The 115,343-nt window shown below is 39.4% G+C and carries 108 protein-coding genes (2 of these 108 cut by a window edge); 16 read left to right on the top strand and 92 right to left on the bottom strand.

Annotated elements, in window-relative coordinates; translation table 11 throughout:
- Nucleotides 1-261, bottom strand: partial view of a fructose-6-phosphate aldolase gene (locus tag IGI44_RS12940; RefSeq protein ID WP_438788123.1) — the start only. It extends 420 nt beyond the left edge of the window; only the first 261 of its 681 coding nucleotides appear in the window; it begins with the start codon at nucleotides 259-261; the stop codon falls past the left edge of the window.
- 160 nt (nucleotides 262-421) lie between these two features.
- Nucleotides 422-1,378 carry a sugar-binding transcriptional regulator gene (locus IGI44_RS12945; RefSeq protein ID WP_438788124.1) on the bottom strand — a complete coding sequence of 319 codons (957 nt, stop codon included), beginning with the start codon at nucleotides 1,376-1,378 and terminating at the stop codon, nucleotides 422-424.
- Nucleotides 1,379-1,532: 154 nt separating this feature from the next.
- Here IGI44_RS12945 and IGI44_RS12950 point away from each other — a divergent pair, with 154 nt between their 5' ends.
- Nucleotides 1,533-2,009 (top strand): YbaK/EbsC family protein, encoded by a 477-nt coding sequence (locus IGI44_RS12950; RefSeq protein WP_438788125.1) that lies wholly within the window; start codon nucleotides 1,533-1,535, stop codon nucleotides 2,007-2,009.
- An 86-nt stretch (nucleotides 2,010-2,095) separates the two neighbouring features.
- Here the strand turns inward: IGI44_RS12950 and IGI44_RS12955 are convergent, their stop codons facing one another.
- Entirely contained in the window at nucleotides 2,096-2,746 is a 651-nt protein-coding gene (locus IGI44_RS12955; RefSeq protein ID WP_438788126.1) for a B3/B4 domain-containing protein, read from the bottom strand.
- A gap of 127 nt (nucleotides 2,747-2,873) precedes the next feature.
- On the opposite strand from IGI44_RS12955, the gene IGI44_RS12960 reads away from it, so the two are divergent.
- Together IGI44_RS12960 and IGI44_RS12965 are read left to right on the top strand one after the other, a co-directional pair.
- Nucleotides 2,874-3,557 (top strand): metal-dependent hydrolase, encoded by a 684-nt coding sequence (locus tag IGI44_RS12960; protein WP_438788127.1) that lies wholly within the window; start codon nucleotides 2,874-2,876, stop codon nucleotides 3,555-3,557.
- Between the two features lie 104 nt (nucleotides 3,558-3,661).
- Entirely contained in the window at nucleotides 3,662-4,687 is a 1,026-nt protein-coding gene (locus IGI44_RS12965; RefSeq protein ID WP_438788128.1) for a threonine aldolase family protein, read from the top strand.
- Nucleotides 4,688-4,921: 234 nt separating this feature from the next.
- On the opposite strand, the gene IGI44_RS12970 is transcribed toward IGI44_RS12965, so the two are convergent.
- Both IGI44_RS12970 and IGI44_RS12975 read right to left on the bottom strand, forming a co-directional pair.
- Nucleotides 4,922-6,481 (bottom strand): PucR family transcriptional regulator, encoded by a 1,560-nt coding sequence (locus IGI44_RS12970; protein WP_438788129.1) that lies wholly within the window; start codon nucleotides 6,479-6,481, stop codon nucleotides 4,922-4,924.
- 366 nt (nucleotides 6,482-6,847) lie between these two features.
- Nucleotides 6,848-7,435 (bottom strand): ATP-dependent Clp protease proteolytic subunit, encoded by a 588-nt coding sequence (locus IGI44_RS12975; protein WP_438788130.1) that lies wholly within the window; start codon nucleotides 7,433-7,435, stop codon nucleotides 6,848-6,850.
- Nucleotides 7,436-7,725: 290 nt separating this feature from the next.
- Here IGI44_RS12975 and IGI44_RS12980 point away from each other — a divergent pair, with 290 nt between their 5' ends.
- Both IGI44_RS12980 and IGI44_RS12985 read left to right on the top strand, forming a co-directional pair.
- A complete protein-coding gene (locus IGI44_RS12980; RefSeq protein ID WP_438788132.1) occupies nucleotides 7,726-9,156 on the top strand; it encodes an APC family permease in 1,431 nt (476 codons plus the stop codon).
- 147 nt (nucleotides 9,157-9,303) lie between these two features.
- The gene (locus IGI44_RS12985; protein WP_438788133.1) at nucleotides 9,304-10,002 is read left to right on the top strand and encodes a DUF554 domain-containing protein; all 699 of its coding nucleotides are present in this window, start codon (nucleotides 9,304-9,306) and stop codon (nucleotides 10,000-10,002) included.
- Nucleotides 10,003-10,026: 24 nt separating this feature from the next.
- Here the strand turns inward: IGI44_RS12985 and IGI44_RS12990 are convergent, their stop codons facing one another.
- On the bottom strand, nucleotides 10,027-10,452 hold the full coding sequence (locus tag IGI44_RS12990) for a GNAT family N-acetyltransferase (RefSeq protein WP_438788134.1): 426 nt from the start codon (nucleotides 10,450-10,452) through the stop codon (nucleotides 10,027-10,029).
- A gap of 211 nt (nucleotides 10,453-10,663) precedes the next feature.
- On the opposite strand from IGI44_RS12990, the gene IGI44_RS12995 reads away from it, so the two are divergent.
- From IGI44_RS12995 to IGI44_RS13010, 4 genes are all read left to right on the top strand, one after another.
- Nucleotides 10,664-12,103, top strand: coding sequence for an amino acid permease (locus IGI44_RS12995; RefSeq protein WP_438788135.1), 1,440 nt, complete (start codon nucleotides 10,664-10,666; stop codon nucleotides 12,101-12,103).
- Between the two features lie 135 nt (nucleotides 12,104-12,238).
- On the top strand, nucleotides 12,239-12,979 hold the full coding sequence (locus IGI44_RS13000; protein WP_438788136.1) for a class I SAM-dependent methyltransferase: 741 nt from the start codon (nucleotides 12,239-12,241) through the stop codon (nucleotides 12,977-12,979).
- A gap of 19 nt (nucleotides 12,980-12,998) precedes the next feature.
- Nucleotides 12,999-14,072: a glutamyl aminopeptidase gene (gene pepA, locus IGI44_RS13005; RefSeq protein ID WP_438788137.1), complete on the top strand. Its 1,074-nt coding sequence runs from the start codon at nucleotides 12,999-13,001 to the stop codon at nucleotides 14,070-14,072.
- A gap of 327 nt (nucleotides 14,073-14,399) precedes the next feature.
- The gene (locus IGI44_RS13010) at nucleotides 14,400-17,069 is read left to right on the top strand and encodes a cation-translocating P-type ATPase (RefSeq protein WP_438788139.1); all 2,670 of its coding nucleotides are present in this window, start codon (nucleotides 14,400-14,402) and stop codon (nucleotides 17,067-17,069) included.
- A gap of 394 nt (nucleotides 17,070-17,463) precedes the next feature.
- Here the strand turns inward: IGI44_RS13010 and IGI44_RS13015 are convergent, their stop codons facing one another.
- The 8 genes from IGI44_RS13015 to IGI44_RS13050 all read right to left on the bottom strand — a co-directional run bounded on the left by IGI44_RS13015 (nucleotide 17,464) and on the right by IGI44_RS13050 (nucleotide 24,778).
- Complete coding sequence (locus IGI44_RS13015; protein WP_438788141.1) at nucleotides 17,464-17,835, bottom strand: cupin domain-containing protein; 372 nt, start codon at nucleotides 17,833-17,835, stop codon at nucleotides 17,464-17,466.
- An 81-nt stretch (nucleotides 17,836-17,916) separates the two neighbouring features.
- Nucleotides 17,917-18,648: an amino acid ABC transporter ATP-binding protein gene (locus IGI44_RS13020; protein ID WP_438788142.1), complete on the bottom strand. Its 732-nt coding sequence runs from the start codon at nucleotides 18,646-18,648 to the stop codon at nucleotides 17,917-17,919.
- A gap of 11 nt (nucleotides 18,649-18,659) precedes the next feature.
- Nucleotides 18,660-19,313, bottom strand: coding sequence for an amino acid ABC transporter permease (locus IGI44_RS13025; RefSeq protein WP_438788143.1), 654 nt, complete (start codon nucleotides 19,311-19,313; stop codon nucleotides 18,660-18,662).
- 18 nt (nucleotides 19,314-19,331) lie between these two features.
- Complete coding sequence (locus IGI44_RS13030; RefSeq protein WP_438788144.1) at nucleotides 19,332-20,105, bottom strand: amino acid ABC transporter substrate-binding protein; 774 nt, start codon at nucleotides 20,103-20,105, stop codon at nucleotides 19,332-19,334.
- A 2-nt stretch (nucleotides 20,106-20,107) separates the two neighbouring features.
- Nucleotides 20,108-21,250 carry a cystathionine gamma-synthase gene (locus IGI44_RS13035; RefSeq protein WP_438788145.1) on the bottom strand — a complete coding sequence of 381 codons (1,143 nt, stop codon included), beginning with the start codon at nucleotides 21,248-21,250 and terminating at the stop codon, nucleotides 20,108-20,110.
- Between the two features lie 611 nt (nucleotides 21,251-21,861).
- A complete protein-coding gene (gene dapB, locus IGI44_RS13040; protein WP_438788146.1) occupies nucleotides 21,862-22,662 on the bottom strand; it encodes a 4-hydroxy-tetrahydrodipicolinate reductase in 801 nt (266 codons plus the stop codon).
- Nucleotides 22,663-22,811: 149 nt separating this feature from the next.
- Nucleotides 22,812-23,867 (bottom strand): hypothetical protein, encoded by a 1,056-nt coding sequence (locus tag IGI44_RS13045; RefSeq protein ID WP_438788148.1) that lies wholly within the window; start codon nucleotides 23,865-23,867, stop codon nucleotides 22,812-22,814.
- Nucleotides 23,868-24,133: 266 nt separating this feature from the next.
- Nucleotides 24,134-24,778, bottom strand: a complete 645-nt coding sequence (locus IGI44_RS13050; protein WP_438788150.1) for a hypothetical protein — start codon at nucleotides 24,776-24,778, stop codon at nucleotides 24,134-24,136.
- Nucleotides 24,779-25,081: 303 nt separating this feature from the next.
- On the opposite strand from IGI44_RS13050, the gene IGI44_RS13055 reads away from it, so the two are divergent.
- Entirely contained in the window at nucleotides 25,082-25,303 is a 222-nt protein-coding gene (locus IGI44_RS13055) for a hypothetical protein (RefSeq protein WP_438788151.1), read from the top strand.
- Nucleotides 25,304-25,349: 46 nt separating this feature from the next.
- On the opposite strand, the gene IGI44_RS13060 is transcribed toward IGI44_RS13055, so the two are convergent.
- Genes IGI44_RS13060 through IGI44_RS13070 form a run of 3 tightly spaced genes read right to left on the bottom strand, consistent with a single transcriptional unit; the run spans nucleotide 25,350 to nucleotide 28,504 of the window.
- On the bottom strand, nucleotides 25,350-25,985 hold the full coding sequence (locus tag IGI44_RS13060; RefSeq protein ID WP_438788152.1) for a TetR/AcrR family transcriptional regulator: 636 nt from the start codon (nucleotides 25,983-25,985) through the stop codon (nucleotides 25,350-25,352).
- 4 nt (nucleotides 25,986-25,989) lie between these two features.
- Nucleotides 25,990-27,597, bottom strand: a complete 1,608-nt coding sequence (locus IGI44_RS13065) for an ABC transporter permease (protein WP_438788153.1) — start codon at nucleotides 27,595-27,597, stop codon at nucleotides 25,990-25,992.
- Nucleotides 27,590-28,504, bottom strand: a complete 915-nt coding sequence (locus IGI44_RS13070) for an ABC transporter ATP-binding protein (protein WP_438788154.1) — start codon at nucleotides 28,502-28,504, stop codon at nucleotides 27,590-27,592. Before IGI44_RS13070 ends, IGI44_RS13065 begins: the two co-directional genes overlap by 8 nt.
- Before the next feature lie 261 nt (nucleotides 28,505-28,765).
- Between IGI44_RS13070 and IGI44_RS13075 the strand changes: the two genes are divergently transcribed.
- On the top strand, nucleotides 28,766-29,407 hold the full coding sequence (locus tag IGI44_RS13075; protein WP_438788155.1) for a DUF998 domain-containing protein: 642 nt from the start codon (nucleotides 28,766-28,768) through the stop codon (nucleotides 29,405-29,407).
- A 40-nt stretch (nucleotides 29,408-29,447) separates the two neighbouring features.
- Here IGI44_RS13075 and IGI44_RS13080 read toward each other — a convergent pair whose 3' ends face one another.
- The 8 genes from IGI44_RS13080 to IGI44_RS13115 all read right to left on the bottom strand — a co-directional run bounded on the left by IGI44_RS13080 (nucleotide 29,448) and on the right by IGI44_RS13115 (nucleotide 36,749).
- On the bottom strand, nucleotides 29,448-30,212 hold the full coding sequence (locus IGI44_RS13080) for an acyl-CoA dehydratase activase (protein WP_438788156.1): 765 nt from the start codon (nucleotides 30,210-30,212) through the stop codon (nucleotides 29,448-29,450).
- Nucleotides 30,200-31,378, bottom strand: a complete 1,179-nt coding sequence (locus tag IGI44_RS13085) for a double-cubane-cluster-containing anaerobic reductase (RefSeq protein ID WP_438788157.1) — start codon at nucleotides 31,376-31,378, stop codon at nucleotides 30,200-30,202. The genes IGI44_RS13080 and IGI44_RS13085 overlap by 13 nt, the downstream gene beginning before the upstream one ends.
- A 533-nt stretch (nucleotides 31,379-31,911) precedes the next feature.
- Nucleotides 31,912-32,409 carry a GyrI-like domain-containing protein gene (locus tag IGI44_RS13090; protein WP_438788159.1) on the bottom strand — a complete coding sequence of 166 codons (498 nt, stop codon included), beginning with the start codon at nucleotides 32,407-32,409 and terminating at the stop codon, nucleotides 31,912-31,914.
- Nucleotides 32,410-32,520: 111 nt separating this feature from the next.
- Entirely contained in the window at nucleotides 32,521-33,816 is a 1,296-nt protein-coding gene (locus IGI44_RS13095; RefSeq protein ID WP_438788160.1) for a sensor histidine kinase, read from the bottom strand.
- 60 nt (nucleotides 33,817-33,876) lie between these two features.
- Nucleotides 33,877-34,590, bottom strand: coding sequence for a LytR/AlgR family response regulator transcription factor (locus IGI44_RS13100; RefSeq protein WP_438788161.1), 714 nt, complete (start codon nucleotides 34,588-34,590; stop codon nucleotides 33,877-33,879).
- A 173-nt stretch (nucleotides 34,591-34,763) separates the two neighbouring features.
- Nucleotides 34,764-35,417, bottom strand: coding sequence for a TerC family protein (locus tag IGI44_RS13105; RefSeq protein ID WP_438788162.1), 654 nt, complete (start codon nucleotides 35,415-35,417; stop codon nucleotides 34,764-34,766).
- Nucleotides 35,418-35,521: 104 nt separating this feature from the next.
- A complete protein-coding gene (locus IGI44_RS13110; RefSeq protein ID WP_438788163.1) occupies nucleotides 35,522-35,944 on the bottom strand; it encodes a DUF2000 domain-containing protein in 423 nt (140 codons plus the stop codon).
- Nucleotide 35,945: 1 nt separating this feature from the next.
- Nucleotides 35,946-36,749: a helix-turn-helix domain-containing protein gene (locus tag IGI44_RS13115; RefSeq protein ID WP_438788165.1), complete on the bottom strand. Its 804-nt coding sequence runs from the start codon at nucleotides 36,747-36,749 to the stop codon at nucleotides 35,946-35,948.
- Between the two features lie 111 nt (nucleotides 36,750-36,860).
- Between IGI44_RS13115 and IGI44_RS13120 the strand changes: the two genes are divergently transcribed.
- On the top strand, nucleotides 36,861-37,589 hold the full coding sequence (locus IGI44_RS13120) for a DNA alkylation repair protein (protein ID WP_438788166.1): 729 nt from the start codon (nucleotides 36,861-36,863) through the stop codon (nucleotides 37,587-37,589).
- 46 nt (nucleotides 37,590-37,635) lie between these two features.
- Here the strand turns inward: IGI44_RS13120 and IGI44_RS13125 are convergent, their stop codons facing one another.
- The 25 genes from IGI44_RS13125 to IGI44_RS13245 form a co-directional block, all read right to left on the bottom strand.
- Nucleotides 37,636-39,309 (bottom strand): immunoglobulin-like domain-containing protein, encoded by a 1,674-nt coding sequence (locus IGI44_RS13125; protein ID WP_438788167.1) that lies wholly within the window; start codon nucleotides 39,307-39,309, stop codon nucleotides 37,636-37,638.
- 423 nt (nucleotides 39,310-39,732) lie between these two features.
- On the bottom strand, nucleotides 39,733-39,957 hold the full coding sequence (locus IGI44_RS13130; protein ID WP_438788168.1) for an LPXTG cell wall anchor domain-containing protein: 225 nt from the start codon (nucleotides 39,955-39,957) through the stop codon (nucleotides 39,733-39,735).
- Between the two features lie 17 nt (nucleotides 39,958-39,974).
- Entirely contained in the window at nucleotides 39,975-40,598 is a 624-nt protein-coding gene (locus tag IGI44_RS13135; RefSeq protein WP_438788170.1) for a hypothetical protein, read from the bottom strand.
- A 45-nt stretch (nucleotides 40,599-40,643) separates the two neighbouring features.
- Nucleotides 40,644-41,165 carry a hypothetical protein gene (locus tag IGI44_RS13140; protein WP_438788171.1) on the bottom strand — a complete coding sequence of 174 codons (522 nt, stop codon included), beginning with the start codon at nucleotides 41,163-41,165 and terminating at the stop codon, nucleotides 40,644-40,646.
- Nucleotides 41,166-41,170: 5 nt separating this feature from the next.
- Complete coding sequence (locus IGI44_RS13145) at nucleotides 41,171-43,318, bottom strand: hypothetical protein (protein WP_438788172.1); 2,148 nt, start codon at nucleotides 43,316-43,318, stop codon at nucleotides 41,171-41,173.
- 423 nt (nucleotides 43,319-43,741) lie between these two features.
- Nucleotides 43,742-44,563: a helix-turn-helix domain-containing protein gene (locus IGI44_RS13150; protein WP_438788173.1), complete on the bottom strand. Its 822-nt coding sequence runs from the start codon at nucleotides 44,561-44,563 to the stop codon at nucleotides 43,742-43,744.
- 5 nt (nucleotides 44,564-44,568) lie between these two features.
- Nucleotides 44,569-46,566 (bottom strand): HelD family protein, encoded by a 1,998-nt coding sequence (locus IGI44_RS13155; protein ID WP_438788174.1) that lies wholly within the window; start codon nucleotides 46,564-46,566, stop codon nucleotides 44,569-44,571.
- A gap of 154 nt (nucleotides 46,567-46,720) precedes the next feature.
- The gene (locus IGI44_RS13160) at nucleotides 46,721-47,416 is read right to left on the bottom strand and encodes an N-acetylmannosamine-6-phosphate 2-epimerase (protein ID WP_438788175.1); all 696 of its coding nucleotides are present in this window, start codon (nucleotides 47,414-47,416) and stop codon (nucleotides 46,721-46,723) included.
- A 181-nt stretch (nucleotides 47,417-47,597) separates the two neighbouring features.
- Complete coding sequence (locus IGI44_RS13165; protein WP_438788176.1) at nucleotides 47,598-48,644, bottom strand: serine hydrolase; 1,047 nt, start codon at nucleotides 48,642-48,644, stop codon at nucleotides 47,598-47,600.
- A 275-nt stretch (nucleotides 48,645-48,919) separates the two neighbouring features.
- On the bottom strand, nucleotides 48,920-49,747 hold the full coding sequence (locus IGI44_RS13170; protein ID WP_438788178.1) for an ABC transporter permease: 828 nt from the start codon (nucleotides 49,745-49,747) through the stop codon (nucleotides 48,920-48,922).
- Nucleotides 49,747-50,769 carry an ABC transporter permease gene (locus IGI44_RS13175; RefSeq protein ID WP_438788179.1) on the bottom strand — a complete coding sequence of 341 codons (1,023 nt, stop codon included), beginning with the start codon at nucleotides 50,767-50,769 and terminating at the stop codon, nucleotides 49,747-49,749. Before IGI44_RS13175 ends, IGI44_RS13170 begins: the two co-directional genes overlap by 1 nt.
- A 24-nt stretch (nucleotides 50,770-50,793) precedes the next feature.
- Nucleotides 50,794-52,401 (bottom strand): ABC transporter substrate-binding protein, encoded by a 1,608-nt coding sequence (locus IGI44_RS13180; RefSeq protein WP_438788181.1) that lies wholly within the window; start codon nucleotides 52,399-52,401, stop codon nucleotides 50,794-50,796.
- A 31-nt stretch (nucleotides 52,402-52,432) separates the two neighbouring features.
- Nucleotides 52,433-53,416: an ABC transporter ATP-binding protein gene (locus tag IGI44_RS13185; RefSeq protein WP_438788182.1), complete on the bottom strand. Its 984-nt coding sequence runs from the start codon at nucleotides 53,414-53,416 to the stop codon at nucleotides 52,433-52,435.
- Nucleotides 53,417-54,409: an ABC transporter ATP-binding protein gene (locus IGI44_RS13190; protein ID WP_438788183.1), complete on the bottom strand. Its 993-nt coding sequence runs from the start codon at nucleotides 54,407-54,409 to the stop codon at nucleotides 53,417-53,419.
- Nucleotides 54,410-54,801: 392 nt separating this feature from the next.
- On the bottom strand, nucleotides 54,802-55,236 hold the full coding sequence (locus IGI44_RS13195) for a hypothetical protein (protein WP_438788184.1): 435 nt from the start codon (nucleotides 55,234-55,236) through the stop codon (nucleotides 54,802-54,804).
- A 245-nt stretch (nucleotides 55,237-55,481) separates the two neighbouring features.
- Nucleotides 55,482-56,219, bottom strand: coding sequence for a 2-dehydro-3-deoxy-phosphogluconate aldolase (dagF, locus tag IGI44_RS13200; RefSeq protein ID WP_438788185.1), 738 nt, complete (start codon nucleotides 56,217-56,219; stop codon nucleotides 55,482-55,484).
- 40 nt (nucleotides 56,220-56,259) lie between these two features.
- Nucleotides 56,260-57,348 (bottom strand): DgaE family pyridoxal phosphate-dependent ammonia lyase, encoded by a 1,089-nt coding sequence (locus IGI44_RS13205; protein WP_438788187.1) that lies wholly within the window; start codon nucleotides 57,346-57,348, stop codon nucleotides 56,260-56,262.
- A complete protein-coding gene (locus IGI44_RS13210) occupies nucleotides 57,338-58,444 on the bottom strand; it encodes an amidohydrolase/deacetylase family metallohydrolase (RefSeq protein ID WP_438788188.1) in 1,107 nt (368 codons plus the stop codon). Before IGI44_RS13210 ends, IGI44_RS13205 begins: the two co-directional genes overlap by 11 nt.
- A 15-nt stretch (nucleotides 58,445-58,459) precedes the next feature.
- Nucleotides 58,460-59,152 carry a DUF4310 family protein gene (locus IGI44_RS13215; RefSeq protein WP_438788189.1) on the bottom strand — a complete coding sequence of 231 codons (693 nt, stop codon included), beginning with the start codon at nucleotides 59,150-59,152 and terminating at the stop codon, nucleotides 58,460-58,462.
- 127 nt (nucleotides 59,153-59,279) lie between these two features.
- On the bottom strand, nucleotides 59,280-60,059 hold the full coding sequence (locus IGI44_RS13220) for a DUF4311 domain-containing protein (protein WP_016181015.1): 780 nt from the start codon (nucleotides 60,057-60,059) through the stop codon (nucleotides 59,280-59,282).
- A gap of 20 nt (nucleotides 60,060-60,079) precedes the next feature.
- Nucleotides 60,080-60,430, bottom strand: a complete 351-nt coding sequence (locus IGI44_RS13225; protein WP_438781957.1) for a DUF4312 family protein — start codon at nucleotides 60,428-60,430, stop codon at nucleotides 60,080-60,082.
- A 12-nt stretch (nucleotides 60,431-60,442) separates the two neighbouring features.
- Nucleotides 60,443-60,796, bottom strand: a complete 354-nt coding sequence (locus tag IGI44_RS13230) for a glycine-rich SFCGS family protein (RefSeq protein ID WP_438781956.1) — start codon at nucleotides 60,794-60,796, stop codon at nucleotides 60,443-60,445.
- A gap of 18 nt (nucleotides 60,797-60,814) precedes the next feature.
- Nucleotides 60,815-61,147 carry a PRD domain-containing protein gene (locus IGI44_RS13235; protein ID WP_438788191.1) on the bottom strand — a complete coding sequence of 111 codons (333 nt, stop codon included), beginning with the start codon at nucleotides 61,145-61,147 and terminating at the stop codon, nucleotides 60,815-60,817.
- Nucleotides 61,144-62,997, bottom strand: a complete 1,854-nt coding sequence (locus IGI44_RS13240; RefSeq protein WP_438789000.1) for a BglG family transcription antiterminator — start codon at nucleotides 62,995-62,997, stop codon at nucleotides 61,144-61,146. Before IGI44_RS13240 ends, IGI44_RS13235 begins: the two co-directional genes overlap by 4 nt.
- A 317-nt stretch (nucleotides 62,998-63,314) precedes the next feature.
- Nucleotides 63,315-63,749 (bottom strand): MerR family transcriptional regulator, encoded by a 435-nt coding sequence (locus IGI44_RS13245; protein WP_438788193.1) that lies wholly within the window; start codon nucleotides 63,747-63,749, stop codon nucleotides 63,315-63,317.
- A gap of 113 nt (nucleotides 63,750-63,862) precedes the next feature.
- On the opposite strand from IGI44_RS13245, the gene IGI44_RS13250 reads away from it, so the two are divergent.
- A complete protein-coding gene (locus tag IGI44_RS13250) occupies nucleotides 63,863-64,834 on the top strand; it encodes an alpha/beta hydrolase (protein ID WP_438788194.1) in 972 nt (323 codons plus the stop codon).
- 299 nt (nucleotides 64,835-65,133) lie between these two features.
- On the opposite strand, the gene IGI44_RS13255 is transcribed toward IGI44_RS13250, so the two are convergent.
- The 11 genes from IGI44_RS13255 to IGI44_RS13305 all read right to left on the bottom strand — a co-directional run bounded on the left by IGI44_RS13255 (nucleotide 65,134) and on the right by IGI44_RS13305 (nucleotide 76,432).
- Nucleotides 65,134-66,039 carry a magnesium transporter CorA family protein gene (locus tag IGI44_RS13255; protein ID WP_438781953.1) on the bottom strand — a complete coding sequence of 302 codons (906 nt, stop codon included), beginning with the start codon at nucleotides 66,037-66,039 and terminating at the stop codon, nucleotides 65,134-65,136.
- A 533-nt stretch (nucleotides 66,040-66,572) separates the two neighbouring features.
- The gene (locus IGI44_RS13260) at nucleotides 66,573-66,968 is read right to left on the bottom strand and encodes a type II toxin-antitoxin system RnlB family antitoxin (protein WP_438788196.1); all 396 of its coding nucleotides are present in this window, start codon (nucleotides 66,966-66,968) and stop codon (nucleotides 66,573-66,575) included.
- Nucleotides 66,969-67,040: 72 nt separating this feature from the next.
- Nucleotides 67,041-68,459, bottom strand: a complete 1,419-nt coding sequence (locus tag IGI44_RS13265; protein ID WP_438788197.1) for a ribonuclease H1 domain-containing protein — start codon at nucleotides 68,457-68,459, stop codon at nucleotides 67,041-67,043.
- Between the two features lie 189 nt (nucleotides 68,460-68,648).
- Nucleotides 68,649-69,362 carry a helix-turn-helix domain-containing protein gene (locus IGI44_RS13270; protein ID WP_438788198.1) on the bottom strand — a complete coding sequence of 238 codons (714 nt, stop codon included), beginning with the start codon at nucleotides 69,360-69,362 and terminating at the stop codon, nucleotides 68,649-68,651.
- A gap of 27 nt (nucleotides 69,363-69,389) precedes the next feature.
- Nucleotides 69,390-70,124: a helix-turn-helix domain-containing protein gene (locus tag IGI44_RS13275; RefSeq protein ID WP_438788199.1), complete on the bottom strand. Its 735-nt coding sequence runs from the start codon at nucleotides 70,122-70,124 to the stop codon at nucleotides 69,390-69,392.
- Between the two features lie 61 nt (nucleotides 70,125-70,185).
- Nucleotides 70,186-70,401, bottom strand: a complete 216-nt coding sequence (locus IGI44_RS13280; protein WP_438788200.1) for a hypothetical protein — start codon at nucleotides 70,399-70,401, stop codon at nucleotides 70,186-70,188.
- A gap of 26 nt (nucleotides 70,402-70,427) precedes the next feature.
- Nucleotides 70,428-72,605, bottom strand: a complete 2,178-nt coding sequence (locus IGI44_RS13285) for a WxL domain-containing protein (protein ID WP_438788201.1) — start codon at nucleotides 72,603-72,605, stop codon at nucleotides 70,428-70,430.
- Nucleotides 72,602-73,033 (bottom strand): LPXTG cell wall anchor domain-containing protein, encoded by a 432-nt coding sequence (locus IGI44_RS13290; protein WP_438788202.1) that lies wholly within the window; start codon nucleotides 73,031-73,033, stop codon nucleotides 72,602-72,604. Before IGI44_RS13290 ends, IGI44_RS13285 begins: the two co-directional genes overlap by 4 nt.
- Nucleotides 73,030-74,100 carry a DUF916 and DUF3324 domain-containing protein gene (locus IGI44_RS13295; protein ID WP_438788203.1) on the bottom strand — a complete coding sequence of 357 codons (1,071 nt, stop codon included), beginning with the start codon at nucleotides 74,098-74,100 and terminating at the stop codon, nucleotides 73,030-73,032. Before IGI44_RS13295 ends, IGI44_RS13290 begins: the two co-directional genes overlap by 4 nt.
- 78 nt (nucleotides 74,101-74,178) lie before the next feature.
- Nucleotides 74,179-74,961 (bottom strand): WxL domain-containing protein, encoded by a 783-nt coding sequence (locus tag IGI44_RS13300; RefSeq protein WP_438788205.1) that lies wholly within the window; start codon nucleotides 74,959-74,961, stop codon nucleotides 74,179-74,181.
- Between the two features lie 355 nt (nucleotides 74,962-75,316).
- Complete coding sequence (locus tag IGI44_RS13305; protein ID WP_438788206.1) at nucleotides 75,317-76,432, bottom strand: tyrosine-type recombinase/integrase; 1,116 nt, start codon at nucleotides 76,430-76,432, stop codon at nucleotides 75,317-75,319.
- 543 nt (nucleotides 76,433-76,975) lie between these two features.
- On the opposite strand from IGI44_RS13305, the gene IGI44_RS13310 reads away from it, so the two are divergent.
- The 3 genes from IGI44_RS13310 to IGI44_RS13320 all read left to right on the top strand — a co-directional run bounded on the left by IGI44_RS13310 (nucleotide 76,976) and on the right by IGI44_RS13320 (nucleotide 79,083).
- Complete coding sequence (locus IGI44_RS13310) at nucleotides 76,976-77,701, top strand: hypothetical protein (RefSeq protein WP_438788207.1); 726 nt, start codon at nucleotides 76,976-76,978, stop codon at nucleotides 77,699-77,701.
- A gap of 331 nt (nucleotides 77,702-78,032) precedes the next feature.
- Nucleotides 78,033-78,416, top strand: coding sequence for a hypothetical protein (locus tag IGI44_RS13315; protein ID WP_438788209.1), 384 nt, complete (start codon nucleotides 78,033-78,035; stop codon nucleotides 78,414-78,416).
- A gap of 25 nt (nucleotides 78,417-78,441) precedes the next feature.
- On the top strand, nucleotides 78,442-79,083 hold the full coding sequence (locus IGI44_RS13320) for a DUF2922 family protein (protein WP_438788211.1): 642 nt from the start codon (nucleotides 78,442-78,444) through the stop codon (nucleotides 79,081-79,083).
- A gap of 668 nt (nucleotides 79,084-79,751) precedes the next feature.
- Here the strand turns inward: IGI44_RS13320 and IGI44_RS13325 are convergent.
- The 31 genes from IGI44_RS13325 to IGI44_RS13475 form a co-directional block, all read right to left on the bottom strand.
- Nucleotides 79,752-79,847, bottom strand: coding sequence for a type I toxin-antitoxin system Fst family toxin (locus IGI44_RS13325; protein ID WP_438788212.1), 96 nt, complete (start codon nucleotides 79,845-79,847; stop codon nucleotides 79,752-79,754).
- Between the two features lie 301 nt (nucleotides 79,848-80,148).
- Nucleotides 80,149-80,469 carry a hypothetical protein gene (locus IGI44_RS13330; protein ID WP_438788213.1) on the bottom strand — a complete coding sequence of 107 codons (321 nt, stop codon included), beginning with the start codon at nucleotides 80,467-80,469 and terminating at the stop codon, nucleotides 80,149-80,151.
- A gap of 46 nt (nucleotides 80,470-80,515) precedes the next feature.
- Complete coding sequence (locus IGI44_RS13335; RefSeq protein WP_438788214.1) at nucleotides 80,516-81,115, bottom strand: alpha/beta hydrolase; 600 nt, start codon at nucleotides 81,113-81,115, stop codon at nucleotides 80,516-80,518.
- Nucleotides 81,116-81,237: 122 nt separating this feature from the next.
- On the bottom strand, nucleotides 81,238-85,533 hold the full coding sequence (locus tag IGI44_RS13340; RefSeq protein ID WP_438788215.1) for a SpaA isopeptide-forming pilin-related protein: 4,296 nt from the start codon (nucleotides 85,531-85,533) through the stop codon (nucleotides 81,238-81,240).
- A 44-nt stretch (nucleotides 85,534-85,577) separates the two neighbouring features.
- Nucleotides 85,578-86,402 (bottom strand): class C sortase, encoded by an 825-nt coding sequence (locus IGI44_RS13345; protein ID WP_438788216.1) that lies wholly within the window; start codon nucleotides 86,400-86,402, stop codon nucleotides 85,578-85,580.
- A gap of 62 nt (nucleotides 86,403-86,464) precedes the next feature.
- The gene (locus IGI44_RS13350; protein WP_438788218.1) at nucleotides 86,465-88,108 is read right to left on the bottom strand and encodes a SpaH/EbpB family LPXTG-anchored major pilin; all 1,644 of its coding nucleotides are present in this window, start codon (nucleotides 88,106-88,108) and stop codon (nucleotides 86,465-86,467) included.
- A gap of 474 nt (nucleotides 88,109-88,582) precedes the next feature.
- Nucleotides 88,583-89,146 (bottom strand): VanZ family protein, encoded by a 564-nt coding sequence (locus IGI44_RS13355; RefSeq protein ID WP_438788220.1) that lies wholly within the window; start codon nucleotides 89,144-89,146, stop codon nucleotides 88,583-88,585.
- Between the two features lie 282 nt (nucleotides 89,147-89,428).
- On the bottom strand, nucleotides 89,429-90,115 hold the full coding sequence (locus tag IGI44_RS13360; protein ID WP_438788221.1) for a CpsD/CapB family tyrosine-protein kinase: 687 nt from the start codon (nucleotides 90,113-90,115) through the stop codon (nucleotides 89,429-89,431).
- A 25-nt stretch (nucleotides 90,116-90,140) separates the two neighbouring features.
- Nucleotides 90,141-90,833 carry a YveK family protein gene (locus IGI44_RS13365; protein WP_438788222.1) on the bottom strand — a complete coding sequence of 231 codons (693 nt, stop codon included), beginning with the start codon at nucleotides 90,831-90,833 and terminating at the stop codon, nucleotides 90,141-90,143.
- A gap of 98 nt (nucleotides 90,834-90,931) precedes the next feature.
- On the bottom strand, nucleotides 90,932-92,353 hold the full coding sequence (locus IGI44_RS13370) for an oligosaccharide flippase family protein (RefSeq protein ID WP_438788223.1): 1,422 nt from the start codon (nucleotides 92,351-92,353) through the stop codon (nucleotides 90,932-90,934).
- On the bottom strand, nucleotides 92,337-93,659 hold the full coding sequence (locus tag IGI44_RS13375) for a hypothetical protein (RefSeq protein ID WP_438788224.1): 1,323 nt from the start codon (nucleotides 93,657-93,659) through the stop codon (nucleotides 92,337-92,339). Before IGI44_RS13375 ends, IGI44_RS13370 begins: the two co-directional genes overlap by 17 nt.
- Before the next feature lie 73 nt (nucleotides 93,660-93,732).
- Complete coding sequence (locus IGI44_RS13380) at nucleotides 93,733-94,836, bottom strand: glycosyltransferase family 1 protein (protein WP_438788225.1); 1,104 nt, start codon at nucleotides 94,834-94,836, stop codon at nucleotides 93,733-93,735.
- Between the two features lie 79 nt (nucleotides 94,837-94,915).
- Nucleotides 94,916-95,893: an SDR family oxidoreductase gene (locus IGI44_RS13385; RefSeq protein ID WP_438788226.1), complete on the bottom strand. Its 978-nt coding sequence runs from the start codon at nucleotides 95,891-95,893 to the stop codon at nucleotides 94,916-94,918.
- Nucleotide 95,894: 1 nt separating this feature from the next.
- Nucleotides 95,895-97,205: a nucleotide sugar dehydrogenase gene (locus IGI44_RS13390; RefSeq protein WP_438788227.1), complete on the bottom strand. Its 1,311-nt coding sequence runs from the start codon at nucleotides 97,203-97,205 to the stop codon at nucleotides 95,895-95,897.
- Complete coding sequence (locus tag IGI44_RS13395; protein ID WP_438788229.1) at nucleotides 97,202-98,305, bottom strand: glycosyltransferase family 4 protein; 1,104 nt, start codon at nucleotides 98,303-98,305, stop codon at nucleotides 97,202-97,204. The genes IGI44_RS13390 and IGI44_RS13395 overlap by 4 nt, the downstream gene beginning before the upstream one ends.
- Nucleotides 98,295-99,164 carry an NAD-dependent epimerase/dehydratase family protein gene (locus IGI44_RS13400; RefSeq protein ID WP_438788230.1) on the bottom strand — a complete coding sequence of 290 codons (870 nt, stop codon included), beginning with the start codon at nucleotides 99,162-99,164 and terminating at the stop codon, nucleotides 98,295-98,297. Before IGI44_RS13400 ends, IGI44_RS13395 begins: the two co-directional genes overlap by 11 nt.
- Nucleotides 99,161-99,778, bottom strand: coding sequence for a sugar transferase (locus IGI44_RS13405; protein ID WP_438788231.1), 618 nt, complete (start codon nucleotides 99,776-99,778; stop codon nucleotides 99,161-99,163). Before IGI44_RS13405 ends, IGI44_RS13400 begins: the two co-directional genes overlap by 4 nt.
- Nucleotides 99,779-99,794: 16 nt before the next feature.
- On the bottom strand, nucleotides 99,795-101,618 hold the full coding sequence (locus IGI44_RS13410; RefSeq protein ID WP_438788232.1) for a polysaccharide biosynthesis protein: 1,824 nt from the start codon (nucleotides 101,616-101,618) through the stop codon (nucleotides 99,795-99,797).
- 1,275 nt (nucleotides 101,619-102,893) lie between these two features.
- Nucleotides 102,894-103,610, bottom strand: coding sequence for a sugar transferase (locus IGI44_RS13415; protein ID WP_438788233.1), 717 nt, complete (start codon nucleotides 103,608-103,610; stop codon nucleotides 102,894-102,896).
- Nucleotides 103,611-103,639: 29 nt separating this feature from the next.
- Nucleotides 103,640-104,404, bottom strand: coding sequence for a tyrosine-protein phosphatase (locus tag IGI44_RS13420; RefSeq protein ID WP_438789001.1), 765 nt, complete (start codon nucleotides 104,402-104,404; stop codon nucleotides 103,640-103,642).
- A 7-nt stretch (nucleotides 104,405-104,411) separates the two neighbouring features.
- Nucleotides 104,412-105,161 carry a CpsD/CapB family tyrosine-protein kinase gene (locus tag IGI44_RS13425; RefSeq protein WP_438788234.1) on the bottom strand — a complete coding sequence of 250 codons (750 nt, stop codon included), beginning with the start codon at nucleotides 105,159-105,161 and terminating at the stop codon, nucleotides 104,412-104,414.
- A 36-nt stretch (nucleotides 105,162-105,197) separates the two neighbouring features.
- Complete coding sequence (locus IGI44_RS13430) at nucleotides 105,198-105,977, bottom strand: YveK family protein (protein WP_438788235.1); 780 nt, start codon at nucleotides 105,975-105,977, stop codon at nucleotides 105,198-105,200.
- Nucleotides 105,978-105,991: 14 nt separating this feature from the next.
- Nucleotides 105,992-106,837 (bottom strand): hypothetical protein, encoded by an 846-nt coding sequence (locus IGI44_RS13435; protein ID WP_438788236.1) that lies wholly within the window; start codon nucleotides 106,835-106,837, stop codon nucleotides 105,992-105,994.
- Nucleotides 106,838-106,882: 45 nt separating this feature from the next.
- The gene (locus tag IGI44_RS13440) at nucleotides 106,883-107,533 is read right to left on the bottom strand and encodes a class D sortase (RefSeq protein WP_438788237.1); all 651 of its coding nucleotides are present in this window, start codon (nucleotides 107,531-107,533) and stop codon (nucleotides 106,883-106,885) included.
- 25 nt (nucleotides 107,534-107,558) lie between these two features.
- A complete protein-coding gene (locus IGI44_RS13445) occupies nucleotides 107,559-108,152 on the bottom strand; it encodes a hypothetical protein (RefSeq protein WP_438788238.1) in 594 nt (197 codons plus the stop codon).
- Nucleotides 108,153-108,547: 395 nt separating this feature from the next.
- Nucleotides 108,548-109,501 carry an LCP family glycopolymer transferase gene (locus IGI44_RS13450; protein ID WP_438788239.1) on the bottom strand — a complete coding sequence of 318 codons (954 nt, stop codon included), beginning with the start codon at nucleotides 109,499-109,501 and terminating at the stop codon, nucleotides 108,548-108,550.
- A 91-nt stretch (nucleotides 109,502-109,592) separates the two neighbouring features.
- On the bottom strand, nucleotides 109,593-110,552 hold the full coding sequence (locus IGI44_RS13455; RefSeq protein WP_438788240.1) for an acyltransferase: 960 nt from the start codon (nucleotides 110,550-110,552) through the stop codon (nucleotides 109,593-109,595).
- Between the two features lie 209 nt (nucleotides 110,553-110,761).
- Nucleotides 110,762-111,742 (bottom strand): nitroreductase family protein, encoded by a 981-nt coding sequence (locus tag IGI44_RS13460; protein WP_438788241.1) that lies wholly within the window; start codon nucleotides 111,740-111,742, stop codon nucleotides 110,762-110,764.
- Nucleotides 111,743-111,771: 29 nt separating this feature from the next.
- The gene (locus IGI44_RS13465) at nucleotides 111,772-113,286 is read right to left on the bottom strand and encodes a lipopolysaccharide biosynthesis protein (RefSeq protein WP_438788242.1); all 1,515 of its coding nucleotides are present in this window, start codon (nucleotides 113,284-113,286) and stop codon (nucleotides 111,772-111,774) included.
- 35 nt (nucleotides 113,287-113,321) lie between these two features.
- Nucleotides 113,322-114,413: a polysaccharide pyruvyl transferase family protein gene (locus tag IGI44_RS13470; protein WP_438788243.1), complete on the bottom strand. Its 1,092-nt coding sequence runs from the start codon at nucleotides 114,411-114,413 to the stop codon at nucleotides 113,322-113,324.
- On the bottom strand, nucleotides 114,406-115,343 hold the 3' portion of the coding sequence (locus IGI44_RS13475; protein ID WP_438788244.1) for an O-antigen ligase family protein. The gene runs 325 nt beyond the window's last position; only the last 938 of its 1,263 coding nucleotides appear in the window; its start codon lies beyond the right edge, outside the window; the stop codon is at nucleotides 114,406-114,408. The genes IGI44_RS13470 and IGI44_RS13475 overlap by 8 nt, the downstream gene beginning before the upstream one ends.

The raw sequence follows: 115,343 nt of genomic DNA on the forward strand, positions 1-115,343 counted from the left end.
TTTGATAAACACCTTTTGATCAATGTTCCCTAAAATTGTTTCAGCATCCTTGATAATGCCTTCATAATCAGTGGCTACAACTTGTACATGTAATGAACGATGCTCCCCGATGATCCCACGAATTTCTTTCATGTGTTGGAAAAAAGCTATTTTTCCTTCTTTTTTTACGATTGAAGGGTTAGAAGTAACACCCGCAATTGGTAAAATGTCCGCAAATTTTTTAATATCCATCAGATTAGCTGTATCTAGCATAAATTCCATTTTGAAAAACTCCCTTACTCTTTTGTATAGAACTAGCATAGCATCTTAAAAAAGAGATTTCTGCTTTCTCTCCATAAAAAAAGCGAAAGACTTTACACCAAGCCTTTCGCGAATAAAAGTTTTAGAACAATCGCACAAATGTGCATTTTTTAAAGAGAACCTACTTTCGTTGTTTCAATCGTAAAATCTCCTGTGCCGTCTCTTGATCCGTAATTAATGTTTTCAAATAGCCTTGCTCCAGTAAAGGAACGATCGAGCGAGCCTTTGAAATTCCCCGAGCAATTCCTACTGATTGAGGGACCTTCATCAATTCAGCTAAAGATAATCCAATTGTTCGTTGATTTAACGCCCCGTTTAGCCGCTTTCCATAGCTATCGTAAAAACGACAACAGCAGTCTCCTACTGCTTCACGTAATTTTAATTCTTCATAATCTGCTGGCGACAACAAATCTCGCCATTGGCTTTTATGATAACTTAGCGGACCACCTACACCAACAATAACTAAATCGAGTCTCTTCCAGTACTCTTTTAAATCATGGAAATATTTCGAATTGAAAATTCCTTCAGCTAAATCCTTTGTTTCTTGAATGACCGTTGCATTGACGAATAAGCTGTGCCCACTCACTTTACGGGCCAACTCATAAACCAGTGTATTGACATGGTAACGGGAATTAATATGGCTTGGTCCGCCAACTACCGGAACAACTGAAACATTTGATAATTGTTTGGGGTCAATCTTGTTCACTGCCTGTCCGACACTTGCCCCCCATGACAGTCCCACCACCATATTATCGGTTAATTGACGGCGAATCCATGCCCCGGCTGTTTCAGCTAGTTGTTCTTCTTTCGCTTCCTCACTGCTGTCACTTTCAGTCGGGACTAATTCAACAGCAGTCAGATCAAAGACCTGCTTCAATTGCTCCTCTAACTCAAACAAACTCGCATCAAAATGATTGATCTTAATTTCTACAATGCCCTGCGTTTTAGCTTGACTCAACATCCGACTAACCGTTGTACGGTAAATATCCAATTCTTTAGCAATCTGAGCCTGTGTCAATTCTTGTTCATAATACATATAAGCAACTTTTGCTAATAATTTTCTCTTGTCCTCTTTCATATGCGTTTCCTCCCGTAAGAGCCTCTCTTCCATTCTAACAAAATATCATTTACTGCGTTCAATAAAGCGTGTATTATTATTTACTAAATAAACGTACAATAAATTGGTCTCATTACGAAAAAAAGTCCATTAAAATGAATTAGGAGGAAGTCAATTGTCTGTTGAATCTGTAAAAGAATACTTTTCACACTACGGAATAGCCGATCGTATCCAAGAATTTCCTGTCTCAAGTGCAACGGTGGAACTCGCAGCCCAAGCATTGAATTGCGCGCCCGAACGCATCGCAAAGACCTTGTCTTTTAAACTGAAAAAAGCGGATAAAAGTATTTTGATTGTCACTGCTGGTGATGCCAAAATTGATAATCCAAAATTCAAAGCCTTTTTTAGTGAGCGTGCTTTGATGTTAAAAGCGGACGAAGTCGAAGCAACCATTGGGCATCCCGTTGGAGGTGTCTGTCCTTTTGGCATCCATGCAGGCATTCCTGTTTATTTGGATGAATCGTTGAAACGTTTCGAAACTGTTTATCCTGCCTGTGGCGCACCAAACAACGCGATCGAATTGACCATCCCTGAATTAGAACAGTATACACAGTTCAAAGAATGGGTTGATGTTTGTAAAAACTGGGAATAAAAAATACGAGGCAGTATATTGAAGCGACCTCCAAAGGATGGACCAAAAATCTAACCTTTGGGGTCGTTTCGTTTGCCTCGTGTTCTTTAGATAATTCCCTGATCAATGATTCGACAATCAGTTAGATAGTTCTCCAAAACGGCTTTAACTTCCGCCTGATCAATGATTGTTTCAGCTTGAAACTGATAGCCGACTAATAACGCCCGTGTCGTGTCTTCAGCTATCATTCCCCGTGTTGCGTCAGCTGTCGGACTACCAAATGCCCCCGCATCATCCGTTAGTACCAAAAGATTCTCAATATTAACCGATTTATTTCCGATGCCTGCGTAGCGTTCACCCGCTTGTCCGACCGTCAATTGGAGAGGCTCCGTGACTTTTTGCAGATCGTATGCCCCAAATGGCAAGCGCCATTTTAATGAAAAATAATTATTCAAATCTACAAGTGCATTGATCTGATACAGCCCTTTTTTCTGAACGATGCGCCGCCACAAGCTATCAGAGGAAGGTCTAAATCGTGCAGGATCTTTTCCTAATACTCGATAGACTTTTTTTGTTGCAGCAATCTGCGGATCTTCTTTAATGGTTTCCATCGTATCATTGGCCTCGATCGTTTTAATCAATGGGTCTAGCCTTTCCTCCCAGATTTTTTCATTGTGGGCTTCATTGACAAACTCAATAACGCTATAAGCTAAAGATACTCCCTGTTCCTTTACTTTTGGATCAATTGTTAATCGCATATTCTTCCCTCCATCATTTCTAAATCTGCTTTTCCTCTAGTTTAAACGATTTCACGATAAAGCAAAAGCTTACATATTCTTGCTAGCCTTGGTTATAATAGACAATATAGAAAGAGAGGGATAGACGATGAAAATTACGTATCATGGTCACTCCGTTCTATCAATCATTACAGAAGACGGACAGAAATTGTTGTTTGACCCATTTATTACTGGAAATGCGTTGACTGACTTAACAGCCGATGAAGTGGAAACAGATTGGCTGCTAATCACTCATGGACACAGCGATCACGTCGGGGATATGATTCCAATTGCTAAACGCAACGACGCAACTATCATCAGTAATGTCGAAATTTGTAGCTTTGCAGAAAACAATGGGGTAACTAAAACACATGGGATGAACATCGGTGGGAAATTTGACTTTCCCTTTGGCCGTGTAAAAATGGTTCACGCTCAACACAGTTCTGGCTATGAAGTAGATGGACAAATGATCTATATGGGGGAACCAGCAGGTTTTATTTTCCAAACAGAAGGTAAAACAATCTATCATGCTGGCGACACTTCTAATTTTGGAGATATGGCACTTTTTGGTGAAGCTTTTGATATCGATCTTGCTTTTTTACCTATTGGAGACAATTTCACCATGGGACCTACTGAAGCGGCTAGTGCCGCTAAACGCTTAAAAGCAAAAAAAGTGGTTCCTATTCATTATAATACCTTTCCTGTCATCAAGCAGGACCCCTACGCTTTTGTCAAACTGCTGCCTGAAAATGTTGGCAAGGTTATGGACGTTGGAGAAACAATTGAGCTGTAATTTTCTAGAGATCTGTGAGCTGTTTTGTTCACAGATTTTTTGTTTGTTCTGCAAGACAATCTGCTACAATAAAAGAAAATGATTTCCATTGAAGGGAGTATTTGATGCTAAATTTTGAAAGTGATTATTTAGAAGGGGCACACGAAAAAATTCTACAACGTATGCTGGAAACAAATGAAGAAAAATTGAGTGGTTATGGCCGGGACAAATACTCAGCTTCTGCCATTGAAAAAATTCGCCAAGCCTGCCTTTGTCCTGAGGCAGATGTTTTTTTCATTGCTGGTGGTACGATGACTAACGCCTTAGTGATCGCCTCGTTGCTGAAAAAGATCGAAGGGGTGATTGCTCCCGAGACCGGACACATTACTACTCATGAAACAGGTGCCATCGAATTTTCTGGTCACAAGGTTTTAAGCCTCCCACAAAATAATGGAAAGATTTCAGCCCTGCAGATCCGCTCCTATCTCGAACAATTTTGGTCAGATGAGAATCGAGAATTCATGGTCTTTCCTGGAATGGTCTATTTGTCTCATCCAACAGAATATGGCACACTCTATTCGAAAGAAGAATTGAAGGGTATCTCTGAAGTATGTCGCGAATACAGTATTCCTCTCTTCATGGATGGCGCACGGTTAGGTTATGGACTGGCAAGTCCTGAATCTGATTTGACCCTGCCGTTAATTGCAGAATACTGTGATGTTTTTTATATCGGGGGAACCAAGGTCGGAGCCTTCTTGGGGGAAGCGATCGTCTTTACTAAAAATAATTTACCAGATTACTTTGTCGCGCATATGAAGCAACAAGGCGCACTGCTTGCTAAGGGCCGATTACTCGGGCTTCAATTCGATACTTTATTCACTGATCAATTGTATTTCCAAATTAGCCAGCACGCGATTGCAATGGCAATGCGATTGAAAAAAGGGCTATCTGAGAAGAATTACCGTTTTTATTTGAACTCACCAACCAATCAACAATTTGTTATCCTTGAAAACAAACAAATGGAGGCGTTAAAAAAAGAGGTTGCCTTCAGTTTTTGGGAAAAATACGACACAGATCATACCGTCATTCGTTTTGCGACGAGCTGGGCAACAAAAGAAGAAGACATTGATGCCCTATTGGCACTATTATAAAAAAGAGCTGACTCAAAAGTCTTTTAGACTTTCGGGTCAGCTCTTTTTCTTGAACAACCGGCGACTCACAAGTAGCGCCTGCGAAAAATTAGCCGAAAACTCACAAAAATGTGAAAACCATCGAGTAGATACCATTCAACATCCGTTCCCATGTTTCTTGGAAATTCTCAGCATGTCCTTCGTATTGCTTGAACCTGAACACGGACGTATCGGCTTCTTTTTCAGCGAAATAACCTACAAACTGATCAAACGATAGGTCAAACAAGCAACGTAACATTCATAGCTTTCCGAAAAGCGCATGACATTGTAGCCTAGCGCTTCACTGATTTTTTTAATTCGATACTTCACCGTGTTTTTATGGATGAATAATTGCTCGCTGCATACTTGAAAATCAGCGCCCGCATCCAATAAGAAACTACACAAAGTCATCAGCTGTTCCTTGCTGTCCATGATTGGCGACAACACGCTTAACGTCTCTTCAACCTCTGCTTCACCAGATTGAATCAACTTACTCGCATAGACCACTTGCCGAATCTCGCTGATAGAAAAGCTTTTCTTTCCATGAAACAGTCTTGGCAATTGCAAAGCAACTTTATTGACGAGCTGATACGTCATTCGGACATCTGTTGTGTTACGTAAGCGTGGGCACAACACAATACTATCAATCATCTCTTGATAAGGACTGGTCTGAAGATACGCCTCGCCTAACTCTAGTTCAGAGTCATTATGACAATAATTACCCAACAGAATAATTAATTGATCATCCATTAATTGAGCAACACACGTCTTGTAGTATTTAGAAGCATAGGCTAGAATATCTTGTTTCAATTTCTTTTCTTTTCTCAAATCATTCAGCTGAAGCAGCCACATTAAACCGATGCCTTTGACATCGATCTTTAAGTGATTGGCTAATCGATACATTTTTTCGCTTTCATCATTGAGGATCGCCTGTACCAAAGCGTACTCGCTAATTTCACCATGTTTCTTTCCCCATAAGTTCATCGCTACCTGCAGTAATTCGACGGATTGATTACATTCAGTTTCTGTCAAAAGATCATGCTCTTTCAGTAAATAAAACCGCAGGACGCCATTTTCTTTGTGGTACAGTTCCTTGTAAAAAACGGAAAAATCATTTTTCTGAACCTGTTTGCCATCCTCCACCACTACTCGGCGTAACAGCCGCTCTAAATCAACAGAGGAGTTTCGTGGCCATTTAATCTGATTGATTACTTCATTATCAGGATTAGTTAAAATGATATTGGTACGCAACAAATCAGAAAGCAGTCTCAAGGTGACTTCAACTGTTCGTAAATGTTCGGGTAAGAAGGAAGCTTTTTCTAAAACCTCATTTACAATGTTTTCTTTCGGGTGATCCTTTAAGATTTCCGCCATCACCTCTACGATAACCTCACTGTACCGAATTTGATTTTGATTTTTAGGCATTTGAATAATCACAAAGTCTAGATCTTCCGCTGTTCGAATCACTTCTGAGGATAATTTAGGAACGACGATCCCAACATAATAAAGAATAATCCCCAGCTCACCCATTTTATGTAGCCGACGAATCGTTTCACATTGCTTTCCTACATCGTCTTTGATGGTGAAAAATGAAGTCAGTGCCAATTCACCAGAGTGATATTCATTCGTCTCAAGCAAATCAACATAATCATCCATATCTGAAATGTCCAAGAAAGACAAGGAAGTGACCGTTTGATTTAAGCAATTTTGTCCACTCATCAACTGAGCTTCACGTAAAGAGGGTAGTCCTAACAACTCTTTTAATTTAGCACCCAAAATTATTCCTCCTTATTCCTATTAAGGTAATTATTTTTTTAAGGATAAAAACGAATTTGATTGTCGTTACGCCTCTCTTTTTACTGACCTGCTAAAGTAGAAGTAGATCGGGAAACGATTAACCTTAGATTTTTCACATCAAATTTTATTTTTCTTCTAACATTAGCAGATTCACTTTTTATTGTCTATCCATTTTTCCTCAAAAGTCATAAAATGATCCTGACAAAATGAAGTGAATAGCATAAACCACCGATTCCTTTAAAAATATGGCCTGCTTAACAGTCGAAAAAGAACAGGTACCTGCTAACTGAATACTAGCAGGTACCTGTTCTTTTTCTAAATTGTAAGTATATGAAGGAGATTCTTCTATTTAACTGCGGAGTCAGATTCGACAATTTTTCCAACAATTCCGTAATCTTTTGCTTCTTCGGCTGATAGCCAGAAATTACGATCTGTATCCTTTTCGATTTGTTCCAATGTTTGTCCAGTGGCTTTCGCAATCAATTTGTTTACGCGTTTACGCATACGCAAAATTTCTTTTGCTTCAATTTGAATTTCAGTTGATTGTCCCTGAACACCACCTGCTGGTTGATGGATCATATAGCGTGTATTTGGCAAGCTATAGCGGTCTTTTTTGTCTGCGGCTAAATAGATTGTAATACCTGCGCTCGCAACCCAACCCGTTCCAATCATTTTTACTTTTGGTTTAATGAAACGGATGACGTCATGGATCGTATCACCAGATTCTACGTGCCCGCCTTGACTGTTGATAAACATCGTAATGGGATCATCACTGATGGCAGAGAGATAAAGTAATTGCTCTGTCACTGACTTCGCCAGTTCTTGATTAATCTCCCCGTAAATCAAAATTGTCCGTTGCTTCAATAATTTTAACATCATTGGATTTTTTTCTTCTGATTTCTCCATTTCTTCTTCGGCTAAAAATTCATTCATATGAACATCCTCCTTTTTCTCTACATCTAGTATAGCCAAAAAGATTGGGAATGAACAGAAAGAGCCTTCAACTAAGGTTTATTCTGTCCCAGCAGAAATTCTATGCTAAACTGACTGTGAAAAAGTTTTTTTATTGGCAAAATCCTTTTTTTATGGGATGATAGATCGTATTTTGTGAACAGAAAGGGGATCTTCGTGACCTATCGAAATAAGCCTCCATCACTGACTTCTACTAATTGACCTTACTTATTAAAAAAAAAGAATCTGTAATAGAACTAGGAGCAGCTTATATGATTGAGGAAAAGAAACGTTTCATCTCATGGCCGGTACTTGCCATGATGTCATTTGTTACTGTCATAGGCTTTGATGATATTATTTACAATTTTGCGAATCAAGGATTGGGTGTTATCACTTCTTGGATAATCTTACTGCTATTATACGTGATCCCTTATTCTTTGATGGTTGGACAATTGGGTTCTGTTTTTAACCATGAAGGCGGCGGCCTAACCTCATGGGTCCGCGGAACCAGCGGCGATCGGCTAGGCTATTTTACGGCCTGGACCTATTGGGCAGCATCTATTCCTTATGTAGTCGATACAGCCAATGCAGTTGTTGTTGGGTTTGGCTGGCTGATCAACGGAAATGATTCTATGGAAGATAAAATGTCCAATTCGATGTTTGCCTTATTGACCTTCTGTGTTTTTCTAGCTTTTATTTTCTTGCAACGCCACTTTAAAAAGTCACTAGAAGTATTGAGTACCTTGGGCGGCGGTGCTATGTTCATCATGGCAATTTTATTCGTCTTTATGACCTTTGCTTCATTATTCATGCCAAATGGACATATCGAAACACAGCCGATGAACTTAGGTGCCATCATCCCCAAATTCGATCTTCATTATTTGACGACGATTGGGTTACTTATCTATGCCATCAACGGGGCCGAGTTGGTTGCCCCATTTGTCACACGGATGCGTAAGCCGCAGCGGGAATTTCCTAAAGCCATGATCATGCTGACCGTTATGACGATTTTCTTAACCGTCTTTGGTTCCTTCTCACTAGGAGTCTTCTTTAACGCCCATCATCTACCAAATAATTTGAAGATGAATGGTTCGTATTACGCCTTCCAGCGGTTAGGGGAATTCTTCCACCTAGGCAATACTCTGATGTATGTTTTTGCCGTCACCCAGATTATTTACATGTGCGCCTTGTTAGCTGTCTTACTAGATGCTATGACACGTATGTTAATCTCTGATACCGGTAAGCAGTTCATGCCGAAGAAATTAACGAAGCTGAACGATGAGGGTCTGCCTATCAATGGGTATATTTTAACCACTGCATTAAGTGCCTTTATCCTGTTATTGGGTGTCTTTCTACCCGAGATGAATGATATCTTTAACTGGCTATTAAACCTTAATGGCATTATTTCGCCAGGTGTAACATGTTGGATCTTCTACGCCTTTATCCGAATTCGCTTAGACAGTCAAAAATTTCAATCCGATTATGTCTTTATCAAAAATGACCGGATGGCTGTATTTGTTGGCGGTTGGTGCTTAGTTGTTACGATCATCGCAACTTTGTTCGGCGTTTTACCACAGGATGCACCTTATGGTTCAAGTCTGTTTTGGCACGAACTAATTATCAACATTATTGGCATTGCCGTATTGATCGGCTTGGGCTTTATTATGCCTGCTTTGGCGAAACGAGAACGTGAAAAAGCGTGATAATTTTTAAGACTGGAGCCGCCTTTTGTTTGAGGCAACTCCAGTCTTTTTTGATTGCTATTCAAAAACAATTCTACTCGTGGTAAGATGATGTCTAAACAAGACTTCATTGTTTTTTAATCGAAATCATAGAAACGGGTGGATGATATGTTGTTAGGGTCATTGGTGAATTGCCTCGCGATTATGGCTGGGAGCTTTTCAGGGATTGTTTTGCGAAATATCACAGAACAAACAAAGGATACGGTAACGAAAGGAATTTCATTAGGAGTCGTTGCTTTAGCGATTCAGATGTCGCTGCAGGCGAGTTCTTTTATCGTGATCATCATCAGTATTTGTCTCGGTGGAATGATTGGTGAATTTCTGAAAATCGAAGACTCCATGACTCGTTTGGGGTTATTTCTTGAAAATCGTTTTGCTCGAGGCAATAGCAACTTTGCAGAGGGCTTTGTCACAGCAACTCTCATTTACGTCATTGGCTCAATGGGGATTATCGGAGCAATCGAAAGCGGCGTTACCGGCAGCCATCAAACGCTGTTTACTAAAGCTGTAATGGATGGTTTCATGTCGATTATGCTGACAGCATCACTAGGAATCGGGGTACTATTCTCAGCCTTTCCAGTGTTAATTTATCAGGGAGCGATTACAATTTTTGCCAGTATGATTGTTCAGTATCTGCCCAAAGAACTTTTGGATAGCTTGATGAATGAAATCAGTGCAATCGGCGGCTTGATGATCTTAGCGATCGGCTTAAATGTTATGAAGTTGACCAAAATTCGTGTCTCGAACTATTTGCCAGGAATCATTGTTTTGATAGCCATCATGGTTGTCCAATATTATTACTTTTAATCAGCAGGTAAGTGGCGATTACACTCATCTGCTGATTCTTTTAACTAAATAATATTTTGTCGTGCCAACCATCGGAACATCTTCCAATTCGCCAAAAATTTCATAGCCATTCTTTAAGTAGAATCCTAATGCCTGGTAAGCCTTCGTTGTTAAGGTAATGGTTTTTACACACTCTCTGTTCGCTTGTTCCTCCATCGCCTGAATCAGCTTAGAGCCAACACCGAATTTTTGGAATTTACTATCCACCCCCAACAATGAGATATGCAAGGTATCATAGTGCCCTTTCCCTACAATCCCACCAGCTAATTGCTCGTCTACCCATGCTCCAAAAGCCAACGTGTATTCTTTTGTTTCCAATAATTGATCCGCAAATTGCTTTTCATGCTGCTGATCAAAAATCTTATTTAAAAAAGGCATCAATGCCTCTCTTTCACTTGGTTTAATTTCCATCTTTTCACCTCTTCCAAAATTATTCTACCATTCTTATGAGAATGCTAAAAAGACAAAATGAAACGAAAATGATAATTTAAAAAAAGTAAATTAGAAATCTGTAAAGTGATTAATTTTCTATTCCCTCTTCTTTATACTTAAACAGGTAAATGTAACCGCTTTATTTTTAGTCATGTGATGTTTTTAACTTAGAGAGAGAGGAAGAAAATAAATGGCTGATAAGAAGATACGCTGGTTCACTGTTTCAATGATTGCTTTTAGTATGGTCTGGGGGTTTGGAAATGTTGTAAATAATTATGCCCAACAAGGAATTTCCGTTGTCGTTTCTTGGCTATTAATTATGCTCTTGTATTTCATTCCTTATGCTTTGATCGTTGGCCAGCTAGGCTCTACTTTTAAAACAAGTTCTGGCGGGGTCAGTTCATGGGTCAAAGAAACGACTGGGAAAAGAAAAATTGCCTACTATGCCGCTTGGACCTATTGGGTGGTTCATATCACTTATTTGGCACAAAAACCGCAATCTGTTTTAATTGCTCTTGGTTGGGTTTTTAAAGGCAATGGGAAAGTGGCTACTGACATGAGTGTGCAAACCGTCGCCTTGATTTCATTAGTTATTTTCTTGATTTTTTTACTCCTTTCAACCAAAGGATTGACTACCTTAAAAGTCATAGGTAGTGTGGCAGGTTCGGGAATGCTGATTATGTCGCTTTTATTCATCCTTTTAGCAGTAGCCGTTCCATTTATTGATCCCTCTTTCAAAGCAGCGACACCGGATATGGGCAGCCTTAAAACCTATATACCAGATTTTAACCTCAGTTATTTTGCCACCATCTCGATGCTGGTTTTTGCGGTTGGCGGGGCTGAAAAAATTTCTCCTTATGTGAACTCAATTGATCGTCCGACAAAGAATTTTCCGAAGGCAATGATTTTTATGGCAACCATGATTGGCTTAAGCGCAGTCCTTGGCTCTGTCGCTATGGGGATGCTATTTGACAGCAACAATATTCCCGATGATTTAATGGCCAATGGCGCCTATAGTGCCTTTCAAATTTTAGGGAACCATTTAGGTGTTGGAAATCTTTTAATGATTATTTACGGTTTAGCTCAAACAGCAGTGCAATCTTCCGCTTTGGCCTTTTCCATTGATGCCCCTTTAAAAATCTTATTGTCAGATGCCGATCCTGAATATGTTCCTCAGTGGCTACGTAAGAAAAATAAAAACGGGACATTAATCAATGGGTATTTGCTGACTGGAATTCTCGTTAGCATCATTATTATTCTGCCGATTTTCGGAATTAAGAGCATGAGTATTCTGGTACAATGGTTGACCAATTTAAATTCCATCGTGATGCCAATGCGCTATATCTGGGTATTTTTTGCCTATATGATGTTAAATATTCAATACAAGAAATTCAAGTCCGAATATAAATTCATTAAAAATCCTAAACTCGGTTTCTTCGTTGGTTTTTGGTGTTTTGCTTTTACGATTCTAGCTTGCATCTTAGGAATGTTGCCAAAAGTCGATTATGCAGCCGATCCTAGTTCATGGATGTTCCAGCTATTCACTAATATCGTGACACCAATCGTCCTAATTTTACTAGGAATGATCCTGCCATTGATTGCTAAACGTGAACAACGAAACTTAAAATAAATAAATTTCGCCTATCAACTTAGCTTATTTCGTGAGCTCAAGCGGATAGGCTTTTTAAGATCTCTTTCAACAAATGTCAATTTCTTTTTAAGGCGTGTATACTAAATAGAATGAACGCTGAAAAGGAAGGATCTTATGTCTAATTATTTGAACGATCTCGAACTATTTTGGGATGAATTTGCCGAAGAATATGAATCAATCCAACAGGAGTCAACATTTCCAATCGCCGAAGATTTACGGGATTTTTTAGTAGAAGAAGCAATACTCCCTTGCCGTACCTTTTTAGATCTTGCTGGGGGATCAGGTCGTTATTTACTTCCATTGCAAAAATACGTAAAAAACTATGATCTAGTAGATATTTCTGAAGAAATGCTGAAGCTGGCCGCAGCGAAGGCAGCTTCCAATGTACAATTAATTAAACAAGATCAACACACGTTTCTTAGTCGAACCAAACAGCAGTATGATCTTGTGTTTTCGGCTATGAATCCTGCATTACAGACAGAAAACGACCTACTCGCTTTTTGCAAAGCTAGTCGAAAGTGGTGTCTGATTTTACGAGTTGTTAAAGAGGAGGATTCGCTCTTCTCCCCTTTTGAAGAAGCAAGTCCTGATTTGTTATTAAATACACGCTACAAGACATTCTTAAAGGAGTGGCGAATCCCTTATCGGACAAAGCGCTTTTCTTATGTTAAGAACGAAGAAATTAGCCGAGAATTTTTTCAAGAGTACTTTGCAGATGACTTCTCTTTCACAAAACTAACCGAGCTGACTGAAAAAATTTTTGGAGACGTCGACCATAAATCCACTCAGCAGGTTCTCGACTTTGAATTGATTTATTTTCAAGTCCCAAAGGCTTATAATAAAAACGGCTTTTAACTTTAGAGGAGGATTATTGATGGAAGAAAAAACATTTCAACGAATCAAAGAATTAACAGAACTGCAGGGAACCAGCGGTTTTGAAGAAGATATCCGCAGCTACATGCGCAAGTCCATTACACCACTCGTCGATGAGGTGCAACAAGACGGGTTAGGCGGTATTTTTGGGATGCGTCAAGCGGCTGAAACCAAACCACGTGTGATGGTCGCCGCCCACATGGATGAGGTTGGCTTTATGTTGACTGAGATTACTCCTCGTGGATTGTTCAAGGTTGTTCCTCTAGGCGGATGGAATCCATATGTAGTATCTGCACAACGTTTTACCCTAAAAACCACTAAGGGAAATTACCCTTGTATCTCTTCTTCCGTTCCGCCTCATCTATTACGCGGAACAAATGGACAAGGTCAAGTAAAAGTTGAGGACATCCTCTTTGATGCTGGTTTCGAATCAAAAGACGAAGCGTTAGCATACGGGGTCTTACCTGGTGATACGATTGTTCCACAAACAGAAACCGTTAAAACGGCAAATGGGAAGAACATCATCAGTAAAGCGTGGGATAATCGTTATGGTTGCACCGTCGTGTTAGAAGCGCTGGAAGCCTTGCAAAAAGAGCCATTGGATTACACCCTTATCGCAGGTGCGAATGTTCAAGAAGAAGTGGGGTTGCGAGGGGCTAAACCTGCTGTCACAAAATTCCAACCAGATTTATTTTTTGCAGTTGATTGTTCTGCTGCGGATGATTTAGTGACCACCAATGGGACGTTTGGGCACTTAGGCGAGGGAACCCTTTTACGGATTCAAGATCCAGGGATGATTTTACTTCCTCGATTAAGAGAATATTTGTTGGATACAGCAGAAACGCACAACATCCCTTACCAATATTTTGTTTCTAAAGGGGGAACAGATGCAGGGGCAGCCCACACTGCAAACGAAGGTATTCCAAGCACCGTAATCGGAGTTTGTGGTCGTTACATTCATACCCATCAAACAATGTTCAGTATTGCTGATTTTGATGCCGCAAGAGAAATGCTGATCCAAGTTTTGAAAGGACTAGACGAAAGTACGATCAAGACAATCGTTGCAGGGAACTAGCCGCTTAAGAAAAATTAAATAACTTAGAATAATCAAGACTATCAAGGCTTTTCTAACTTCTTTGATGACTTTATTCAGTGGAACCAGCATTTTTCTTGCAATCAAAAATCATTTCCGTTAAGATTTAAACATATTAATAACTCCTTAGGGGAGTAACCGGCAACGTTGTTGTTGTGATATCAACAGTAAGTTAACCAGCAATGGTTTTCTGGTATCGTATGAAATGGTGAGACCTAAGACAAGTTTAAACACTTGCCTTGGGTCTCTTTCTATTTTTTCAGGACGTTACCACTAAGCTAAGTGAAATAAAAAATTGGAGGATATAAATTGACAAAACACGCGTACCAACAAGAAACAGATGGATTAATGAAAGACTTGAACACTGCACCAGAAGGTCTGACCCAAGCAGAAGCTCAACAGCGACTGCAGGAAAATGGCCCGAATCAGCTAAAAGAAGCGAAGAAGAAATCCTCACTGACTTTATTTTTAGAAACCTTTAAAGACGCGATGGTGGTCGTCTTACTGATCGTCGCTGTCGTTCAAATGATCATGGGGGCTCATGTCGAATCAATCGTCATATTTGCAGTACTGCTATTAAACTCTGTAGTAAGTGTTATTCAGACGAAAAAGGCTGAGGGTTCTCTTGATGCATTAAAGAAGCTTTCTGCACCTGATGCTAGCGTACTTCGAGCCGGACAGGAGCAAAGTATTCCTGCCAAAGATATCGTCACTGGCGATATCGTGATTCTGGAGGCTGGCGATTATGTACCAGCCGATGGGCGCTTGCTTGAAGCGGGTTCATTGAAAGTTGATGAAGGAATGTTAACCGGTGAATCAACACCCGCTGAAAAAGAAATCACTACATTGAGTAATGATGTACCGATTGGTGATCGTATCAACATGGTCTTTAGCGGAACGATCGTCACTTATGGTCGTGGGAAATTCTTAGTGACTGCGACTGGCAGTGAGACTGAGATTGGCCAAGTCGCTGGTTTATTAGAATCAACGACTGAACAAAAAACACCGCTGCAACGCGGATTGGATCGTTTCAGTAAGAAATTAAGTATTGCGATCTTGGTGCTATCTTTAGTGATTTTAGGTGTTCAATTGCTGCGTGTTTTCTTAGATGGTTCAGCCGATATGACGCAAGACATCGTCAATGCCTTCATGTTTGCCGTTGCTGTCGCCGTTGCTGCGATTCCTGAGGCACTCCAATCAATCGTCACGATCGTTCTTTCATTAGGAACAAAGAAAATGGCGAAGCAGCATGCGATCATTCGTAAGCTGCCTGCTGTAGAAACATTAGGATCGACGAGTATTATTTGTACCGACAAAACAGGTACACTGACCCAAAATAAAATGACTGTCGTAGATCACTTTTTAGCCGATGGTCAAAGCGGCGAATTCTCAAATGACCCGAAGCAATGGGAAGCCGATGAACAACGCTTGATCGAGATCAGTGTTCTAGCCAATGATGCAACGATCAGTGAAGATGGGACGAAATTAGGCGATCCGACTGAGATCGCATTGATTGACTACAGTGAAGGACAAAATCAATCGTACCGTGAATTACGGAAAAAATATCCTCGTGAAGCCGAGCTGCCTTTTGATTCTGATCGTAAATTGATGTCGACGCTTCATACGATTGACCAACAAAAAACAATGGTAACTAAAGGTGGTCCTGATATTGTCTTTGAACGCAGCTCAAAGGTTCTACTCGATGGACAAGTCGTTGACTTTACCTCGGAATTAAAAGCACGTTTCCAAAAACAAAATGAAGCTTTTTCTGAACGAGCATTACGCGTTCTGGCTTTCGCTTACAAAGAAGTGACAACTGATTCGTTAACGTTAGACGATGAAAAAAATCTTGTCTTGGTTGGCCTGTTAGCAATGATTGACCCGCCGCGAGAAGAAGTATTCCAAGCAGTTGCTGATGCGAATTCTGCGGGTATCCAGACAGTGATGATCACCGGTGACCATAAAACGACCGCCGTTGCTATTGCTAAAGAAATTGGCATCTTCCAGCAAGGTGATTTAGCATTGACCGGTGCTGAATTGGATCAATTAAGCGAAACCGAACTGTCTGAACAATTAGAACAAATTACTGTTTATGCTCGTGTCTCACCAGAAAATAAAATCCGAATTGTCCGTGCTTGGCAGGACAAAGGCAAAATATCGGCTATGACCGGCGATGGGGTCAATGACGCCCCTGCCTTAAAACAAGCAGACATCGGAATCGCGATGGGAACTGGAACTGACGTAGCGAAAGATGCTGCTGCAATGGTTCTTACAGATGATAACTTTGCTTCAATCATAAAAGCGGTCGAAGTCGGACGAAATGTTTTTGATAATATCAAAAAAGCCGTTGCGTATCTTTTCGCTGGAAACTTAGGCGCGATCATCGCGATCGTCTTTGCTTTAGTAATCGGCTGGGCGAATCCCTTCACGGCCCTGCAATTACTATTTATCAACTTAGTCAATGACTCACTGCCAGCAATCGCATTAGGGATGGAAAAAGCCGAACCGACGATTATGAAACGTCAGCCCCGGGATCCTAACAGCGGTATCTTCACTGGTAAGACCTTGATTTCTGTAACCTATCGTGGGATTTTGATTGCCATTGCTGTGATCACTGCCCAGTGGATCGGAAATCTGCAATCAGCGGAAATGGGTGTTGCGATGGCCTTCTCGACTTTGATCTTGAGTCGGACATTACAAACCTTTGCCGCTCGTTCAAATACACAAACTTCCGTACAAGTTGGTTTATTATCCAATAAAATGGTGTTGCTTGCGATCCTTGTCTGTGCCGGATTATTCAGTCTGACATTGTTGCCAGGATTGCGTGAAGTCTTTGCTATTCCTGCAGCCTTTGCTTTGAAGGAAATTGGTTTAGCGTTAGCTCTAGCAACTTCAGCCGTTCTATTGATGGAAATCACTAAATTGATTTTAGTAAAAGTCCAAGAACCGAAAGCAAAAGCACAATTTAATAAATGCTAAGCTAGATCAGCAACAAAAAAAGGCCTCAGAACTAATTCCACGAGACCGCTAATAAAGAACCGTTTTTGAAATTCAAAAAAAGACGCATTAGAATAATCCTATTCTGCAAAGTGGAGATTAGCGACCAATAGTTGGTAGTTAGTCTCCACTTTTGTGAAAGTTTCCTTTTTTGTACTATAGCATTAGCAGTAGCCCGAAACTCGTTCCTGAGATTTTTTGTCTAGATAATTTTTTCGAGCAGCAAGCATAAAATCGTATCCTTATGCACGCTAATAAATTCGGATATATTTCACCAGTTTGCCTCTTTCACCTGCATCAAAAATCTGCGGCGTTTTAAATTCCAATGAAGCATTGAAAATGGATGAATTTAGAAAGTAAGGATTCATCATGATGCTTAGACTAAGTCTACTGGATTGCCCCATTCCGTTGCCGAGGGATTAGGATCGGCACCTACAGCAATATGGACAAACTCACTATCGTCCGTCGCACCATGCCAATGCCAGACATCAGCAGGAATGGCGACACTATCACCTGCCTGTAACAATTGCGTTGGTTGATCTTGAATCTGCAACCAACCACGACCTGATAAAATCAATAATACCTGATCAAAATGGTGGGCATGCCAATCCGTTCGTGAACCAGGCATAAAAGTTACATTCGCCACGCCATGGTCATACTGCTGGTTATTCGCCAATATTTCCATATAGTTTTCGCCTTTAAAATGAGCGATCTCTGGATTTATTTTCCCTCTTGAAAAGATTTGCATTTGTTAGACCTCCTATTTATTAATTTAAACGGTTAATTATTGATATAAAGCCGACATCGAAATTCGATGTCGGCTTTATGTTTATAGAAATTGCTGCAAGTAACGTTGTATCCGAGGATTCTCACTCTCAAAGAAGGATTGGCTGCTGCCGTCAAAGGTCACCTGTCCGTCTTCAAGGAACACGATCCGATCTGCGACCTTGCGGGCAAATTCTAAATGATGGGTCACAACAATCTGGCCATTGCCTGATTCGGCTAAATCCTTAATCACTTGCAATACTTCTTGTGCCAGCTCAGGGTCTAGTGCACTCGTTGGTTCATCATAAAGCATAAACTCCGGCTCCATCGCCAGTGCTCGAGCGATTGCCACCCGCTGCATTTGTCCGCCCGATAATTGTTTTGGATGCTCCTTGGCTTTATCCAATAGTCCAACTTTTGTTAATAGTTGCTCCGCTTGTTCTCGAGCCTGTTCTTTTGAAATTTTCTTCACCTGTGTAGGACCTTCCATCACGTTTTGAATCACCGTTAAATGGGGAAAAAGGTTGTAGGCTTGGAAAACAATACTGAAATGTCCGCGATATTCCTTTAATTGACGAAAGGATAGATTTTGCGGAAAAGAGAGATTGTCTTGACCGATATTGATGTTGCCGCTGTCAGGGGTTTCTAATAGATCAATGGAGCGCAGCAATGTGCTCTTTCCTGATCCAGATGGTCCCAAAATAACTGTCGTCTCACCTGGTTGAAATGTTAGATCTATATCCTTCAGCACTTGATTGCCATCAAAACTCTTGTTTAATTTTTCGATTGTTAACATGCTTCTTCCTCCTAATAGACCATCCGTTTTTCAAGCACGGACTGCAGATAATTCAAGAAGGTACAAAAGACCAAATAATAGACCGCCACCATGCTGTAAAGCAGTAATGGCTCATAGGTCCGTGCAGCGATCCGCTGAGCAGTCATAAAAATCTCAACAATCGTGATGCTGGCAGCCAGTGAGGTATCCTTAACAAGACTGACAAAGTTATTGGACAATGGCGGCAGGGCAATCTTGAACGCTTGTGGTGCAATAATGCGGTACAGAATCTGCCAACGGCTCATTCCTAAAGATGCAGCTGATTCATATTGACCTTGAGGGATCGCTAATAAAGCGGAACGAATGTTTTCAGAAGCATACGCGCCAGTATTTAGTGAAAAAGTTAAGATCGCAGCTGTCCACGCATCCATTTGAATTCCCACTGAAGGAAGCCCGAAGAAGACGATGAACAATTGGACTAACAACGGCGTACCGCGAAAGATCCAAACATACAGAAAGAAAATCCCGTTTAAGAGACGATTTTTTGAAATCCGCGCTAAGGCCGTGATCAATGCTAGAACCATTCCTAGAGCAAACGAAATCAGAGTCAACGGAATCGTCATTTTTAACAATGCCCAAAATAAAGGCAGCGCGGAGCTTTGAATAATATCGATCATTCGTTCCATTTTACTTGCTCCTCCCTTCTATTTAGAAATGTCCTTATTGAAATACTTTTCTGATAGCTTCGTCAGTGTTCCATCAGCTTCTAATTCCTTGATTGCTTTATCGACTTTTTCAGCCAACTTTTCGTCGCCCTTATGGAACATTGCAGCGACCTCGGTTGCTTCATCAGATGTTTTCACGATCTTGATCGGTGCATCTGGTTTTTGTTTTAAGTAATCATAATAGGTTACATCATCATTCAAGGTAGCGTCTGCACGCTTGTCGCTCACTAATTCAACGGCTTTACTAAATCCATCTACACTTGAGATGTCTGCTCCAAGGTCTTCTGCCATTTGGGCGTAATTGCTGGTCAATGATTGAGCCGAGGTCTTTCCTTTTAAATCAGCAAAGTCCTTAATCTCATTATTGTCCTTGTTCACGATCAATGCGGGATGAGAAATAGAATAAGGGGTACTAAATAAATATTTTTCCTTCCGTTCAGGAGTGATCGATACCTGGTTGAAGATTACATCGGATTTCTTCGCATCAAAAGCCGCTAACATTGAATCCCAAGGCGCCTCAACAAATTTCACCTTATAATCGATTTTCTTAGCAACAGCTTTGGCAACATCTACATCGTAGCCGGTTAATTTGTCATTATCATCACGAAATGAAAACGGGGAATACGTTCCTTCTGTTCCCACTCGCAAAACATTTTTTGAACTTGCTTCATCGTCGGCCTTCGACTGGCAACCTGCTAAAAACAGGACTCCAACGACTAATAAACTGGCGACTGCAATAATTGATTTTTTCATGTTTATTCTTTCCCTTCTAATGCTTGGTTTAAATCATTCTTTAAATCATCGATATCTTCAATTCCCACCGATAATCGAATCAATCCATCTTTGATACCGGATGCTTCACGCTTTTCTTTGGGAATCGATGCATGCGTCATAACAGCTGGAACCTCGATCAAGCTTTCGACTCCGCCTAAACTTTCAGCTAGAGTGATAACTTCCAATGCTTCAACAAATGCTGCAACCTTGCTTTCATCAACTAACTCAAAGGCTACCATCCCGCCGAAACCACGCATTTGTTTTGCGGCGATTTCATGACCGGTGTGATTTACCAACCCTGGATAGTATACTTTTGCAACTGCCGGATGAGCAACTAAATAGTTTGCGAGCGTTTCCGCATTCTTTTGATGTGCCTCCATCCGGACGGCTAAGGTTTTGATTCCTCTTTGTAATAACCAGCTGTCTTGCGGTCCTAAAACACCGCCAATCGAATTTTGATAAAAGCCGATTCTTTCAGCAAGTTCTTCGTCATTCGTCGTTGCTAAACCGGCAACTAAATCACTGTGACCGCCTAAATATTTCGTTCCGCTATGCAAGACGATATCTGCGCCCAAGTTTAAAGGCTGCTGTAAATAAGGCGTTGCAAAGGTATTATCTACCAGCGTCAGCAAATCATGTTCCTTCGCCCACGCCGCACTTTTTTCTATGTCAACGATCTTTAATAATGGATTGCTGGGTGTTTCTAAATATAAAGCTTTCGTCTGAGCTGTTCGTGCTTTTTCAAGTTGGGATAAATCACGACTATCCACCATCGTATAACTAAGCCCTAACGGTTTAAAGACTTTTTCCAATAAGCGGAATGTGCCGCCATACACATCGTCACCAAGAATCAAATGATCCCCAGGTTGAAATAATGATACAGTCGCGTGAATTGCAGCCAAGCCAGATCCAAAAGCAAACCCTTTTACGCCACCTTCAAGCTCAGCGATCAATTCCTCTAATGCCAAACGAGTCGGATTGCCTGAACGTGAATATTCAAATTCACCCGGTTGCCCCAATTTCGTTTGACGGTAGGTCGAAGTTTGATAGATTGGTACACTAACCGATCCTGTTAATGGATCTTCACTGATTCCTCCGTGAATCAATTTGGTTGATAAATGCATTTGATTTCCTCCTAATAGTAAGTTTTTAGCGTTCATCTGTTAAGCAGCTACACATGGCACTTCCTCCTGTCTTTTTTTGTATACGTACTATTTTCTAATCACGTTAAAATGTGATAACAACGGCAACTAGCTCATTTTTCTAAAAAACAGAAAAATGAAGTTATTTTCGTACGCATATCATTCCGCTAAACAGCACGATCATAAATTTTCTTATCCAATGAAAATCCTTCGATCTTTTCACATTGCGAAAAGCGGAACTGACAAAAAGAGGTGCAGCTATTAAAGCTGCACCTCTTGGAATCGTTAAAAATTAGAAGTTTCCTTCATCTCAAACGAGTTCAGAACAGTTAATAGGCATGACAAAGTGGTATGCTGCTTTTTTGCACCATACAACAACATGCTGATTCAACTGTTTGAACATTCATAAACTGCGCACTGTTGTTTGTCATGAGTCCTGACCTCCTTAAATGATTGGATTAAATTTAGCACTTAAAAAATGAGAAGTCAATCAATAAACTCTCAGAAAGCAAGTAAAATAACTATCTCAATAATTAACTAACGATAGATCCTGCGCTAAATTTGGAAAATTATCCCATAAAAAAACTAACTATCTAAATTTTTAACACATCAGAAACTGAGTAATAACCTGGCGGCTGTTCAGCTAAGAACACTGCGCAATCACATGCTCCTTTTGCGAATCCGCGCCAATCGGTTGAATGATGACTGATTTCTAATCGTTCACCGGAGCCGCCAAAGAAAACCGTATGACTGCTTGGGGTATCGCCCATTCGCACGGAATGGTACCCGATCGTTCCCTGCTTTCTTTCGCCTGTCCCTTCACGACCATAGACTGCTATATCCGAAAGCTCCGCTCCTAGCTCATGAGCAATCAGCTCCCCCATCTCTTTGGACGTACCGCTTGGAGCATCCTTTTTCCAACGGTCATGCATTTCTATGATTTCAATATCCGTCTCTTCTCCGATAGCGGCTGTTGCCAACTGTAGCAGCTTATTCATGACATTCACCAACTTAGACGTATTGGCGGCATAAAGCATGGGGATTTTTTTACCCGCTTCTCGAAATTGTTCCATTTCCTCTGAACTAAATCCCGTTGTCCCGCATACTAATGCTTTATTGTGCTCTTGGGCTAAACGTAAGACGTCCATCCCCATTTCCTTTGTAGAAAAGTCAATAATCACATCGCACCGCTCAATCACGTTTGCCAGATCGTCTACGACGGGCACGCCTATGTCCCGCCCAAGTAATGTCACTTGTCCCAAGTCTTGTCCAATATAGTCGCGATTTTTTGGACCCACTCCTGCCACCAGCTCCAACTCTTCACTAGCAGCTGTAATTTGAGTGATCAAACGGCCCATTTTACCCCTCGGTCCAATAATAATTGTTTTAATCAAATTCATTCCTCCCAAAAATAAAGCGATTTCAACATTAGTGTATCATGGAACCTAGAAAAACAAAGGAAAATAATGCATTCTGCTTTCTTTAACTGGAAACAGTTCACTGAGGAACAATCAAAAAAGGAATAGCGCTTTTTACCTGAAGATCATTTTCGTTTTCCATTTTTCTTCTTTTTATTCCCTGAGCCCCTTTTACCACTCCCCCTTTTCACCCTACTCAGTAATCCTTCTTTATACTCTCGTTCTTGCTGCTCCTTGCTTTTAGGTTTACGGAAATCGACTTTATTTGGGGTATTCGTAGGTTTCGGCTGTTCGTTTTTTGAGAGTAGTTGTTTTTTCGACACTGGAGCGGAGGAGTCATCCAAGCTCTCGAGAACACTGGTTTCAGCGATGATTGGATCTTTTTGTGTTTGGTGATTTTCCATGTGAGAATCTCTTGATGCCCTATCGTTAAGTGAGCCTGTCTCCAACGGTAGATTTCCGCTCTGATTGCGCTTCTTAATGCCTTCCGTAGTTGACAATACTTTTTCTTGAGAAAGGCACAGTGCATCCTCATCCTTAATCAATAGCGGTTCATGTTCATTTTCCATTTTATGTGAAGCGTCAATACAGGACTTCACACTGTCGTAATTGTCATACTCAACAAAGCGACGTACGCCAGCTGGCGTTTGGAAAATCGTCAAAGTCGTCAAGATTTGCAGCACCTCAGCAATCTCTTCCTCTGAGTGCACTCTTTTGGTATTCCGCAACGTCCACTTGTGTTTCTTCCCATTCGCGTCTTTAAAAACTGACACTATGTCAAACTGATAATCGGATGTTTCAATTACTTCACGGTGCTGTTTATCTAACAATGCTTTATATCGGCGTGTTTGTTTTGTCACTTCATGGTATTCTGTCTCATTTTTATATAGACGGCGCAAAATCGTTTCCCATTCTAATTTGTCAAAATAGTCCTGAAAGTACGCACTAAACTGGCGCATCTTATCATTTGGCTCCGAGGTTAGAAGAATCTGACGCACCAAATTTTTGAAAATATCTGAAAAATCACTGATACACAGTGCCTCTCTAACCAAGAGAGCAACAGCATATTGCATCACCAGTCCAGCATCATTCGTTGCTTCAAAGAATTGTTCTACTTTTTTAGCCAGACTTAGATTTTGCATGGTAAATAATTGGCGACTCGTTAGATTTTTTGGTGTCATTTGATTTCTTCCTTCCCACTTCAATGTTTTTTTAATCGTTTTCATTTTTCTTGTTCAGTTGATTTCTACAAGAAAAGAGTACTCCTTGAGTAACAAAAAAGGAAGGGGAAAATCAAAAATAAATACCCTATTTTCAGCGAAAAATTAAGCGAAATGGGTAATTACAACTAAAAATCATATAACAAAGCAGGATTCAGAATGAGTCTGAAAGCTGTTAAAAAGCCGTTTAGGGAACCTGTCCTAAACGGCTTCAATAAATTATTTAATTAGAAGAACATTCGTAAAAATGACCATAGGTAACGTAATAAACGAAACAGAATAAACAGCAGAAAAATATTTCCTAAAATGAAGCTGACTGCATTTCCGGCACTTGCCTTCAAATTACTCAAAGTAAAACGCCGCAAAAAGCGTGGCACTGAACTATAGCCATTACGTTTTAACCGAAACTTTTCTTCATAGGTAAGATCCAACATATCGTAATAAACAATTTGCAACGGTTCACGAGAAAAGAAGGCCTTTGAGAAACCAACCATCATCGTGTACTGTTTGTTATTAGAGGGCAGATTGCGTACGCCCTTTTTATTAATTCGAACGGCTTCATCATCCATTACATTATAGCTGTATTCTTCTTCTTGGATTTTATGAATCTGCACTTCTGGTTGATTTTCTGCTAAAAAAGTTTGATAAACCTCTGGAAATTTCTGTTTTTCTAAAAACAGATAAACGATTAAAACTGCCAATAATACCATCATTAAGACATTCAATAACAAATTATCTTGGAATATACCGCTGTATACCATTATGATCACTAATGCCACTGCACTGATCGTGATTCGTTTCCAGTAATAATTCTGATACATGATCTTGATCGTACGTTCATAGTATGCAAAATCTGATTCAGCAAAATTCATCGACTTCATCCCCTTTGTAACTCTCTTACTTTTAGTATAGCGGAGCAGCATGTCGATGTCAGTCCATTTAATTTATTCCCCAAAAAAGCATTAGTAGTTTAAAACTATCTTAAAATAATCGATAAACTTATCTCTAATTTCGTTGCATACTTTACTTGAGATCGTTTTCTTTTTTCTGAATGTATGAATTAAGTTTGATAAAGCGGTATTTTATATTTAGGATTATCCCTTTTTTTCTAGGAGCTGAGTAGTATAATGAGTAGTAGAAAAACGATTTCTTTTAATCAGTGAAGGGGTACACCAATGAAAATCGCCATCATTCTTTCAACTATTATACTTGCACTAGCGAATGTTTATCTTTTTCTCGTTTATTTCAAAGAGAAAAAGATCGAGGATAAATTAGAGCGTTTAGCTGTAATGTTTGGAACAAATATGAGTGTCCTATTTGTTGATAGTCTGATTCTTTTCTTCGGTGCGTTGGCTGAAGAAGGATTATTCATCATGGTAATTCTTTCTGATTTTTGATTCTGTAAATAAAACACTCTGCCATCATACAAGATGGCAGAGTGTTTTAACGTTTAACAAAACCGTATTCAAGTAGTTTCAATTTACGCTTCATGCGGTCAATTTCCGGCATTAAGTCTTCAATCGTTTTCCATTCAGGATGTCGCCCCATTTCCCGCTGAATTCGGGTCGTTTCGCTGTTTAAAACCGCATAAATTGTTTCAAGGACATCGCTTTCCTGAATATCCTCTCGTAAAGGCAGTTTGCCGATTACCTCATCCGTCAAAGTCATATTGCGGTTTATATCCGTATCGAGTCGTTTCGTCATAGCACTTCTTAAAGGCTCTGGTAGAAGGGGCATTTCAGTATACGCCTTTAGCAAAAAATCAAATTCAATAGGATAGTTCAATTGCAGCTCAATTTTATATTTAGTCGCCTCTACAACCATTTCTAAGAGATCGGAAGCTTTGGTCCAAATCGAATAATCAACATGTTGATAGAAAAATTCTGAAGCATAAACATAGGTCGCTTGGTATAAACCACTCTTATTTTCATAATAATGGAACAGCAATCCCTTTGAAACACCTGCTTCTTCAGCGATATGATCTGTTTTTGTTTCTCGATAGCCATAATGTCCAAATAACTTCGCACTGGCTGTTAGAATACTTTTTTCCTTTTGCGGATCTTTTACGATTTCTTTCATCCAATCACTCCAAGTCCCGCTTATTGTAGCCTGCGATTCCAAAAATCGTCAAACCTAGAAAAGCTACAATTAGGATAATTGCAAGTGTCGTATCAACAGGTTCTGTAGGTACTTTTCCGACCCACCCCAAAGGAGAAATATTCGCTATATCTTCTGAGAGATCCAAAAGCGGTCCGAACATCTTAACTAAGACACTGGCTGCTAAATAGCCCCACAACAGATTGGTCAATTTTGGCAAAACCCCTGTCAAGAATATTCCAATTCCAACAAAAAATAAGGTCGCTGGCAAAAATCCCAATAATGCATCCCAAAAATACTTAGTCGCCACTGGCTGATCCAATGTACGATTTCCCACAAAGAACGCTCCAGCTAAGGTCGCTGTGAAAACTGCGATACTAACTGCTGTACCTATCCCAAAGTAGCTTAATGCTAAGCGAGTCTTAGAAATACTTTTTGAATGCAAGATTTCTAGATATCCTTTTTTCTCATCTGACTTCAAGCGAAAAATAATCAAAATCCCACTGATGGCAGCAATGGCTACAAAAAACATTCCCAACATATTTAAATAGTTTAAAATCAATTCCCGATTGGCCGCATTTATCTGGGTAACCCCGAGAATTTTTCGATAGGTCGGATTGCTGCCGATAATGTCACCGATCGTACTGAAAACCGAGCCATAGGCGGCACCCAATACAAAACCGCCGAGGAGCCACCCAATAATACTATTACGTTCAACAGACAAAACCAAACCTAGCGGAGAAGATAATAGCTTTCCTGCTTGAGCCTTTCCATTACGTGTCGATAGAATCCCGCTGCCGATATCGCGTGTCTCCGCAATCTTAACCGCAACTATCAAACAAATCAGACCTAGCCCTAGAGTCAAAATGACTGGCAACCACTCATCTCGAGTATAAATCGCTGTCTTTTGAATCCAACCGACGGGTGATAACCAAGTAAAATCTGGGTTCGACACATCCGTCATCATTCGAATAAGATAAAAGAACCCATACAGACCATAGCTTACAAAATACGCACTACGAGCATTGTTGGCTAACTGGGCTATTAACAAGGCAACAAAACCAAATAAGATGCCAATACTAGCAAGGCTGACCCCCATTAAAATATCTCCCTGTAGCGTGGCGCCAGCCAAATTGGCTGAGATTAGACTAGCAATATACAGTCCACCCATCAATCCATTAATCAACAATATTTCTAGTACTGTCGCATAGGTTGGTGCTAATCTTCCCACCGTTCGAGAACGAACCATCTCCAACAAGCCTGAGTCCTCTTCTGCTCGTGTATTAGAAATGGCCAGTGAAATATTCATAAAGACCATGAACATCCCCATGAAAACCAACATCTCAGAAGCAAAGACATTCGCTGTTGTATAAGGTTTCGTAGCAGAAAACTCACCAAATAGTGAGACCATCGCTGGCGTCTTCAACGTTTCAACAATGGCATTAATATCCGCTTGAGTTCCGAATAACACATTAAATTTTGCGGCAACCGAGGCAAATATTCCAACTAAAATCACGATCCAGATCAGATGTTTGATCCGATTTTGTTTAAAATTTGCTCGTAATAAATAGCCTGTTTTTGCTCCGCTATTCATGAGAATCAGCCCCTTGTTTTTCATAATAGCGCATGAACAAATCTTCTAAAGTTGGAGGTGTCGAAATCAAATTGATGATTTGCTTTTCAGCTAAAAAACCCATGATTTGTGTCATTTGCTCACGATCAACTGAAAGTACCGCCTCTTGATGCGCAGTATCTGAAAAATCTACTTTGTGTACACCGATTAATTGTTCCACACCATCAAGAGGATGCTTCGTTTCTATTGTAATTTGCAATCGAGTTAAGTGACGCATTGACGCCAGATCACCCGTTTCGATGATCTCACCTTCACGAATGATCGCAATCCGGTCACACATTTTTTCCACTTCCGATAAAATATGACTAGACAGCAAAATACTTTTCCCAGCATTTTTTAGTTTCAAGACTTCCTCTTGAAAGGATTTTTCATTCAACGGATCCAAACCAGAGGTTGGTTCATCAAAAATGTACAATTCTGCTTCTTGTGAGAGTGCTGCTACCAAGGCAATCTTTTGGCGATTTCCTTTTGAATAGGTTCGGGCTTTTTTCTTAGGATCTAATTGAAATTTTTCAATTAATTCTTCCGTTTTCTGTGTGCGCTTTTGACCATTCAAACGCAAGAGCAGGTCGATGATTTCACCACCAGTTAAATTTGGCCAAAGAAAGACATCCCCTGGAACATAGGAAATATCCTTATGGATTTGCGTGTCTTCCTTCCACACGTCTTTACCAAAAATCGTCGCTTCGCCGCTCGTTTTTTTCAACATACCTAAAAGTATTCGGATTGTCGTTGATTTTCCAGACCCATTAGGACCAATGAAGCCGAGTACCTCACCTTTTTTTACCTCAAAGGTCACATTCTTCAATGCTTGAAATTTACCAAACCTTTTTTCTACTTTATTCAATGACACAATTTGATTTTCCATCGTTCTCACTCCTATTTTGCAGGCTATAATTTCAACAAGGAAACAGCAATTTCCAGCGGCTATACCAACAAACGCTATTTATATCCATTCTTTATCGTGAGAATACCTCTTTTTGACTGGTCAGTCAATGACTAAGCAGTCAATTTAAACTCAATTTTTTTCTACTATGAAAAGAAAGTGATTCCTGTTCAAAGCTTCGTATTTCTCGAATTTTTAATCAAAATGCAGTATTATTAAGAAAACTTTTTTGAGGAGCAACTGATGACTATTTTAAAAAAACTTTCGCCACTTTTTTTGATTCTCGCAGTCGTCGGAGACTTTTCATTGCCTTATTTTTTAGGGCGATTTTATCCTGATTTTGATCAAATGACGATGATTATCAGCCAATTAGGCGAACCAACCAGCCCCGTACAAAGCTATTTCAATAACGCCTCCGTTGTGACAGGAACATTATTTGTTCTGTCGAGTTTTGGCGTATATGCTTTCTTTCGACCGGAATCAAGACGCTTCGCACAGATACTCGCTGGAGTAATCGCTCTTTATGGATTTGGCGATTGCATTTTAACCGGTCTAGTGCACATCAGCGAATCTGCCAGCTTTTTCAGCCCTGCTTATTTTCTTCATGCAGCATTTTCCGGGATCTCTATGGTAGCAATGATGTTCGTCCCTTTACTGTTGGCTTATCAGGCAAATAGGAAGCATCAAAGAGTTCGTTCGCTTTTTTACCTAGCTTGCTTGATCGGTTCGATCTTGGCGTTAATCCTATTTGCCGCCTATTATTTACCAGTGATTGGCAGCCTGCTTGCTTCTACCCGTGGATTATGGCAGCGACTTTCCCTGCTGCTTCTTTATCTTCCTGCCCTTAGTATTGCTTTTAGACAGATAATAAAAAAAGAGAGATAAAATAAACAGGATGCGGCTGAGTGTGCCACATCCTGTTTGTTTATCCTAATTTCTTTATTCCTATTTGCGCCGCTCCAATAGCTCCCGCATATTGTGATAAGTCATCGCATTTCACCGGTGCTGCGACATAGTGCTCCAAGACGTTCGCAAAGGTTCTGCTTTTTGATAATCCGCCGGTAAATAACACTTCCTCTCCACGAGTGGGTCGCAACTTAGAATATTGGCTGCTGATTCGCTGCGCGATCGAATGCAGAACGCCCAGTGCAATATCTTCACGCGCCTCACCTTTGGAAATCAAACTAATAACCTCTGACTCCGCAAAAACTGTACACATGCTGTTTATGGTAACCGGTTTGGCATCCTGAACGAACTGATCGAGGTCTGAAATGTCTTCACCTAAAGTCCGCATCATGACTTCAACAAATCGTCCTGTCCCAGCAGCACAACGATCATTCATACTAAATTCAATAACACTGCCTTTACCGTTTAGCTGGATCGTCTTGCAGTCCTGACCTCCAATATCGATCACCTGCTTAACTCCAGGCGATAGATAATCCGCTCCTTTTCCATGACACGTAATTTCTGTAACGACCAAATCTGCCGGAAGAAGCTTACGACCATAGCCCGTTGTGACAAGCTTCAGATCATTTAAAACATAGCTCCGCTTGAAATAATTAACAACATCCGACATCGCTCCTTTAGGATTTCCTGCGGTCGGGATCAAGTATTTATCGATCAACTCGCCTTTAGAAAAGAGCACGCCCTTTGTTGTAGTAGAACCAGAATCCAACCCTATTGTGTACATACAGTTTCTTCCTCTAACATTTCGATAAATGCGGTTACGCGGGTGTTGATTTGTTCGATATCTGAAGTTGAATAATCCGTTTCTAAATACATGTAAGGGATATGTTTTTCTTCATTCAAGAAGCGTTTGATTTTCAAGGATTCCACTGAAAACGGAATACAGTTTTGCAAGACCATATCGATCACGCCATCGACTTGGTAATCATCGATCATTTGGCTCAACAGTTCCTTCCGAGGCTGGTTATTCGACATGCAGGCACAACCGATATTGATATATTTATCCGTTAATGCTTGGTATACATCCTCTTCGTTTTCATCAACCAAACGTTCCACTGCTTTTGCCACTGTACAATTTTCATATGCCACTACTAAGCCGCCGTTTTCTTCGATGGCGCGAATGACTTTTTCAGTTACGCCACCCATTGGTGATCCGGTGACTAAGATTCTTGGCTTGGCATCCAAACGTTTTCCCGCTGCGTATTCTTCTTTGACTTTCGCGGTTGTTTCTTCTAGCATTTGAATAACTTCTTCTTTGTCGAATTTGTATTGTGAACCGTACATCACTTTGAAAATCTCTTGTCCAGTAATCGCCGGCGGGTTTAGTTGACCTAAACGATAGAAGTTTTGTTTGGCTTTACGCTCGCGATTCTTCAAGACGATCGCTTCTCGGATTTTTTCATCAGAAATTTCTACGCCTAAGAAATCTTCTAGTTTTTCTTTGAAGCGCACCAATTCGCTATACCACAATTTTTTACTTTCTTCGGTATCGCGCATATGTGGCAGTTGCATCAAATAGGTTTCCTTGAATTCTTCCATGTATTCGTACATTTTTTTCTTACCATCACAGGTCGTTTCACCAACAACCAAGTCAGAAAAATAGAAATACGGACATTTATCCGTCTTGCCGAAACCATAGCTGGATTTAATTAACGGACACAGATTCCGTGGCAAATCTTCTTCTGCATCAGGAATCGTTTCATCTGAAGTTGAACATAGGCTGATCTGAATCGCTCCGCCTGCCAAGACTAATTCCTCCGGCATGAAGGTACAATAAACACCCACCACTGGTTTGCCCTTTTCCTTGATCTCCTTAACCGCTAAAAAGCCTTGTCTTCTCGCTTCACCAAACTCATCAAAAATCTCCGGTAAACTTGTTTTTAGTTCCATGTTATCCATTCCTTCCCATTTTTAGCTATTCTTTTTCCTGTTGAAAAATAGGCCGCATCTTGATCGCCCATAATCCTTTAAATCGTTTAAATAGAGTAAAAAATGCATGAGTACCGCCATTCGCCCTTTTTCCTCCAACAGAAAAAAGCACACCAAAAAAGGCCTGCCTTTGGATAATTTTTATTTATACATATCCCAGGAGGAAAAATATTTAGTTGACGTGCTTAGAACCTCTAAGTTTTGTGGTACTCAAAGTCATCGTCGAACCATTTTACCCACCTCCAAGTATGCCTCTTCAAATTTTAGATGAATGTCTACGAAACAACATTCGTAAAGTTTGTGTAAGCATTTACAATCACTCCCTTAGTATAACGAAGGGAATTTTTACTCGCAAGACTTCCAAAAGAGAATCGTTCTCATTTCTGAATAATTCGTCCAGATGGATGGAAATAAAGCTTGAAATAACCTTTTCTAGTCAAGGATTGCAAAAAAATCCAACATTTTATCTATGCTGGATTTCCGTTCTACTTATTCTATTTTCTTCTCACCGGCACCCATATCTCCATATCCTCACCTTGAGTATAGACTTCCAAATCAGGGCCACCGGAAGTCATTTCTCCCGTCATGTATCCACTGTTCAATAAGTCATACTCTTCAGATTCAGGTCCCCATTTTGTTACGATCTCGATTTGCGTCGTACCTGCTGTTTTTCCTGTACAGGGGAAAACGGCCCATGTATTCGCCGGAACCTCTACTTCCTCCATACCATCAGGAGTTGCGGCAGTTGTTGCAGCAGCAATATAGTAATCGAATTTCTTGCTGTCCTCTGGATCAACATTATAAAAACTTGCTCCAATGACACCGAAGGGTTCACGATTGATTAATGGCGCTACTATTTCTTGCTTGTTACCAGAAATGAATTGATTCCAGAAAACTTCACAGTCTTTCATGCCTTGCTGGTTGTCATTAGTCGAGCTCATTTTCACCCCTGCTAACTTGAAACTTTCTAATTCTACGATTCTGTATTTCATTTTCCATTCCTCCATTTATGTGTTGGTGTTGTGTACCTCTTTGCTACACCCATAATTTATCATCTTAGGAGGGACATTTTCGTAACGTGTCATGATTGCTTAGGTTTCTCGTCATGTTTGCTCGAACAAATTGAAATTTAGTTTAAAAGAATAGTCATCAATCGTGTAATTCAGATTTCCATGATAACGTTCAATGGTTTGGCGGACTGATTTCAGGCCAAATCCGTGATTTATTTTATCTTGTTTGCGGGTCGTCAGGGTCGTAATCTTCCCATCTGTACTGTTCTCACAAGAGCCGACTAGCGAATGATTGAAATAAACAAGTTTTAGCTGGATATATTTCCGTGTGCTGCTGTGTTCACAGGCTTCTCGCGCATTATCCAAAATATTTCCAATTAATGACGACAAATCAGAATCGGAAAATTTCATAGCCTCTGGACATTTTATCTCAAACTCACAGGTAATTCCGGCTTCTTTCATTTTTTGGTAATGCAAGCGCAGCAAAGCATTCAGACCCGCATGTTGAGTAAATGAAGGCAGTTCATTTGACTCTAGCTGTTGGATCAATTGGTTGATCTGCTGATTTGCTTCCCCTTCTTTATTCGCCTCTAAGTAGCCAACAATCGAATAAAGCTGATTCTTTAAATCGTGTTTGATTTTTCGTACTTCAAGTTGATGTTTTTCCACTTGCTGATAATACTCCTCCAGCAGTTCATGTCGTTGCTCTTGCAGCTGAAATTCCTGATTTTTCTTTGACATGCTATCTGACATTTCAAAGCTCAAATAAAATAAGACCAACAATAAAACGAAGCTGATCATTAAAACGATATCTCTCACGGCAAAATGATTGGTTCCTGTGACACTAATAATCAGTATTCCGATCGAGAGGCTGCAAATCGAGGCAATTGCCAATTGCAGAATGGAAAAATTTCGTTGAATCGAAATATCGCGTTTTTTTCTGGCTGACCAGAAGGAAAAGACCAGTAGAAAATTGATCAGCATAGCGATTCGATTCCCTATCCCGCCAGAGCTGACAAAATCCAACAGATTATCAACTGGTAAAATCATTCGCGCCAAAATCATCAGGATTCCTTCACTAATGATCGAAAAAACAATAAACAGAGCCGCGACCAAGCCTCTTTGATAAGCTTTTCCTTGAAAGAAAAACTGGACAAAAAACAATAAAAGCAATGTGCTGAGAGAAGTCAAAATAGGCCGCACATTTCCGGTTGTCGCTTCATTCGCGATATTATTAATGAAATAGTATGGAATACAGGTCAAATAGATGACAATAAAAATACTTCTTTTCGGAATTCGCGCCTTCACGGGAAAAAAACTGGAAAATAATAAGCTCAAGCTGATTGATGTTAAAACTGTAACCGGAATAAAATTTTCTAAAAAAGCCATAGGCATTCCTCCTTATTTCTACTTAAAGCATTTTTTCTTCCAGAATTAAGCTGGCACCCTTTAGCGAGACAACACAAATTGCTGGAATTGTTCATGGAAGGAAGCGTGGAACTTCTTGCTGATCGGTAATTTTTCACCATTCTTCAAATAGACAAAATTACTCTCCACAGTATTCAAGCTTTCCAGATTGATAATGATCGAATTATGGATCTGAGCAAAAAGAAGACCCTTCACCTGTTCTCTGGCATCCTTCAAGGTTCCATAATAGTCATAGGTTTCTCCATCAGTCGTATGCAAACAAATTTTTCGACCTGAACTTTCAATGTAGCTGATTTGATTCAAGAAGAAGGTATAAATTTTCTTTTGCGACACGAACTGGAAGACGCCTTTACGCTTTTGCAAGTAGCGTACCGCCGAAGACAAAATGCCTAACGTTTTTTCATGTTCGAACGGTTTGACGATAAATTGAAACGCTAAAACTTCAAACGCCTCTGACATCAGCTCCGCGTGGCTTGTCATAAAAATGATTACCGCATCAGGATCGGCTTTGCGAATCTTTGCCGCTGTCTCTAAACCATCAGTCCCCTCCATCTCAATGTCCAATAAGTACATTTGAAAATAATTGGGGCGCGTGACTAAAAAAGCTAATAAATTATCGCCTGAAAAAAAGACTTCCGTGTTGAACTTGTCCGTTTCTCCATGGAAGACTTGATTTACTAAATTTTCAATCTGACCACTCATTACGCGATCATCATCACAAATTGCAATATTCATACCCATCTCCTTATTGATACCGTTTTCTTTAGTATACCTGAGAATTCTAGCCAGTTGTTTTCAAATTGTAATTGCAGTAGTCAATTCTTTGATTTTTTTACTTAAAGTGAAATTGTTCGTCAACTGCCAAATAAAAAGCTGCCGCATTTTTTGCGACAGCCTCCATAGTCTTATTATGATTTCTTACGATTGAATAGAAAATACATTCCAGCTAATAAAACACAGGACGCCCATGATAGAATGTGCCCATTGCTCAATCCTCGAAGCAGATGATGGATGAACTGATCTTCTACCAGCATTGTCCCTGCGGTATAGGCGATTAACAAAGCCCCAATCCAGATTAGCCAAGGGAAACGATCCATCAATTTCAAAATAATTTGGCTGCCAAAAATGACGATTGGAATGCTAATGATCAAACCTAAAACAGCTAACAGCAACTGTCCATCAGCAACACCAGCGATTGCCAAAACATTATCCAAGCTCATGACTAAATCCGCAAGAATGATCGTACGAATCGCTGATAAAAGCGTGGCTTCACTTTTGATTTCAGCCTCTTCACCATTCGATTTCAACAAGTCATACGCAATATAAAACAACAATACCGCGCCAATGATCTTCACATACGGCACTGTCAGCAGCTCGACAGCCATCATCATTAGTAAAATCCGCAAAACGACAGCCCCTGCGGTTCCAATCACGATCGCCTTATTCTGTGATGAAGCTGGCAGCTTTCTTGTCGCCAAAGCAATCACCACCGCATTATCACCACTTAATACTAAATTCAAAACAATAATCGAAAAAATCTTCGACAGGATTTCAATACTCATTTTAACGTCTCCTCAACTCTTCAAACAGTCATCCTGTCTAAAATATCATCTTTAACTGAAAAAAACATGAAAATGAGCGAATGATTTGGTTGGAGGTTTCTTTCCTACCGTAGCAATGGCAAACTTCCCGTCAATTTATTGACTTGCTTCTTATTCCCAAAAAGGGTTAAGCCAAAATAATCGATCGCTGATTCCGGTACTTGTGTCATTTTCTCGATATATTCACCATAAGTTTTACAGCCCTGCGCCACATCAAAGAAATCGACGACTGTTAGTTGCTCAAAATTAGGTTCGTACAATCTTTCCCGCATACTTCGCAAAAAATCACGATTCCCTTTTAAGATCGGAATGGGAAATTCAATAATTCCTTGATGACGGTAGCCCGTCTGATCAATGACATCTTGACCAACAACTTCAGGAAACAATTTTCCAATCGTTACACCCATCACAGCCGTACTGTTTGCAATGATTCCCTGAGGCATTGCTTCATCGACGACCATGACACACTTTAACTCATTTACTGACATCTTACTCCTCATTTCTTTTCGCAAAAATTGTGCGATAGTGGTTGGGACTCAAGCCGATGAACCGACTAAAGTAATTCGTAAAGTGACTTTGATCATAAAAGCCTGTTCGCTCAGCCGTTTCGATTAAGCTGCAGCCTTGTTCCAGTAATTCCTTGGCTTTTACGATTCGATACGTCTCTAAATAGCGATAAGGGGTAATCCCTTTTTCTCGTGTAAATTGTCGAACAAGCGAATGCTTATTTAGATGAACGAGTTTACAAAGCTGGTCCAACGTGATCTTCTGATCGTAATGGGTCTCTAAGTACTCACAAACAACCGCAATTGATTCTCGCTCAGACAACAGTTGATCCGGCACTTTCTGTGCATAGTTTTGTAAGAGTTCTTCAATAAACAAGAGGAACAGTGTTTCTTTTTCAGCTTTATCACCTTCATTCATGATCAACTGGTGCAGCCTGTGAAAATCTTCTGCTAGCTCCGTTTGAGCCTGCATCGGGTTCATAAATTTCGGTAGCTCCACTCCTGCAAATGGTTGAAAGATGTCTTTTTTAAGATTGAGGCAATGGTAGGTTAAACGACTGCCATCGATTCCTTCACAACTATGATTGTCATAAGGATTAAAGGTTAATAAATCACCTGGTTTAAGCGCATAAGCTTGATTATTCACTACCATCGTGCGGTGACCTTCTTCAATCAGCCCCACGACGTAATAATCGTGGAAATGATTGGGAAAGTTTTGTGATACGCCGGTGAAGGAATAGGCTTCAATCTCTAGATCCTCGTCATAACAAATAATTTTCTGATTCAACGTCTCGCCCCCTTTCCTTTTTCTATTGTACCAAGTCGATCGAAGCAGTGCTTGGAAGATATTGACTTTATGGTATCATCAAACCAAAGATGAAATTGGAGGCGAATACCTATGAAGCATAAGGACCACTACAACGATCAGTATATTTTAGAGCTATCGGAAAAGTTGACACAAGCAGTCCCAGATTTTGATGGAAAAGCTTTTTCTAGTGCACTGATCGGCAAACTAGAGGATAAGGAATTGTTTGCGCGTTTCGACTTTATTGTTGACGCATTGGATGTGACTCTTCCTCGAAACTATCGAGACAATATCCAAGCTTTCTACCAAATTCTCGGACCAGAATTGGAGCAGTCCACCGGAATGTTCAGCTTTGGCTGGTGGCTATGGCCAATCGGTCGTTACGTGGAACGGCATGGGAATGAAGATTGGGAAGCCTCATTGGCCTTTTTGAAGGAATTGACCAAACGTTTTACTGGTGAATATGCGATTCGTCCCTTATTAAAGGAGCATCCGCAAGAAGTGATGGCTGAATTAATTGTTTGGAGTAAAGACCCGAATGTCCATGTACGTCGTCTCGCCTGTGAAGGAATTCGGATTCGTTTGCCGTGGTCAGAAAAAATCTATGTGGCTTTGGACGAATTTGACCGTTACGCTGAAATCCTGACGAATCTAAAGGACGATCCTGAAAAATTCGTGCAAAAAAGTGTCGGCAATAATCTCAATGATCTCTACAAGGATGCCCCCGAAAAAGCCGATTTTCTCATCAGTGAATGGCAAAAAACACCATCGACAAAAGCTCAGGAATGGATCATCAAGCACGGGCGCAGAAATCAGAAATAGCGATATACCTAAAAAGCTTCCTTCAATGAAGGAAGCTTTTTTCAGGTTACTCTGCTTTTTTTGCTCGTTTCAATACAAATGCTAGAAGTACCAGCATGCCGCCAATCATGGTAACCAATAAGCTGCTGGATTCCTCACCGGTTTTCGGTAATTGTTTACTACTTTGAGTGGTTGCAGGAGTAGTCACTGCCTTTTTATTAGCTAAGTTCGTTACAGTGTTGCCTGTACCCATTACTTTTTTTGTTTCTTCTTTTGATTTAGTGGGCTCATCAGTCGAACGATTTTTTACAGTTAAAGTAATTGTCTTCGTGCTCGTTTCACCTTCTGGCGTAGATGCGTAAAATTCGATGGTGTGCTCGCCTGTTTCCACTAGCGTATTGTCCGCCATTTTTACTTTAATCTCACCATTCATTACTTTAAAGCCGTCGATGGTGTCTGATGGATTTTCTGTTTTGGCCCAAGCCATAATCATATCTTCATCCAATTTATCCCCAACATACATGACTTTGTTTTCAACCAAAATTTTTGGGGACCGTTTTTCAGCTTTTTCTTTTACTGTAACAGCCATCGTTTTTGTGATCGTTGCTCCTGATGCTGCTAAAGCCGTATACGTCACTTGATAGGTGCCTGTTTTCGTGGTATCAACCGTGGATTCTGCCCAAATCCCAACGCTGCCTGCTGCACCTGCTTTCGCAAGCTTCTCTTCCTTTCCAGCGGCATTCATCACATAAGCCTGTGCAAAGCTGTATGGATCAAAGGCTTGACCGATTTCAAGGCTCAAACTTGCTTGAACATCTAGTCTAATTGTGTCATTCGTATCAAGTATTTTAATGTTCACGATCTTTTTAGTGATTGTATTATATTCGGAAACGACTGCGATCTCAACGCCAAGTGTTCCAGGCGTATCGGTAGAAAGATGCCCTGCAACAATAATGTTTGCTGTTGCGGTCGGCACGATAGTTCCATCCGGTTTTTTAATCACTATGCGATCACGAATCGCTTGGATGTAGTCACTGCCTTTTGGCAAACTGAAATCCGCTATTTCGATGGTATACATGCCAATATCATCTTCAACAACATGGATAATAGCACTTTGAGTAGCCGTTTTTCCCTGTGAATTCGTTACGGAATATTTCAACAAGTATTCCCCAACCTTAGCAGTATCCACTGTTCCAGTAACCTGAATTTTCGATGTCAAGTCCCCATCTGTCTTATCGTTAGCACTAACGCCTTTCATTGGATCAAAGCTGCTGCCTTTACGAATGCTTTGAGTCGGCAAAATATTGATTGCAGGATGCGTATCCGTTGGTTTATTCGGTGGAAATGGATTTACATCTAACGGTTTTACTTCCGTTTTTTCTTTCTCTACCGTGGACGTACTCGTCTCTTTTCCGCCCTCACTTGAAGCAGCTGTTTCTGAGGCTGGCTTTTGAATAGGCTTGACAGTACTGCTTTCAGTTGAAGGCTTTGTCGTTGTCCCCTCAGTTGTTTTATTGTTACCATTCGTTGTAGTGGGTACTTTTGGTTGTTGACTTGGAGTTGTCGGTGTTTCTTTTGCAGGCTTAGCAACACCTGATTGAATCTTTGGCGTCTCCTCCGTTTTTTTCGCCACTTCACTTGTTGTTTGAATCGCTTCTGTCGCCAATGCTGTCGGTGCGGCAAGTAAAGTAGGTACTAGCAAGCCTGTAAGTGCCGCACATGTTAAGTATTTTCTTTTCATTTTTCTCCCTTTCTCTCTTTGTTTAAGAGATTTAATTCAACTCGAACCCTATTTCGAGCCGCTGCCAAAGTGAATGGATCATTTTTACTAGAGCCTCACAACTGAGACTCCACCTCTATAAAATAACCTAATAACCATAATTGATAACAGCTTCTTTTTAAAGATATCACACAATACATGCCGATTCAACAGCTTTTTGTTTTAAAATAATTACCTTTATTTTATTTTAACTCAACATAAAAAAACAAATAGATGTTTTTTCTTCATTAAATAAATATTAATTTTCCCAATAGAATAAATCTGCATAAGAATTAAATTTTATAATTGAAGCTTTTTATTCAAAAGTTTGATTCGAGAGTCGATTTTTCTTTCGTACAATGTTGATTATCCTTTTCATTTTCAAGATAAAAAGCGGCAAACAGCCTAATCAGCTGTTTGCCGCTTTTTTAAAATCATGAATAGAATCAATAAACAGATACCTGAAAAAAGCAAGAAGTAACTTTGCTGCTCCCCTGTTTGAGGGTAACTGGTACGCACTTGAACATTTACAATTTGTGTACCTGTTTTTTCAGGTTTTTCTTGAGAAGAAAAGATTGTTTCTTCTTCCGGCGAACCTAATATTCCTTCGATTTGAATCGTACTCTTCACATGGATGCCTCCCTGGCTTAAGGGGTTACGACCGGATTTCCTTTACTATCTAACGCTTCAAAAGCCAATGTCATTTTATGGGCAGTCTGTTCTGCTTTTCCTTTATAGTACTCATCCTTAGTCGTACCAGAGTATTGGTATAACGTATCATTCGTGTAGCCTCCAGAAGGATCGGCTTCAGTGTTCAATTTCCCTTGATTATTGGCTAAAGTCATGAAGGCTCTAGTTCCCGTTCCTTTTAGATCAACTACCTGCTCAGCTGCGGAATAATCTTTTCCGGTGATTTTTAACTCATCCACATTGTCTAAATTCCCAGAAGTTACTGTAAAATCTTCAACAGAAACATTCACCGCACGACCAGAATTATTGGTAATACGATAATGTGGTGAGGTAATTGTTTTGTGGGCTGTTTCTTTTGTTGTATAGAAAATATTTGCTGTATCCAAAGTCACGTTGATCCAGTCCTCTAAACCTTCATCGATATTCGGTGCGTTCTCATCGGTATTGTCCTGACCTAACGAGCCGTTGACTGTGATTGATGCTGATCCTGTTCCATTTGTAGTCTCTTCTGCTGCATAAATACTTGCTGCTCCGCCAAATAAAATACTTCCTACTACTAATCCGCTTAAAATTTTTTTCATTTTTCATTTCTCCTTATTCGTTCACTCTATTTTTTGTTAACACCATTAATTTTTAATATGAATCATAATTTTTGCCGCGACCTCTCCTTTCTTCTCTTTCGTTTTATCATCATATAAAGAGAATTTTGCCGTTGCCGGATAGTCCCCTTTTGATAAATTCTTTTCTAATTTGGCTTCTTTCACTTCAAAGCCTGGCTGGATAGCTCCCGATGTATAAATCAATTCACCATTGTCATTTCTAGTGATCTCAACATTGACCGGATACGCATTATGCGTTGGATTTTGAATAATCAATTCTCCTGCTTGTGCACTCGTTTCGAAGGTAGCCTCGGGAGCAATGACCATATTAAATTTACTGCGGTCAACTGTTGCTTGGGCCATTTTTTTTAATTCAGCACCACTGATTTTAGAGGCGTCCTTGTCTTCTGGTAGAAACTCACCACTCACGATTGAGACTGGTTTCGGTTCTTCTCTCGTTAAAAAATACGCACCTATTCCGCCTAAAGCCAATAATAATAAGAGTAGGGCTAATAGCCACTTCTTTTTATTGCTTTGTTTTTCTTCCATAAAGATCATTCCTTTCTTTCCGCAGTCAACGTTAAGCGATATTGCACTTGCTGTGCTGTTTTTACATCCCCGTAGTAGACTCCTGAAAATCCTAGCTTAGTAGAAGCTTTTCCGGCAAGATCAGAAAATGGTAACGGTGCTTCGTGTAGAGAATTGGTCAAAATACCTAATTTATGATCTTGTTCGGTTAGATTTAATAGCAGATCCTTTTTATTCGTTTCATCTGCTGTTGGTAATAGTTGGATTCCCGAAGGATTCGATAGTTCCTGAAAATCAGTCGCCTGAATCTTGACTGGAAAGGAACTGTGGTTGTCGATGGTATATTCGCCTGCCGCACGGATCTTTTGCTGGTTGTTCTCTTTTTCAGTGTAGAAAGCGACCTCTATAGGAAAATCAACATCTATCATTTCTTGAAGTGTTTTAAAAGGCACCTCCAGCCATTCACTCGATTGACTATTCGGATCACCGATAATTCGCACGTAGAGCCAATAATCAGTTTGATCTTTTAGCTTCAAAAAGGTCACAGTATCTTCCAAATTAGTAGTTTGCTTCTCCTCAATAAATCCTTCTCCATCCGCAGCGGGATCGGTTGTATTTTGCGAGTATAGTTTAAAAGAAGCACCGTTAACACGATCCTCATTTCCATGTAAGGAATAGTCTGCTAGTTTGAACGACGCCTCATTGACATCCGTTGTTTGATCAACCTGTAATAATTCGATGGGAGGAGTTAATCGCTTCAAGGTAATGCTCTCAGCATTCTGTAACGTTGTTTTTTCCTCACTGGTAAATTCAGGGGTTCTCGACCCGGTCGTTCGAGTAATGGTCTTTGAAATCGTCCAAATCCCCGGATCTAATTGAGGGGTTAGCTTCAAGGAGGCGGCATCGTCGTTTATGACTACTTCATACCCATTTGTCTCTGTTCCAAATGGACTGAAAGAAAATGTATTTGAAACACTCGTAAAACCAATCGGATTGTAATTACTCCCTGCCTTTGATTTAAACTGAAGCCTTTCAGCGTTATCAATCTCAAAAGTGGAGGCTCGTCCAACGGTTTGGTCAAAAACAGTTTCATCATTCACTACTTCAAAATTTCCGATCGAGTTTGGTAAAAATTTAATCGCGCTACCATCAGCAATTCTTATGCTATGAGGATATCTCATAGAAAATTCCGCGCCTTCTCCAACAGTAATAGAAGAAGGTTTGTCAAAATAATAGAAATACCCATTTGCAGAATTCGTCCCGTTTACCAATAATTTAGCGTTTCTTTCTAATCTGATACTGCAATTGTTTGCTCCATCGGAATAGAGAAAACTATGATTCGAAGTAACATCTAGAACAGCATCCTCTTCTAAGGTAAACGTGCTAGGATTCACCTGGGTCCAAAATAAGCCAGTAGCCCCACTGGTATTTTGAACAATTTTCGTATGGCTGCCAGCGACAAAGACAAAATTGTTTCCTTCAGCAAATTCTTCGCCACCGCCTACAGAACCATCTGCCTTTTGCTGCATGAAGAGATTGGTTCCATGAAAGTAAATTTTTCCGGAAGCATGTCTAAAATAAAAAGGCTGTGCCACCTTATCCGAAAAATAATTGACATTGTTAATATGTAATTCGCTATTTGCCGCACTTCGCATGATCCCGTAAAGACCTTCTGCTCGAACTGTAAAATCTGGTGAACCAAAAGTCATGTTTTGCAAGGTGATGCTCAGTCCCGCAGTGGTCGAATTAAAGCAATGCTCACCAAAATAAGCAATCTGCCGATTATTCCCATCGATCACTACATCAGCTATGATCGTTGCAGCCCCACTACCAATTACGAAAACCTCTGTGGATTCCGCTAATTTTATGTAAGGTTCTTTATTTTTTAAAGCCGTTTGCAGCTCACTTAGCGTATTGACAATCGCCCACTGCTCTTCATACGTTTGGACTCTAGTCTCCTCAGAAGCTATAGTCTCACCAGGATTTTTTGACTCACTTGTTTGTTTGTTCTCTTCAACAGATTCACTCTTATCCATACTTTCAGTGAATGATTGGTCAATGTTTAAATTGTTCGAGAGCTCACTATCGTTTGCCTCGGCCGGACTATTTATAGAAAATAAAGGGCCTAAACTTATAAATAAACAAATCAAAAGCATATGTATTCTTTTCTTCATTGCATCGACTCCAAAAATTTATAGAAATTCGCCAACAATAGTACTATAAACAAAAAATAACAAGAGAACAATTTCAAAAAAATATAAAAAGTTCGATAACGTTCGTCATTGAAATTTGTGATTTAAATCATTAATTATTTGAAATAACTTGAAATAACTATAAATAAATAATGATTACAATTAATATCAGTCCGTTTTTATTCTGAAATTTCTATTCAAAAAAAAGGCATATACCTATTTTTTTTAAATTACTTAGTTTCTACGCAAATTAAATTGAGCTTTTTTTGGTCAATCTTTTTATCAGTTCACTATATTGAAGAATTTTGATCAAATATTAGGGTCTATACTTTAAACTATTTTAAGGCAAAAGAAAAACAGCTTGATCGTCAGATCAAACTGCTTTCTTCCAATTATTCAACTATTTTAGAATACCGATAGAACCATTTTTTCAGTAGGGTAACGGCTCTCAATTAATTTTTGACTAGGTACAAATCCAATCGTTAGTAATCGTTGACGATAACCAATATCTAATTTGTCGGAAGGTCTGAACGTTGTTGTGTGAAGGACTTGAGGATTTTTTTCATCAATCAATTTCGCGAGTAATTTTATTTCAATCTCTAACTCCCAACAAGCAGGTAAGACAATAAAATTCTCGATTTTTTCTGTCTGAGATTCAAACAACAGTAGTCCGACAACTCGTTCCTTTGCCCAAGCCAAATAACAGTTTCCTTCCCTGATAAACGAACCCAAGGCTTGAAGATACCTCTGCTGTTCTAAGTAAGGGAGAGCCCCTCTCATCAAGCAGACAAAATCGAGAATCTTTTCCTGATCCTTCAACTTTCCCCGACGAATGAACACGTCTCGACTTTCAGCCCACAGCAAATAGTCTGATACAAGAAATGGTTCTTCAATCAAGAATTCTTTTTTCTGTTGGCGGAAACGGTTCGGTGAAAGCTTGAACAGCTCTTCAAAGGCCTTCGTAAATGCCTGCTGACTTTGATACCCTTGCTCCAGCGCTAGTTCAAGAATTTTTTGGTCTGAATAAAGTAACGCTTTAGCTGCTTCGTTCAATCTGCGACGCTTGATATAATTATACAAGGATTGACGGGTTGTCTCCTTGAATTCGTGCAGCAAATAATACTTTGAATAGTGAAGCTGCTTCGCTAGTTCATCAAGTGTCATTCTTTCTTGAAGATGCGCCTCCACATAATCTGTGACAGAGGCTACTAACTGAGAATTGTTCATGCGTCTCACTTCCTTTGGAGAAAATAGAGCGCGTGCATCGCTCTTGTTGCGGCGACAAATAGTTGTTGTCTACCTAATAAGCCAGGATACGTTGCTTCGTCTGCATCAACCACGATCACCGCATCGAACTCCAATCCTTTCGACTGAACCAAAGGACAAATGGAAAGATTCTCCTGCAAGTTCGCTGACTCATCCGCCAAGACTTCGCAAGTCATCCCTTGTGCTTCCAATAATTCCTGCCATTCTTTTGCTCGCGCCAAAGTCTTCGTGATCAAGGCGATCGTAGCTAAGCCTTTTCCCCTTAACTCTTTTACTATTTCTAGTATACCCGAAATTTCCTCCGCTTGAGAGTGTACGACTCGTTTTTCTGGCTCCATACCGTGACGCAAGACCGGTTCGATCGTCTGATCATCGATTATTTTTTTCGCACAGGAAATGATTTCATAAGTCGAGCGGTAGCTTTTCGTGAGATAGATTGATTTAGCCTTCGGAAAATAATTCTGCACCTCCGCTAAACTCATCTCATTGATCGTCGTTAAAGATTGGGTGAAATCCCCGATCAGTAAAACCGGACAGGCAAACATTTTTTTGAACACTTCAAATTGGATCGGTGTGTAATCCTGCATCTCATCAATGATCAAGTAGCGAATTTTAGTGAACTCATCCATCCCTTCAATAAATAAGCGGATATAGATGATCGGAAATAAATCTGAATAGCTCAATACCCTTTTCGTTGAGAAGCCCTGTTTCGCCAAAAAATTATGATAAAGTTTGGTACTGGTCGTATAGTTGAACAGCTTCTTCAAGCGATTGAACAGCTGTTTTCTGGTTGGCTTTCTTTTTGGCTGAAAAGGTCGAACTCGCAGATTTTCCAAAATATCCTCGGCGATCAGCTGGAAACGCTGGAAAATCGGTTTCTTGTGATATGCCTTATAACGCTTCAAAATATATTCCGCGTCATAATCATAGTCGCCAATCGTAATTGTTTGCGGTGTAAATTTTTCAATTTCTCGTAGATAGGCGTTCAAGTCCGTCACACATCGCTTGGTTGAAAGATAGCCGATTCGTTTGCTTAGCTGCGGCTGATCAGCTAAGTATAATGTTTCGATCTCTTGAAAGCGGGAAGGCACTTCGGTTGTTCCCGAAAGTTTTTGGCCGAATTCATCGATCGTCCATTCCGTCACTGGTTCTTCCCCCAGCTCCGGCAGCACTTGAGCGATAAACATGCTGAAGGTGCGATTGGGTGAAAGGATCATTACTTGATCAGACGTAATACGATTGCGAAAATGATACAGTAAAAAAGCGATGCGATGCAAAGCAATCGAGGTTTTGCCTGAACCTGCGACTCCCTGAATGATCATATCCTTTGAACGGCTATCACGAATCACTTGGTTCTGCTCCTTTTGGATCGTACTGATGATGGTCGACATCTGACCGCCTTTTTGCTGGCGCAACTCATTTTGCAACACCTCATCAAAAACGGTCGTATCAGATTCCACTACATAGTCGATCGTCCCGCCTTTAAATTTGATCTGGCGTTTCCGTTGGATTTCACCCGTCGCAGTACCTGCCGGAGTTTGAAATTGTGCCTCTCCCAGATCGTAATCATAAAAAATGCTGGCGATCGGTGCCCGCCAATCATAAATCAGCAAGCCCTGTTCCTTTGTAGAAAAAGAAAATGGGCCGACATAGATTTTCTCCGCGGTCGACTCGCCATCATACCTAAAGTCCACCCGTGTAAAATAAGGATTACTCTTTTGCTTTTCCAGTCGAATCAATTGTTTCCCACTAACCGATTCTGCCAAATGCTGCTGATCCAGCAGCCGCGAGTTGATAAACATCTCATGAGGATCGATCTCCCCCTTATAATCGACCAAATACTGATGAAACTGCTGCGTTTCCTTCGTAAAATGAATCATTTCCTGTTCAAGACTGAACTCCTTCTGCTCGATTTCCTTACGAATCGCCTGCCATTCCTTTTGTTCTTCCTCCAACACATCCATCCTTCATCACCTCTCACAAACTTGGTCAAATAAGTATTATAAATGAGAAGTGAAAACATTTTTTCATCAATGTTGCGGTCTTTTTATGAAGTAAAAATAGACGAACGCCCATTTAATTAGCGCTCGTCTACCGTTTGTATTTAACTTGTCGAAATTATTTTAGTCCTTTTACAAAGCGTTCCGTGATTTCCTTAGGTCGTGTGATGGCGCCGCCTACGACGATCCCACACACGCCCATGGCTTGAATCTTTTTCGCTTGTTCCGGTGTATGGATCTGTCCTTCAGCAATCACAGGCAGATTGGCCTCGACTAATTTTTCAATCAATTCATAATCTGGCCCCTGAGCTGTTCGGGTAGCTGTCTCTGCTGTGTACCCGCTTAATGTCGTCCCAACAAAATCAGCACCAGCTTCAAAAGCATTCATTCCTTCTTCAAAGGTAGCGATGTCCGCCATCAATAATTGATCAGGATATCTCTCCTTGATCTGTTGAATGAATTGATTGATCGTCAATCCATCGTGATGTTTACGCAGGGTACAGTCCAAGGCGATCACCTCCACACCTGTTTCTACTAGCGCATCGACTTCCTGCATACTAGCAGTAATAAAGGGTTCCTCTGGCGGATATTGTTTTTTGATCAAGCCGATCATCGGCAGGTCCACCACAGCTTTGATCTCCCGGATATCTCGCACAGAGTTCGCCCGAATCGCTGCTGCGCCGCCTTCTTTTGCTGCTAAAGCCATTAAAGGCATGATTCCGCCTTTTTCGCTATATAATGGTTCACCTGGTAAAGCTTGACAGGAAACAATTAAGCTATTTTTTATGATGGATAAAAATTCTTCCTTCGTCATTTTCTTCTCCACTCCACTTTTTAATTCGTGTGATTTTTAACTACCAATAAAAGACTAACATGTTACAAATAATCTGTATAGACAAAAAAGTTCTCGTCTAAAAAGCTTAAGACGAGAACTTTTTTGTATTGAAACTCAGCTTCAAATTAGAGCTGTTTTTGCTTGTTCCTTCAGAAAAAAATCAAGGTTTGATCTTCGTCGCTGCCAAACTAAAGTCCGCAATTGCTGTTCTAGTTTTTACGATATCCGAAACATTGTTCGTTAGTATGACAATCGCAAATGGATTCTCTTCGGTCAAAACCAGCCCGATATCATTTTCAACATTCTGTTGTTCGCCAGTGATATTGGCTACGGGGATGTTGTCCGGCAATTTTGCAGGAATCTTCGTTCGAATCACTTGGCCTTTCAAAATATCTAACATCGTTTTTTGCGGCTCTTGGTCACGGCCATCATAGATTTTTCTTAATAGTTTCATACAGTCATTCAAGGAAGTATAATTATCCTTATCCGTGCTTCGTACATTGATATCCACCATTCGTCGCTCGATATAGGTATCTGGGTATCCTTGCTCCTTGAAATAGCTGTTCATATTCCCCATTCCATAATGATCAATCAATACATTCGTAGCGTTGATATCGTTTTGTTGGATCATTGGCGTTAACCACTCATTCAATGGCTTGTCCTCAATCACTTGATTGCTGCCATCCTTCTGTGCCAAAGCATAGTCCATAATAAAAAGCTCGATGATATTTGCCGCGATTGTTCGTTCAGAATTCTTGCTAGAAAACTCCTGCTTATTCTTTAAATATTGCACATCGTAATAGACTTTCCCCGCGCTTTTCGTTAAATCAGAAGCGTCTAGCTTAACCGTTGTTTTCTTTTTGGCCTTTGAAGCAGATTTTTTCTTAGCGCTTGCCTGCTTTTTACTTGAACTAGAGGTCTTAGTCTTTTTCTTTGAAGATTCCGTTGTTTTTTTCTTTTTATCTTTCGTTTCGGAACTCTTTTTCGTTGTTTTCTTAGCTGACTTCTTTGTACTGCTTGTGTCAGGCTTTTCTTTTGACGATGATTGGCTTTCTTTTGCAGTGACTGTTTCCTTTGGCTTTTCAACCGTAGTATTTAAAATGCGCGTCACCCCAAAATAAACGCCGCCTGCCAATAGAAGCGCCGCCAGGCCGACCACGACATATTTACCTTTAGATTTTTCATTTGGATCCGTGTGTTTGCCCAAATCCTTCACCTTCTCCCTTTCGAATACCTGTGTTTCATTCAATAATTAGTTTATCATATTTCATTTATAAAATAATTTCTTTTAGAAAAGAATATGTGATTTATAATTTTTAAACATTATTGCTGAACGGCTTCTTTACTTTTTTAGGGATTTCTCAGCTTGGTTACTATAATAGAATGTATTTTCATCATACCTACGAATCCGTATAGCCAAATTCTTTAACTCTTCACGCTAAAAAGCCTGTCCTATGAAAAACATAAGACAGACTTCTTGAATTATTTATTTTTGATTTTTGGATCAAGATAATCACGTAATCCATCACCAACGAAGTTAGCGCCGATCGACATGGAGAAAATCGCGATTCCTGGAAAAGTAGATATCCACCAATAATTCATATTACTGACACCATCAGATACCATTGAGCCCCATTCAGGTGTTGGCGGTTGCGTTCCTAAACCTAAAAAGCTCAATCCTGAGAAGGTGACGATCGCATTCCCGATATCAAGCGTCGCCATGACTAAAAGCGAGCCCAATGCGTTTGGCACAATTTCTTTGACTAGGATGCGTAAATGACTTGCTCCCAAGACTTTTGAGGCAACAATGTACTCATTTTCCTTCAACGTAATCACGAGACTTCGCATCAGTCGCGCATAATTAGGCCACCAAATGATTGTCATCGCCAGTACCGAGTTAAAGATACTTGGACCTAATGCGGCAGCGATTACCATTGCCAAAATTAATGGTGGAAATGCGGCAATCAATTCCGCAAAACGCATCATGATATCATCGATGATGCCGCCGACATAGCCAGCAATACCGCCGTAAATGGTTCCGATGACGATCGTAATACAGACCGTTACCAGCCCTGCGGTGATTGACACACGACTCCCCATCAAGACACGAGAGAACACATCACGACCCAGTTCATCCGTTCCTAAAAAATGCCCCGATGCGCCTGGCGGTAAGAACCGCTCCATCATATCCTGTGCCAGAGGATTCTGCGGCACAATCACTGGTGCAAGAACTGCAATGATCACCCATAATGCACAAATTACAATTCCCAATTTAAATAAAAAGTTTTTTTGTTTTAGTAGTCGTTTCATTAGCCGTACCTCACTCTCGGATCAATGACCCCATAAAGAATGTCAATCACCAGATTCAGTATCACGTTGACCATCGCGATCAATAATGAAACACCACAGATTGCTGGAAAATCTAATGTCGTAGCGGACAAATACGCATATTGTCCAATTCCTGGCCACGAAAAGATTTTTTCCACAAAGACCATTCCGCCTAACAGGTTACTAAAGCCCATCCCCATAACAGTGATCACCGGAATCAGCGCATTGCCTAACGCATGGCGCAAGACGATCTGCCGTTGGGATAATCCTTTGGCTTTTGCTGTTCGGATATAGTCTAATGAAGAAACTTCCAAAAGATTCGAGCGTGTCTGCCGTGAAATCAGCCCCATCGTGAAGAAGCCAAGAACAATCGCAGGCAAAATCAAATGGGAAAGGGCGTCATTGAATAGCGCCCAATTACCGCTCGTCAAAGCGTCCCAGACATAAAGTCCCGTCCCGCCGGTTGGTGCTGAAATCCGCGAACTGACTCGCCCGCCGCCAGGAAACAAATGCCATTTGGAATAGAACAACAACAGCATAACTAGCGCGAACCAGAAGTTCGGGATCGAAACCCCGCTGATTGAGATCGTACGAACTAGATAATCAAACGGCTTGTTGCGATAGACTGCTGAGATGATTCCAAATGTGATCCCAAATAGAACGGCGATCAGCATCGCCATGATCGATAGCTCCAACGTCGCAGGGAAAAACTGTTTCAAATCACTGATAACAGGATTGCCGGTACGAATCGAAGTCCCTAAATCTCCCCGCAGCAAATTGCTTAGATAAATAAAATATTGTTCCATTAGCGGCTTGTCCAAACCCCAGCGCGCTTTGTAAGCCGCGACTGCTGCAGGATCGCTCATCGCATTTGGACTCATATTCGATGCAATTGGATCACTGGGAACGAGATGCGAGATCATGAATACTAAGAACGTCACCCCAATGATCAAAAAGCAGACAAATAGTAAGCGCCGTAATAAAAATCTAGCCATATTCCTCATACACTTTTGCCCCTTGCTCTTTGGTTAGTTGATACTGACATCTTGGAAATTGATTTTTTGTACTTCGTAATAGTTAACGCCCTTCAAGTTGTCACGATATGCCAATACTTTCGGATGCTGAACTAAGAACGCATACGGCATGTCGTTCGCCAGTAATTTTTGTAATTCCTCTGATGCAGCTACTCGTTTGTCTTCATCAGATTCTGTTTGAATCGTTTTCTTCAATTCTTCGATCTTCGTATTCGAAGTATCTGTCCAATTCGCACGTTCGCCGACTGTGTCGTCTGGTAAGAACACTAATTGATTGTTAATCTCCATGTAGTCTGGATGCCAATGCATCAGTAAGAAGGCTTCTTTTCCTTCACGATAAGAATCAATTACGACCCCAATCTCAGAGGTTTCAATCTTGGCATTGATACCGATTTTCTCTAAATCATCTTTGATCTTTTGACCGAGAGTCGTCCAAGACATCCCTTCTGTATCAAAATTGGCAACTGTGAATTTCACTTCGAAGCCATCTTTGTAGCCTGCTTCTTCCATCAATTTCTTCGCTTCATCAAGGTCTTGATAATCTTCGTCCTTTTCTAAAGCACCGGTGAAGCCTTTTGGTACAATGTCTAACGGCAAGACAGATTTATCGCCTGAAATTTTCAGTAATTCCTTATAATTGATTGCTCTACGAACCGCTTCTTGAACTTTCGGGTTCGCCATTGGGCCGCCAATCTTTTCATCTTGATTCATCAGTAAGAATGTCGTTGTTGAACCGACATAATTTTTGATCTTCACGCCTTCTTGATCTTTTAATTGCGACACATTGTCCACGCCGATTCCTAAAGCAATATCGATATCGCCTTGTTTCAACATTTGAATCTGTGTGTTTACATCTGGGATTTCTTTACAAATAACTTTATCATTTTTCACTTCGCCCCAGTATCCCTTGTTCTTCGTTAAACTAAGCTCTTCATTTTGTTTCCATTTGTCTAAGACATAGGCACCTGAACCTGCTGAATTTGAATTCAGCCATTTTTCAGCTGTGTCTTTTGAAGAAGCATCCTCTGCATCTGTCCCACCATGTTCTTTAACAACTTCTGAGTCAACGATGGCAAATGAATTGTTGGCCAATTTCACCAAGAAAGCTGCATCTGGTTCCTTCAATGTGAATTTCACCGTGTAATCATCCGGTGTTTCAATACTTTCCACATTTTCCGTATGATGGGTCGTATTACTTTTCAGATTCTTGGTCCGCATCACACTAAACTTCACGTCTTTAGAAGTCAATTCGTTTCCACTGGAGAATTTCACGCCTTCTTTAATTTTGAAGGTATGGACTTTTTGTGAATCATCCATTTCGTGAGATTCCGCTAATGAAGGCTCTGGAGTAGAGGATTCATAGGTCCGATACAAATAATCATACATCGCATAATAGACCATGTTTCCGTACACTTCATATCCGTGATGAGGATCTAAAGTCTTCAAATCAGATGCCATCCCAACTACTAATGTCTTATCGCCATCTTTACTGCCGCCACCATCGCTTGACCCGTCTGTACTTCCACCGCCACCGCCGCCACAACCAGCGAGTGTCAGCATTGCCAGACAAATGACGCTCCACAACATCTTCCTTTTTTTCATACTCCTTACTCCTCCTTGTGTTTACTAAAAGTTATTCCTCTTTATTATGTAAATGGCAAGCCACAAAATGATTGCCTTTTACTTCCAATAATTCAGGTACCTCAGTTTTACATTTCTCCATCGCGAAAGGACAGCGGGTATGGAACTTACAGCCCTTAGGCGGATTCGCTGGACTTGGCACATCGCCAGTCAATACGATCCGTTCGATTTTTTCTTTATCGATCGTTGGTGCTGCTGAAATCAAGGCTTTGGTATAAGGATGCAGCGTGTCATTGTATAAAGCATCCCGATCTGCCAACTCTACGATGTTTCCCAAATACATCACGGCTATCCGATCGCACAGATGATAAACCACTCCTAAATCATGAGAAATGAAGAAATAGGTCAGATTCATCTGCTTTTGCAGCTCTACCAACAAATTGATGACCTGTGCCTGAATAGATACATCCAGAGCTGAAACAGGCTCATCACAGATAATGATATCCGGCTTCAATGCCAATGCCCGAGCAATCCCGATTCGCTGCTTTTGTCCTCCAGACATCTCATGAGGATAGCGATGTTTATACTCTGGTGCTAACCCAACCATCGTTAATAAACGATCGATCTCCGCTTCAATCTCTGCTTTCGTCATATCTTTCTTATGGTGTATCTGGAAGGGCTCTGCCAAAATACCGCTGATTTTGTTCCGCGGATTCAGACATGCCGACGGATCTTGAAACACAAGCTGGACCTTTGAACCAAACGCTACCTTTTCCTTGCGATTCTTGAAGGCGCTGACATCTTGTCCGTCAATAATGATCGTTCCATCCGTGATTGCCCCAAGGTTCAACATCGTTTTGCCTAGCGTACTTTTTCCACAACCACTTTCGCCTACGATTCCAAATGTTTCCCCTTTTCTAACCGTCAACGATACATCATCAACAGCCTTCAATGTTCCCTTTTTACCTTTACTGTCGCGGATCTCGAAATATTGTTTGACGTGTTCCATTTGAATAATCGGTTCTTGCGTCATCATCTACGTCGTCACCTCGGTCTCTTCTTCCGTTGAATACTTAAAGCAACGGACTTTGCGTCCATTTTCAATCGTTGCGATTGCTGGACGTTTTTCCTTACAAATAGCCATCGCATAGGGGCAGCGAGGATGAAAGCTACAGCCTTTAGGCATCTCATTTAACTGAGGAACCATGCCTTCGATACTGCTCAACTTCCCTTTTTTATCATTGATATTCGGAATCGCCGCAATCAACCCTTCGGTATAAGGATGCTTAGGATTGTCCAATATTTCACGAATCAATCCTTGTTCAACAACCTTCCCGGTATACATCACGATGACTCGATCGCAGATTTCCGATACCACGCCTAAATCATGAGTAATCAAAATAATCCCCATCTTGAGTCGTTCTTTTAATTCTTTCAATACTTCTAAAATCTGGGCTTGAATCGTTACATCTAATGCTGTAGTCGGCTCATCCGCAATCAACAGCTGAGGATCACAAGCAAGCGCCATCGCGATCATTACCCGTTGCCGCATCCCACCAGACATTTGATGAGGATATTCATTGAAACGTTGTTCCGGCGCAGGAATACCAACTAGCTTCAGCAGGTCAATCGCTTTTTCTTTTGCCTCGGTTTTTGAAATATCCGTATGGATCAACATCGATTCGATAATCTGTTTCCCACATTTATGAAGCGGATTCAAAGAAGTCATCGGCTCTTGGAAAATCATCGCCAAATGATTGCCCCTAAAATGCTGCTTCTCCTTTTCTTTCATAGCGATTAGGTCGGTTCCTCTAAACACAGCTTTTCCAGTGACTGTACTGGTTGCTTCATCTAATAGCCCCATAATGCTCAAAGACGTTACACTCTTCCCGCTGCCACTTTCCCCAACGATCCCTAATGTTTCATTTTCATTTAATAGAAGCTCTAAATTATTTACGGCAGTTACTTCTCCGTTATAGGTACGAAATTTGACCGTAAGCTCTTCGACCCGTAGCAGTTCTTTCTCCATAAAATAATTAACTCCCTACTTTTAAAATTTTAAATTATGGTTAAAAAATAACTGTAGATTCTAATTTTAAAATCGCCCAGTCTCTGTGTATTTATTCAGAATATTCGAAAAATATTTTATTTTTTGATTATACCAGTTGACAAAAGATTGTCAATATAAAGTTTTAACGACTCTTTTTGAAAATCCAGCAACCATAACTCTCATCGGCATTATCCCAAAATCATTAACTTTATTATGAAATTATGATGAGCGTTTCTAATCTAAAAAAACTGAATTATTTTATCACTCACTTTATGACTAAAACATCCTACTCGAAATAACAAAACAAGAGCCTTTGACAGTCAACTTTTAAAAAACTGTCAAAGACTCTTGAGTCACTATTTATTTAAGGGTTACATTAACTTCTCAAACCGACTTTCGATGACTCCTAAATGCAATTGATTGAAATCTCTAAAGGATTGACATGGCGCCTTAGCTTTATCACAGTCTTCTGCAATATAGAGTGGTTTGAAGCCTAGCTTTTTTGCTTCTTCTAGCTGTTCTAGAGAATTCGAAATGAAATTGACCTTTTGATGAGTCAGCTCCACCTGTAAAAAATCGACTAACCCATGAGGAACCGTTCCAGCTTTTTCACCATTAATAGAAAAATCTAAATAATCTGCTAAGTGATGTTCCAACAAAACCTGATTCATCATCGCTTGATCATAGAAAACCATGCCAATTTGTTGTTTGCGACTTTTCAGATAATCTAGTAATTGATGAACTTTCGTTTGATCTTCTTCCCGTAAAAAAATACTCTCACTTGAAAATACAAAAGTTTCAATCATTCCGCTTCCTCCTACTCTGTTTCGTTTGTGCACGAATTCACTAATCGCACGAAAAAAAATTGTTTCTTGTTTTCTCAGCCCTGATAAGAACAACTATAATTTTGTTCTTCAAGTTGTCTACTAACTTACCTCATTTTTGAAGCGCTGTCAAATCATTGTCGGCTATTCTTCAACCGTAGTTATCACTTTTATGCAGAAATAAAAACAGCGAAGAGCATCGCCGCAGCCATGCTCTTCTGATCTATCTATAGGAGGTTTTTTACCATATCTAACAAAGCTTTCACATCTTCTGGTCGTGTATCCCCAGTTTCAGAATCAATGATTGAACTGTAAACATGAGGAATTACTTTCGTTACCCCAGCTTCAAGGGCAATTTTAACGATCGCTTGGAAATTATCCAGGTCAATCCCGCCTGTTGGTTCTAAATAGAAATCATTTTCTGCACAGGCTTTTGCGACTGCCTCGTATTCTTCTTTATGAGCAAGACCCTTCATTGGGAAATACTTGACCGAGCTTCCACCCATGTCTTTTAATAGAGCGATCGCTGTCTCAATAGGTACGATGGCCTCTGTTGTTTGAGAACTTAGCGGTCCTGTCGCGATGTTCACATAGCCGACTTTACCACACGGGGAAACCAGTCCATTGATTACCGTCTCAGTCTGTCCCAGCAAAGCGCGAGAAGTCCCGACACCAGTAAAGACCTGATTCACATGCTGCGGCTGCAACACACCAGAAATCCGTGAAACCATTTGACTCTGGTTAGGATCGCCGGCACCAAGGCCGACTGATAAGGCGTTCTCTGTTGCTTCCTGATACTTTTTCATATCCTCAATTGCTGCCTCATCACTGGCGTAATTTTTAGACAGTACTCCTAAGACAACGTGTCCTTCTGCTGCTTCATAACAAGCACGCGCATTTTCGACAGAATTTGCCAAAACATTTAAACACACACGATCTTGATAATACTTTGGGGTTAATGACATTTAGATTTTCTCCTTCTAGTTATAATTTGGTCTGATATCCTTACATGATTTCTTTTAGCCGTGTAATGATACTTCCTAATTCTTGCTCATTTACAGAGCGGATATCAAACTCGATAATGCCATTATTGGCTTGATATTCTCGGGTATAGATGGCGGGACTTTCTAACTTTAGTTCGTTGATCACATCCACAGCCGATTTACTTTGTACCTTTACACTGGCACGATAAATGTCTCTTCCTGCACCATCTTGAACGATTTTGGCCTCGAGTCCATCAATTTTATTGAGCTCATCGATAAACGACTTTAAGCGTTGCTTCATCGACTCGCCTGATTCGCTGCCATTTTGCAAACGATCTTCCAAAGCTTGAGTGAAGCCTAGGATATTCTCTTTTCCGATCTTCATGGCCCGACCGATCCCTTTACCCTGGAGACGTACCCATTCTATATGGTTCTTTTTACCAATTACCAAACCGCTGCTAGGTCCTTCAATGGCTTTTGCCCCTGAATAAATGACCAGATCTGCACCAGCTTTACTGTATTTATATAGGTCCTCTTCCGCAGCGGCATCAACAATTAAGGGGATTTGATGTTTCTTAGCAACTGCCGCAGCATCAGCAACCGTCAGCATGCTTTTTTGGACTGTATGATGGCTCTTAATGTAAAGGACTGCCGCAGTATTTTCGGTAATCATCATTTCTAGTTGTTCAGGTGAACAGCCATTGGCATAACCCGCTTCAACAATCTGACCACCACCTAGACTGACCATGATCTCCACCGGCGTTCCGTAGTCGACATTGTGCCCTTTTGGTAACACAATCTCTCTTTTCTTAATGTGTTCGGTATAGGGATGATACGTATGGTACATACTCCCCTGTCCAATAATTGCCGCAACAGATTGTGCGATACCCGCGGAGGCTGAAGATACGATCTGAGCATCTTCTACTTCCAAGAGTTTTGCCAAGTAGGCCCCAGTTTGTACAAACAGCTCACTCATCTCAAAGAAATGTTGTCCGCCAAAACGTTGCGCAGCTAAGACATTTTCTGACACTTTTGATACGCCTAAAATCGTCATTTTCCCGGAAGCGTTGATGACTTCCTTTAAGCCAAATTTGTCATAACTAATTGTCATAGATGGCGCCTCCAATAATTGTTTTCACAGGTTTAATTAGCTCTTTTGCTGTTCGAGTATAGCCATTTGAATCTGTCAGTATTTTTTCACCGTTCGATACATCAAAAATGGTTAAATCAGCGTCAAATCCTGCAGCTAATCTACCTTTTTTCTCTAAATCGAAGTATTTTGCAGGAACACTGGTCACTTTGTCCAGAATCTCTTCCCATGAGTAGCCTACTACTCGAAGTTTTTCCATTGTTGTTGCCAAATCGTAGACTGGGCCATTCTCGCGATTGCGATGGTAGATGTCAGTACTAATTGATGTGGCTTTGATACCTGCGTTTAGCGCGACCTCGGCAACATGGAAGTTAAAGCTATCCGTACCATGACCAATATCAAAGACAATCCCTTTTTCATACCCTGCTTTGGCAAAATCCTTGATTTGATCCGTTTCCTTGTCTAAAATTCCATTTGGCTTCCCATTAAAGCAATGAGTCAATATGTCACCTTCCTCCAATACCGCTAAAATTTCTTTCAGCTCTGGCGGTGCCGACCCAATATGGATCATTAATGGTAGGTTTTGATTTTCCCGCTGAATATTTTTGGCTAATTCCAGCGGTGTAATCCCATTTTCACCAATAACCGTCTTACTCATTCGCGCCTTGATCCCTACGATAAATTGCGGAAGCTCCTTCAGTCGATCATGGACAAGATCAGCTTGAATCTTCGTCAAATCAGCTAATTCGTCTTGTTCAACAATGCCCCATTTTGAAATATTGATGAGCGCATAAACATTGGTTTTCACTTGTTTAGTCAGTTCATAAAAGTCACCAATGTTTTCCGCCCCTGTCGTTCCTGCATCAATTACCGTAGTGACCCCTTTTTTCACACCGATTTCATCAGGGTAATCATAGTACAGAGTCATTTTTTCATAGCAATGCACATGATCGTCGATCCAGCCGGCAGACAAATAATGCGCTCCTGCTAAGTCGATCACTTTTTCCGCTGCTGCCTCAATTGTCGTATCTACATTTAAAATCACACCGTCTTTGATCGCGACTTCGACCCTTTCGCCATTGATTTGCTTGCCATTTTTGATTAATAAGTCAAACATCCTCTAGCCTTCTTTCTACTGCAAAGCGACCGGGAAGATTGTACCAAGTACCATCGCTCCAAGAATCGCGCCACCAGCTACAGGTTTCTTCCACGCATAAAACCCTAATGCTCCCAACGTTGCGCCGATCCCGATCGGAATTGATGCACCACAGGCACTCAAGATAATTAATGGACCTAAGAAGCGTCCAGATGAATTGCCGGCCCCCATCATGACATCCGCACCAAAAGTCGAGTTCGCTTGATTGATTGTGAACTTACGAATCAAAATAATCACGCCGCCGACTAACAAGCCTAGAACAGCACCAGTTAGTAATGACAAGGCAAAGTTATCAATTGGTGCGCGAATTCCCATACTTAAGAAAATCGCAGGAATTCCAATACCGATTCCTGTCAAAATAGAGCCGCCTAAATCCAGAATTCCTACCAGCGATCCTTCTAAAATCCGGGCAAACAAGAAACTTGCACCAAATGCTGCAGCTGCACCATAAGAACCGCCATCTAGCCCAGCCTTCAACATCGCCACGATAGATACTTCATTAAATGCACCTACTCCGTGTACCACATACATATGCGTTCCAGCGAAAACCGCTGCCGCCATAATTCCCACAGTGATTGGAAACGCCCAATCTGCATACCAGAAACTTTTCGCTTTTTTCTCTTCAGATAGCATCACTTGTTCTCTCTCCAATTCCTCAGTGTTATCCATTTGTTTCCCTCCTATAATGAATTACTTTTCAAAAAAAGTATTTTTCTCATCACATATTCAAACCGCTTTATCTAGTTAATACGCTATCCAACAACTTTTTCAACTAACCACTAAATTAAAATTGCCCCTAGCTCAACCCAAGCATTTTATGGATGTTTTCCAACCAGTTTGGTGCTTGTAATTTGAAGCTTTCTAAGACTTGCAGATCGAAGCCGCGGAAGAAGCCACTCAAGACGAATAGCAGGATAATTGCTCCCATCATCATCTTCGTTACTTTTGACCAGCCGATCTCGTCGACGCCTTTACCGATCAAAATCCCTAATACAACACCAGGAACGGCATTTCCCATGATCAATTGAGCGATTCCGCCAAATAGCGTTCCCCAGAATCCTGTGCGTTTCCCTGCATCTAACGCTGCCAACCAGAAAATGACTGGCATAACGACATTAATCAAAGTTGTTGCTGCTGGAACCAATACGGCTACGGCAGTTACTTGTAGTGCTTCTGGAATCGCTGCTGCAGTTGAATTTAAGAAAGCAACAACAAGTGCACCGACAACAGCACCCACGAAGCCCATTTTTCTCGGATCATGCATCGTTTCTGAAACATTTTTATTTTTCGCTAATAAGACCGAAGCTGCCCAATTGGGAATGATTCGATGCGTCACATCCTGAGTAAATGCTCCTGCTCCAACCGTTGAAGCCCAAGCATTAAAGAAAAAGCCGAGTCCAAATGAGAAATGCGACGCAGGGTCTCCCATACACGCATTCATTTCTCCCAAGGTACGAAAGGCACCCAACCCTTGTGTACTTGGGGCATGGAACATACGCGCCGCGCCCATTGAGGCAGAAAAGCCCAGTAAGCCGCCAATGATGATTGATTTAATTAAGATAACTGTAAACTCCACTATTTTTTTCCTCCCTTTATTTATATTTTCTTGGAAATAACTGGTAGTTGAATGCCATCAGGATCATCTGTTGCTTCCTGTGCAAATGCCACTTCATTGACTTGAAGGGTTGTTACATTAACTGTCACTTCCAACTCCACATGATAGCTCGTTCTTTTTCTTGGAAAGAAGAAAAAGAGGAAGCGTTCCTTATAGGTCTTTTCAACTGCCTTAATGACTTCTACTTCGATCGGTTCAATGCGTAAAATGACCTCGGATTCCTGCATCATTTTCTTCTGGATATCTCCTAAGGCACTGGCAAATGCATGCTGTTTGGAATCGCCTTTGCCTTCGACTGTCACGATGACTTGTTGGCAATCTTGAATACTCATTTACTCATCTCCCTAATTGTGTTTCTTTTCAAAAGCTTCCACTAGACGTTTGCCTAATTCTTCCACATCCATAAAGCCGAAACCTAAAACTGTTTTGCCATCATTGATTGCAGTGACGCCTTCTTCAATGGATCGCATACCGTGGCGTTCTGGATAGCCATATTTAGTTGAAGCTGTCAGTGCGCCTGCTCCGCCGCTGCCACAGAATGAAATCCCCATATCCGCATTTTCCTGCTGCATCACATCACCCAACCGCATATCAGCGCCCATCCCTGGAACAACGACTGCTCTTCCGCCTGCTGCTTCGACACCTTTTGCTACGTTTTGTCCTTTACCCATTCGGTCTGCAATTACTACTGTGATCATTTATTTTTCCCCCTATAATTAATTTTGTTTGGCTGTTTCAAAATGAATAGATAACACATACATCTCGTCTTGCGATAAATGGCCGATTTTCTTCACGACACCATCTGCTAAATGCAACGCTTCTTTTGACACTTCACTGAACATTTCTGGGTCCACTTCTGGAATCGTTTCTTGCTCCTTCGAACGCTTTAACATTTCATTTAAATGATTGATCAAGATTGTCCACTGTAGTTCAGTCGGTTCGATTTTCGCTATAATAAGTTCCTGCTTCAACCAATCGATTAATTCTTCTAGTTCTTTTTGATGCTCACTGGTTGAAATGATTTGTAATGCCTCTCCAGTCACGGTCATTGACTTCCTCCTTTGATATAAGCAAATAGAGCATTGATTTCTGATTGATTAATCGCTAGATTGTGTTCGGCAAACAGCTGCTCTATCTGTTTGTTGTATGACGTAGAAGCAATGAACGCTTCATCTGTCTTGTTTCCTTCCATCATATATTGCTGATCAAAGGTAATCCGATGAACCATTAAAAAGACATGCAGTAAGAAGGCTTCACGATAATCTTGATTCAACTGCTCTTGAAATAGCAGCAACAATTTCTCGTAAATGGTATACGCTTGCAATATTAATTCCTTACTGAAATCTTCTAATGAGGTTCTATTTCCTGCCGGTTCTAATCTCAATTTTCTGCTGCCTTGTTGCGGTGAGTGATTCAGGATTTTTTTGACTGCTTGTTGGATTTTCTCCAAATCCTGTTTTGTTGGCAGTGGATGTACTTTGACGAATTCACACGTCATTCCTTCAATTGGAAAAATACTGATGACTAACTCCGGTTCTTTTTGCTTAATGATCTCCTGGGCATTTAGTACTGAAGCAAAAGCCGCAATCTCGATATTCGAGAGCTCCTCCGAAATTTTTTGCTTGATCAAACTGGTCACCCCTAAGCCCGTCGAACAAACATAGACCGCCCGAACACTCCGCAGATCGGCCGCCTTTTCGTAAGAAACGAGAAAGTGCAACGCGATGTAGGCAATAAAGGAATCATTAATTAGCAAGCTTTTCCCTTGTATCTCTCGCCGTACAACTTTTTCAATGGCAGCGAACAATTCGGGATACTTCGCCTTGATATCATCCTTAAACGGGTTATACTCATTCACGAATTTCTGTTTGCGGGATAACCGCATCGATAAATGCGCATATAGATTCGTCAACAGCTGCGGATCATTAAAAAAAGGATAGTGAATCTTTTTACTCACCTTCTGAATCAGATTCTCCGTCAGAGTCATGACATCCTGCTGCAGATCATTTTCAAAGGTATCGCTGTAAATATAGCGATATTCATCTTCGAATAAGGGCAGCTGATAATGTGCAAAAACTTGCTGCATCAATAAGTAAGAGAGTTCCTGCTGCTCTTTTGGATCATTCAGCAACTGATAACGACCGATCGTGTACTCGTTTTGCAATCGGACTGTAGCGATCGCCACGCGAATCAACATGTTCAGCAACTCTGCATAATTCAATTCCGCGGTATCAATCTGCTTCAACAGCTGCCGCATATCTGCAAGGACTTGATTAAAAACTTCTTGAAACGCTGTCCCCTTAGCTGAATACAGCTCATAGCCTTCTTGCTTTTCACTTTGCAAAAGCAGATCCATGATTTTGTAGATGTCATAATCCGTCAAATCCTTTTGCAGCACCTCTTCGATTAACAATCGGACTTGATGCTCTGGACCAGTGATCAAAAAACCTTTCCGCGGTAATCGTTCAAGCGTCATTCCCTGCTCTGATAACCGCTGCTCTAAAAACTCTAAATCATTCAGAATCGTATCCTTACTGACCATCAAACGTTCCGCTAATTCAAAAGAGGTAATTGCCTGATTTGTCAGCATCAAGTAGATACTCAGCCGATCCAAACGCAAGGTTTGATCCGCATACAGCTCTAGGCGATCAACATCCATCAGCTCACTTTTCAGCTTGATTCGTTCAGAATCACTCAGCGTCAACCAAACACCTTGGCTTCTTTTGCTCGCTAACTCTTGATTTCTTTCCTGAAGCCACAAACGAATGTTTTCTAAGTCATACTTAATTGTGCGTACGCTTACATTCTGCTGATCAGCCAACTCTTTCGTGGTTCTTGGTTGTGAATCTTCAAGTAATTGAAGCAATACTTGAATCTGTCGTTTCGTCATCTGTTGCATCATGCTCTCTCCTTACACGTTTAACTATAGTGATTAATTTCTTCTTCAACAATATGAAATGATTGCACTTACTCTAGTGCAAAAAGTCTTTATTCCATAGGAAATGCCGGATTCTATTAAAAAAATAGAGGAAAAAAAGACACATTGAGTGGAAATAGCCCACTCCTTCATTGCACTAATCACTTTATAAAGTTATCATCTTTTCTCCTTGATTTGGATCATTATCCAAAATATTTTTTTCTGATAAAAAACTTCAATAAAAAAGACACGTTCCACTCTATAGGGAATCGTGTCTGTTTAAAAGACTTCATAGATTGTTAATGAGATCGCTCGTAATGAGCTTTGATCGTTATCGGTAGTTCCTCTGGTGTAAGCGCTTTGAGTCTATCTTCATTACCCATTTTCATCGCTTCATCATAGTACCAACACTTATAATGAATCATATCGAGAACTCTATTTAATTTTGCTATCTCATCTTCCACAGCTGCTTTTTGTTTTTCGAAAAGTTCCCTTCGCACTTCGAAGGTCTCACTTCCCTGTTTGCTCCACTCCATGAATTGTTTAATGTCCTTAATTTCTAAGCCAGACTTTTTTAAACACTCAATGACTCTAAGAGCTTCTAACTCATTGTCTGAAAATTTTCGAATCCCCGATTCTCTCTGAATCTCCGGAAATAATCCTTCTTTATCATAATATCTTAGTGTAGAGACAGGGAGATCAAACATTTGAGACACTTGGCCGATTGTATACATAGAATTCTCCTTTCTTTTTCACTTTCCTTCTTGACCTAAAGTCAGGTTTAGGTATTAACATACTAATATACCCAATCAGAACTTGTCAACTATCTATTAAAGGAGTGAAAATTATGGTACAAGATTTAACAATGACCCCAGAATGGGATAAAGTTTTTCTAAAAAGTGAAAAAATCAATCATCGTAAAGTTACTTTTCAAAATCGTTACGGAATCACATTGGCAGCTGATTTGTATGAACCAAAACAAAGCAATGAAAAACTAGCAGCCATCGCAGTGAGCGGACCTTTCGGCGCTGTGAAGGAACAATCATCCGGCCTCTATGCTCAGACGATGGCAGAAAAAGGCTTTTTGACGATGGCTTTTGATCCCTCATTTACAGGAGAAAGTGGCGGATTTCCGCGGAATGTCGCCTCACCCGATATTAATACAGAGGATTTTCAAGCGGCCGTTGACTTTCTATCCCTTCAGGAAAACGTCGATCCAAAAAAAATTGGGATCATCGGAATCTGCGGTTGGGGCGGCATGGCGCTAAATGCTGCAGCCATCGATACACGGATCAAAGCTACCGTGACCGCTACCATGTATGACATGTCTCACGTAAACGCAAAGGGATATTTTGATGCACTCGATGAGAACGCTCGATACGAGCTAAAAGAAACCTTGAATACCCAACGGATTGAGGATTATAGAAATGGAAGCTACGCATTAGCTGGTGGTGTCGTTAATCCATTGCCAGAAGATGCTCCACAGTTTGTAAAGGATTATCATGCCTATTACAAAACTGCTCGCGGGTATCACACCCGATCGCTGAACTCCAATAACGGCTGGAATATCACTTCGGCATTATCCTTCATGAATATGCCGATCCTGCACTATAGCAATGAAATTCGAAATGCGGTATTGATGATTCATGGGGAAAACGCACACTCCCTCTATTTCAGCCAGGATGTCTATAAGAAATTAACTGGTAAAAATAAGGAATTAATGATCATTCCAGGCGCTTCTCATACCGACCTATACGATCAAATGCCCCTTATTCCGTTTGATAAAATGACGATTTTTTTCAATACATCTTTTAACTAAAATGGCAATCATCGATGACAAAAATCCTTCGAGAGCACTATTACAACGTGTTATCAAAGGATTTTGTCATCAATTTATTTACCCTATAGTCCAAACCGTTTCTGAACATCAGAAAGAACGATCGTTCCATTCTTTTCAGTTCTTTAAGTTTTTCAACGAATTCCAGACTCGTTTTTATCCAATCATAGTTATTGGTACGTCTTATTCATGACCTCATTTTGTCAAGAATAGGATTGGTAGGAATCACTGAATCCAATACTATTCTTAGCGATCACCTCACAAAATTCCCCACTCACTCGTTACTTCATCAATCGTCTCAACACATAGGACAACCCCAGCCACAAAAGCAGGCTGACAATGATTGTAATCATCCAACCAAAAGCGTTGTGCTCAAGCGGCAAAGGCATGTTCATACCAAAAAAGCCGGAGACAATTGTAGGAATGGTTAAAAGGACAGATAACACTGTCAAAACACGCATCGTATCATTCAAATTATTGTTCAAAACATTGTTATACGTACCAGATAATTGCTGTAAAATTTGCGAAGATAGCTTCGTCATCTCCACCAATTGCTGCGCTTCGATCAAAACATCATCCAACCGTTCCTTTTCCTGATCACTTAAACGACGATAGATACCATGGCTTTTGATCTGCTGCACTAATAACACATTTTGCCGCGAAGCCGTCACGAAATAAACGATCCCTGTCTCTAAATCTGATAATAGCAATAAATTCTGTTTGGTGGTCTTTTCCTTTAGTAGGTTACTAATACGCTTCCGATCACGATCCATCCCCTCGACAAATGGAAAATACTGATCCGAAACAATGAAAAGACTGCCAAAGAGCAGCTCAAACAGCGTGCTCTCAGGATTTTTCTCCAAGTAACTTTTGATTTCGAAATACAAGTATTTATTCTGCTGATTCGTCACCGTAATCAATGTTCGATTAACCACGATGAACGTCATCGGCACCGTTTCATAATGATTGTCAATCTTACGCCGATTCGGCGCATTAAAGATCAGCAACAGTACATCGGTGGTTTTGTCATAATCTAGATGAGCCCGTTCATTGCGGTCCAAGGAATAATCCACAAATTCTCGATCAATCCCATAATCATGATAGAGATTCTTTAATTCGTCCGTATTTTCCGCATCGATATTGATCCAACTGCTCATTTTATTGTTGAAAACTTCTTTTGTATACATAAGCCTGTCTCCTAGCCGTCATTAAGGTCGTCTGCATTTTATCATAGTATCAAATTTTTCGCATGAATAGATTCAGAAAATTGATTAGCGTTGCTTAAAAACAACAAAAAGTAATCCGTCATATCCTTTAGCGGGGACGACGAATTACTTTTTTGTTAAACCCATACTACCGCCTTGAACGGTCTGTATTAAGAGAGGTTGTTAGTACAAACATTAACTGAGGTAACTATGGAGAAAAAATTAAGAAGCTTAAAAGAGATAAGTTCCAGAATATAAAAATCAGATCAAAAGACAAGTTGTAGGAGAAACGATCATTTCGTCTCTCCTTTTAGTTTACATATCTATCAGAATTATCATAAAATTGTAAATTATCGATTATCACAATAATTTACAATTTTATGATAATAAGCACAACTACTTTATCTCTCAATGCTAAAGTCGTATACAAAAAAGCACCCCCCTCCTTCATTCCAAGGAGAATCGGTGCTCACTTACTCATTTCGATACTTCAGAATTTACCCGTCACGGGAATTTTAAATCGATAAGCCATGTAATAGTAATTTCTTTTGACTTTTATTCAGAATTGAATTTGCAATTATCTCAGGATATTCTCGATACATTTCATTTGCCATGCGACGTATATCATTTTTCCTATCCAAATTAATTACAACGCCGGAGTTATCTATCACCGTACCTTCAACAATCTGATACTTGATAAAACGATCTTTGGAGTTACCAACATGAAGCATTCTATCAAGAATAATTTCTCCAGAAAAATCACGCTCAAATAATTTTTCATTCTTCAAATGGTAACTTGGAGACGTATATGATTTAAAAATCAATAAGAACCTTTGTTCAGCACTTTTACCTAAATCTAAACTATCAAAATACCGAGAATGAGATTTTTTTTCATCGTGAACTGCCATCATGTTAATTCCTCCTTTCCTATCTATTATATCATGATCGCTCATCAAATCTTTTTCAACAAATTTGCTTTTTATTTAATGGAAAAGCAAATAATACCTATCAAATAGTTTGAATCCCTCACTCAAAACATCTCTGGCTTCCTCAATTGTTTCTAAGACTCTGGTCTCTTCTGATTCTTCATCCCAATGAAATAAGGTATGCCTATTTACTTGATAGAAATTATATAATTCATTCAAATAGGTGCATTTGTTTGTATCATCAAACTTTTCCGCATGAGCTTCTTGTAACCTATAAACATTTGCTGTATCACAATCAAAATAACCGAAAAAATTTGTACCTTTAGAAGTTACTGTACTCAAGCCAATTGATCCGAGAATATCATGTAAAAGAAAATCTATTGATCTAAGGATTGGCATAGGCAAGTCTGAATAATCATACCGCACCGCATCAATAGTTAAATTGTATGCCGCCTGTCGTAAAGTCTTATCCAGTTTACTAGACATACGCTTGTAGTTAGGTAACTCGCTATTGAATTTCTCCTCAACGATGTTAATATCAATTTTTATACTATTAAAAGCGTTAAGTGTTTCAACAACTTCCTCATCACTTTCGCATAATTGTATCAACAAAGTCAATACATATTGCATAAATGAAGAATCTTTCCCTTGAACGACTGTTCTCCCAGTATCGTAACAATTTATAATAATTCTATCTTTCTCAGAAGTTAAAATATAATTAATACAACCTTTTTTCTCTCCATTGACACGTAAGTCAAAGCCTGGATTCTCCTCCTCGATTAATTCATAGACCATTTCTAACTCGTCACGATCTATACCAAAAATTGTGACCCCACCATCCCTATTAGTTCTTATACCTCTCTTAAGCAAAGCGCTTTTTGCCAGTTTATCAGCAACTTCATTAAAATTAACTCCCGAATGAGCTTTCACCTTTTTAAAAATGACTCTTATATCTTGTGATGCTTGTCTAAACATCGTAACGTAGTCCAGAGAGACAGGTTTCTTCGCTTTCCATTCACCCGTCGCCCAAAACTCAATACCTTCGTAATCATATGACACAATAACTTCAGTATACCCTTCTTCCTTTGCCCAATTTATTGCATCTATACATGCGAAAACTTCACCTGGAACTTGATTAGAATTTACATATCTCTCATCAGTCCCAGAAAATGAACGTTTTTGTATCGGCTCATCATTTTTTACTGCAACCCAACCAGATCCATAAATATTTTCCTCTGGAGAATACGAACCATCAACAAAGACTTCAATATAATTCTTTAGTTTGTTATCAATACTTTCAGACAATTCTTCTATCTGTGTATTTTCCGCTCCTTCTAAATATTCTATTGCCGCTTCTTTAGAAGGGAAAGACTTGAATTTTGCCCCCGAATAACCTTTCACTTGTTTTTCTGCATCTGACCAACTTTCATAAATCCCCGGATTATATCCCTCTTTCACCGCATAATATTTCACCACATATCCCCACCTTTCCCTAATGAATGTTCATTTTTGCAAAACCTCTAAAATAAAGGTACTCATAAATTAAGAAATTACTTTTCACAACTTAAATAAAAAGAACTGTTCATTTATTTTTTTAAACATGTTTACAACAAAAAAGCACCCACTCCCTCATTTCAAAGAGAATCGGTGCTCATTACTAAACGATTACTCATTCCCATACTTTAACCCTTCTGAATCAATATACACCTGCTCGTACACCCGCTCATCCAATCGATACCCTTGTCCCCAACAAGTCTCGATGATTGGGCCTTTGATTCCCTGATCGGTTAATTTATTTTTCAAGTGCTTCACCATCACCGATAGCTGAGACATACTGGAATTTGTCTTGTCTCTATTCCACATCCGTAGACACAATTCCTGCCGTGAAACGGTTTGTTTTTGATACTCATAGAGAATCTGGAAAAGCTTCAGCTCACCACTGCTCAAGGATAAGGCAGTCAGCGGTCGCTTGCTTTCTGACTTAGGTAAGTAGACGATTTTTTCACCATTTCTAACCTTGTCGCCACTTAACTTTTCTCTCAGTACTTCAATGGATGGGCAGCTTTCGATCCAATCAGTAATTCCTAATTCCTCCCATTCTTCCAGCTGTGCCTCTTCTAGTTGCTCGTCGGATTTTCGGAAGAGTGGGATCGAATAGGCTTTTAATGCGCGAACCAATTCTTTTACTTCGGCATTTGCGATCGTCTCGCTTAAGATGATCTGTTGGAAAATACGGATAAACTCGTGGTTTGTATTCTCCAATAGGCAAAGGTCGATCAATCGTTTAGTGGTAAACACTTCATGCCCTAATTGCCGCAGCCGTTCTTCAAAGGACTGTTCATTCAATGGATTATTGGTAAATAATAAAATCTGACTCATGGGTTATTCCTTCTTTCTAGTGACTTTTTACGTATGGCTAGTGTGAAACTCGCCCTTTAACAAACAGTGATAAAAATAGGTGTTCAACTGATACCCTTCACCCCAAACCGTCATCACCGCATCCTTGATTCCATAAGCGTCTAACACTTTTTTCCGAATTCTCGTAATCGAGGAGGGTAACTGACTTAGTTTGGAATGTTGATTCTTTGAGCGCCAGCCATGACACAGCTCTTCTCTGGGTAAAGACAAATCCTTCGCCGCGACTAACCGATTGATAATATCCTTTTCCAGCTTCGTGAAATGAATATCGGAAAAACGAATCGGAAAGGCTTGTTTCTTCAGCTCCGAGAATGGCGAATCGCCATAAAAGGGCTGAATGCGTTGCTCGTCAAGGAAGGCTGATTGATTCACGAACGATTTGTGGACCAATTTTTCTCGCAGGCGTTCCAATGAGGCATTTGCCAAGATCCAATCAGAAACAGGCCCATCAGATACCGCCCCTTCAGACGGTTCTTCCCCAACGATTCGCACCAAACACTCCGAGCCGACCGCTTCCCCAAATCGTCTCACTTCCTGATCCGAAAGCGTCTCACTTAAAAAGAGCCATTGAAAGGAGTGGATGAGTGGATCAATGATCCCTGACTGCTCCCAGTTTTCCCAAATAGACACCGACACCAGCACTTCGTAATTCAATTTTTGGAGCTGTTCCTGCAAGTAGTGCTCGACAGAAATATTTTTCGTTAAGATCAAGAGCCGATTCATGTTCCACCTCGATGTTTTAGATTGATATGTACAAACCGCCCGAAGATTCGAGCGGCTTTTTTTACCCGTTTAACTGATTCTGAATCAGGACATACAGACTGATGCTCAATCCGATCCAGACGATCGCTAAGAGAAACATCCCCCAATTCGCAATCAAATACGTTCCTTTTTTCTGTTGCGTCTGCTCACAAAAACTCAAATCTTTGACTAGAAAGAAGATGGCGAGAAGCAGCACGAGCACACCCATCCCCGCAGATAGCCAGACATAATTGTACATAGATACCCTCTCTCTCGGTTCTTACTTTATGGTGCTGTCGTTAAAGTCCATTCCATATCCGCTTGATAAGACAAGCCGGCAATACCGGAATGGGCCATTAACTCTAGTTCAACCCCATTGCTATCATATTCTAGCTGATAAACCCCTTGATTCGTTCCATTCGTAAAGGCGACTGAGTTATTATCAGATGGAATGCTTACTGAGCCTGCTAATACTAGATTTGCAAAATTCTCGTTATGCTTGTTATAATTTTGCACTTCCATCAACACACCATTTTTCAACTTAATTGTCGTGGTCGTTGGCAATGTCTTTGTTCCACTCTTAAATTGATCAAGCTTCGCTGTTAAGCTCCAGTTGCCATTACTTTCCATATCCATGAAACGGATATATGGATGGTAGCCAGACTGATACGCTGTCGTATCAAGTTTTTTAGTTTGTGCGAAAGGCTTCACTTCGACTTCACCAAATTTGAAATTAGGAATATTGATTAAACCGGCATTCCCCAATGGTTCCAAGTTCGGTTCATCAGGATCATCGATCCGGACAAAATTCTCAGCCGTGACAGGTGTTGGGATATTCCCTGCTACTTCAATTTCTGCTGGTAACACTTGATTCACTGCATTCCCGTTAGTAGTCATCGTTGTAAAAGTAATATCCGCATAGTTGTTCAAACCACCATTGGGAATGGTAATCCCAGTCAAATTTACACCAGTGGCCCAATCGCTAGGACTAAAAGAGAAAGTCTGTGCTGAACCGCCTGCTGGTGTAACAGTCACTTGAACAGGATTCTCTAAACCAGTTGACCAATTGCTCGTAGATTTTAAAATCAAATCTTTCAATGGCGCATTTCCAGTATTCGTCAGACGTGATGTCCAAGAAACATTGCTATTGTTGTTCACGATCTTAGGTGTTGGTGTCAGGTCAAGACTTGCGGTTGTTTTACTTAACTTATAGATATATTCAATAGTTGTATCACCAGGAATATTTCCTGTGGTAGCAGTCGTTCTCTTTGTTCCTGCTGGATCAGTATCATACTTCCAACCGACATATTCCCAAGAATCTCCCATACTATCCGTTTTTGTGTCACCGATTGTATGCGGGATTGTGAATGGCACATCCTTCTCTACATCTTGTGGTGCACTTGGGTCCCAAGTAGCATCGATTTGCACACCTGATTCATCCACATACTTTTCGGTCAGCTTAGCAGCTAATGAATAAACAACTGTAATTTGACTCTCTTGATCAAAATCTAGAACAGAAGAATCCGTATAATCCACTGTAATACTAGGCGGATTAGCTTGATTTAACGTGCCTGGCTTTGTTGGTCCTTTGTAGGAACCCTTCAACATGTATTTTTTTCCACCAGTAGTATAACTAGTTGGTACTGGATTTAATGTATGAGTATACTGTTCCGCATTTGCATAAGTTAGTTTCCCTTGCGTAAACCCTGATGGTGGTGTGATAGTTACACCTGAATCATCAACAAAATTCTCTTTCACTTGATAAGGTGTAGCAACAAAATGAATTTTTTGCCCCGATAGGTTATATGATGTAGTATGGTAGACACCATTAGTATTCCCAAATCCACCACCTATTTGCATTGAAGCGAATTCGACGGTTGGCCGATTGTGCTCACTTGTTATAAAAGTTGACTCTTTCCAAACATGGGTTCCATCTCCTAAAATTGTGAACTTATTATTGGCATCTGGTAAAGGATAATCCTTATTTTCATAAGTTAAAATTGACGTCCAATCAGGATTGTATTTACGCCCATCTGAATGAAATGTCTTAACAGACCCCAGAGAAATTGTCTTAATATATTTTTTAGGCTTAACACGAAGATTGGTATAATAGATATAGCCATAATTTCTCTGCGAAAGTGGATCAAGGTAATCAAACCAATTTCCTATATCAAACATTCCATAGCTGTGATAATATCTTCCGTTTGTTGGTGTAATAGCTATATTCTGAGCTCGAACATTATTGATCAGCGGATTCCAGTTTTCATCTTCAATATCAACTAAGACTTGAGCATCATTATAGGCTGATCCATCATATAATTTTATGTCAAAGTCCAGTGCAAGATTCCTTGTAAAATTTATTGGTGTTATTGGAGCTGCCTGCACCTCCTGACTTATCCCAAAACTTCCCAAAAGCACCAACAAAAATCCAATTTTCGCAAACTTCTTACTTAATATTTTCATACCTTCTTCCTCCTATTCCTTCTCAAATAGAAGAAGGCAAGAACAACCATCCCCATACCAATCCAAGCAAGATTCTGACTGATAAACTCTCCTGTTTGCGGCAAGACCTTGCTGGCGGCATTCGTCACTGTATCCCAATAAGTTCTACCGCTGCTGCCACCTCGATCATTGGTTATCGGTAATACTTGTGCTTTACTGCTAGATTCAATCGTAGCACTCGGCTCTGTGGAACTGCTTGAACTACTGGAAACTGTCGATGATGTGGTGGTTGGTTCAGTTGAACTTGATGAACTGCTGGTACTATTTGGATCATAGAATCCAACACCCACTGGGGACTGCCCTTCAAAAGTTGCGGCATAAACAGACGCAAAACTAACGCTGAGACAAAATAGCCCTGTGGCTAAATACAACCCGATTTTTTTCTTCACTCGTCTCCCTCCTTCGCTTTCTTTCGCTTTATGAGACGTAGAATTAAGAACAGCGCAAGAATCACAGTCAATAGAATGGCACCATAAAAGGCAGTCATCCAGCCCTCAGGAATAATCACACGAAAGGCGGTTTGCTTGTTCATCTTCTTCGCCATTTCCCGTGTAATGGTAAAGTCTTCTTTAAACTCCCAGCTTTTCGTTTTCCCCTTCACTTTTCCAGTAAAGGTATATTCCCCAGCTGCAACCTCCAACATTCCCCAATCGATTTGAAAGGGAAAGACGGAATTCGGTGCAATTTTGAAATCCTTAAGCGAATGCTTCGCAATCACCTTATCACTGCCCTTTTTCGTAATTTTCCCTTCCGCTTCTAACTCCTCCATCGCTTCTGGATGAGGATTTTGGATCGATGCTTCGAGAACTTTACTGCCATAGTCAACCTCTGGATTCAGCGCAGTTAATTTCAACTCCGTCTCACCGTAAATTGGCTGGTCGGCATTTTCTGTCAACACCATTCCGATCGCATAACCATAGGTGTTTTTCACCGACATTCCTTGCTCGGATTCATCCTCATCATCGGATTTCAATGAAATGCGGATACCGCCTAAAGAAATACCCGAAAAAGGTTCTGTCGGCACATTGATATCGATCTCGGCTTTTCCTTCTGAATAGCCTTCGACACTGACTTCTTTATTCTTAGGCTTGGCAATGTTTGTGATCGGCATCTGCATGCTTTTATCCGCTGGCTTGTCTCGCTCATCGTAGGTGATCAATCCATTTTTATTGGTGGCTGCTCGAATGACTTCTACTCGATAGGTTTGTTTTTCCGCAGAACTATTGAAAATTTTAACCTCAACCGTTTGTGTTCCTCCCGGCTGCACCAATAAATGATAGAAACTAATGCGATCATTGATTTGGTTATCAGGCAACACGGCTTGCACCGTAAACCCTGCACGTTTTTCATTTTCAGTCATTCCTTGGGTATTCTCGGTTTCATCGGCAAAAGCGGTTCCGCCAAAGAAACCCATCAACCCTATCAAGAGACTTAAGATTACTTTTGTCTGTTTCATCAGGACTCCTCTTAATAAAAATAGGTTGAAAATTAGTGGTTCATCTTCAACCTATTCCCTATCTGTCTACTCTATTTTTTAAACTGCGTCTGTTAATGTCCAGTCGATGGTACCTGTGTATTGTTCCTCTGCGACAACAGCATTCATTGCTGAAGCTGGAATATTTAAGTTGATATTGGTAAATTTCCCTTGCCAATACCCTTCACCACGACCATCAGCCTTATCAGTTACAGTTTCAGCAGCAGCACTCATGATCAACGTGCTTGATGTATCCAATGTAACTGCTGAAGTCACTGTATCTGGCGTATGTGGCCCAGCTGTTGCTGGTGCTGATAGCCATGGATTTGGAGAGGGTTGTGGGGTTAACTCATTGAGGGTTTGAGCCATTGTGATTTTCGCACCAGTTAGATTTTTACTGCCCGTTGATAATTCAGCAGTCATTTTCGCTTCCAATCTCCAACCAGCTGCACGCTTACCACGAACATCGCCTACCGCGAAATGTTTCGTCGTCGTATTGCTCCCAGCTGACCCCCCTGTATTGGTTGCTGGACTACCTTCCCAATTTGTATCAATTGGAACCACAGTTGGTGTAGTTACTACAGATGTAGGAACGGCTGTTTCCGCAAAGTTGAACTCTTTTGGCACATATAATAGACCAAAATCACCTGATGGTTTAGGCACTGGTTCTATAATTGGTGGTCCAATTGGAGGTAGTTCTAGCCCACCTGATTTAAATTTAATTGATCCTGTGGAATTTTGACTGTACGTATTTGCCGCATCTGCCGGTAATGCTGTCGTAACCAACACGCCACCGATGAATGCCGCACTCAACAATCCTGTGACTAATTTTTTCTTATTCATCTCTTTTCTCTCCTTAAAATAATTTAATTTTTGTATATCAAAAATGTACATGCCGTACATTTGATATTAAAATAAGTAGAATGAGTCACTTTTTTGTGATAATTAGAACAGTTGTTTCTAGGTTTGATTAAAACCATGAATACCCCAATAAACGTTAATACGCCAACGTTTACGAAGGAGTTTGACGGTTGGCGACGGCTATTTGTTCATTTGTGAAATTTTCGTTACCTCTTTTTTCGCAGTTTGCCGTAAAGAAATTGGATTCTTTTTACCCAAGACTAAGTAAGCGCTTACTTTAATGAGGTAAAAACTTGTGGAGCATATTAGCGGTAAATGTTAAAAAAACACCTGATATTTAAGCGATTTTTCGGATGGCGGTCTCCATTTGATCAATCACTTCGATGCGTTGTTCCAGCATCGAATCGGCGTAAGTATCCAATGTGAGCTTGGTTGACGCGTGTCCCAGTAGAGAGCTAACAGACAAAATATCGCTCTGTGCTTCAAGACAACGAGTCGCAAAGGTATGACGTAATTGATGAAAATGAATATCCTCTAAGCCACATTTTTTGCGAATTTGATGAAAATGATAGGTCAATAAGCGTGGCTCAATCGGATGGTTGTTGACTGAAAAGACAAAGCTTCCCTTTGAGTGCCGGCGATGCTTCAAAAGGAGCTTTCGCACAGATTGACTCATGGGAATAGTCCGATCACCTGAAGTTGTTTTCGTTGATCCAATCATTAGCTGTGTTTTTTGATGCTTTAACGCAAGGTTGATTCGTTGATAGGTGTGCTTCACCTGAATCAGATTGCGTTCAAAATCAAGATCACACCATCGCAAAGCAGCGATTTCGCCAATTCTAAGTCCGGTATAAAGCGCGAGATAGGTTGGAAGTCCTCCGTCTTTCTTCTCGCTTAGTGCAACTTGTTCTAGTTTGGTTTGTTCTTTTCTTGTTAAAGCACGTATTTTTTGCGGACTTCTTTTTGGTAGTTTTAACTGTGAGAAAGGATTTTCTTTTAATTGTTGTTTTTCTTTGGCGTCATTTAAACATTTATTGATAATGCGTACGATCACTTGCATCGTTGAAGGACTCAGTCCTCGTTCTGACCACTGTTGGATGAGCTTCTTTCCTTCTTCCACGGTTAATTCATTTAAGAATAAACTTCCTATATAAGGAAAAACATAGGTGGATAATTTATAGTGATACGAACTAAAGGTTGAAGGCTTCACCTCATGTTGGATAGCCAGCAGCCACTGTTTCCCCCATTCTTCAAAGGGAATACAGGACTTCCCATAAATTTCTTGTTGAGTAAGGTAGTGGGCCTTCAAGGTATAGAGTTTTATTCGAACCTCTTGAAAGGATTTTCCATAGATATAGCCATATTTAATCTGTCCGTTCGCTTTGTACCCTTTTTTGTAGCGGCCTTCCCAACGGCCATCTTTTCGTTTGTAAATATTTTCGCCCTTACGCATGTAATTTTCCTCCTGACGGCTAATTTGACGGCAAATAAATCACTATTTTACGTATATTAGCCTTTTCTCTAACTTCTTTTTAAATACTCGGTTATTACCAAATTATTACAAATATCTTTTTTTAATAATTTAAAACTATATATTGATTATTCTTAAGCGGTATTCTATAATTAAATCAAATGAATTCACTTTTTTATTAGATTTTTGTTTTTAGGAACGAATTTTATTCATGGTTTTAATCAAACCATGTAACAATTTAAACAAACATAATATTTTTTTCAACTAAATATGACAATAAAAAACAAAGACATCTACTCATTATCCTTGAGAAGATGTCTTTATTTGTGCTAGAAGTAAAAATTTTCTTTGAGAAATAAATGAGAAGAATTTATTTTCTCTTATTTCAGTCAAGACTTAAGAAATTGTCCATTTCTTTTTTGCTTCATTTCAGATTAAAATGAAAAAATCCATTTCTGAGAATCTGGTATATAGTTTTAATTAGAAGCGGGATAAAACGTTTCTACAAGAAAGGGGTTTTTTCATATGAGAAAGATTGATTTAGAAACTATTTTGGATGACAGAATTCCAGGGCCGTCATGGGAGAGCCTGCGGAATAAGACAGCTCTATTTGATCCCATGAGGATTCATAACATTCATTTCCTTACACCTATTCCAGATCGTCATGAAGTTTTGATTTTCACAAATGTAGGCGTTTTCTTAAGCAAAAAGACAACTTCCGCTACATTGAACCAGTATGCATTTGCTCATTGCTTTCCAGATTACACCACGCTATCTTCTGTTCTTAAGGACATTGAACACTTTGGAAAATACAAGCTTCCTTGGGCATGCCAGTATTTTTCCTTATTTCCATTGGAGGGTGGGAACAATAGCAGCTGGATCAATCCCCTCAAAATAGAAAATGTCTATCAGGTCGAAGGGCGCCCTTATGCTCAATTGATTACGGGGTTAAAGATCTACATGCCCTTTCAACGCTATTACGCACTTTTACATGGGGAGAATGCCTGCGGTGTCTTAGCCGCCATTCAACAAGAGAATAATCCGTTCAAAAGGTGTAGCCATCGTCCGATGGATTATTTACATTTACCAGATACGCCATTTGTTCACAGTTTAACCAAACGTCCGTTACTCAATCAATTTGTTACTCGCACTGGCGAGATTTATCGACGGTATCAACGTGCACGTTTTCTGCATTATCACGAGCGCTTAGAAAATGATCGCCCGCTGCCTCGATGGGAAAATTGGCAATAGCCCACATATATGTCTGGATGAATCCCTCATTCGGACATTTTTCGTATCCAACTCCTTAATGAAATCAAAATTCTTTATTATATTCCTCTTCCTTCAAGCAAGTCAAACAGCAATTTCGAATAAACACCCCCAATTTCGAGTGATTCAAACGGTCTTTCAACGTTTCTAGGACCTAAACATTCGAAATTGGGGGGGCTTGTTCGAAATTGCGATTCGCATTCTTTTTCAAAATCCGTTATCTTGTAGTCAACAAATAGAGAAAACACTAAGGACAAGCAGGACGCTGCTACCTTTTCAAATAAAAAATCAATCCGTACAGGAGGAACACCCAATGAATGAACAATTATTAACCTGTGAACAAACCTTTTCACTTAAACCTGAAACATTAGAAAAACGCATTATGGAGTATTACCAAGAAACCCAAAACAGCAGCTTAACGATCAAATATATCTTAGCATTACGTGTCCGCTTCAAACTTGGCGCACAAGAATTCGCCCATATTCTGGAGGACCTTGTCCGTTACCTGTTCATGAATACTAAAGCGACACGTACAATGAAACGCTTCTTTTATTTTTTTGAGGATTACTTTCAAGCATCTGAATGGAAACGTCTGACCTTAAGGGTCTTTCCAATAAGAAACTTTGGGAAGAAAGTTGCCTCTGTTGTCCGCTCACTCATTTCAGCGATTCGTCCGGAAGAAACGACTGAATCTTGATCCAAAGATAGAAAGGAAGAAAAATATGATCACCGAAACAACGAAATTAGTCACCACCTTCATGACTAGTGAAAAGAAAAAGCATCACTGGTCCTACAAAGATGTCGATACCAGCTTATCTGCCGAAGAAATCAAAGATATCTGTGAGCTGATGACTTCACTAGACCTATTTGAAAAAGATGGCGTGAAATTATTCGATTCGGTCGTCTCCGCGAAGTTTGTACACAGAAGAGAAATCCCTATTTTTAATAACACCTTGGAGGAAGAGTTACCCACAGAAAATCAAACGTCAATCAGTTATGCACATGTGAACTATGTGGAAACTGTGGGAAACTCTGAGGATTTACCAACGAATCCCACAGAAACGACTAGCGTTGCTGACTTATCAACACAAGAACGGCAAAATCATACGAAAGCCATCACCATGAGTGAAGAGTTGCCTGCCTTTATGGTCGCTTCTTCACAGTTACCAGCACGTTTGCCACAAGCATCACGTAAAACGAACCTATCGAAAGCAGAAGAAAGTCAACCAGCTTCTAATAAAATGGACAGTCACTCCATGCCTGACAATCAGATTCAAGGGGATAAGAAAAAGGATCGACGGTTGAAACGCTTGTTCACCCGTGTCTGGGGAAATCATGGGAAAGATAATGAAGATTCTTCATAAAATGAATCCGTTAAATCCTTCCCATCTCAGCTAAACGATGAGTAGGAACAGAGTTATTCTTCATCCCTGCGACCAACTCCGCAGGGAATGAATTCCTTTTGTGCGCAAAAAAATGAGAGCACAGAGAGCAGTTGCTCTCGCCTCTCTTTCTAGCGGGAATCTAGTTAAGATCAATTAAATGCATAGATATCTTCATGAATGAACTTTTTTAATGAAACTATATATTTGAAAAAGGCGCAAAAAATCCTTACCCATATTATAATTGAGGGAGAAAATTTTTTAATTGATCCTTGCTAGATGTTCGCGGCATCTAATGAGGATTTTTCATTTACCCGATTGGTTTGTTCTGAAAGAATCTTATAAACAATTCGTAGGATCTTATGAGTACAAGCAATAATCGCTTTCTTCATGTCAATTCTACTCCGAAAACAGAGGAGTAGGTTTCAGAACATGATTTAAGGGAGGCATGCCTACCTTTTAGTTTTTTGTTCGAGAGTCAGCCTAACAATTTGTTAATTGGAAATTGTTAATTATTCATGATATAATGATTATGCGAAATGTGAGAAGTTCGAAGTGTGATAAGCACGAAAGCCCTACTCGGCCAGGAGTAGGGCTTTTTTTATCGCTGGATGCGACGGCCAGCGCGTGAGTTAGAATGACAGCTGCATTCAGTTGTCGTCCTGATCATCTAACCAGTGATCAACTAGCTTTGTGACTAGCGCCACAAAAAGTGGTGCAACAACTAATGTGAGAAGTTCTTTCATGATAAGCACCCCCTTTTAGGGCAGCTGCCTATATTAGTATATCATACAGAAAAATTTTAGAACGGTTTACTCCCGATGAATACTAAGTGATAAATTGAAGTTGACAGATCAAAAAAAAATCCAAAAGATTTATAGAAAACTATATTTATTAATGAAAAGACAAAGAATATTCCCTCATAAGTACTGGAAAGATGTAAGAAGAGGGCTTATATTCCGAATCTTTTCAAGCAAACTCCGCAGGGAATGAAGTCCTTTTGTGCGCAAAAAAAGAGCCGAAAGATGAGCATTCATCTTCCGCCTCTTATTTATGACTATCCACATGCATAAAGCCCCAGTTTGTCGGCATATAATAGCCATCCACCGTCATATTTTTTAAATCGCTGGAGACTAACTGCCCTGTGATGTAGTAAATCCGTTTTGCTTTGCGCTCTGCCTCACCGAGTTTTGCCAATAGACCGTTCAGATCATATTCTGGCATCAAGAAATAATGAAAATTGAAGCCCTTTAAGCGCTCATGCGTGATCGCACCTTCAAAGGTCAATAATTTTTGTAATTCTTCGTCGTTGAAGGCTAAGTCTGTGGATTTCAAGGTCAAACCTTTGTATTCAAATGAATCTGCCATTGCGCCACCCCTTCGACTCATTTTAACACATTCGAAAAAAGTGTCACTACCCTTTCAGCCATTCACGGGCGTTTTGCACTTCATCCATCGAGACTTGATGACCGTGGGGTGTTTCAACGACCGTGATAGCGGCATCGCGATCGCGAAAGGCCGCGACTAATTTCGCAAAGGAAGCATCACTAACGATTGGATCGTTGTCGCCGCCATACGAAACCCAAATCTTTTTATCTGATAAAGGAAATGATTTGGTGTGGCGCTCCAATGACATCGGATGGAAAAAGATCCCTTTGCTCAAAGTCGTTTCACGTTCCAGCAACAGATGAGCTGCGATATTGGCGCCATTTGAATAGCCTACAAAGACCCATTCCGCTAGCTCAATCTCTTTTTCTTCGCTGATCGTTTCGATCACTTCCAGCAAATCATCGGTTTCCTTTTCTAAACTTTCAAAATCAAATTGATTCAAGCCATTCCGTTTAAAGAAACGATTCATGCCATCTTCTTCGATTTTGCCGCGAAAGGATAAGATCGTACTGTCCGCATCTAAGAATTTCGCCAATTCCACTAAAGATGTTTCATCGCCACCTGTCCCATGAAGCAAAATAAACTTTTTCCCCTCTGGTTTTCCTGCTTGATAAAGATAGTCCATCTTCATACACCTCACTTACTAATTGTAAGTTAACATGAATTAGGACTTAGAACAAATTTTTTGATTGGGTATAGTGACTTGAAAAAGAGAAAAACCAAGCGAGAATCTCCGCTTGGTTTGATTTATGAATTCAGTGGTCGCTTCACCTTGACTAGTCCAGCTGCGCCAATCAACAGAATCCCTATAACCAAAAGGAATACTTTTCCCCACCTTCCAGTAAACGGAATCCCGTGCTTTCGATAATTAGGTAGATAATACTGGTCATTTTCGCGTTTAAAAGCTGGAGGTGTCGTCTCCTTTCGAGCGCGAATCGTGATTGGCTGCTCTGCCTCTGGATCGACCTGAATGAGCCAATCGCCTTCAGGTAATTGATAACCCGGTGCGGTTTTTATTTCTTTTAATAAATAGATGCCTTTTGGTAGTTTTGGAAAAATGACTCTTCCAGAAAGAGAACTGGATCGTCGAGGATAGCTAGTCGTTTCCTCCCAATAACTGCCATCTTTTTCCGTTTGATCATTAAAAGGGACATCGCCTTTTGGTTTGAATAATTCAAACTCGACATTTGCCAATGGTGTATGGTTATCGTTAATCTTTGTAAACATCAAATCAGGATAAGGCAATGGTTCATTCGTTAATTGATACGCATTCAGCTGATTGTTTGGATCTTCTGGAGCGACGATCAGGTTCCCTTCACCTATGTAGTTCATGCCATCGATCGTATAGCTCTTCGCTTTTTTATTTTCATTTAAATACACGATCCAAAAGCCCGGACATTTCTGGTAACCCGGATAAGCCTCAACCTCTTGGATAGCATACGTATGACCGTAGGGGTAGGCACCTACCAGCGTTTCCTCTAGTCCCGTCAATTTACCTTCTTCATCTGCATAAAAAAGATAGGTATCGTCTTGCAGATTTTTCATTGGTTGCCAATTTCTGGTATCAGAAAGATCGGTATTCGTCGTCGGTCCTTCGCCTTCCCAACTGCCAACGTAGCGATAGTAACGAAATCCTACTTTGGCAGTATCTGTTCTTCTAAGCGGATATCCTGTGCGAGCATCCGTTTTGTACAGCTGCATTTCCGTTCGATAGTCATTTTTGATGATATGATGATACGCAGCTTTTTGTAGGCTTCCGGGATTATCTGTGCCACAATTACTGAAATTACCATCCTCCCATAAAACCCAATAGGCCTGTTTTGCTGATGGCAGGTGATACCCTTTATAGGTACTTGTCTCGACGAGTCCTAAAACTGCTCCTGAGTAGCGCGGGATCGCATCGCCCACTAGCTTTCCATTGGCATCTGTCTCAAGTGTGCCCTGCTTTTCCCAGACCTCTGATTCTCCCGGCGCAACCTCATCAGGTCGCGTTCTGTCACTCCAGCTGCCAACGTAGCGATACCAATCGAAGGTGACCTGCTTATTTTCTCCAAGCGGATTTCCATTGGTATCATATGACGGCATCGCGTTTCCTAGAACATCCACTTTGGATATCGACCATTTTTCATAGTGATTCATCACATAATACTCTCTTAAATTCTCAGGATCAGACGGATTGATTGCGTCAGCCGTTGGCGCACCGTTTACAGGCGTGATTCCACTGATAAATGGCGGAACCTGAGTCTGGTTCTCTCCCAGTGTATTATTTGTCCAAAGAACCCAATAGTGATTACTATCAGGAAGTCGATAGCCCTCATAGGTTTTCTTCTCAACAACGGCATAAGTCATCAGCCCGCCATCTTCATCCGTTAAGGACAAGGTTCTGCTGCTGACTTTTCCATTCGAATCGGAGGTCAATGTTTCTACCTTTTCCCAAACCTTTTCTTCACTGTTTGGAATCTTTTTGCCGCTGGTGGGAACGACTTCAGTAGGCGCATAGTCAGCACCACTACTCCAGCCTTTGTTATTGTACCGATACACATCAAAGGACACTTCTTTGTCTTCACCCAAAGGATCACCTTTAAAATCAATAGAGGGCATCGGATGTTTATTTTCATCGTATTTATAAAAATAGAACGGCTGGTTCGTTTCGTCTTTTACATAATAGAGCTTCAAGATCAAACTGCCATCTTCCAGGATTCTTCCGGTCGATACCGTATAGGGAAGCGTCTCATCTAAACGATAGCCCGCAAAGGATTTTCCTACCGCTGTCACTTCTGTCCCGGATTTCCCATTAAAATTTTCCTGTAAACGTAATTCAAAGCCCGCCTCGCTTTCGTCATCAGGGCTGGTTTGGACATAATGCTGAACAGAATACTTGGGCTGTGCGTGATTTGCTACAAAAACGATCGATCGCTGCCCAGAAGAGGGAATCGTAAATTCGTCAGAGATAACTTTCTTGACTTCATCGTTGTAATTTGGCGATAATTCTGGATCATAACCATCCGGCGATTCGACTTCAACGAACCGATAAGTGCCGTGCTCCAACTGACTTTTCTTCGCTCCGCCATCTAACTGACGACTGACGACTGATCCCCCTTCTAAGACATTCACCGTAACGGTCCCTGTCGTCACCAATGAATCAGCGACAGGCGCCCATTGATTCGGTGCAAGCTGTTTTTGTAGCTCAAATTTTGCCCCATTCAACGGCAGGTTTTGCTCAGTAAACTTAAAGAGCATCGCTTCATTGCTTGACAGCTGGACACTGCTATAGGGATTCGTCAAGTTGTAGGTCCCTGTCACTTCAGGCAAGATAGGAAAATCAGGCTCCTGCGGTCCATTGTAGAAATAGCGTGCCGTATTCACCTTCTCACCACTCGTCGTACCCGGTGGATATTGTGCGTTGAAGCTGATTTCAAACGTCGCGACTTGTCCACCTAACGCATTATTGTCACCATAAACGAGGGTAAAATAAGCCTCCAATTCCTCACGGTCTGCTTCAGTATAATGGCCATTTGTAATTAAACGACTGGCGGCTTGTTCGGCAAAGGAAAAGACAGCATCTGTTCGACTACCAGCAATCTCTTTTGGTGGATTCGTGTATCTCTGATCGGTCAGATCACTGTATTTGGGTCTATCTCCTCCCTGCTTCACATCTCCAAAATAAGTCATCACTGTCTGACGATTCGTTGCCTCGTCAAAAAATAAGCCATACTGATACGCCTGAGACTTCACCCTTGTTCGAAAGCTGTCTATGCTTTCTCCCGCTTCTTGATAGACTCGTTGAAAAGAATACTCTTGCTTTGGCAACTGGCGCTCTGAAATAGGATCATTCGGTGTCCGATAAATCGGTCCATTACCAAAATCTACCAGTAAGTAAGAGTTAAACGCTGGAAGAGTCGCAACAATCCCGCCACGATAATCCGTCAGCGCATTCGGCGGCAATTGCATTGGCGCACGAGCATTGGCGATAATCATCAGGTGATGAACGAGCACCCCTTCATCCAATGTATCCTCCACATAAATATCATGAATGTCCGTAATCTGTTCGCCCCAAGCATTCTCCGGATTCACCGGATCAAAGCCCCAGCCTTCACTATGTTTGCCATAATCGAAGGTGTCTCCTCCCAACTCTAAACTAGCCGGGAGATTTACTGGAATATCAAATTGGATTTGATTGACACTCGCGCCCATCGCATTTTTGTAGTTCCACCCAGGACTCTTTTCTAGCCGATCTTGACTAAAATCAATCGCCTTTTGAATACCGGCAAACTCGACCTTCTGAATTCCGCCTCGATAGGTATAATTCTTGATCGAATCTACCCCAGTCGAAATCGTTGCTTCAATAGCCATCCCCGATAACAATCGAACCTCATCTGTAAACTGAATCCGAATCTGTTCATAATCCACACCACCATCATAAGCTTCAATAAACCATTCGGCGTACTTAATCGTCTGCCCATCCACCATCGCAGTCAACGGAACGGCTTGAGCAGAGCTGCTGGTTCGCCAGGAGCCGCTCGCACCTATATCGTCACCGGCTGCTCCACGATTGTAGGGCAATCGATACGTCACAAAATCACCTGGCGAAAGTGTCGAATTCTTTACTTCCCAGTTAAACGTCAATTCATACGCCTCACCCGTGACAGCATGAACTGTTTCAGATACCGCAATCTCGTTCTTCAATAGCTGCCAATCAAGTACCACCAGCGTATCGGTGCTATTCGCACGTGCTTGACGTGTACGTTCATTCGTGTTCTCCGTCTCAGACGTCACACTGGAAGAGTCATCCTCAAAGGTCTTATCTGTTTTCTCTTCAGATTGTTCTGACGATTCTGTTGGATTCACTATTGGCTCAGTGGTCATCGTGCCGCTCTCTAGCTCCTCATAGGGATAAATAGAATCTTCGAGCAATTGGGTCGTACTTTCTGTGACAGGGCTATTTGACTCCTGCTTTTCAGAAATAGCGGGGATGGGAAGTATCGTAACAGCCAACAAAACGAGTAAACTAAGGATTGTAGCAATTTTTCTTGAGCGACTCACTTTGACTTCCCCCCTCACTTTTTCTGTTTGAACCTGTGGGCCCGTCACAATTTCCGTCTATTTTTTTTATTGTTTTTCACATACGTCACTAGAATCAATACCAACATGATTCCCGTCGTGATGAATGCCGCCTTTAAGAGCAACCGCTGCTCTCTGGTCAGATGCTTCTTTTTCCCCGCTTTTTTAGGTTGATACGGTACTCGTTTTCCCCGTACGAGTAACCGATGAGAATTTACCCCATAGGGAGTACAGGTCAATAAGGTTGCCAGCTCCTTTCCTTTTTCTGCTTTCAAGGCTTGGGTATAATCTGGTTCGATCACAGAAATTGCCTCTACTTGATAAGCCAAGGTGCGATCAAGCACTCGAATATAGAAGTGATCACCTTTTTCCAGCTCAATTAAATCCGTAAATAATTTCGCGTGGTTTAACCCCGTATGAGAAGTCAGCACAGTATGTGTACCTAATCCACCAATCGGTAACGCTGAGCCTTCCAAATGTCCCACCGCTTTTCGAATGACGCTTTCCTTTGTTCCATGAAAGATCGGCAGCTTGACATTGATACTCGGAATTTCTACTTGCCCCATTACGCCCCCAAGATTTAAGACCTGATAATAGTTATCGGGCATGACGATTCCCGAGCCAGGAATGAAGGGATCATGGGCAGGCTGTCCCATCAAGTTTTCATTGTATACCTGAGCAGCTTGAAACATCTCTGAGATCTGTTCAGGAGACAATTGCTCAACATCAGATTGATAATTTCCCATAACCTGCGTCGCATTTTTTTGATTCAAGTAATGACTAATAAAAGGAAAAGCAATGATTCCTGTACCAGCCGCCAACAAAAGAATGATTAAAATGATTCGTTTCATCGTCGGCTCCTCCTCTATGTATGAAAAGCCGAGCGTTACCTCGGCTTAGTAGTGAAGAATTATTAGACAGTCGTCTTCTTCTTGTTCATGGTCAGAATAATCGCAAGACCAATCAGAACAATCCCTACCACCACTAGCAAGATCGTACCAATTCCCCCAGTCTTAGGCAGCGTGAAGCCGCGACGATTCTCGATCGCTTTTGAGAGAACCGTTTGATCATCCACACCATCCGCAAATTGAACCTTTTCCGGTTCATCCAGCAAATTATAGCCTTCTGGTGCCAGCGTTTCGATCAGATAATACTCTTCATATTTTTTCGTACTGCCCGTTTCAGTATAGGTCAACAAACCTTCAAAGGATTCAACATAAAATTTTCCATCTTTGAAGCCTAATGGTTCACCTGTTGCTTGATGTGAAGGCAACGCGATCCAATCCACCGCATGTTCAGTTCCTTTTGGAACGATTGCTTCGATGTAGTTCTTCGATGGATCTAACAACACCTGCAGATAATTTTCCGATTTCGCGTCATTTTCTGTAAGGGCCAGTTGGAATTGCGCACTTTTGGCAACTGTTCCTCCCGAATAGGTTTTCTCCACTTTGATCTCACCGGTATGAATTTTAGAAGATGACGACTTAATTTCACTAACGACGCCGGAGCCATTATCAAATGCAATAGTCGCCTCATTTTTAATGATGTTTTCGGCATTCTCATTTTTTTCATGATCGATATTTCCATTCACCGTTGTCGCCAAAGAAACTACGAGTTTCTCAGAGGAACTCCCTCCAATTGCTTGAATTCCTGTAGTTGTCAACGAAATCGCTACTTTAGCCTTCTCTGTATCTGTTGCTGCGGTCGGTGTGACTTCGTAATCCGTACCTAACTGCAAAACAGCATCTTCCGTATCACCTGTCATTCTTTTGACTACAACGGAACCCGCGGTATAAGTCAAGCGCTTGTCCAATTCATCCTTGATTGTAAACGACGCATATTTATCAAAATTTTCTGGAATATCCGCAGAGATCGTCCAGGTTACCGTGTCCCCGATAGTAACAGATGGAACACTGGGCTTCTTTTCCACATTTGAGCCTTGGTTTTTCGGATACACATGCACATTTGAATTCCAATCAGTTCCTGCTTTGTTCGTCATTGGGACCGCCGCAATGAAAGGAGCTGATGGGTCCATGACTTGCTTATTTTCATTTCCTGCTCCTTGAACAACATGATCCTTTGATTTTGCCAAGTTTTCTTCCACATAATAATAGCCAGCCTCCAGCCCCGTGTATTTCAATAGACCAGCTTGATCCGTTTTTCCATCTACCCCACTGTCTGGATTTTTCAAAGCTAGTAAATAGACATGATCAACACCGTTCTTGCTAACGGTTAACGAATCGCCAGATCGCTCATAGGTCCAGCCATCTTCTTCTGATGGCGGAACAGGTGGCGCTTCGCCCACTTTGGTCATTCGGTACGCATCAAATTGAATGCCGCTCACGGCTGGATTGTCAGGAATCTCACTACCTGTCAGCTCCAAACCATCGTGTTCATTCGGACTAATTTCAGCGACCGAATCTGCCCAATACTTATGAATCGTCAAATCACCAGTTGCCGGTTTTGCTCCTGGTGCAGCAAAACCAGCAGCCGCACCAACAATTATGGTTCCTAAAACAAAGACAAGCGCGACCATCCTACTAAGCCTCTTTTTCATTTCCCTTCCCCTTTTCCTTATTTTTTCCACAAAAAATACTGCTTTCAACAGGTTCTCTCATTTGCCATCCACTATAAGTCTTGATAAAAACAACGGGTGATCCTTCGCAAGCCGGTTGTAAATAAGGTCTTAATAACTGTTAATCTCAAAAAAACATATTTATCTCTTTTTCAATTCTTTGCGTAACAACTTCAACTCCTTTTTTACCCATTTTTTTTGAAAGCTAAAAGAAAATAGAATCTACATAATGCAAAATATTATTTTTATCTTTTTATACCAAACAATAATAGATCCAAATATAACTTTTGTAACATAATTATACTATCTAAACCTCTTACCAACAAACTTATTTGTTAATATCAGATTAAAAAAATTAAAAAAACACTATTTCCCGATCGGTATCTCTTATCGCCCAATAACATTTATTCCATAAAAAAAAACTGGAGAAAACTTCTCCAGTCTACAATAGTTGATCTATACCATTCTTTGAATAATTCGTTTACTAAATAAATAACCCATCATACAGCCAATAAAATTCGTAAAGATATCCCAAATATCAAACGTTCCAATATAAAAAACATACTGAATCGTCTCGATTCCGACGATCGTAATCAAGGCAATCAGCGCCGCTTCTAGCGGCTTTGCTCGCAAGCCATACAGACAACCCAAAGGAATAAAGTACGCCGTGTTCAATATCAGTTCAATGACCTGCTGCCCATTATTTAAATACAATTCAAAAGGATTTAAGTTAAACGAGTGATAGGCCCGCGCTTTCGTGAAAAGCATGATAAACAATAATAAAAAGTAGCAGCTATAGAACAAATACAAATAAATATTCCATAATCGCCGTTGCTCCCATTGCCAGTAGAACAACCATAAGCTTAAGAAAATGAATACCCACAACGCCTCATCCGTATATTCAAACCGCTGCGCCATCCGATCCAATCGGGGATAATTCTGCAAGGTCGGCATAACCAGATAATAGACCATCCCATAGCTTACGATTAAAGAAATAAATCCAGCACCGAATTTTTTCATATGATTCTCCATTTCATCCATCTTTAGCAAATAATTATACGCAAGCAAGCTAAGATATCCATTAAAAACAAATTTTTCAAGAAAAGCTTAACTAAATCGCCATACGTCAGAAGCAAATAACCACCATTCAGGAAAAAAAAGAGTATTTCACTTACTATCTAATGAGGTTCTACTCCTTCGAGAACAAATCACTAATTTAACAAACAAATTCTATGGAAAATCCAAGCGTCATTAACCTACTATACCAATCGCTTCACCACCTCATTCAGAGGAGCTCCCGGTTTAATAGTAGTGGTAATAATCATCTTCTATTTTTGATACACCGTTATATACGGCTCCAATAATATTGCTATGAGCCTCTTTCAATCTTTCAACTGCTTTAACAGCATTCTGTCGTTGCGTTTTCCCTTCTCTTAATACTAATAATGTTCCATCCACTTTAGATGATAAGAGTTGCGCATCTGCCAACGAAATAACCGGCGGAACATCAAATATCACTAAGTCAAATTCACTAGCCAATTGATCTATCAAGCGGCTCATTCGATGAGACCCCAATAGTTCTGAGGGATTAGGCGGCTTGGGACCACTCGTTAAAACAAATAAATTATCCACGTTTGTGTGATGGATTGCCTCTTTCACTCCGCTATTTTTCTCACTCAACAAAGTACTCAGCCCTCGGTGGTTAGGCAATTGAAAACTCATATGAACCGTAGCTCTTCGTAAATCCGCATCTACCAATAAAACGTTCATCCCGGTATCCGCAAAAGCCACAGCAAGATTAGCTGATGTCGTTGATTTTCCATCTCCCGGTCCGGCAGAAGTAACCACTAGTGTTTTCAACTGTTTATCTACAGAGGCAAAGTTGATACTCGTCCGAATCGTACGATATTGTTCAGAAATATTTGAAGTTGGTTCCTGTAGTGTAATTAGCCGGACTGAGGCAGGTTTGGTTTTCTTTTTTTTCATCATTAAGCTCCTATTTAAGGTTCGATATTTATTTATGATTCATTTCTGAAACTTGTCCAAGAAGAGGGATTTCCAGGTCTTTCGAAATGAATTGACTATCTTTTACTGTTCTGTTCAATGTCTCCAATAAAAAAGCAGCCAAACTGCCAAGCAATACTCCCAAAATCATCCCGATCAAATAATTCGATTTCCGATCCGGATAAACCGAATCTTTTGGCACAACGGCCGGTGAAGTGATCGTTACTTTATTCACGTCAATCACCGCTTGAGCCTTGCTTTGAAAAACTTTAGCAGTTGTATTTACAATCGCCACAGATTCTTTTGGTTGTTCTGACATTGCAGTTATTTTGAACATCTGTGAATCTTGTGACTGTTCAATCCGTAATTTATCTTTTATTTGTTCTACGGTTAAATCATAGCCTTGACTAACTAATTTAGTTTGGACTTCTCCTAAAACTAACGCCCCTAAAATCATATCTTTATAGGTATTTATCATCAATAGATTGTCATTGATATTCATTTGAGCGTTAGTACGCCCCTCTTCAGTGGGCTTGGTCTGCGCAATCAGCTCAGCTGATGTTTGATATTGTGGGGCGATCACCAAGTTGGTTATTACAATAGAAGTAACTATCCCCAATAAGGTACAGATTAGGATTAATTTAAACCTATTTCTTAAAATTCTAAACATAGTTTCTGGATGAAGCATTTCATTCACTCTCATTTTTCAGCTCCTTATTTCTTTGTATTGTTTACTCTGTTTAACTGATCGTTTCGATAGTTTTTTCCTTTTCATTTAAAAATAGGCTGGTAGTCATTTAGTTAGATACGCAGAATCAATGACTTGATTTGAGTTATTGCACTTTTAAGCTGTTTTGATAAGACGATTAAACTAACTAACAAGAACGCACTATAAATCACCACGCTAACACGATTAGAAAAGTATAAATTACCTAAGATAAACGTCATCATTCCTAAAAAATGAAGCAGGAAAATATCATATCTTAGAGTATTAAACTTCTTCATCAAAATGCAATTGCCTAGAATAGCCCTAATAAAAAGTACCAGCGTAATAGTCAATGCAGCGACTATTAAGTTCTTGAAAAACAAATAGTTCAGAATACAACAAGCTACACTCAGCGCAAAGCAGCCAACATTAACTTGTAGTAATCTGGTTTCTAACCTCAATGCTTTTAACGTAGGTGTGATTAATAACGAAACCATTGATTCAGAGATACAAATGGGAAAGATCAATCCCATAAAAAAAATACTCGTTTTATACATTGGTAACCAGGCACTTAAGACATAGCCTATAGGAAAATACAGTAATAAAAAGACCAGCATGAGCTCATTCAATACCAACGCAAGAGGAAAATATAATGATTTTAATCTATCAAAGGTCATTTTTCGAAAAATCGGAAACAAAACTAATCCTATCGCCGAAATAAATACTAGGATGAAATTTGATAAATTTATCGTGAGCGACAATTTACCAAAGGTCTCAATACTCCACATTCTTTCAATAAATAAACGAACAATCCCAATAATCAGCATACTTGTTGTGGAAGAAATAATCATTTTTGATCCTGATCGAATATTCTTCCAACTTTCTCTTTTAACGAGATAGCTATCAACTTTACTACAATTGGAAAAGATCCCTTTAAATTTCACTAAAGCTACAGCTAATGAGATGAATTTACTTAACAAGTCTACTACTATAAACCATTGGTATTCTTGCACGTTTAAACAGATTAACCCTATTGTGCCTGCAACATAAACCAAACGGTCAATAATTATGAATAATGAATAACTTTTAAAGTCACTAATTGCTTGTGCAATATGGACAAAAAAATACCTTGTATTGACAAAAAAAGTAAAAATCCCAACTGCCTGTAAGATCAATTGTTTATTTGGCTCTTTAATAGAAAAAGATAATGCTATAAGTAACCCGCAAGCAATAAGCTGAACAAGCATTAGTAACACAAATTGTTGTGGTAGGAACTTATTTTGAATCGAATCCCAACTTTTCCCTGTATAACGTAATGAAATCCCATCCGTCCAACCAAATGTAAATAATGTGATATACGAGGAAATAAATATATAGAATTGCAAGTAACTATATTGAGTAACACCAATAAATTTAGGGACTAACATGACTGCAACCATTGACACTAACATGTTTATCAAATTAGAAGAAATAGTATAAGAAATATCTCTAAGTTTTGAGCTAATACTGGATCTCATTCTCTGCACCTTTTCTTCTTGATAAAAAATTTATTATTACTAGGATCATCCAGGGAATAAAAATATAGATGAATGAAACTAACTGCAAAATCAATAACAAAAAACCAATCGCATAGGATAACAATAGAACGAACATATTGTTGCTTTTATCCCCGATATAGCAAACTAGACATACTCCTATATTTGCTAAAAAACCGCCTAAAAGAATCCCAAAATTTGAGACGAACTCGTCGTAAATGCCAGTAGTAAGTCCCCAACCTAAGTTGTACCCACTTAATTCCCGCATTGCTCTAGATGTAGCATAAACTGAGTACTTTTGACCTGTTTGGATATCCATAAAAAGACTGGCAATTTTTTTAGGTATATACAATAAAGTATTGCTTTCATCAAAAATAATATCCCTACCGTTTGCTCTATAATATAACGCTAATTTTAAAACGTGATCCCGTCCATAATCGAGTCTAAAATTCGTGTATGCCCTAAGGAAATCGCCCTCTTTACCAACGCCACGAATAGTATATTGGTATATGATTGAGACAATCAGTATTAAACCCGCTGTAAAAATCAAGAGATATTTAATATTACTTGGTTTTACTTTGCCACGAATGATAATTGAAAATAACAGAAGAAAAGCAAAGATCGCAATAATATTTCTTTTGCCATGGATACCAAAGGATACAAATAACGGAAGCGCAAATATAAATAAATCTTTTATGGTATTACTATCAAGGAGAATGCTTCGTAACGCAAAACTCACTACTGAAAAAAGAGCCAAATAATAATACAATAGAAAACTATTAGAATTTCTTATTCTAAAGAGGACTCGTAAGTCATTATAATTAAATAGATCACTAAAATTTCCTCCTGTTGATCCCAATTTCAAAATTGCACATAGCATAGGCAAAAGGATTATGATACTTAATAAAGAGGATAGCCAAACAGAATGCCAATTTTCTATTTTCTTTTCGAAATCCTCCGTCGTAAAATCTTTATCATTTCCAAAAACAAACAGAAACACAGTCGATACCAGTATGAATAGTACATATAATATATTGGCTATTGGATTATTTATTGCCTCAGTCAAACCTAAGAAGCCATTAAAGTTACTATAATAGGAGTAATCAGGCTTTCCGATAAAGACATCTAGTATAAGCGGAACAACGTAAAAGATAAATAATCCTATATAAAGAATATATAAAACGTTCAATTTTCCTGAGAGAATTTTTTTTAAACAGATTGCTAAAAAAATAGTGCAGAATACAATGCAAACCACGTTTGCTAAGATTATAATGGGATGATCTTCCAATTTTTTCTCTCCTCGCATGCAAAGTATTTTTTGTACACATTAAATGACTCCTCTGACCATTTTTAGATACGAATCAGACCTTTAGAGAAGAATAGATTTCCTCTAACCTTAGCACGCTATTTCGTATATCATACCCTGCATCCACTACACATTTATTGGCTTGTTCCCTGAGTTCTGCGTTGGGTAGCTCTATCATTTTTGTCGCTGCTTTTGCATACTCACTCGAATCATTTAAATGACATGAGCGTATATCTTTGTCTATGATTGCTTCATTTGGAATAGTGCTTGATACCACACATGGTAAGCCAGTTGCTTGGGCTTCTATAAGAACAATTCCCAATCCTTCATACAATGATGGCAAAAGAAATACATCTGATCCCATCATAATTTCCGGAATATTACTTCTCTTTCCTAAAAAAGAAACACTATCTGTTAAATTCGCTTGTGCTACCTTCTCGACTATTTTGTCTTTTAATCCACCATCTCCGATTAATAATAAATGGGCATCATCATCGTATTCTTTTATTTTTGAAAAGGTTTCTATTAAAAAAGAGTGATTCTTTTGTTTGTCGAATCTACCTACATGACAATAAACCTTTTTCGACAATAGATTATTTTTTGCCCGATAATTCTCGCGTATTTCTTCTGCGAAAAGAAAGTCTTGTGTAGGAATCCCATTTTTTAAAATTTCGAATGCCTTGTTTTTCCCAAATAAAAATTGCCCTGCTTCTTTCGAACAGGCGAGCCTGTAATCACAATGTCTATTGATAAATTTCTGATTAACATTTTTAACAAGTGAACTTACCCCAGTTCCATTAGAACTGCTGTGACTATGAGCGATTGTCGTTATGTCGTGCTTCTTCGCCATGTTTAAAATAATATTCGCTGTACTTCGAATATGGCAATGCACTAGAGAATACTTATGACTCTTGAAAAAGTCATCCCACCATTTTTTATAGTTTAGATGATTCTTCCCTCTGTATTTAAATGTATGGTGTATCTTTCCCCCCATACGTTTTATCTCATTATCAAAATAGCCAACTTCATCTGTATGGACGACAAAGTCAAACTGAAACCTGCTCTTATCTATATTCCTATATAAATTCATTACGAGTGTCTCGGCCCCCGCCTGATCCATTTTGCTCAACACATGCACTACTCGAATTGGTTCTGTCATCCACTTTTCACCTTCACAACTTTTTTGAACTTAGCTTAAAAAATTCCAGCCCCCAAAGTATTTTCTCGATAGACAGCACCTAGATATTTGTTTTATACCACTCTAGAGCGTTCGTTATTCCCGTCGAAAAATCGATACTGCCACTATATGAAAAGTCATTGACCGCATTGGAAATATCTGCATTTGAATGGCGAATATCTCCCACTCTTTCTGGACAATAGATCGGCTGAATAGCTTCTTTTCCTAATAACTCAGTAATTTTAGAATAAAGCTCATTTAACGTGACCCTTCCACCTACCGCAATATTATACGTTTTTCCGCTCACACTTGAATTTGAAATTGCTGCTTTTAAGTTAGCTTCGATAACATTATCTATATAAGTGAAATCACGAGAGGTTTCTCCATCACCATTGATTTGAGGCGCTTCATCCTTTAAAAGTGAACGAATAAATTTCGGAATAACCGCAGCATAGGCGCCGTTCGGATCTTGTCTTCGACCAAAAACGTTAAAATACCTCATTCCAACAGTCTCTAATCCGTAAAGGTCGGAATACATTTGACCGTACATTTCAGCTACCTTTTTTGTAAGGGCATACGGGGATAAGACCTTCCCTTCTCTGCCTTCCACTTTAGGAAGCTCTTTACTATCTCCATAGACCGATGAACTGGAGGCGTAAACAAACTTTTTCACTTGGTTGTTCACTGCGGCGTCCATCATATTTAATGTTCCTTTGATGTTATTGTCCTCATAAATCCTTGGCATCTCGATACTTCTAGGTACACTCCCCCAAGCGGCCTGATGCAAGACATAATCGACGTTTTTACAAGCCGCATTGCAAACATCAAAGTCAGTGATATCGCCATTTATAAATTCGAATTTTTGATTTTCAAAAAAGGATGCTATATTTTCGATATGTCCATTTGATAAATTATCTAAACATTTTACTTTATAGCCCATCTTTAAAATGGCTTCACATAGGTTACTACCTATAAATCCAGCCCCACCAGTCACTAGAAACGTACTCTCTTCAGGAAACGTTATATCTAAATAGGACACCTTACAACCTCCAATAGGATACAGATTTTTCTTGCATTTTCTCTCTGTCTAACATTCCTTTTAAATCAATAATTATCTTATTATCATCCTTGATCCTACTCATCCAGTACGTAGGTTTTTTCTTTCTAAAATAATCATGATTGACTGCGATAATCGCCATATCCAACTCGTTCATATCCTGCTCTGATACAAAGCTTAGATTATGGATTCTTTCGGCCTCCTCTAAATCAGCTTCTGGATCAAAAACCAGCGTTTGGATTCCATATTCCTTAAATTCAGTTACCACATCGATCACTTTTGTATTTCGAGTATCTGGACAGTTTTCTTTAAAAGTGAATCCAAAAATACCAACTTTTGCATTTGACACGTCTTTTTTATTTTGGATCAATAGCTTAATTCCTTCTGCCGCCACCATCTTTCCCATATCGTCATTGATTCTTCTGCCAGAGAGAATGATTTGTGAATGATACCCTAGTTGCTCCGCTTTATGAGTAAGATAGTAGGGATCAACACCAATACAATGTCCGCCTACCAATCCTGGATAAAATTTTAAAAAGTTCCATTTCGTCCCTGCAGCCTCTAAAACCTCTTTTGTATCAATCCCGATTTTATGGAAAATGATTGACAATTCATTCATGAAAGCAATATTGATATCCCTTTGAGAATTTTCGATAACCTTAGCAGCTTCTGCAACTTTTATAGAAGAAGCCTTATGTACTCCGGCATCTACCACTAATTCATAGACTTTTGCAATGACGTCAAGAGCTTCACTATCCATACCAGAAACAATTTTGACAATCGTTTCAAGGCGATGAATTTTATCGCCAGGATTAATTCTTTCAGGAGAATACCCCACCTTAAAATCTATTCCACATTTAAGCCCTGAAGATTTTTCTAAAATTGGAATACAAATCTCCTCTGTGACACCAGGATAAACAGTAGATTCAAAAACAACGATTGAGCCCTTTTCCAAATTTTCTCCAACTATTTTACTAGCAGATTCGACAGGCGATAAATCTGGTGTACGATCTTCATTGACAGGTGTTGGTACAGCGACAATATGAAATCTGGCCTTCTTTAAATCTGTTGGATTTGAAGTAAATTCAACGGTTGTGGCTTGGATAGCCGCATCCCCAACTTCTTTAGTCGGATCGATTCCTTTTTTGTATAAACCAATTTTTTCACTATTTAAATCAAAACCAATTACTTCTGCTTTTTTAGCGAACGATACAGCAATGGGCAATCCTACATACCCCAACCCCACAAGTGATATTTTTGCTTCTTTGGCTAAAATACTTTTATACAAGTTCACTCTAGAATTTCCTCCATCATATGGATATATTTGTCTATTACGATCTTCCGATCAAATTCAATTTCGACCTTATCTCTGCTCTTTATTCCCATAAACGCCTGTTCCTCCCTAGATAATTCATAGAAAGATTTCATTTTTCGGAAAAGGTCGCCAGAACTTTTAGGTTCACATAAAAAGCCATTTTTCTGTTCATCTATAATTTCTTGGCATCCAGGAATCTTAGAAGCTATTAATGGGCGACCAGAAGCTGCTGCCTCAAGTAAAACATTGGACATGCCTTCATGATAACTTGGCAAAACGATGCAATTGACCCCTTCAAATAGCTGTCGAACATCCTCCACCTGACCGTGATAACGAATCAATCCTTCTTCCACACTTTTATTGATTTTTTCCTCATAATCAATCCCATCGATGAAACCAGCAACCTCAAAAGAGGCATCACAGCCCAAAGCTTTCATTTGTTGCGCTGCAGCTAAAAATTCATCAAAGCCCTTCTCCTTCATAATTCTTGATAAAAACAAGAAACTCGTCTGTTTATTACTAGGATAATCAATCGGCTTAAAGCTAGAGAGATTCACTCCTGATCCAGGTAATAAGTGGACACTCTTAAAAGAGATTTTTTGTGAAAAGAAAGACATGTTACTCATATTTTGGAAAAAAACGGCATCTGCTCTTTTTAAAATTTGACTATACATATAACTAGAGATTTTTTTCAAAAAGCCGCCATCATTTTTTATTGCATTCCCTAGCCCTGTAACATTCACAAAAAAAGGAATACGCAAAAAATATGCAGCAGCTCCTCCATAAATATTAGGTTTGATCGTATAGGTAAATACAATATCTGGACTAATTTTTTTTAGCGCTTTACTGTATCGATTGAAGAGCTTTATGTCTTCCACAGGATTCATTCCATGTCTATTAACAGCTATTTTTATATGTTTACAGCCCATTTCTACCAGACGATCTATTTTTTCTCCATCCGGTGACAGGATAAAGACGTCATGTCCCTGAGATAAAAGCTGCGCTACCAATTCTTTCCTAAAATTGTAAATAACTACATCATGATTCACTATAAAAACGATCTTATTTCTAGTTTTCATTTTTAATACCTGACTTTACTTCTATTCTAAAAAAGTCTTTTTCGTAAACTAAGTTACCAAATGCCTTATTCGTCAAACGTCCAACTTTTCCAGGAACGTAGCCTAAGAGTCGGATAAACCAATTCATCCATGAAAATAGGTAGATCTTTTTCCCATTTTTTTGAGCAATGTCCCTAACCATGTAACTGGTCCTCACGTACTCACTGTTTTGAGGTAAAAATATGCCACTATCTTGAGCGTCTATCCGTTCTTTCACAACTTTGCAAAGGTTATTCATATGCAGCATCGAACGTTCATTGTTGATATTTGGAAATACCGGCAGCTTATTCGCAAGTTTTACTAATTGCTGATAATTTCCTTTACCATTTTTCCCATAAATCATCGGCGGACGAAGAATAGCAATGTGGAAATCCACGGTTTCTAACGCTTGCAAGCCTTGTTCTGCCTGTAATTTACTATCTCCGTAAAAGCTTGAAGGTTTGGGAAGCGTGTGTGAGTCGATAACCCGTTTTTTATTGATAGTGGTCTCTTCACCATAAATAATGATTGAACTCATATAGATAAACTGGCCACTTTTTCCAGCTAAATCTGCTTTGTACTTTTGAGCCGTTTCAATAGCGAGCGTGGTATTTACTTGATAATAAAGCTGCTTCATTTCTTCACTAACTTTTGAAACATCCGCGTGAGCAATCCCCGCTACGTGAAAGACTGAATCATAAGTGGAAAAATCAACGTCTTTCCACGAATTATCATGCATGTCTAGTGTCTCAACGTGATAACTATCCCCAAATTTCTGAATATATTTCTCAAAAGAGGTTCCAATATAACTATTAGCACCAGTAATTAATACGCGCGTCATTCTTTCTCACCTTCAATCTTCACCATACCAATACTTCCTTCAACTACACCGCTACTCTTAAATACGGCAACAATGGTTCCCAAAAAGCACTTCATATCCATGGCAACCGTGATATGCTGCGCGTAATGGCCATCGAAGCTTGCTTTTATATGTATTGCCAACTCATCTCTCCCACTAATTTGAGCAAGACCTGTTAATCCAGGACGAATATCATTGGCCCCATATTTATCCCGCTCTTCTATCAAATCAGATTGATTCCACAATGCGGGCCGCGGACCAATGATCGCCATCTCTCCTTTAATGATATTGAATAGCTGAGGAAGCTCATCCAAGCTGTACTTACGCAGAAATTTCCCCACTCGTGTAATAAAATAATCAGGATTTTCTAACAAATGAGTAGGCATTTCTTCGGGCGCGTCGATCCTCATTGTCCGAAACTTATAGATAGTAAACAGTGATTTATTTTTGCCGACACGCTTTTGACAAAAGAAAACCGGTCCTTTCGTATCTAGTTTAATTGCTAGACAAAGGATCAATAATAATGGAGACAAAAGAATCACTCCTAAAGAGGAAAGTAAAAAATCAACACATCGTTTTAGATAGCACTTATACATTTAAAACGTCCCCTCTTTATTTATTTGACGCATTTGCGAAGTAAACAACTTCTCTGGCTAAATCTTTATCATCTCTCGGTAACTGATCGACAAAATCAATTACTTCATTAAATGGGAATCCATGAATATTTCCTACAAAGATTTTCTCGTAAACTTTTTCATCATTCCGTTCTTTATCAAGCAATAATTCCTCATATAACTTTTCGCCAGGACGAATACCCGATTCTACGATATCAATCTCGTCTTCTGCGTACCCGCTAAGTCGAATCATATTTTTGGCCAAATCGACGATCTTAACCGGCTCACTCATATCCAAAACGAAGATCTCTCCACCTTTAGCCAGAGCGCCTGACTGAATGACTAGCCGACTCGCTTCAGGGATCGTCATAAAATAGCGCGTCATCCGAAAATCAGTGATTGTGATTGGTCCACCTTCAGCAATTTGTTCCCGAAAAACAGGAATAACACTGCCACGAGAACCCAAGACATTTCCAAAACGCACAGCAGAAAATTTGGTTTTCCCAGCTTCATTAAGACTAGTAACAATCATTTCAGCAATTCGCTTTGTCGCCCCCATCACATTAGGTGGATTATTAGCTTTATCGCTTGAAATCATGACAAAATTTTTAACATTATTCGCTTTCGCTGCTTCAGCCACATTTTTAGTTCCCAAAACATTGTTTTTAACTGCTTCACGAGGATTGTATTCCATTAATGGGACATGTTTGTGGGCCGCCGCATGATAAACTACATCTGGGTGATACTGACCCATTATTTCAAAAATCGTATGACGATCTTGAATATCAGCTATGATTGGTATAAACTCCGTACTTTCATTTTTGTTGAGGCTCTTTAACTCTCGATGAATTTGATAAATTGAGTTTTCCCCATGTCCCAACAGTAATAACTGTTTGGGCTTAAATTTGGTTAACTGACGACAAATTTCCGAACCAATCGATCCTCCTGCCCCAGTTACTAGAATAATTTGTCCTGATAATTGGTCTTGAATTGAATCGATATCTAATTTGACTTCTTCCCTGCCTAAAAGATCTACCACATCGATCTCTCTCAATCGATTGATATTGACTTTTCCAGCTGCTAGCTCCTCTATCGAAGGCATCGTGCTAACCTTTACGTTAGACTCTGATAACTCAGTGATAATCTCTTGCAATCGTTTATTAGATAAAGATGGAATAGCAATGGTAACTCGATCAATTTGGTACTCTTTAACTAGTTTGGGTAAATCCTTAATATAGCCCAATACTTTTTTACCAGATAAATATGTTCTCTGCTTGTTAAAATCATCATCAACAAAACCAATAACATCAATATCTCCTGAAGTTGGTGAATCAATCAGACTATTAAATAGAATTTTCCCACATTCACCAGCACCAATGATTAACATTCGTTGTGTCTTTCCATGACAAAGTTTCCGCTCATTATTACGTCGTTCAATCAACAATCGCCAGATCAAACGGCTAGCAATAATCAAACAAAGAGTTAAAATATAGGCTAATAATTCAAATCGTTGACTATACCCTTCTTTCCAGAAAAAAGAAATAATGAATAGACTTAAGACGAATTGGAAAGAAAGCGAAACAAAAATCGCTATGATTTCTTTCAAATTCGTATAGCGATTGATTCGCGTAAAAATATTAAATTCAAAACCAAAGATCAAATACAATACGATCGACAATATAGTTGTTATCCAAACAAATTTTTTGGTGATTGTTACATAAGGCAACATAAAAAAGTACGCTACTAAACAAGCCACTATAATCAGAAGAGTATCTAATACAATTAAAATAACTATTTTTCGATTTCTTGTTATTACAAACATTAAGTGCCCTCCAAACTACCACAATTTCTTCAGCTTATTTCTTTTGAGTAAAAATAATTAAACACTTTGAAACGGTGATTCCTTATCTCTTCAAATCCAATGAATCATTGTATCCGCCCATTGAAATGTTATAAATTTTTATTTAATCTTATTCTCACCATTGAAATATCATAATTCATTCGTCAATTAATATTTAATGTGTATTTTTTATCCTCTATTATAGAATTACAACTATCCAACGACTCGATTTTTCAAAAAATCGAGTTATTTTGGTAAAGAATGTATAGAATCTCTAATCAATTTATCAGCAACGAATTTATTTTACCGTTAATTATATAACCACCAAAGGTCAATTTAATAATATTTTATGGATATTTATTTTTTTGTATTATTAGTATATTATAGATGTTAATATATATCAATATAATATTGAATATCATTTTTATTTTTACATATAAATAACTCAATTAATTTTATTTATATTCGAAATCGCTTTCTAAGAGAATCGTCAAGCTTTTCTGTTTTTTTACAACTTTTAAAAAGGTCTGTTGTTGAATAGCGAAAAAACTTACACGCTTGATTACGAATTTACCTTCTTTAGCATTAGTAAATAGACCCAGATTAGATTCTCCCTAATTATTTGTTCACATAAATATTTTTCGTGATTAATAAACGCGCGCATTTTCAGTAATCCAATACGCCATTCAATCTGTTATTAAATAAAAAACTCCTTTAAATAGTCCGAATGGCAATCAACCACTCAAGCTATCGAAAGGAGTTTTCCACTGCTTCCAGTCATCCTACACAAGATGAAAATATCGATATCAATTCATTGTTCACCTCTCCTTTTTATTCACACTTCTAATCGAAATAATTAACTAAAACATACTTACTGCTTCTACCGTTGATAACTGTCCAACTGGCTCAGTTAGCGACCTCTTGCAATTACAATTCGACCCTAGAACAAACAGTACTAATATTCAAATAGAAGAAAGATCATTGATCTATACTATTTCCCATCAGTCTATGATTCTCAAGTAGAAGTATTTGAAAACAAACACTAGTTAGAAGAACTCTTGCAGCTGTTCAACCGAATCATTTTCAGACATGGATCTATTTGCACCAAAGACTGATTTTAAAGTAAAAAAATATGCCACGCGAAGAACGCGCCGCATATCGGACTAAGTGTTATTCTAATTTGTCCCACCAATACGATTCAACGAAGAGACAATGAAGTCAAATCCTATTAAATTCCTTTCAAAAAAGAGGCTGTCACTAGTAAGCTCCTTTCGATCGAGCCATCACCTTGATTGTTTTGATAATCAGGGACAAATCATTTCTCGTACTGCGAGTTTTGATATACTCAACATCAAAGGCCACCATCTCATCAAAATGAACATCATTGCGTCCGCTAACTTGCCATACGCCAGAGCACCCCGGTTTCACTAATAGGCGCTGCATATCATATTGGGTATACTCAACTACTTCTCTTTGCAACGGTGGTCGTGGACCGATTAAGCTCATATCCCCTTTGATCACATTGATTAATTGGGGCAGTTCATCCAAGCTGGTTCGTCGAATGAATTTTCCAAACTCAGTGACCCGTGGATCTTCCTTGATCTTAAACATCGCACCTTTGATTTCATTTTTATCAAGAAGCTCTTCCAGCTGTTCTTCGGCATCGGCACACATAGAACGAAATTTATACATCGTAAACGGTTTGCCATTTCGTCCCACCCGTTTTTGTGCAAAAATCACTGGAGCATTAGGTGCTTCCTTATGTACTCGATAAGCGACCCATAGGATGATTGGGGAAATTAGAACCAGCCCGCAGCAGCTTGCCACAAGATCAATCATTCGTTTACTAAAATTATAGAGTCTTTGCCGTTTAATTTTTTCGCTGTCTATCCAAATCAACTCAGAAGGCTCTGTATCTATACAAGGTGCTTCTTTTTCACTATCAACATTCCAAAGAACTTTTTCAACTTTCATCCTTAAAATCTCCCAACAACTATTGATAATCAAAAAAGCTTGAACCGTGTTTCCTTTATCGCTTGATACTTCGGCCGCACGACGGGATCGCCATTTACCAAATCCTTGGCCATTTGCTGCATGTCCGCCACCATCTTTTTCCCACCAATTTTCTGGATAACTTTGTAGGCTTCCTTCATGTAAAAGTTCCGATGTCGTAAACTGTGAGCATCAGAAGCAACCATATACAGCATTTGGTGTTCCAGCATTTGTTTGGCTGTTCGCTGAATCTCATCTCCGAAGACGCCTACGATACTTGGCGCCGTCAACTGTGTCAGCACGCCCATGTCAAGAAATGGCAACAGACGATTCGGCTCCTTACGGAAAACCGTGTTTCGCTCAGGATGAACGATCACCGGAATGTGCCCTTGATTTAATAAATGAAAAAAGACTTCCTCTGTATACAACGGAACCTCATTCGTTGGTAATTCAACTAATAGATAGGTATCGTCTAGATCCGTAAACAAAAGCTCTCCACGCTCGATTTCCATTAAAAGAAACTCCGTCAGCCGCACTTCCTGCCCTTCCAGCAAAGTCAGCCTCAGTCCTCGCAGATCAATTTCCTTTTGCAACGATTCCACCTGTTGAATGATCTCAGGTGCTGGATTGTTGTACTTCCCATTATTGTGATGAGGGGTGCACATGAGATGCGTGATTCCTTGACTGATCGCTTTACGGACCATGTCTAGACTGTCCTCCAATGTTTGAGCACCATCATCGACACCAGGTAAAATATGACAATGTAGATCAATCATTGAAGCCTCACTTAGTTCCTTCCATCCCATAATAATAGTAAGAATCATCGCCTTGTTTCTTCCCGTTATAGATGACCCCGATGATCTTCGCTTGAACCATGTCCAGCATTTTTTTCGCTTCTAAAATCGCTTGTTTATTCGTCGTCCGTTCACGAACGACTAAGATCGTTCCATCGACATAAGCAGAGAGTATTTGCGCATCCGTCACCGTCACCACCGGCGGCATGTCAAAAATTACCAAATCAAAGGCCTCTTCTAAAATCTCTACTAGTTCCTGCATCTTTTTAGATCGCAGCAGTTCGGAAGGATTCGGCGGGGTAGGACCACTAGGCATGAGAAATAGATTCTCCGTGCTAGTCTCTATCAATCGATTATCAATCGCTGCACTTCCCTGCGTCATATAACTGTTCTCGTTGTGAAAGCTGCCACTAGTTGAATTGCCCTCAGTCAAATAATTACTCAAGCCGTTTACATTCGGGACTTTAAAACTCAGCGCCGCACTCGGCCGTCGTAAATCTGCATCCACTAACAGTACCCGACTTCCCGTGTTTGCAAATACGATCGCCAAATTCGCTGCCGTTGTCGACTTCCCTTCTGATGGTCCAGAAGAAGTAATGACCAATGATTTAATTTTTTTATCAGCCGAAGAAAATTCAATATTCGTGCGAATTTTGCGATACTGCTCTGCTGCTGTAGAAAAAGGGTTGATTGCTGCTATCAAATCAACCGGATTGATCGTTTGTTTCCTTTTTGCCATCTATTGTCTTCTCCTAATTCTCCATAATGTCATTTGTTATACGCGTTTTCGCTTCCGTGAACTGACCGTACGAGCACCCATTCTTTTTGTCTCTTCCGGTGTTTTTACGATAACCCCACGATTTTCAAAAAGATCTTTTTTACTGATCTCTGATACTTGGCCTAATATCGGTAAGTCTAAGGATTCAGCAATGAACCGCTCATCCTTTACCGTTTTATCTAATAATTCCAGCAAGAACGCGAGTCCCACACCGAACATCATTCCTAAGACCGCACCAATCAATAGATTCAGTTTGTTATTAGGAAAGATCGCTTTTGAAGGAACGACACCCTTGGAAGTGATCGTTACCTTGCTGACCTCCAGTACATCCTCCGCCTTTTTCTGGAAGATTCCTGCGGTCACGTTAGCGATTGTCGCCGCTTTTCGTGGCTCAGGGGATTTCGCGATAATCCGGAACATCTGAGAGTTCTGGGCCTGCTCCACCTCGATGATAGCCTTTAATTCGCTATTGCTATAGGTGAATTGATATTCCTTTTGAAGTTCCTTTTGAACCGCATCAATGACGATGTCGCCCTTGATCATGTCCTTGTATGTATTGATCAGCATGACATTGCCGTTAATATCATTTTGTAGATTGGTTCCTTCAGCCTGCTTGTTTTGCACAATCAGCTGTGCCGCCGAATCATAGATTGGGGTAAGCATGAAAAAGGTGACCCCAGCTGCCAAACCAATCCCAGCAATTGTGGTCATAATGATTAATAAGGCTTTCTTTTTTAACATCTGAATTAGTTCTACTATACTGATTGTCTCTTCCATCACTTTTCCCCTCACTACTGCGTCTTCACTATTTTTTTATGGCGCAACCTTTCACTGATCAACACCAATAGAATCGCTAATGCTGTGGATCCAACTCCTGCAACAATAAAACTCAAATCAAATGCGGTAATATATTGTGTCACAAAGCGATACAACCCTTCAGACATAATCCCTAAGCGATTGATCACACCGCTAAAATAAATCGCCGCCGGCAAAACAATCAGCATCAGTCCCGCCCCAAAGAAAACAATGCTACTCCAACGCATGCGCTGATGCTTCATTTTGACCATCATGATCAGTCCTAAAAAGAGAAACAACGACGCAACACTCGCTAAAATCAAGATTAAATTCAAAGAGGCACGGAAGGTCATGACTTTCTTCCCATACTCCAGCAAATACGGAATCTCAATATACGCCGCATAGTTCTTTGTTGCATTCTCCGCCAAATTCGTCAAATTCGTGCGGGTCGCCTCATCGATCGGATAATTATTTTGCTCCGCGTACTGCTCAACATTTTTGAGGATATTTTCCTTAATCAGGTTTTCTCCTTGAAGCTCAAAAGGAACTTCTTGATAAATACTTCGAATATAATTCTCAACATTCGTAGAAACTACCTCTTTAGGAACCACATCCGCCAGAACCTCAGGAGGAATATTGCTTCCCCGACCTAAATCCTGAATACTCTCAGTCATATCTTTACGAATCGTCGCAACATAGCCCGTCCGACGAACCTGTTGAATCATGAAATTTTGATTGAACAACGTCATTCGAATACAGATCAAGGCAAGCGTCGCAAAAAGAAGCAAGGACCCGATAAAAGCTAAAATCCATCGGGGAATAGTTCGTTTCATATGATTCATGGTCGTCGCTTCCTCCTCGTTCTGTGCTCGTTTACTTTTTGTCTATTACTCATTGCCATTAATCATCGGCCCAGAGACAAATTCTCCTATGGCAAATAACCGTTCATTGGTTAATCCCAAACTGTCAATCGGGTAACAGGTATAAAGAATAAGCCGCCGATCATTTCGTTGATAGATCATATCGTTGATCTCTTTATCCTTTTTATCCCGAACGTCAAGTCGGTTAATGCGATATACATAATTTCCATAGGTTGTTTGAAGCGTGATCTCATCACCAACCTGTGCCGCACCCAGCTTTCCAAAATCATCGACATTGTGTCCGCCGATCAACGTTGTTCCGAGCTCTCCTGGATAAACAGAGCCCATAAATTGTCCAGCGCCTTCACGCAAAATTTCTTCGGTATCTCCAAAATACAAAGGAACATTCAATTGCAGTTTTTCTATCTTCACTTTCCCATACAGCTGTCCACCCACCGGATAATCAATCTTACTCGATGGCAGTTCATTTTTCGCGTTTGTCGCGACCTGTTTATTGTCCACAGCCGTAAACGACTGTTTCGTTGTCTCAAAGTTAGGAGTATCTGTTAATAAAAACAGTTGGATAGAAGAAGTGACAAATTGTATGACAGGTTTTCCTATTACATAGATCAAAGAATAGCCGATAACCAGAAAGATGATTGGAGCGACCAATGTCACTCCAACCCTCTTTAGTCTTGAAGACCTAGGCAAACTTCTTACGCCCTACTACAAATGCACCTGCTGCAACGAGTAGTAAGCTTGCAAAGGAAATCGCGCTAGACAAGTACGTCATACCTGTCTGCTTCACCGCACCACCTGATGTATAAACGGTGCTGCCAGAACTTGTTGCACCAGCTGAACTAGCACCCGGCTGAGTAATCGAATAGCCTCCAGGATAGAAGGTAATTGTCAACCCAAGGGTATTCGCCGCTTTGGTGATTATATCCTTCAATTGATTCTTCGTGTTCAATGGCAATGCCTTAATCAACGCTTCGATCGAATTGATGTTCGACACATCAAGACCAGAAGCTTCAACTAATGCACGCGCACGCTGAATCTGTTCAACCACAACGTTCACTTTATCCGCAGACACATCATTCTGCTTCAAGAAGTTCTCTGCTTGTGCACGCTCAGAGGCGCCAATGCTGAAGGTCTTTCCACCTACAGTCACACCCTTGTCCAGCTCCGACAAAATTCTTTGCTCATCCGCAGTGATCGCACCGTCTGCTTGCGCACTAGGCCCAACAAACAAAATCACCGCAATGAGTGCAATGAACCCACTTACAATTTTCTTCATCTACATACCTCCTTTACTAAAAAATGGCAAACAAAAAATCATCAAAAATAATATTTTCGATGATTCAAGTATACTTTTTATTAAATTAAAAAACAATAATTTTTATATTTTTGTTTAAATCATGTGAAATAGGCAGAAAATTAATTCTTTATTAACTACAATAAACAAAGATTATTTATATATTATCAACCCTTACCCAGTTCATATAAACCTTAGAAAAGGATAGGAAAATAAGTTTTGTAAACAAACATTTCTATTGCAAATAGCTTTTTATTATCTAACAAAAAATTCGAGTACGATCGAAAAATTCTTCGCTCTACCAAAAGCATATAGCAGCCAAAAAATCCAAAACAGAATACTCGATAATATTCATATCTTGGATTTTTCTGCAATTTCTATTTTAATTGAGCCTTCAACTCATCCTGCACACGTTTCAGCTCAGTCGCATCCACACGTTGATAAGAAACCCCATCTTGCATGAAGCCCTCACCCTTCATTTGATCCGATTTGATATTACCAAACGCCGCACGGTAATCCCCCATTAGGGTCCGCATATCCGTAAAGCTCAAGTCCGTCTTCACGTTCTCACCCATCGTTGTTAAGATCGATTGATAATTCGTCAAACCATTCGTACTTAAAACCTTCTTCGAAACACCGGTAATAATCTGACGCTGCCGCTCCTGACGGCCATAGTCTCCATTCGGATCATCATAACGCATCCGTGAATACTTCAACGCCATCTCGCCATCAAGGCTCTGAGCTCCTTTCGGGAAAGTCGTTCCCTCATACGTAAACTCAAAAGGATTATTCACTTCAATCCCGCCAACCGCATCAACCAAAGCTTCGATCCCTTCCATATTAATCGTGATATAATGATTAATTGGAATATCCAGTAATTTCTCCACCGTATCCATTGACATCGCTGCTCCGCCAAAAGCATACGCATGGTTAATCTTATCTTCCGTATTATGCCCAACAATCTCCGCATACGTATCCCGCGGCAAGCTAACCAATAATGACTCATTCGTTGACGGATTCACCGTCGCCACCATCATTGTATCCGAGCGGCCCTGCTCCGTACGTCCAAGCGCCCCCGTGTCTACTCCTAGAAGTAAAACACTGAACGGATCTTGCTCAGATAAATTTACTTGACGTTTTTCAGAACCACTACGTTTCACCGTTTCATAGGCATCACCTGCAGTAGACTTCACATCGTAATACATTTTTGCACCAACACCAACGATTACTAGAATAATCGCTAGTAAGATTCCTAGTAGAGTTAAGAAAATCTTTTTCGATCGACTCGTACGCTTAACACCTTGGCGTTTCCGTTTTTTCTTTTCTGACATTTGATCAACTCACTTTTTCAATTCATTAATAACAGAAACACTTGTAAAACTACTTCAAATCAATATTTACCTATTTTCTTCATTGTGATACTCAGTAAAAATACTTTTCAATATATTTTTTATAGTACTTAGAAAATACTAACGACGATATAGTAACTAGTATTACTAAAATCACTAAAACAATGAAGTTTGAAATCTCTATATGAAAAAATTTAAACAAACGATAATAAAGAATCAAAAAAATAATATGCACATAAAATATCGATAAAGAACTTTCATCCAACATTGATAAAATTTTTTTAGGCTTCCCCCACTTGGAAAGAAAAAAACTAAGAATACCTATAGAATAGAATATCATTGTCGGACGCATTGTACTAGTCGATAATCCAATCGACCTTTCACTAAAATAAACATTTATAAAAGCTGAACCTAACATAAAAAGAGTTCCTAAAAAAAATAGTCTTTGACTATACTTCTTAATTTTATTTAAAAAATTTTTGTTTCCTGCTAAATATATTCCAAAGACAAAATAAAAATACCAATTCACAAAAAAAGTATTACTGTTTCCAAGAGCCGCTTGATAAAACAGTTGTCCGATTAGTGTAATCAAAAAAGCCGTTAATATCCCGATTTTCTCCGTTGAAAACCGAACAATAAAAGGGAATAATAGATATAATTGTATTAACACAATTATAAAATATAACTGTTCACTTGATTTCCCAGTCAATAAATCAAAGACTAAACTTTTCAAGTTTTTATGATCTTCTCTTAATAAAAAGTATACTATTGACCAAAATATATATTCAGGTATAATTTTAAATCTTCTTTTATAAAATGTATTAAGTCTGATTTTTTCAGTATAATTTAGCCTTAAACCGTAACCAGATGACATAATAAAAACAGGTACTGAAAATCTTGATAATTGATCAAAAATAAGAATAATGGAGTTATTTAACACACTAGAGCTATCAAACTTCATTGTCATTACATGAGTAACTATCACACCAAAAATTGCCAGACCTCGTACATTTTTCCATTGCTCTCTTTCCATAAATCACCCCTCTATCTACCCATCTTTATTTTAGTTCTCTTATACCGAAAACATACATAAAATTTCAAGAATTCAACATAATACTAAAAATGGCCTTGTTAACTCAGCTATTTCTTAAATAAAAATTTAGCTAACTTCAAAAAACTATTTAACTAAAAATAAAAGCAAACCGCATGAAATTGTTTGAACTATTAAGCTTTTTCTACGACCTATACAATATACTTAATAATTTCTTTGGTATCATATCTTGGAGATTCACAAACTTTATTTTTTTTATTTTTTTTCCCAATCGGTAAAAAGCTAATAAAGACCTCACTATCTTTAATTTTAATCAGGTCTCTCAAAATCGATTCACGTTTTATTTCGAATGAAGTATTCAAAGTACATGCACCAATATTCTTCTCTTCCAATGCCAGTAACAGATCCATAGTAAAAATCCCACCATCGATATACGACATATTTAAATCTCCTGGGTCAGAATAAACGACTTGATCAGCCACGATGACTAATAATATTTTGGGATACTCATAACCGTTGTAGCCCCCCTGTATTTCTAGTGATTTTTTTATAATTTCTTTATTTTTTATAATATATACTCTCGATGATTGTCTGTTGCATGCGCTGGGAGCTTTTTGAGCTGTGCTTATTGCGTGTACCAAATCATCTTCATTAACTTCATTTGGAGAAAACTCTCGAATACTATATCTATTTAATGAAAAATCCGTAAAAGTTGAAAAATTATTCATATTATCAATATATTTATATCCTGTATTATTAAAATTGCATTTGTTAATATCTTCTAATTGTTCTTTTGTAAAAATTCGAGATAGATATTCAGTTGAATATTTTACATTCTCATGCAAATCAATATAGTTTTTCACGGTGGAACAGGCAACCTGATAAGCAAAGTCACTTTTCATCCCGAAGTTTAAATATTCTTTCATTGCTTCTGCTTCTTCGACTAGGTTATTTAGGCCGAAGCCGTATCTAATTTCCCGATGAGACAACCCTTTTTCAAGAACATGTGAATGCATAAGTAGATTTGCTTGATATTTTTCAATACCTCGATAGTTCATTGCACGATTATATCGTCGTCTGTTATAATTTGATATTTTTTTTAATCTTTTACTCTTTCTAAAATCAAAAACAAAATCTGGTAATATTTCCTTTATTCTATCTTTAACAGACATCTCTTATAATCCTTTCCTAATCCTTAATATCATCTTTTTAAAGTCTTTATCTTATTAAAAAGCACAAATAAATGATTCTTATTAAATACAAAAGTCAGAAACAGGGAAACCAATACTAACAGTGCAGTTATTAAAAATGATTGATATATCCATTCTGACCAACTATTGATAGATAACATTTTTGTGCTGTATCTGTTATAGTATATAATTGCTATACCGAATACAATTAGTGCATACAATAAATTTTTCAAGCTTTCAAAAACGCTCATCCCAGTAATTCGTTTTGGCACATAGAAAAAGAGATCTACACCCCTATAAAAATTAGCAAAAGTTGAACCCATTAAAATACCTACAATGCCCTGATAATAGCATAAAATTGTGGAGCTAATTACTAATATCATGGCTTGTGTCAAACTTCTTAATCTAGTCTCTCTATAGTGACCAGCGGACATGACCATCATGCCTTGTGGAGTTTTTATTCCATTTACAAAACCATTTATGACAAATGCAATAGAAATAGACTGCACCAAATAGACATTGTTATCAACTCCCGAAGTATATAGTTTAACAAAAGGCATCAACATTGATAAAGATACTCCAAACACGATCCCAATAATAATAAAAAGAAAATATTCAAATGCTGAATATATTTTTTTCAATTTATCAAATTCTTCTCTAGCAATTAAATCACCAAAACTTGCCGAAAGAGAGTTTGGTAGCATCGTTACAATTAGATTTATCCCCCCTATTACAATATTATATATCGAAAATACACTAACTGAAACTAATCCTAGCATAAACGTTGCGAGTATAGTGGGAAATGCTGATTGAGCAGTTCCTACAATTTGTAAAAAAAGTACATCCCATCTATTTTTTAAAAGAGAAACATTGGTTCCATATTTTTTTGAGATAGATGGATAATTTTTATTAACATGCCTACTTAGATATAGCCATCTAACTCCTATTGGAACTAACGCGAATAAATAGACCCAATTTATCGGAACTTTAAAATTGGAAAGTGTAACGATGATAATACCATTTAAAATTTGATTAATAGATACAGCGTTCAGCACAACATAACTTTTTTGATCGGCTGTTAGTAAAGTTCGATATTTCCCCAATGAAAAAAAATTGATTACTCCTGTAAGTCCAATAAAAATGATTAAGAAAAAAACAGATTTATTAGAGATAGGAAGTCCTTCAATAAATAGTGGATAGACAAAGGCGACTCCCAACACACCTAATAAAAAATATACTCCCACTCGTTTATAAAGTACTTCCGTCGTATTAATTAAGATTGAAATAACTTTATAATCTTTTTGTGCTAATGGCTTATACAGGGCATATATTGCCGCTCCTCCAAGCCCCGCCTCCAATATATTAAAATAAGATATAAATTGGGTTATGGATGTCACTAAACCATTTGTAGAATTGCCATAATTTAATAAAATTGCTTTTGGTACGATAAATCCCATCGCAAAAATAATCAATTGGTTACTAAGTGATGCAATCGAATTAAAAGCGAATTTCTTTGTTCTATTCATAGACTCTCTCTCTATCGTTCAATATAATAAACGTTCTATTCTCTAGTTTTATCCATAATTAATTTTATTACATCTAATGATGCTTTCCTTTGTTCTTCTAAAAGAGCATTAACTGTACTCCAATCTATTTTTAAATCGGTTTCAGAGTCAATATTTCTATTTTCTAAACCCACTAATTCTGTCAAATTCTCTATTCTTGAATTAAAATTGATTTTCTCTTTATTAAGGGCAAAAAAGAATTCTTTCTCAAAATTTATTGAAAATGCGACTCCATGAAAGGAACTTGTTAAGACATACTCAGCATCGCGAAAGAAATGTAAAAAATCTATTGGTCCAAAATCTTTTTTATTCACAATTCCAAATTTTTTTTTCCAAGACTCGTTAAGGTAAATAATTTGAAAACCAGTCTGTTTTCTAATCTGTTTAGCTTTTTCAAATAACTCCGGAGAATCAGCCATTGTATAAATCAAAATATATCTATTCGTACAAGGTCTATTAATAGGTAAAATCGAATTCCAATAGTCTTTAGTTAAGAGTAATGTGGGGTCTAGTACTTGAAAAACCTCTTTTTTAGTTAACCCTTTTATTTCATTTATTCCATCTTTTTCCCTTAACGACAACACATCAAACGATCTCAATGATTTTCTCCAATGTTCGATATCGTCTTTTTCAAACTGTACAATTCCCAAACTAGCTGCATAGGAAAATTTTCCTTTACCTTCTTCAGCAAAATCTAAAAAATAATTCCAATCTTTATTCGTATGATTGAAATTCCAAACTTGATCACTTCCTACAATAAATCCATCAAATTCTTTATTAGCCAAAAAAATATTTTTTGAGTTGTACTCTCTAGAAAAAATCTGATTATTTACATAAAAATCATCAAATAATTCTTGACGCTTCAATACATATCTATTCGAAAATAAATGTTTTATTAATTCTTTTAAACTATCAATCTCACTAATTTTCTTCAATCGATATCTTGAATTAATATGCTTATTTTGATAATTTACTATTTTTACATTTACTCCCTCATTAGTTATCAAAGTTTGTAATGCAAAAGATTGTAGTGCAGCCCCAGCATTTCGTGTATTATGGAAAGTTAAAATACCAATTTTCTTAGTCATAAGAGCAATCTTCATCCTTCTTTTTTTTGAAAATATGAACTATCATTAGACACAAAATATACGTAGCTAAAAGAGAATTATTGTAAAATGGATTACCACTCATTCCATATACAACAAAAAAAACTTGATAAGAAACGGAAAATATAATAATAGTTTCATACTTACTTTTTTCAGCTTTAAGCAGTTCTTTTATTCCTTGAACTAGCCCGCAAGTAATAGCTGTAACAAAAAGGATAAAACCCACAACACCTGATTCTGCCAAAACTTGAAGATATATGTTATGAGCATCATTTCCAGAAGACACAATCTGTGTGGTATTAACTCCAATTCCTCTAAATGGATGTTGGTTGAAAGCATTCAAAGTTGATGCATAAATATATTGACGTCCATTCAATATATTTCCAGAATAATCAATGTTCTTTTTAATCATTACCTGAGTGATTTCTAAATTATTTAATATATACCAACCTACTAAAATGAAAAAAATTAATAGAACTGAATAAACAAAAAATCTCTTAATATTTTTTCGTGATCTAATAAGGATAATAACTATCATTGAAGCGAACAATCCCGCCATTAGACCTCTTTTAGTAGTTCCAATAAGTAAAACAAGCCCAAAAAGAAAAGAGATTATTGATACTATTTTGTTTGTTTTCGTTAATAACAAAGCGAACATACAAATCATAAACAAAGAGATATGGAACGCATTTTGACCTATATCTGAAGTAATTCCTACTAAAAAACTCGCCCTTGTTTGATTTACTGCATTCATTAATTCCTTTCCCGTATACAATTTCATCAATATATTGATTTGTTTTTCTGGCTGAATCAAAAAGAATAAATTCATAAAAACATGAACCCCGGTACAAATTACCATTGAAGGCACAATAAAATTAAAAATTTGAATTGGGATGTTTTCAGAAAAAATCA

Source organism: Enterococcus sp. DIV0756, from assembly GCF_051710745.1.
Classification (GTDB): Bacteria; Bacillota; Bacilli; order Lactobacillales; family Enterococcaceae; genus Enterococcus_A.

Bases quoted from the DNA above. Each gene is read 5' to 3' on its own strand.
- IGI44_RS12945 (WP_438788124.1), bottom strand. From the start codon at position 1,378: ATGAAAGAGGACAAGAGAAAATTATTAGCAAAAGTTGCTTATATGTAT.
- IGI44_RS12955 (WP_438788126.1), bottom strand. From the start codon at position 2,746: ATGCGATTAACAATTGATCCAAAAGTAAAGGAACAGGGAGTATCTTTA.
- IGI44_RS12960 (WP_438788127.1), top strand. From the start codon at position 2,874: ATGAAAATTACGTATCATGGTCACTCCGTTCTATCAATCATTACAGAA.
- IGI44_RS12965 (WP_438788128.1), top strand. From the start codon at position 3,662: ATGCTAAATTTTGAAAGTGATTATTTAGAAGGGGCACACGAAAAAATT.
- IGI44_RS12975 (WP_438788130.1), bottom strand. From the start codon at position 7,435: ATGAATGAATTTTTAGCCGAAGAAGAAATGGAGAAATCAGAAGAAAAA.
- IGI44_RS12980 (WP_438788132.1), top strand. From the start codon at position 7,726: ATGATTGAGGAAAAGAAACGTTTCATCTCATGGCCGGTACTTGCCATG.
- IGI44_RS12985 (WP_438788133.1), top strand. From the start codon at position 9,304: ATGTTGTTAGGGTCATTGGTGAATTGCCTCGCGATTATGGCTGGGAGC.
- IGI44_RS12990 (WP_438788134.1), bottom strand. From the start codon at position 10,452: ATGGAAATTAAACCAAGTGAAAGAGAGGCATTGATGCCTTTTTTAAAT.
- IGI44_RS12995 (WP_438788135.1), top strand. From the start codon at position 10,664: ATGGCTGATAAGAAGATACGCTGGTTCACTGTTTCAATGATTGCTTTT.
- IGI44_RS13000 (WP_438788136.1), top strand. From the start codon at position 12,239: ATGTCTAATTATTTGAACGATCTCGAACTATTTTGGGATGAATTTGCC.
- pepA (WP_438788137.1), top strand. From the start codon at position 12,999: ATGGAAGAAAAAACATTTCAACGAATCAAAGAATTAACAGAACTGCAG.
- IGI44_RS13015 (WP_438788141.1), bottom strand. From the start codon at position 17,835: ATGCAAATCTTTTCAAGAGGGAAAATAAATCCAGAGATCGCTCATTTT.
- IGI44_RS13020 (WP_438788142.1), bottom strand. From the start codon at position 18,648: ATGTTAACAATCGAAAAATTAAACAAGAGTTTTGATGGCAATCAAGTG.
- IGI44_RS13025 (WP_438788143.1), bottom strand. From the start codon at position 19,313: ATGGAACGAATGATCGATATTATTCAAAGCTCCGCGCTGCCTTTATTT.
- IGI44_RS13030 (WP_438788144.1), bottom strand. From the start codon at position 20,105: ATGAAAAAATCAATTATTGCAGTCGCCAGTTTATTAGTCGTTGGAGTC.
- IGI44_RS13035 (WP_438788145.1), bottom strand. From the start codon at position 21,250: ATGCATTTATCAACCAAATTGATTCACGGAGGAATCAGTGAAGATCCA.
- IGI44_RS13045 (WP_438788148.1), bottom strand. From the start codon at position 23,867: ATGACACCAAAAAATCTAACGAGTCGCCAATTATTTACCATGCAAAAT.
- IGI44_RS13050 (WP_438788150.1), bottom strand. From the start codon at position 24,778: ATGAATTTTGCTGAATCAGATTTTGCATACTATGAACGTACGATCAAG.
- IGI44_RS13055 (WP_438788151.1), top strand. From the start codon at position 25,082: ATGAAAATCGCCATCATTCTTTCAACTATTATACTTGCACTAGCGAAT.
- IGI44_RS13060 (WP_438788152.1), bottom strand. From the start codon at position 25,985: ATGAAAGAAATCGTAAAAGATCCGCAAAAGGAAAAAAGTATTCTAACA.
- IGI44_RS13065 (WP_438788153.1), bottom strand. From the start codon at position 27,597: ATGAATAGCGGAGCAAAAACAGGCTATTTATTACGAGCAAATTTTAAA.
- IGI44_RS13070 (WP_438788154.1), bottom strand. From the start codon at position 28,504: ATGGAAAATCAAATTGTGTCATTGAATAAAGTAGAAAAAAGGTTTGGT.
- IGI44_RS13075 (WP_438788155.1), top strand. From the start codon at position 28,766: ATGACTATTTTAAAAAAACTTTCGCCACTTTTTTTGATTCTCGCAGTC.
- IGI44_RS13080 (WP_438788156.1), bottom strand. From the start codon at position 30,212: ATGTACACAATAGGGTTGGATTCTGGTTCTACTACAACAAAGGGCGTG.
- IGI44_RS13085 (WP_438788157.1), bottom strand. From the start codon at position 31,378: ATGGAACTAAAAACAAGTTTACCGGAGATTTTTGATGAGTTTGGTGAA.
- IGI44_RS13090 (WP_438788159.1), bottom strand. From the start codon at position 32,409: ATGAAATACAGAATCGTAGAATTAGAAAGTTTCAAGTTAGCAGGGGTG.
- IGI44_RS13095 (WP_438788160.1), bottom strand. From the start codon at position 33,816: ATGGCTTTTTTAGAAAATTTTATTCCGGTTACAGTTTTAACATCAATC.
- IGI44_RS13100 (WP_438788161.1), bottom strand. From the start codon at position 34,590: ATGAATATTGCAATTTGTGATGATGATCGCGTAATGAGTGGTCAGATT.
- IGI44_RS13105 (WP_438788162.1), bottom strand. From the start codon at position 35,417: ATGAGTATTGAAATCCTGTCGAAGATTTTTTCGATTATTGTTTTGAAT.
- IGI44_RS13110 (WP_438788163.1), bottom strand. From the start codon at position 35,944: ATGTCAGTAAATGAGTTAAAGTGTGTCATGGTCGTCGATGAAGCAATG.
- IGI44_RS13120 (WP_438788166.1), top strand. From the start codon at position 36,861: ATGAAGCATAAGGACCACTACAACGATCAGTATATTTTAGAGCTATCG.
- IGI44_RS13125 (WP_438788167.1), bottom strand. From the start codon at position 39,309: ATGAAAAGAAAATACTTAACATGTGCGGCACTTACAGGCTTGCTAGTA.
- IGI44_RS13135 (WP_438788170.1), bottom strand. From the start codon at position 40,598: ATGAAAAAAATTTTAAGCGGATTAGTAGTAGGAAGTATTTTATTTGGC.
- IGI44_RS13140 (WP_438788171.1), bottom strand. From the start codon at position 41,165: ATGGAAGAAAAACAAAGCAATAAAAAGAAGTGGCTATTAGCCCTACTC.
- IGI44_RS13145 (WP_438788172.1), bottom strand. From the start codon at position 43,318: ATGAAGAAAAGAATACATATGCTTTTGATTTGTTTATTTATAAGTTTA.
- IGI44_RS13150 (WP_438788173.1), bottom strand. From the start codon at position 44,563: ATGAACAATTCTCAGTTAGTAGCCTCTGTCACAGATTATGTGGAGGCG.
- IGI44_RS13155 (WP_438788174.1), bottom strand. From the start codon at position 46,566: ATGGATGTGTTGGAGGAAGAACAAAAGGAATGGCAGGCGATTCGTAAG.
- IGI44_RS13160 (WP_438788175.1), bottom strand. From the start codon at position 47,416: ATGACGAAGGAAGAATTTTTATCCATCATAAAAAATAGCTTAATTGTT.
- IGI44_RS13170 (WP_438788178.1), bottom strand. From the start codon at position 49,747: ATGAAACGACTACTAAAACAAAAAAACTTTTTATTTAAATTGGGAATT.
- IGI44_RS13175 (WP_438788179.1), bottom strand. From the start codon at position 50,769: ATGAGGAATATGGCTAGATTTTTATTACGGCGCTTACTATTTGTCTGC.
- IGI44_RS13180 (WP_438788181.1), bottom strand. From the start codon at position 52,401: ATGAAAAAAAGGAAGATGTTGTGGAGCGTCATTTGTCTGGCAATGCTG.
- IGI44_RS13185 (WP_438788182.1), bottom strand. From the start codon at position 53,416: ATGATGACGCAAGAACCGATTATTCAAATGGAACACGTCAAACAATAT.
- IGI44_RS13190 (WP_438788183.1), bottom strand. From the start codon at position 54,409: ATGGAGAAAGAACTGCTACGGGTCGAAGAGCTTACGGTCAAATTTCGT.
- IGI44_RS13195 (WP_438788184.1), bottom strand. From the start codon at position 55,236: ATGATTGAAACTTTTGTATTTTCAAGTGAGAGTATTTTTTTACGGGAA.
- dagF (WP_438788185.1), bottom strand. From the start codon at position 56,219: ATGTCATTAACCCCAAAGTATTATCAAGATCGTGTGTGTTTAAATGTT.
- IGI44_RS13205 (WP_438788187.1), bottom strand. From the start codon at position 57,348: ATGACAATTAGTTATGACAAATTTGGCTTAAAGGAAGTCATCAACGCT.
- IGI44_RS13210 (WP_438788188.1), bottom strand. From the start codon at position 58,444: ATGTTTGACTTATTAATCAAAAATGGCAAGCAAATCAATGGCGAAAGG.
- IGI44_RS13215 (WP_438788189.1), bottom strand. From the start codon at position 59,152: ATGGATAACACTGAGGAATTGGAGAGAGAACAAGTGATGCTATCTGAA.
- IGI44_RS13225 (WP_438781957.1), bottom strand. From the start codon at position 60,430: ATGAGTATTCAAGATTGCCAACAAGTCATCGTGACAGTCGAAGGCAAA.
- IGI44_RS13230 (WP_438781956.1), bottom strand. From the start codon at position 60,796: ATGATCACAGTAGTAATTGCAGACCGAATGGGTAAAGGACAAAACGTA.
- IGI44_RS13235 (WP_438788191.1), bottom strand. From the start codon at position 61,147: ATGACCGTGACTGGAGAGGCATTACAAATCATTTCAACCAGTGAGCAT.
- IGI44_RS13240 (WP_438789000.1), bottom strand. From the start codon at position 62,997: ATGCAACAGATGACGAAACGACAGATTCAAGTATTGCTTCAATTACTT.
- IGI44_RS13245 (WP_438788193.1), bottom strand. From the start codon at position 63,749: ATGTATACAATCGGCCAAGTGTCTCAAATGTTTGATCTCCCTGTCTCT.
- IGI44_RS13250 (WP_438788194.1), top strand. From the start codon at position 63,863: ATGGTACAAGATTTAACAATGACCCCAGAATGGGATAAAGTTTTTCTA.
- IGI44_RS13255 (WP_438781953.1), bottom strand. From the start codon at position 66,039: ATGTATACAAAAGAAGTTTTCAACAATAAAATGAGCAGTTGGATCAAT.
- IGI44_RS13260 (WP_438788196.1), bottom strand. From the start codon at position 66,968: ATGATGGCAGTTCACGATGAAAAAAAATCTCATTCTCGGTATTTTGAT.
- IGI44_RS13270 (WP_438788198.1), bottom strand. From the start codon at position 69,362: ATGAGTCAGATTTTATTATTTACCAATAATCCATTGAATGAACAGTCC.
- IGI44_RS13275 (WP_438788199.1), bottom strand. From the start codon at position 70,124: ATGAATCGGCTCTTGATCTTAACGAAAAATATTTCTGTCGAGCACTAC.
- IGI44_RS13280 (WP_438788200.1), bottom strand. From the start codon at position 70,401: ATGTACAATTATGTCTGGCTATCTGCGGGGATGGGTGTGCTCGTGCTG.
- IGI44_RS13285 (WP_438788201.1), bottom strand. From the start codon at position 72,605: ATGAAAATATTAAGTAAGAAGTTTGCGAAAATTGGATTTTTGTTGGTG.
- IGI44_RS13295 (WP_438788203.1), bottom strand. From the start codon at position 74,100: ATGAAACAGACAAAAGTAATCTTAAGTCTCTTGATAGGGTTGATGGGT.
- IGI44_RS13300 (WP_438788205.1), bottom strand. From the start codon at position 74,961: ATGAATAAGAAAAAATTAGTCACAGGATTGTTGAGTGCGGCATTCATC.
- IGI44_RS13305 (WP_438788206.1), bottom strand. From the start codon at position 76,432: ATGCGTAAGGGCGAAAATATTTACAAACGAAAAGATGGCCGTTGGGAA.
- IGI44_RS13310 (WP_438788207.1), top strand. From the start codon at position 76,976: ATGAGAAAGATTGATTTAGAAACTATTTTGGATGACAGAATTCCAGGG.
- IGI44_RS13315 (WP_438788209.1), top strand. From the start codon at position 78,033: ATGAATGAACAATTATTAACCTGTGAACAAACCTTTTCACTTAAACCT.
- IGI44_RS13320 (WP_438788211.1), top strand. From the start codon at position 78,442: ATGATCACCGAAACAACGAAATTAGTCACCACCTTCATGACTAGTGAA.
- IGI44_RS13325 (WP_438788212.1), bottom strand. From the start codon at position 79,847: ATGAAAGAACTTCTCACATTAGTTGTTGCACCACTTTTTGTGGCGCTA.
- IGI44_RS13330 (WP_438788213.1), bottom strand. From the start codon at position 80,469: ATGGCAGATTCATTTGAATACAAAGGTTTGACCTTGAAATCCACAGAC.
- IGI44_RS13335 (WP_438788214.1), bottom strand. From the start codon at position 81,115: ATGGACTATCTTTATCAAGCAGGAAAACCAGAGGGGAAAAAGTTTATT.
- IGI44_RS13345 (WP_438788216.1), bottom strand. From the start codon at position 86,402: ATGAAACGAATCATTTTAATCATTCTTTTGTTGGCGGCTGGTACAGGA.
- IGI44_RS13350 (WP_438788218.1), bottom strand. From the start codon at position 88,108: ATGAAAAAGAGGCTTAGTAGGATGGTCGCGCTTGTCTTTGTTTTAGGA.
- IGI44_RS13355 (WP_438788220.1), bottom strand. From the start codon at position 89,146: ATGAAAAAATTCGGTGCTGGATTTATTTCTTTAATCGTAAGCTATGGG.
- IGI44_RS13360 (WP_438788221.1), bottom strand. From the start codon at position 90,115: ATGATGAAAAAAAAGAAAACCAAACCTGCCTCAGTCCGGCTAATTACA.
- IGI44_RS13365 (WP_438788222.1), bottom strand. From the start codon at position 90,833: ATGAGAGTGAATGAAATGCTTCATCCAGAAACTATGTTTAGAATTTTA.
- IGI44_RS13370 (WP_438788223.1), bottom strand. From the start codon at position 92,353: ATGAGATCCAGTATTAGCTCAAAACTTAGAGATATTTCTTATACTATT.
- IGI44_RS13380 (WP_438788225.1), bottom strand. From the start codon at position 94,836: ATGACAGAACCAATTCGAGTAGTGCATGTGTTGAGCAAAATGGATCAG.
- IGI44_RS13395 (WP_438788229.1), bottom strand. From the start codon at position 98,305: ATGAAAACTAGAAATAAGATCGTTTTTATAGTGAATCATGATGTAGTT.
- IGI44_RS13400 (WP_438788230.1), bottom strand. From the start codon at position 99,164: ATGACGCGCGTATTAATTACTGGTGCTAATAGTTATATTGGAACCTCT.
- IGI44_RS13405 (WP_438788231.1), bottom strand. From the start codon at position 99,778: ATGTATAAGTGCTATCTAAAACGATGTGTTGATTTTTTACTTTCCTCT.
- IGI44_RS13410 (WP_438788232.1), bottom strand. From the start codon at position 101,618: ATGTTTGTAATAACAAGAAATCGAAAAATAGTTATTTTAATTGTATTA.
- IGI44_RS13415 (WP_438788233.1), bottom strand. From the start codon at position 103,610: ATGAAAGTTGAAAAAGTTCTTTGGAATGTTGATAGTGAAAAAGAAGCA.
- IGI44_RS13420 (WP_438789001.1), bottom strand. From the start codon at position 104,404: ATGATTGATCTACATTGTCATATTTTACCTGGTGTCGATGATGGTGCT.
- IGI44_RS13425 (WP_438788234.1), bottom strand. From the start codon at position 105,161: ATGGCAAAAAGGAAACAAACGATCAATCCGGTTGATTTGATAGCAGCA.
- IGI44_RS13430 (WP_438788235.1), bottom strand. From the start codon at position 105,977: ATGGAAGAGACAATCAGTATAGTAGAACTAATTCAGATGTTAAAAAAG.
- IGI44_RS13435 (WP_438788236.1), bottom strand. From the start codon at position 106,837: ATGAATCATATGAAACGAACTATTCCCCGATGGATTTTAGCTTTTATC.
- IGI44_RS13445 (WP_438788238.1), bottom strand. From the start codon at position 108,152: ATGAAGAAAATTGTAAGTGGGTTCATTGCACTCATTGCGGTGATTTTG.
- IGI44_RS13450 (WP_438788239.1), bottom strand. From the start codon at position 109,501: ATGTCAGAAAAGAAAAAACGGAAACGCCAAGGTGTTAAGCGTACGAGT.
- IGI44_RS13455 (WP_438788240.1), bottom strand. From the start codon at position 110,552: ATGGAAAGAGAGCAATGGAAAAATGTACGAGGTCTGGCAATTTTTGGT.
- IGI44_RS13460 (WP_438788241.1), bottom strand. From the start codon at position 111,742: ATGTCTGTTAAAGATAGAATAAAGGAAATATTACCAGATTTTGTTTTT.
- IGI44_RS13465 (WP_438788242.1), bottom strand. From the start codon at position 113,286: ATGAATAGAACAAAGAAATTCGCTTTTAATTCGATTGCATCACTTAGT.
- IGI44_RS13470 (WP_438788243.1), bottom strand. From the start codon at position 114,413: ATGACTAAGAAAATTGGTATTTTAACTTTCCATAATACACGAAATGCT.